We start from the raw sequence: 115,343 nt of genomic DNA, 5'->3' as shown, positions 1-115,343 counted from the left end.
ACAGGCCACATCTTCGGCTGTCCCGACGAGTACGCCGCCAGCGGATGCAACTGCGGTGGGACATGGGGCCGGTTCGCCACCCCGAACGGCAACTGCGACGGCTGCGCACCGGACAGCGTCAACTGCCTGATGCGGTCGAACAGCTTCGAGCTGTGCCGCTACACCCCCAGCCACGTCGGCTGGGGCCGCGGGGTCGGTGGCAATCCCGTCCTGGTGCAGAGCAGCTTCGGGCACACCGGCAACTTCGAACTGGTGGTGCCGTCGGCGTTCGCCGGGATGACACACCTGTGGCGGGACAACGACGCTCCCGGTTTCCCCTGGCGGGAACCGACACAGGTGGCACAGGGCAACGGTCGGATCGACGCGCTCACAATGATCCAGAGCAGGCTGGCGACACCGGGGGCGTTGGAAGCGCTCGCCCGGGTCGGGAAGTCGCTGCTGTTCCTCTGGCGTGACAGCGGGCCCGCCCTGCGCTGGCAGTCCCCCACCCGGATAACCGACGGTGTCGCCGGGACACCGTCACTGATCCACAGCAGGCTGGGCCGGCGCGGCACGTTCGAGGTGCTGGCGCCCGCCGCCGACGTCGGCCTGCTCTACCTCTCGCGCAACAACGACGTCGCCGGTTTCCCCTGGAGCCAGCCCGTCGTCGTGGCGGCGAACCTCGGCCATGTCGACGCGGTCAGCCTCATCCAGGGAAACTTCGACAACGGCAACCTGGAAGCCGTCGCGCTGGCAGGCGGTCGGCTGGCCCACATTTACCGTACCCAGGACGGCGTGTGGCGGACCTCGACGGTGTTCGCCGAAGGCGTCACCGGAAATCCGGTGCTGATCCAGAGCGGGTTCGGCCGGATCRGCAACTTCGAGGTGCTCGTGCCGTCGGCCAGCGGCGGTCTGGTCCACCTGTGGCGGAACAACGACGCGGCCGGCTTTCCCTGGAGCGGCCCGACCAGGTTCGCCACCGAACTCGGCCACGTCGACGCGGTCACCATGATCCAGAGCTCGTTCGGCAAGCATCTGGAGGTGGTGGCGAGAGTCGGCGACCGGCTGTACGCGATGGCCCGCACGTCGGACACCTTCCAGTGGCTGCCACCCGGGAAGATCTTCTAGCGGTCGTTTCCCGGATCCAGGTCGTACGTCGGCGTTCCGCCGCATGATGTCAGCGGCGGAACGCCAACTGGTACAGGAGGCCGAGCACGGTCAGTCCCGTGACAACCACGGACGCGACGCCGGGCGAGACGATCAGTATCGCGACACAGCCGCCGGTTCCGAGGATCACAGCAAGCCCCCGGTGGGAGGTGACGATCGCGTCGGCGATGAGCCGATGGCGATGAGCCGATACAACGGATCCAGCATCCGTCGCTTCTCGCTCTCCGCCGCAGGAGTACCGGCGTACGCGCTGGTCAGCGGACGACCGATCGACCGGGCGAGAACACGCGACATCATGTGCTTCGGCTCGGGACCCCCGCCTGAAACCTTCCGAAACATGCCTGTCCGTACGTAACGATAGCTCCCCTGACTCGGGTGGGCTGGCTGGTCGTCGCGGGTGGTCGCGGGACGCTCGTCGTACGTGACACGGGGCCCGGGCCGCCGACCGCGTCCTTTCCGAGCCGGCCCTCTCCGGCCCCGCATCCGCGGCCGGGCCGGCGACCCGCGGAGGCGCCGTGCTCACCGGTTCTCGCACCGGTCATGTGGGTGGCCCGGGAGGCAGTCGGCCGGTGTCGGTGGCGTCCCAGGGCAGTCCCTCCGCGGAACGTTGCTTACCAGCCAGGCGCGCGAGCCATCCATCCACGAAGAGATGCTCACTCGCGGTGAGCGTCTCACGCAGGCCCGCCGGAACCGCTTCGAGGAACACTCCGGCAACACCGGGAAGCCGGATCAACGCGTCCGCCTGGGTCTTCGACGCGGCGACCAGGGCCAGACGAGGTGGTAGGACCGCCGTGACCTGCGCGATCTCTCGCAGAGCGGTGAGGACCGTCTGGTAGCGATCGCTMCCGTCGGGTCCCTTCTCCTCCGCGGGGCCGGCCACATCACCGTGCTTGCCAGGGCCGACTGGACCGTTAAGATCATCAGAACCGTGGACTGCCGGATCCAGCCTGACTGTCCGTGACGCGATGACGACCAGCAACTCCGGTGTGGGTTCGACCACGGCCTCGACCTCCTGACCCAAGCGAACAGGGCGTCGTCCAGCTTTGCCAGCCCACCGTCACCGCATGAGCATTCTGACCGAGCGGACAGAGCATCATCGTTGTCCATACCAACCGAACACAAGGCCACCAGGTGCGTCCGGAGCGACGGACAGCGCTGTGCGCCGGCCCCAGCCCACTCGCGAGCGCCTCTGGCGAAACCGGAACCGCGCCTCCCGTAGCAACCCTGTAGCAACCCGATAGGAACCGTGGCATGGCGTCCAGCGGGGACTGTTCACATCTGTTCGCCGCGTGGCATCTCGCGGCGTGGCATCACGAAGAGCGACAACCAGCTCAGCACCGACAGCACCAGCAGCGACACGGCGGGCAGGACGAGCAGGAAGCCAGACGAACGCAACCGGAACTCGACAAGTTGGATGACCAAGCTGCTGGCACCCTCGGGCAACTGCGAGACGGCTCGCGCCGACCGCAGCACATGCCCGATCCAACTCGCCAGCAGGGAGCCGCCGATCCCGCCCAGAGCCAGTCCCACGGGGACCGGCCAGCCGCTGTCACGGCCCCGCCAGAAGCCGAGGAGCCCCCCGATCAGACCGGCGACAACGCAGATCACGGCGAAGTACACGTCGACACCGGCCTGAGCATCGAAAACGATCTCACTGCCAGCCAGTACCGCCCGAACGTTCAGGCGCGGGGCCGTCAACGCCCACAACAGCCCGACAGGCAGGCCGAAGGCAGCCATGACGAGCGCGCACAGCAGGCCGGTGAAAAGCCCGGACCTGCCCACAGCCCAGAAACGACGCCGAGGCTCCTCGAGCATCGGCCAACCGTCCGCCACGACGCCATCGGGCTGGTCATGCTGGCCTGGCCGCGGTGAGCGGGGATGCCCGGCACCGGACTGCTGCGCCTCAGACTGCTGCGCCTCAGGGAGGCCCCGCAACTGCGCGTTGTGATGCGCGCCGTCAACGGTCCTGTCAGCGTTCGCGTAACTGTCATGCCAGGCTGTTGCTGATGGATAGCGACCGGATGGGCGTCGGCCCGCGCGGCTGAGAATCCACCGCAACGGCCTAACGCGGGGCGTTACCGGCACGTCGCAGCGCGATACTGGCCGCCAGCAGCGTGACGAACGCCACCAGCGCGCACACCAGCAGATCGACGGTGACCATGCCCCAGTTGACCGACGGCCGGAAGGCGCCGGCCAGCACATCCACCGCGTATGTGCTGGGTAGCAGGTCACGCAGCACGTCGATCCCGAGCGGCAACCGGTCCGCCGGGATGATCCCGAGGAACAGCACGACGCTCATACCGACCTGTCCGGCGACCGTCGCAAGTTCCTGGCGGGGAGCGAGCAGCCCGATGACCGCGCCGATTCCAGCGAGAGACGCACCGGCCATGACAGCCACCGGCAGCAGCAGCCACAGGCCCGACAGAGGCAGACCGTACAGCAGCGAGCCCACCACAGCCGTAATAATCATCCCTGGTACCGCGAACGACGCGTAGGAAGCGGCCGTGCCAAGCACCACGGCGCTGCCCGGGACGGGCAGAGTCAGGTAGTAGTCCAGCGCCCCGGCCGCGCGCAGCGCCCCGAAGCGCTGCGCGAGAAGGTTCAGCGCGACGAAGGCCACCACCAGCACGGTCGAGCCCGCCACCACCTGCTCGCTGGTCGTCTCGTTGCCAACATCGACCACTCCGCGTAGCAGCAGCATGATCCCGAGCGACTGGAACGCGGCGACGAACAGCAGAGGCACTCGGGCCACCCGGGCCCGGGCGAGCTGGCCGACGTAGACGGCGCCGAGCGCGGCCCCGAAGGGGGTGCTCGGCGGCAGCGGCACGGGCGTGTCAGCCGCCGCCACGGCCCGGGAAAAGCCGCCGACGGACCGGTCGAGGGTATCGGCCGTCCGTTCGACGATCGAGACGGTCTCGGTGGGCGGGCCGGCCGCCTCGACGGCCCGGCCGGCGATCTGCCCGGCCGCGTCGTAAGCTGCGGCGGCGGTCACAGGATAACCGTGCTCATGTGCGCTCCAGGGTGCGGGATGCTCCGCCAAGGGCGAGATAGACGTCCTCCAGGGACGGCGTGGCCAGCGTGAAGTCGTCGAGGGCGGCGAAGGCGGGGCCGCTGGTCAGCCGCGCGAGCGCGTCTCGGGCGGCGGCCGCGTCCATGCGCGTGGTCCAGCGACGGCCACTGATCTCGGCCTGCCGGGCGAGACGGGCGATCGTCGGGTCGTGGGCGGGCGGATCGCAGCGCCAGACAAGGTCCAGCCGAACGTCGTTGCTCACCGACGCCTTGAGCCGTCCGGGGGTGTCACAGGCGATCACCCGACCAGCGTCGAGGACCGCGACCCGGTCGAGCACCGTCTCCGCCTCCAGGACGTTGTGGGTGACCAGCACCACGGTGACGCCCGCGGCGGCCCGGCGGCGTTCGAGCGCCGACCACACCGCGCGTCGGGCGGTCGGGTCCAGGCCGGTGGTCGGCTCGTCCAGGACGAGCACCATACGGTCGCCGACCAGGGTGCAGGCGACGGAGGCGAGCCTGCGCTGACCGCCGGAAAGTTGCCGCATCGGCCGGGCCACGACCGGGGCGAGGCCGAGTTCGTCGACGACGGCGTCACGGGCCGCCCGCGCCGCGCCACGACCGAGGCCACGCAGTCGCGCGGTGGTCTCCACCGCGCGACCCACCGGCAGATCCTCCAGGGCCATGTCGTGCTGGCCGAGATAGGCCGCCAGCCGCGGCGGGATGTCGGGACGGGCGACGACGTCCCACCCGAACATCGTGATGGACCCGGCGTCCGGCCGGATCAGCCCCATGAGCTGACGCAGCAGCGTGGTCTTACCAGCGCCATTCGGCCCGAGGACACCGAAGACCTCGCCGCGTCCGACATCAAGATCGATGTTGGAGGTGGCGAGTACGGCATGCTCACCCGCGCCGTGCCGGCGGGTGAGCCCACGCACGACGTAGCTCAGCACGCGGCCCATTGTCGCAGCCCGCGGGCGTGGAGTCGGCCTGAGGGCTGGTGAGGGCCACCTCCTCGGCCGGATATTCACCAGCCGGCCGTCACCCGGGCCACCGCTTCGGTACCCGGGCCGCTGCCCGCGGCCAGCGCCTGGTTCGCTGCGCGTGTCAGTCCCTGGGCTCACTTCAGGACCGTTACCCGGGTCACTTCAGGGCCGGTTTCCGGATCGTTTCAGATCCGTGACCGGCCGGGGTGAGGGGAACGCGCCGCGCGGTCTGCCGGCCGGGCCCACTTCAGGTCGGTAACCGGGCCCACCCGGCAGCCATGYCCGCTTCAGCGACCGGACCTGCTTCAGTGACCAGGCCTGCTCAGCGACCGGACCTGCTCAGCGACCGGACCTGCGGTGACGGGCCCGCACCGAGCCGAGTATCCACAGCGCCTCGACCCCGTCCCGCCAGGTCAGCTTCTTGCCCTGCGCCCGGGTGCGGGCCTTGTAGCTGATCGGTACCTCGAACGGCCGGATGCCGCGGGAAAGCAGCTTCGCGGTCACCTCGGCCTCCATGCCGAAGCCGGCGGAGCGGACGTCCAGCTCGCGGTACAGGCTGACCGGCAGCAGCTTGAAGCAGGTCTCCAGATCGCTGATGTAGCTGTTGAAAAGAACGTTCGCGGCCAGCGTCACCAGCTTGTTGCCCACCACGTACCAGAACGAGAACGCGGTGTTGCCGCTGAACGTCCGTGAGCCGAAGACGACGTCGGCCTCGCCGGCGAGGACCGGTTCCAGCAGCGCCGGGATCTCCTCGGGAGCGTATTCCAGATCGGCGTCGCAGATGACGAGGTAGTCACCGCTGGCACGATCGCTCGCGGTCCGCACGGCGGCACCCTTGCCCCGGTTCACCGACTGGTGCACGACGACCAGCCGGGGGTCGTCGAGGGAGTCGAGGATGGAACGGGTTCCGTCCAGGCYGCCGTCGTTGACCACGACGAGTTCGATCTCACAGCGGTAGCCGACCTCGAGCACCCGCTTGACGGCAGCCRCAAGCGTGGCCTCTTCGTTGAAAACCGGCATCAGGATGGAAAGCTTCACATCGACGCACATTACGAGATGATCACCCGCTGGCCGTTGACGACCACCGTCGGATGGCGCCAGGCAGCGGGTTCGACGAGCGGATCCATGGGCAGCCCCACGACGGCGGCGTGCCCGCCCACCTCGACACGCCCGGACGGCCGGCGGCCGTCGAGCCCGGCCGCCCGGGCCGCCACGGACGTTGCGGCGCGCAGCGCGCCGAGGCGGCCGAGCCCGRCATAGGCGAGCCGGTCGAGCTCCCGCGGGTCGACCCCGGGCGGCCGGCTGCCCGTGCCCCCCGCGTCGGTGCCGTAGACCAGGGTGACCCCGGCCCGGTGGAGCAACGCCGCGTTACGCCCGGGCGCCGGGCCGAACCCGGCATGGCACTGCAACGTCGAGACCACCGGCACGCCCGCGGCGGCGATCCGCTCGATCGTCCGTGGCGGCAGGGGCTCCACCGGGACGTGGGCGAGTTCGTCCACGCCCGCCCGCAGCGCCATCTCGACGGCGTCGACGCTCAGCGCGTGCGCTGTTACCGGAAGACCTGCCGCWTGGGCGGCCTCGACCATGACCGCGAGCTCGGCCGGAGGCAACGGCGGCCAGTTCGGACGCTTCCCACGCCCGGTATCCGCGCTGGTCGCGGCGTCCCCGACATATACCTTGATCAGATCGACGCCGTCCGCGACGAGCCCGGCGACGAGCCCGCGGGCCGCGGCCGGGCTTTCGACGACGACCACCGCGTCGCCGCGGCGGGCATGCCAGCTCTGCGCCTTTCGCCCCGCTCCCTGCCGGCCCACCTCCTGCTGGCCCGCTCCCTGCCAGTTCAACCCGCGCCAGTTCAGCCCGTTCAGCCCGTGCCAGCCCAGTCCATGCTGACCCAAACCGTGCCAATCTGGTCCGTGACGGCGCGGCCCGTAATAATCCGAGACGTGCCGGCCCGGCGGATACTGGTCTGACAGGTGCTGATCTGACAGGTGCTGGTCTGTCGCGTCGCGGTTCCATCCGTGACGGCCTGGCAGGTGGCGGCCCAGCGTGTGGCGGCTCGTCGCGATCCGGCCAGCGGTGCCGCGACGGGCGGATCGCGACGAGTTGGGGGACCGGGYATCCAGCCGGTCGGCCGCGGCACCCTGGGCAGGGCCGACGGACTCCCCGAAGCGGTCCGCACGATCCGGACGCGGCCTTTGCCTCGGCGTGCCCACCACCCGGGGGCCTGTGCCGGCAACCATGATCGGCGCGGCGAACCGCCAGTGGGTGAGCCGCTCGATCGACGAACCGAGGTCACGCACGGCCACGACACCGGAACGCAGTTCGTCGTACCCGGGCGTGGCGGTGGCCGGCAGGTGCACGTGGGCGTCGACGACACCCGGTCCGATCCAGGCACAGTCGATCATGCGTAGGCCGTCCGGCAGCGCCACCTGGTCACGCGGCCCGACAGCGGCCACCCGGCCGTCCACACCGACCACCACGACACCGTCGAAGGTGGTGTCGGCGACGCCGTTCCAGATCAGGCCCCGCAGGCCCACGCCCCGCCCGACCTCGTAACGGACTGGCGCTCGTCCCACCGTCAGGGCACGCGCCGCCCGCAACGGCACCACGGCCAGTACGGACAGGCACCCCGACGGCGTGTCGCCGCGCCTCACCGTGCCCTCGGCGGCGGCACCCGCGGCGGCGACCGGCGGAGATCAGACCGGCGGAGATCAGAATCTCGGAGATCAGACCGCACTGCTCATCCACACCACGATGTCGAGGATGCGCAGCGGTGTCAGCGGCGGCCCGTTACGGGGGACGAGCGCGGACAGCCGGTGGAACTCGTCGGCGTTCTCCTTCAGGTCGTACTGCATGGCGCGAACCAGCAGCTGCATGTACTCACGCCAGGAACGCCCGTCCCGGGGAGACGGCGGGATGCAGCGCTCGTGCTGGTAGAAGATCCTGACCTTGGAGTCGAACAGCGGCACCAGCGCCGGTCGCTTGYGGTGCAGCACCTTTGCGATCAACGACCCCTTGACGTCGCGGTCGGAGACATCCGGATCGTCCAGGGGGTCGTACAGGGCCGCGACAAGATCAAGGGTGATCTCGTCGGCCTCGATCAGTTCGATGCCGGGTGGGAGCTTGTCGAGCCCGCGCTGCAGCAACGGCGTCAGCGCCGTCAACGTGTGCATCCGGTCGACGTCCACCTGGACGCCGAGCAGGCAGGGCGCGAGCAGATCGCCGGTGCACAGCAGGTCGGAGTCACCGTTGGTGGTGAGCCCGTCATAGTACGGATAGGCGTAACGCAGGCCACGCTTACGTGGCCCGAGGTACTCCTCAAGCAGGCTCTCCGCGTCGAAGACCTCCCGGGTGCCCATCGCCAGCCTCACCGCAGGGGCTCCTCACAGTTGTCTCGGAGTTTCACAGTGTCTCGAAGTCTCACAGCCATCCCGAAATCGTCGTCGCGTCCCGAAATCGTCGTCGACGGTCACGCCATCTCATCACGTGACGACGAGCAGYGGCGATCACGAGCTGTGACGACTTTCACATCACCGGCCGCCAGCCCCGTCGCCWGCGCCCATCCTCCTCCGCAGTCACCGCGATTCGGAAGCGACCCACCCGCACGGACCACCAGGACATACATTCGTTACCGTGAGGAGCACACCCCAGGGCTGATCGCAGGCGGCGGCGCGGTCRCTGACACACGCCCGTTACGGTGCCGACCAGATCCCGGACGGTTGGATCCCGCGCTGTCCGCACACATAGCCATGGGAAGACGAGAGCGGCACCGCCGTCGGCACCCGTGCCCAGCTCTGACCGGATGCTCCGAAAACCGGGAGGCTCCGGAAGCACCGACGGACAGCCGGCATCGATCATGCCGGGGGTGGCCCGTCCCGGTCAGTGGCTGCCGACRCTGGCTTCCGCCTCCCATTTCTTCCACGCGGTGTCCCAGTGCTCGGCCGCACCCGCCTGGGCGGGGACGTTCACGGCCGGCCGGTCACCGGGCTGCTGTTCGGACTGCTGTCCGAACAGCTGTCCGAGCGCGGTGATCCGGCGGACCTCCTGACCGCTCTCCTCGTGCTCCGCCCGGTCGCGCGCGTGGATCCTGACCAGCTCGTGCAGCCGGAACCACACGTCACCGGCTGGCCCGGTGCCGGCGATGTCGAGCATCTGGGCGTCGATCAGACGGTCGAGGATTCCTTCGGCCGTCTGCCGATCGGTCCCCAGCACCTGTTCGACGACCCGGCTGGAGAAGACCGAGCAGCCGAGCAACCCCAGCCGGCGCAGCAACTGCCGCGCCTGCGGATCGATCCGCTGGTAGGACAGGTCGAAGCTGCCGCGGACCTCCAGGGCGCCGTGGCGCAGCTCGGCTATCCGGCGCCGCTCGTCGACCAGCCTGGACACCAGGCCGGAAATCTTCCAGTGGGGATGCGCCACCAGCCTGGCCGCGGCAACGCGAACAGCCAGCGGCAGGTAGCCGCACAGGCGTACCAGCTCACGGGCGGCCACGGGGTCGGCCAGCGCCCGGTCGTCGCCGACGATGCGGGCCAGCATCCGGATCGCGCTCCCGACCTCGAGCACGTTCAGGTGCAGTCGGGTGCAGGGAAGCGCGGCCAGCCGCGCCCGGCTGGTGATCAGTACCCCACAGCTGCCCGACCCCGGCAGCAGCGGCTCGATCTGGCTCTCGTCGGCGGCACCGTCGAGTACCACCAGGACCCGTCGGTCGGCAAGCAGACTGCGGTACAGCTCCGCGCGTGCGTCGAGGCCAAGCGGAATCTCGCTGTCCGCGACGCCCAGCGCGCGCAGGAACCGGGCGAGYGCGTCGCTGGGATCGACCGGACTGCGCTGTTGACCATGCAGGTCCACGTAGAGCTGACCGTCGTCGAAGTGCTCTCGTAACCGGTGCGCGACGTGGACCGCCAGGACCGTCTTGCCCAGCCCGCCCATGCCGAGCACCGCCGCGACGGGCATCGACGGAGGGGAGCCGGCGGCGGTCAGCCGCTGGCACAGCAGCTCCGCCTCCTCGTCCCGGCCCGTGAGGTCTCCGACGGCGGCGGGCAGCAGGCACGGCGGCCGTGGTGGCTGCGCGGCCTGCGGGTCGTCGCCCTCCGGCGGCTCCACCGCGTCCGGCCGTGACCCGGCCGGTGCGGCCGGCCCGGCTGGCGCGGCCGGCCCGACCGGCCCGGCTGGTGCGGCGGCCTCGAGAGTGCCCCGCAGGATCGCCTCGTGCAGCCGCCGTAGCCGTGCGCCGGGTTCGACCCCGAGTTCGTCGGCGATCCGCCGGCGTACCCGCGCGTAGCACTCCAGCGCCTCGGCGCCACGGCCGGCGTGCCAGAGCGCCCGGATGAGCTGGCAGCTCAGCGGCTCGAACAGTTCGTTCTCGGCAAGTGCCTCCTGCAGCTCGTCGATCACCCGGTCGGCGCGGCCCAGCCCTATCTCAAGATCGGCCCGCTCCGCGAGCACGCCAAGCCGCTGMGGGACCAGCCTTTCCCGGACCCGCGCGACCCAGTCCCCCGGCAGGCCGGCCAGGGGTTCTCCCCGCCACAGGTCCGCGGCCTGTCTGAGCAGGTGGCACGCCTGCTCCGGGTTGTTGTCGGCCACCGCCCGGGCCCGCTCCGCCAGACAACGGTGCCGATTCAGATCGAGCAGGGTGGGGTCGGCGTCGAGCAGATAGCCGCCCCGCTGCCGGACCAGCTCGACCTTCCCCCCCTCCACCTGGCGGGTACACACGAGTATCCGCCGCAAACGCGTGACATACGTGTACAGCGCATTTCGCACCTCGGCCGGAGGTGAGCCTCCCCACACCCGGTCGATGAGAAGATCCTGAGGCACCGGTCGCCCAAGATCCGCCAGCAGGACGGCAAGCACCGTTCGCTGCTTCGCCGACCCAAGATCTACATGAATACCAGCCACTCGTAGCTCGAGTGGGCCCAACATAAGAAGTTCAACCACTCCATGCCCCCCATGGCCCTGACATTCCCCTGAGGAGCATTAAATACTGATAAATAGTTGACAGTAAAGACTGTCCAGCACTTGACACGGGTCGGTCGCTACGGATCCATACGTACGGGTATGGCGGTGCGGCCGGTGCGGTGAATGCCGGCCGGCCTACTTCGGAGCGCGGCAGCCGCCATCCCGACCCCACAGCAACGTCATCCCCATGCCCGATCCCCTGTGCCCGCCGGCCCTGCGGAGAGGCACGGCCGGGCGGGGTCGGGCCGGGAGGCGGACGGCACCGCGGCGGGCCCTGGGGCACCGCCCGGCGGGCCCCACTCCGGGACGCACCTCCTCCTCGCGCCTGGCGGCGGCTCTGGGGGACGGCTACTGCCGGGCGGGACCCGCCGCCACCACGGGACGCGGTTGATCATTTATGGTGACAGGCTCGTACCAGCTGGTTGTCCCCCATAGCCGACAACGACCGTTCTCCGCACCTGATACCGCTTCCCCCGGCCAGGCGGTTGCCATCCGTCGTCATCCGCCCGTTGTCATCCGCGTTCAGCGATGCGCCTCCGAGCCAGCGGATCTTTCTCCGTGCCGGGCGACGGTCGCGCGGGCCGCGGTGGCGGCCGCGCGGGCCGGAGCCCGGCACGGACGCGCTCACACCTTCGGCCGGGACCACCGCAGGTTCATGCCGAGTTCCTTGAGCAGGTCGAGCTCGAGGTCGATCGCCCAGCGTTCGATGATCAGGCCGTTCTTGAGCCGGAACACCACGACACCGCCGAAGCTCACGCTCCGGCCGGTGGGAGGAATTCCGAGCACCTCACCGGTGTGGGTACCCGCCCAGGTGTTGTGCGCCGCCACCTTGTCCCCGTGGGCACTCATGTCCTCGACCGTCACGTGCAGGTCCGGAAACGCGGTGCGCAGCCCGCCGATCGAATGCTTGACCCCGGCCCGGCCCGCCGGCGCGCCCGGGAAAGGGGCATGGTCGAGATAGTCTTCCGCATATATCTCGTCGACCACGTCGAAGTCGCCCTTGCTGGCGATTTCGTCGAACACCCGACGGATGATTACCTTGTTCTCCTCGCGCGACATCTCTCGCTCCTTTTCGTCCTGTGCCGGTCGCCCCCGCGCCGGCCCGTGTCGTTTTGTCCCGGTCGGCGGCATGTACACCGGCAGACACCCCCGCCGGTGGCGTTCCGCGGTCTCCCCGTTCCACCCCGTGTCATTTTGTTCCTGTTTTGCGTTGTTTTGTTTCTTCGATGGRCCGGGCGCTGGACGGGGGCATTCCCGTCGGTCACGTTCCGCGCCGRCCCGGCACGGGCCCCGGCCGGCCGGAAATCGTCGGGCACCGTGACACACACGGCCGCGTGGCACGCCTCAGCCGAACGTCCCGGCAAGGCCGACCGTCCCGGCAGGGAGGCACGACTCAGCCGGCCGCCGCGGCGAAGAAGGGCACCGGTCGCGGACGTTCCAGCACTGACGCGCCGGTGAGCATCTCGGCGGTCTGGACGCCCGAACTGATCACTGACAGGACGCCTCCCCCGGGCTGCGTCCAGTGCCCGGAAAGATACAGTCCCTCGACGGGGGTCCGGTGCGGCAGCCGGTCGGTGGTGGTCTGGTCGGGTGCGTGTTCCCAGCCGTAGATGGCGCCGCGCAGGTTCAGGGTGTAGCGCTCCATCGTCCGCGGCGTGYCGCCTTCGGCCAGCACCGCCCTGCCCCCGATGCCCGGGATCAGTTCCCCGAGCTTGTCCATGATCAGACGCTCGTATCGCGGCTTGCTGTGGCGCCACGATGCCACCGCGTCATATGGAAGCAGTGCCACAGCGGTGACCAGATGCATTCCGTCCCGAGACAGCGACGGATCGCTCAGCGTCGGGACGCTCACCGTCAGTGCGGGTACCGCACCCGTGAGCATCCCCGCATAGGTGGCGTCGTGCTCCCATCCGTCGAAGACGAAGGTCTCGTGCGCCATGCCCTCCCCGCCGAGATCCATGTCGGTGGCCAGGTACAGCACCGCCGCCGACAGGGAACAGCGCATCGAGCGCAGCAGCGCGAGATAGCCTCCGTCGACGTTCTCGGTACCGACGAGTTCCTCGCAGGTCTGCAACGGATCGGCATTGGAGACGACGGCCTTCGCGGTGACCCGCTGGCCGTTGTCGAGCACGACCCCGGTCACCCTGCCCCGCTCGACGAGAATCCGCCGCGCGGTCGTGCGCACCATCACCTCCCCACCATTGCCGGTCACGCTGGCACCGAACGCGTCCACCAGCCGTTGAAAGCTGCCCGCGCAGTAGTACGCGCCGAACTCCAGGTATGTCGTGAGCATGAGTGACCACACGTCGAAGGCCAGGACCGACGGCGGTACCCCCAGATACGGCCACAGCGCCGTCAGTGCCGTTTTAAGCCGTGCGTCGCGCAGGTGCTCGTCGAGCACGTCGGAAACGGTTGCCTGACGGTACCGGTGCAGCAACGGAAAATCACTGTCGTGTAGTTCGGCGGTCGGCAGGTCGGCGGGCAGTCGCTGCACCTCGCGGGTGAGCAGCGTCGACAGGCGCTGCATCCGGCGCAGCCCCGTCCGCTCCGCGGGAAAACGCGCCACGTGCGCGTCCAGGAAATCGGGGCCGGCTGGGACGTCGAGCTGGAAACCGGGAAGGACCACCCGGTAGAAGGGATCCAGCCGGTGGAACTCAAGGCGGTCGGCAACACCCAGCAGATCCAGCAGCACCGGCATGATTCCCGGATTTCCCACGGTGACCGGCGGGCCGCCCGCGACCAGGTGCACCGCGGAGTCGAAACGGTGTCGACGGCGGGTGAACGCATGCGCGTAACCACCGATCCGGTCATGGCGTTCGACCACCAGCACCCGGCGGCCCCAGCGGGCGAGCAGCGCGGCGGCGGTCAGGCCGCCGAGCCCGCTACCGATCACGACGACGTCGTAGGAGTCGCGCTCGGCATCCTGGCGGACGCTCATCGTGGCTCGGCCTGTCCGTTCACACCCGTGGCTGCCAGCCCGACGGCTGACAGGTCCGTGGCTGACAGATCGGCGCCCGGCCGGTCGCCCCCTGGCCAGGGGGCGCTCCAGGTGAGCGAGAGCCCGGCGTACAGCCACCTGCTGGTCTCGATCGCCAGCAGCAGCACCTGGTCGCCGGGCCGGATCCGCCCGGAAGTCCAGGCGTCATCCAGCGCCAGGGGCACGGCGGCGGAGCCGGTCGCCCCGACGTCGGTCAGGTTCTCCACGATCCTGCCCGCGAGCAGCTTGCAGTCCTCGGCGGACAGCCCCGCGGCTTCGAGCTCGCCGTTGAAGTAGCCGGCGTTGCCCTCGGGCACGACGCACGCGTCGACCTCCCGCAGGCTCAGACCGCTGCGGCGCAGCAGCTCGTCCAGGGCGGTGACGAACACACGCGGCCCGAAGCTGGCCGACTCGACCACGTCGAGGCGCAGGTCGACCGGACGCCGGCCGCGCATCTGCTCGGCCACGGGAGCGTGGGTACCACCGCCGATGATCTGCATGCCGGGCTTGCGGTCCCCGCCCATGCAGGCGTTGACGCTGGCATGGAAGCTCGCCGGCTCCCCCGGCCCGGCGGGCTCGGCGCGCAGCACCATCGCCCCCGCCCCGTCACCGAAGTTGTAGATGGCGATCCGGTCCCGCAGCCGGACGGCGTCCGGGCGGCGGCCCAGGAAGATCGGGGCGAGCACCGGTGACGTCGCCTCGCTGCCGATGACCACCGCGGTCCGCGCGGAGCCGTCGGCCAGCTGACGGCGGGCGATGTCGAGCGCGTGCATCGCCCCCGCGCACCCGGACCGGACCTCCACGACCGCGCACCGGGCCAGGCCGAGACGTTCCTGCACGAAGGTGACCGCCGCGGGCAGCGGGTACTCCGGGGAGGACGTCGACATCACCAGCAGGTCGACGTCACCGGGCTCGAGCCCGGCGCGGTCGAGCGCCTGCCGGGCCGCGGCCGTGGCCATCTCGCTGTTGTTCACCAGGTGCTCGCCGGTGCCCGGATCGATCATCCAGTGGCGGCGGCGCACCTGGAGACCGTCGAGCACGTCGTCCGGCAACGGGCCGCACAACCGCTCCAGGTCGTCGTTGGACAGCGGTTCGCCGGGCAGGTAGCCGCCGGTGCTCACAATCCGGACATGGTGGCTGGTCATCACCGCTCCTTCCGGGAGCCCGCGGCGCCCGCGGCATCGAAAACATGATCGTTGACTTCCGGGCCGGCGTGATCGCCGTGCCCCGGGCCAGCCAGGACGAGGCTGACGTGCGTGCCGCCGAGGGAGGAGCTGTTCACCAGGACGGGGCCGGCGGCCCCGCCGGCCTCCCACCCCGCCACGGCGAGGACCGCCGACAGGTGCGCGCCCGCCCCGACCGGCTCGCCCAGGCTGCGCTTGGGCGTCTCGACGCGGGGCCCGGCCGGGCCGAACACCCGGCCGAGAGCGGCCCGCTCCGGCCGGTCGACAGCCCGGATCCCGGCGGCGTTGGCCCAGACCGCGGACAGGGCGCCCGGCTCGACACCGGCCGCCGCCAGCGCGGTGCGCACCGCCTGCTCGACACCGCGGCCACGGGCGTCCCAGCGGCCCACGCCCCGGGCGTCCGAGGCGATACCGTGCCCGGAGACCACCGCGCGGATCCGGGCGCTGCGTGCCCGGGCCACCGACAGCCGCTCCAGCACCAGCGCGAAACCGGCCTCCGCCAGCGTGTACGCACCGCCGGCGCCGGCGAACAGAGGGGTCCGGCGGTACGCGTTCACCACGGCCGGCGGCAGCACGTCGACGGCGGGGCAGACGATCGCGTCCGCCGCACCGGCGCGCAGCAGGTCGGCGGCGACGCACAGGGCGGCCGCGCCGGCCGCGTGCATGGCGGTCACCGTCGAGGTGACCCCGGTCAGCCCCAGCAGCATCGCCACCTGGCCGGCCGCGGCGTTGTACACGGTGTTGGGGAACACCGCGGGGTTCGCCGCCGCCGGGCCCTCGGTCAGCAGCGGCGTGGTGAAACGCTCCATGCTCTCCATCGGCCCCAGGCCGGTGCCCAGGATGACGCCGATCYCGGTCGCGGGCCGCGCGACGTCGGCGAGCCCGGCATCGGCGAGGGCGTCCTGGCAGGACGCGACGGCCAGCAGCCCGAGCCGGTCCAGCCGCCGCCGCTGGCGCGCGGGCAGGTAGGCCGCCGGGTCGAACTCGACGTGGCCGACACCGATGTGGCCGGCAGCCTGGCTGGCATCCGCGCCGCTGGCGCTCCCGGCGGCCTGGTAGGCCTCCCACAGCTCGGCCACGCTCGTGCCGGCGGGCGTCAGCGCGGCCAGCCCGGTGATCACAACCGGTTCCCGCTCCTGCCCCCGCTGCCGGTCCCGGTCCTGGCCGGCCGGCGCGGCGGTCCGCCGGCCAGGACGGCCGAAGACGACCGAGGCGTTGGCGCCGGCGAACGCGAAGTTGTTGGACACCGCGACGTCCATGGCCAGCGGTCGGGCCTCGTTCGGCACGACGTCGAGCCCGCACTGGGGGTCGACGCCGGTGAACCCGGCGGTCGGCGGGGCGACCTGCTCGTCGAGGGCGAGGATCGTGACAATGCTCTCGACCGCCCCCGCAGCTCCGAGCAGGTGGCCCACCATCGACTTGGTGCTGCTGAGCGCGACCGTCCCGGCCGCCTCCCCGAGGGCCGCGCGGATCGCGTTGCTCTCGGCCGGGTCGTTCTTGGGTGTGCCGGTGCCGTGGCCGTTGACGTACCCGACCTCGTCGGCGGCGACGCCCGCGCGGGAGAGCGCGGCGGTGATCGCCCGGGCGGCGCCCGCCCCCTGCGGATGCGGCGCGGTCGGGTGGTACCCGTCCGCCGAGAAGCCGTAGCCGAGGACCTCGGCGAACACGCGGGCACCGGCCGCCCGCGCGATGTCGGCGCGGACCAGGACGAGCATGCCGGCACCCTCGCCGAGGGACAGCCCGTCGCGGTCCTTCGAGTACGGCGCGGCCGGTCCCACCGCGAGCGACTCCAGGCTGTTGAAACCGGCGAAGACCACGTCGGAGAAGGCGTCGGTGCCGCCGACGAGGACGGCGTCCGCCTGGCCGGTGACGATCAGTTCGGTGGCGTGGGCGATCGCGTGCGCCCCGGAGGCGCACGCGGTGTTGACCGACAGCACCGGCCCGCGCAGGCCGAAGGCGGCGCCGAGCGCCTCGGCGATCGCCTGCGGGGAGACCACCAGGGTGTGCCGCCAGTCCGGTGTCCGGCCTTCGAGTTCGTCGCGCAGGGCCCGCTCGCCGCTGACCAGCCCGCCGTTGCAGCTACCGAGCACGACGCCCCACCGCCGCGCGGGCAGCAGCGTGCCCGGTGCGCCCGCAGCCCCGGCAGCGCCCCCGGCGCCAGCGGCGGTGCCGACACCGGTGACGCTGGTAGTACCGACGCCGGTAGTACCGACGCCGGTGGTGTCGACACCGATGCCACACGCGGCCATCGCCTCCTCGGCCGCGACGAGGGCGAAGTCCAGCGCTGGCTCTCTGCTGACCTCCAGTGGCCACGGGTGGGCGGGGATGGCCGGTTCCTGCACCTCCCCGCCGAGGGCGGTGCGGTAGCCGTCCATCGGCAGGTTCTTCACCGGACGGATCGCTACCTGGCCCGCCCGGACTCCCTCCCACAGTTTCGCCACGCCGACGCCCTGCGCCGTCACCGCTCCCAGACCGGTGACGACCACCCGATCGGCGTCACCGGCGGTCTGTGTCACCTCTGCCATGTCGGGCTCCTCTCCGTCGCTGTCGGAACGGCTGTTGGAACGGCTGTCGGAACGAAAATCGCTACTGGCACGAAGACCGATACCGGGATCGCCGTGCCGCGGAGCGCTGCCCGGACGAGGACCGCCGGGCGGCGCCGGCGGGGTCATGCCGCCCTGCCCAGGACGGGGCCCGGTCATGCCGCCCTGCCCAGGGCGAGCGCCACCTGCTGGCCCGCCAGGCCGCGGGCGAGCGCGAGCGCACCGGTCAGCCGGGCCTCGCGGGGCTGGCCGGGTATCCAGTCGAGGTCGCAGCCCGGGTCGGGATCGTCGAGGTTGGCCGTGGCCGGGGCCACGCCCGCGTCCAGCGCCAGCGCGGCGATCGCCGCGTTCAGCGCCCCGGCCCCGGCGACGAGATGCCCGGTCTGCGGCTTGACGCTGCTCGCCCACACGCTGTCGGCGTGGGCCGCGAGCGACCGGCGGATCGCCTGGGTCTCGCTGAGGTCCCCGAGCGTGGTCGCGCAGCCGTGCGAGGCGATATAGGAGACGTCCTCGGCGGGCATGTCCGCGTCCCGCAGCGCCGCCGTGATCGCGCGGACCAGCCCGCGGCCGTTCGGGTCGGGCGTGACGACCATGCCGCCGTCGTTACCGGCGCCCACCCCGCGTATCTCGGCGTAGCAGCGGGCACCCCGGGCCAGCGCGGCCTCGCGCTCCTCCAGGACGAGGAAGGCGGCGCCGTCGCCGAAGACCGATCCGCTGCGGGTCCGGTCGTAGGGCCGGCAGGCCGCCGCACCCAGCTCGTTGCGGGACGACAGCACGCCGAGCCCGTCCATCTTCGACATCGACCACCAGGAGGTCGGGTCGTCGAACCCGCCGGCGAGCGCCAGATCGGCCTCGCCGCGCCGTACCGCGCGCGCCGCGCGTCCCACCGCGCTCGCCCCCGCCTCGGCCGTGCCCGCGAAGTAGGCGTTGGGGCCGAGGAAGCCGTACGCCTCGGAGATGTAGAACAGCGACGCCGCCTGCAGCCCCTCGACGTAGAACAGCGGTGTCAGCGTGGAGGACGCGACCCGTCCGAGTCGGTGGTAGTCGGCGCGGCCGTCGTCGGCGCGGGCGGCCAGCGCCCCGGCCACCACCCCCTCCGGCCGGGAGAGCTCCTTGTTGCCGCCGACGAAGAGACCGGCCCGCTCGCCGAAGGGCCGCTGGTCCTCCAGGCCGGCGTCACGCAGCGCGAGGACGGCGCCGACCATCGCGATCTCGTCGTTGGGGGTCATCTTGCGCAGCGTCCGGCGGCTGACGTACCGCCTGGGGTCGAAGTCCACCAGTTGGGCGCCCAGCTGGGTGCGCAGTGACGACGGGTCGTACCCGCGCAGGGGCGCCACGCCGCCGCGGCCCGCCAGTATCCCGTCCCAGGTGTCCTGGACGCCCTCACCGAGTGCTGTGAGCAGCCCGATCCCGGTGATCACGACTTTTCTCGCATGCTGCCCGCTCATACCGTCGCCGCCAGCATCGATGGTTCCCGCAGCAGGTCCAGCGCCCGGGCGGAGGCGACGGGACGCCCGTCGACGGTGACCGAGGCGGTGCACCGGGCGGTCTGCTGACCGCGGTCGAGGACCCGCACGGTGATCTCCGCCTGGTCGCCGGGCCGGACGAAGTGGCGGAAGCGCACCACCCGCGCCCCGGACAGCCGCCAGCGTTCCCCCGGCGCGGCCAGGACCACCCCGGCCAGAGCCACCATGCTCTCGAAGAGCAGCATGCCCGGCAGTACGGGGAAGCGCGGGAAGTGGCTGTCGAAGACGTCCAGCGTCCCAGGGACGTTACGGATAGCTACCGCCTGCCGGCCGTGTTCAAGCTGGACGAGCCGGTCGAAGGCTGTCGGCAGCGGTTCCGAGCCGATGTCGGCGCCGGTCATGATTCCTCCTTGGGGGTGCCGACCACCAGGCAGGTGTTGGTCCCGCCGAACGCGAACGCGTTGACCATGACGCCCGACACCGGCATCGGCCGGGCCACCAGCGGGACGTAGTCGAGGTCGAGCCTGGGATCCGCGGTGTCGAGGTTCACCGTCGGCGGGACGACCGAGTGCTGAATGGCACCGAGCGCGGCGAGCAGGTTCAGCGCGGCGCTGGCCGAGGTGAGATGGCCGGTCATCGACTTCGGCGAGCTCACCACGAGGCGGTGGGCGTCGGCGCCGAACACCTCCTTGATCGCCGTTGTCTCGGAGGCGTCGTTGCCCGGGGTGCCCGTCCCGTGCGCGACGACGTAGTCGATGCCGGCGGGTCCGAGCCCGGACTCGGCCAGCGCCTGGGCCATCACCTGGATGGCGCCGCGGCCGTCCGGCGGCGAGTCGGTGATCCGGTAGGCGTTCAGGGTCGAGCTGTAGCCGAGGAGCTCGGCGAGGATCGGCGCCCCGCGCGCCCTGGCCGCGGACAGCTCCTCCAGCACGACGACGACCGCGCCCTCCCCGATGACGAAGCCCGACCGGTCTGCGTCGAACGGGCGCGAGGCCCGCGTCGGGTCGTCGTTGTAACGGTCGGTCAGCGCGCCGAGCAGGCTGAAGCCCAGCAGGTCCATCCAGGTGGTCAGGGCGTCGAAACCGCCGGCGAGCATGAGCGTCGCGTCACCGTCCTGGATGTGCCGGAACGCCTCCCCGATGGCGTGCCCCGACCCGGAGCAGGCGGTGCTGACGCTGACCATCGGCCCGGTGCAGGCGGCCAGCCGCGCTATCGCGGCGACCGGCACGTTCTGGTCACGCAGCAGCACGTCGCCGGGCGGATGCCGGAAGATCTCCCGGTTGTCGGTGCGTTCCCGCAGGTAGCCGATGTCCACGACCTGCTGGAGCTCCGGGCGTCCGACGCTGCCGCCCATCGCGACGCCACACTCGTCGGGGTCGTAGGTGGCGGGGGTGACCTTGGCTTCGCGCAACGCCTCCGCCGCCGCCGCCAGCCCGAACCCGCCGGCCCGCGACAGGTGCCGCCAGCCGGTGGCCTCGGGAACGAGATCGCGCAGGTTGAAGTCCCGGACCTGACCGCCGATGCGGACCGAGAACGTCGAGGTGTCGAAGGTGGTCAGCCGGCCCACCCCGCTGCGGCCGGCGACGAGGTTCGTCCAGGTGGTGGCCGCGTCGTTGCCGACCGGGGTGACCGCGCCGAGCCCGGTGATCGCCACGCGCCTCACGGTGCGCTCACCGCCCCGGTCAGCTGGTCAGCCATCCGGGCCGTGGCGACCGGGTCGTCCAGCCGCTCGGCGTCGATGAGGGCACACATGATGGACGTCGCGGTGAGCACGGTGCGCTCGCCGACGCTGACCGTCCCGTCCAGGACGGCGACCTCGTCCGAGATCGACACGACCGTGCCGTCGAGCAGCAGCACGTCACCCGGTGTGACATCACCGAGGAACGACACCTCGCCCACGGACAGCAGCGCGGCCCGTTTACGGTGCCCGCTGCTCATCATCACCAGCCAGGTGCCCGCCTGGCAGAGGGCCTCGAGCACCAGCGGCGGCGGCATGACCGGCCCGGTGAGGCCGGCCCGCCAGAACTGCTCCGTGCCGGACGTCACCTTGCGCCCGACGATCCGCCGGTTCGACTCCCAGGAGTCGATCCGGTCAACGAGATGAAAGCGCATCGGCCGCGCCTGCCTTCCTGTCGGTTCACGCGCCTGTCGGCTGCCGGCCCGCCCGCCCGCGGGGAGCGCGGTCATGTTCCCTCCGCGCCGCCGGCGAGCCCGGACTGCCGGGGCCCCCGAAGTCCCGGGTGCTTCAGTCGGGACGGCCGGTGCCGAGCACGGCCGCGGCCCCGCCGTCCACGCGCAGCAGTTCCCCGGTCATGTACTCGGCGTCGGGCCCGGCGACGAAGGCCACCACCCGGGCGACCTGTTCGGGGGTGGCGAACTCCCGCAGGGGGATGCGCCGTTTGATGGCCTTCCCGCCGTCCCTGGCCAGCAGCCCGCCGACAAGATCGGTGGGGACGAAGCCCGGGAGCACGGCGTTGACCCGCACCTTGAAGCGGGCCAGCTCCAGCGCGCAGTTGCGGGTGAAGGCGTTGATCGCCCCCTTGGACGCCGCGTACGCGGACTCGCCGGTCCAGGCCCGCTCGCCCATCACCGAGGAGATGTTGATGATGGCGCCGGCGCGTTCCGCCATGAAGTGGCCCATCACGGCCTGTGTGCAGTTGAAGACCCCGCCGAAGTTGACCCGCATGACCTCGAGCCAGTCCGCCGGCGCCATGGTGTAGATCAGTCCGTCCCGGGTGATCCCCGCGTTGTTCACGAGGATGTGCAGCCCGCCCAGCTCGGCGCGGGCCCGCTCCACCAGCGTGCCGGCCTGCTCGGGGTCCGCGACGTCGGCGGCGAGCGCGACGGCCTTCCCACCGGCCTTCTCGATCTCCTCGACGACGGCCTGCGCCTCGTCGACGCGGGACCGGTAGTTCACGGCGACGTGCGCGCCGTCGTCCGCGAGAGCCAGGGCGATCGCGCGGCCGATGCCGCGGGACGCCCCCGTGACAAGGGCGACCTGCCCTGCCAGCTTTGTCACGTCGCTTCCCTTCCTGTCGTTGCGGCCGGCCGGCCACGTCGGCCGGTGTCGCTGGTCGTCGATCGGTGCCGTCGATCCGTACCGCCGGCCGGCGCCGCGGGTCGGTGCCGCCGGTGGGCGTGGGTGTTCGCCGCCGGTGTTCGTTGCCGCCGGTCCGTTACCGGTGCTCGCCGCCGGTGCGTCGACGGGTGCGCGACAGGGCGCGGCGCGCGGCCCCGCCGGGGTCATCCCCCGCCGTGGTCACCCGGACGGAGTGACCACGGCGGAATCCCGTTGCCGGAGCCTCCAGATGCCGAGCCCTGCCACCGGAACCCGGTGCCGGAGCGCTCAGGCGCTCACCGTGACCGTGGCGCGCAGGACCGCCAGGTCGACGAGATTCTGCACGGTGAACAGGCTCATCACCTGGTCGGCCGGGAGCTTTCCGGCCAGTTCCTCGGCGTCGATCTGCGGCATGACCTTCTTCAGCTGGGCCAGGCCGACCGGGGTGATGATCTCGTTCTCGTCGCCGAACTCCGAGTCCGGGATACCGCCCTGGATGTGGTTGCCTATGTCGGCCGCCTGGATCTTCACGCCGGTCTTCCGCTCGATACGGAAAAGGATGTCCAGCAGGTCGATCGATTCCGCGCCGAGATCCCCGATCAGGGTGGACGACGGGGAGACCTCGGTCTCGTCCAGGCCGAGGGCGTCGGCGACGGCCTCCTGGACAGCGGTGGAGAAGGCGGCGGTGTCGGTCATGGGACTGTCCTTCCTTTCACTCGGATCGCGCAGCGGATCGAGATGCGCTGGCAGCTGTGACACAGTGCGGGTCGATACAGTCGAAAATGGTCATAACAGGTATGTATCGACATGAAATTTTTAGTTGAACGAACCGGGCCTTTCGGGYCTCGGCCTCCCGCGGAGCCAGAACGTCGGTCAGGCCGGGCGGATCCGTTCCGGGCCGGTCGGAAATTCGTGATCCAGGAGCGTCGAATCGCGGCACCGGGGAGACACCCGGTCGCGATGGCAGTGCCTTTCTCGTTTCCCGCCCGGTCCCCTGGCCGCGGAACACCGTGATCGGGGAGGGAACACCGGCCTGCCACAGCCGGTGTGCTATGCGGGGACCGCCGGCCGCGGCGCGCCCTGGCCGGCGGTGGCGAGCAGCGCGTCGATCGCCTGGGGACGGGCGGTCCCCAGCGCCCGGACGTCCGGAACGATCCGCTTGGCGAATCCCGTCAGGACCCGGCCCGGCCCGACTTCGACGAGCAGGTTGTGACCGTCCGCCACGGCCCGTCGCACGGTGTCGACCCATCTGACCGGCTCGACGAGCTGCCGCCGCAGCAGCAGACGCACCTCCTCCGCCCGTCGGACGTAGCCGCCGGTGACCGCGCTGAGCACCGGCAGCTGCGGTTCGGCGAACACGTGCCGGTCGAGCTCGGCGCCGAACTCGGCCTCGATGTCGCGCATCAGGGAGCAGTGGAAGGGCGCGCCGACATCGAGCCGCACGATCCGTTCCGCGCCGGCCCGCGCCGCCAGCGTCTCGATGTGCGCGACCGCCTCCGTCAGGCCCGAGACGACCGTCTGCCCGGGGTCGTTGTAGTTGGCGATCTCCACGACGCCGGTGCCGGTGACGTCCCGGCACAACGCCTCGACCCGCTCGGCCGGCAGCCCGATGACCGCCGCCATCGCGCCCGGGGTACGGCTGCCGACCTCGGCCATGAGCTCGCCGCGGCGGCGCACCAGGCGCAGCACGGACTGCGCGTCGAGCACCCCGGCGGCGGCGAGCGCCGCGTACTCGCCGAGGCTGTGTCCCGCGACGCCGGACGCCTCGAAACCACCGGCCCGCAGCACCTCGAGCACGGCCAGGCTGGTCGCGGCGATCGCGGGCTGGGTCACGTCCGTGCGGCGCAGCTCCTCCGCCGAGCCCGACACGCACAGCTTCGTCAGCGGGAGGCCGAGGACGTCGTCCGCCATTGCGAAGATCCGGCCCGCGGTGTCCGGGTAGCGCCTGACGAGGTCAGCCGCCATGCCGGGCCGCTGGGAGCCCTGCCCGGGGAACATGGCCAGACAACGGGTGCCCGGTACGCGCTCCCCCGCAGCCCCGCCCGCGGTCTGCCCCGCCCCGAAGGCCGGTGCCTGTGGGACCTGCGCGCCGAGGGCTTCCGCACGGGCAACTTCCGCACGGGAAACTTTCGTGTCGGAAGCTTTCGCGTCGGGGCGGTGGACCGTGGCTGTACCGGGGATCCGGGTCATCTCGGGGTTCTCCCTTCCGATCGGTTGGCGGGTGCGCCGTGGAGGCCGGGCGCGGACGGCCCGGGTACCACGCGCGGGCCGGGCCCCCAGGCACCGGGCACCGTGCGCGCCACGACAGGCTGCTCGTTGGACCACGGCCGCTGCCGGCTCGCGGGCCTGGCCGGGACCGGCGGCACGGCGGCGGCCGTCACCACCCGCAGCGCGATCAGCACGGCGGCGAGCTCCTCGCTGGTGGGGTGGCCCCGGGTCACGGCGATCGTCGCGGCCGCCGGCCCGTCCGCCGTGGCGGGCAGCGGCGGCCGCGGCGGGACACCGACCGCTCCCGCCGGCGGGATCCGGACCGCGGACGGTCCCGAGCGCAGGCTCTGCGGACTCTGTGGCACCGTCACTCCTTCCTGCTCCAGTCCCTGGTCCCGCCGGTTTCGCTGTCGGTTGCGGTGGCGCTTCGCCGTCGGTTTCGTCGTCTGTTTCGCTGTTGCCTGCGCCGTCTCGCCTGTTGCTGCGTCGTCCCGCCGTCCCACCGGACGGCTGTCTCGCCGGCCGGCCAGGGCGCGTGCTCCGGGCCGCGGCCTCGCGATCGCCCTCTCGGGACGGCGTCCGCAGCCGGCTCCCCGGTTCGGCCGGCTTTCCCGGCCGATGCCTCGAGACGGCTTCGCAGTGGAATCCGCCGAGGGGCAACGCCGCCGGTCGTTCGGCGTCCCATCGGCGGCGCGGACGTCTACAGCGGCTCGTTGGGGTGTTTGCGAATCTGCTGTACGTGCCGCTTGGTCCGCAGAAAGGCCAGCMCACGGACGATCATCCGGCGGGTGTCGGCCGGGTCGATGACGTCGTCGACATGACCCCGCTCGGCGGCGGCATAGGGATGCAGCAGCGCATCGCTGTACTTCTTCGTGAGTTCCGCGCGCAGCTGGTCGGGGTCGTCCGCCGCCGCCAGCTCCTTGCGAAATATGATGTTCGCGGCCCCGTCCGCGCCCATGACCGCGGTCTGGTTGACCGGCCACGCGAACGACAGGTCGGAGCCGATCGATTTGGAGTCCATGACGATGTAGGCGCCGCCGAACGCCTTGCGAAGAATAACCTGAATCCGCGGCACGGTCGCCTCGCAATAGGCGTACAAAAGCTTGGCGCCCCGACGGATGATGGCATTGTGTTCCTGGTCGACCCCGGGCAGGAAACCAGGTACGTCGACCAGCGTGACCAGCGGAATATTGTACGCGTCACACATGCGGACGAATCGCGCCGCTTTCTCCGAGGCGTCGATGTCGAGCACGCCGGCCAGCACCATCGGCTGGTTTCCCACTATCCCGACGACCCGCCCGTCGAACCGGGCCAGGACGCACACGATGTTGCGGGCCCAGTGCGCCTGCACCTCCAGGTACTCGCCGTCGTCCACGATCTCCTCGATGACGGCCCGGATGTCGTACGGCGTCCGCTCGTTCGGCGGCACGATCCGCAGCAGCTCCGGGCACCGGCGGTCGGGGTCGTCGGACGACGCGACCACCGGCGGTGCCTCGTTGTTGTTCGACGGCAGGAAGGAGAGCAGGTAGCGGACCTCGTCCAGACAGGTCTCCTCGTCGTCGGCGAGGAAACTCGCGACACCGGTGCGTTCGGCGTGGACCTGCGCTCCGCCGAGTTCGGCCTGGGAGACGTCCTCACCGGTCACCGAGCGCACGACGTCCGGCCCGGTGATGAACATGTTCGCGGTGTCGCGGGTCATGAAGATGAAGTCCGTCAGTGCCGGGGAGTACACCGCGCCACCGGCGCAGGACCCAAGAACGACACTGATCTGGGGGACGACCCCGGAAAGACGGACGTTACGTGCGAAAAGCCCACCGAAACCGGCGAGCGCCGCGACGCCCTCCTGGATCCGCGCGCCACCGCCGTCGTTGAGGCCGATGACCGGCGCGCCGATCGACTCGGCCAGGTCCAGCACCTGGTGGATCTTTGCCGCGAACGTCTCGCCGAGCGCGCCGCCGCGGACCCGGGCGTCATGCGCGAAGACAACCACGCTGCGACCGTCCACCGTGCCGAATCCGGTGACCACCCCGTCGCCGGAGGGGTGGGAACGCTCCATTCCGAAACCGGTGGCCCGGTGCTGGGCGAACAGATCGAGTTCGGTGAAGGAATCCGCGTCCAGCAGCTGCTCGATGCGTTCGCGGGCGGTGAGCTTGCCGCGGGCGTGATGCCGCCGGGTGGCTTCCGGATCGTCTCCCTGTTCGGCGAGCAGCCGCCGCCGGRCAAGAAGCGCGGTGTGCTGCTCGAGGGTCAGCGGCTCGCTTTCCCGGGCTGCCTCCGACGAAATCCCGTCGGAGTCCCGGGAGATCGGCCGCCGGTTTCCCTGGTCGGGGATGAGCTGGTTGGGAAGGGCCCAGTACGCCGCGGGTTCGACAGTGCTTTCTTCGCCGTCCGGACTGTTGCGCAGGACTGAAACCACCAGCGATCCCTCCTTCTGGTAACCCGGTGGCCCGGGCCTCCCGACGTCGCGGAAGAAACGTGACCTCGCGGCCTCCGATCTTCCCGGGTGGCCGCTGTACCGAGCTTGGACGATCGCACTGGGAAAAATTCTTGAGAGATCCTTGAATCGAGCCGACTTGCCCCATGCAAGTGATATTGATCACAAGCGCGAGTATCAGCTGTCGCGATACGGACATGATTAGCCCGTCGCGTGGAATCGTATTCGTACGGAGCGTACGCGACGGCAGGCCGAAATGTCGCCGGCCGGACAGCGGCCATATCGCGTACATTGCTGTCCGAAATATTGTGGCTGTTACCCTCGCGCACCCGCCTCGCCCCGGCCGGGCCACGCGTGCCGGCATCGACACGCACCACGGCCGCCGGTCCGGCCCCGGCGGCCGTCGACGGCCCGCTCCGGTCGACGGAGCGTGGTGGCGGAGCGCACGGCAGCAGCCTGGTGCCAGGCGAGGCACCGGCACGGCACCCGGCCCGGATACGGCTGGCAGCACGGCACACCTGCCGCGGCCGGGCCACCGCACAACAGCGGCCCGGCCGCAACGGGGCACGCCAGCGGTATGGGCAACGAGCACACCAGCGGCCCCCGGTACGAAGCCCGGGCCCGGCCCCAGGTACGAAGCCCGGGCCCGGGCACGGGCCCGACAAGCCTGGGCAACGGGCATGCCGGCGGCCCGACGTCAGCGGCGCGCCAGAACAGCGTCCGGCCCGGACGCCSTGTCACCGCTCAGCGTCGCGACATCCGTCGCCGCGATATCCGTGTCCTCATGGGCGCACCAGAACAGCGTCCGGCTCGGACGCTGTGAGCGTGACCCTGCCCGACCAGGTCAGCGACCCGGGCGCGGGCAGCCCGTCGGCATCCAGCATGATCGCCCGTTCGACGCCGGTGACCGTCACCGTCGAGCCCGGGTCGACCACACCAGCCGGGGCCCGCAACACCTCGAGCGTGGCGATGTCGGCGAGCTTCGTGCCCGGGGGCAACTCCACCGCGGTGGCGACCGCGCCGTCCTGCTGCACGGACCAACCGGAGATCATGTGGTCCGATCGGTAGAGGACGTCCGGATCACCCGCGAGCCGGACCCCGACCGTGGTGCCGACCCAGGCCAGTGCCGGCGCGACCGAGGCGACCGAGACGGCCGGAACGGACGTGGTCTTGCGGATCACGACGTACAGGTAGTTCCGCAGGTCGGACAGTGCGGGTGTGTACGCGGACGCCACCGGCTCGATCTTCTCCTCGCGGCGCGCCTCGGCCGCGGACAGCTGGTAGGTCCACCCCGCGGCGTCCATCATCTGTTCCCGCGCCTCGCCCGCGGCAAGCTCGTGATCGGCGGCGAGGAAGAACCGCATACCGCCAGCGCCACCTCCGGCTCCGGCTCCGGCTCCGGCTCCGGCGATCACGGCACACACCATGTTGTTGCCCGTGCACGTCCGCAGCACGGGATGGCCGTTCTCGTAGCGGCCGGTGAACGGCAGCGTCACATGGTTGGGGCCCTGATAGACCGCCGACCCCGGCACCACGGACCCGGCCGCGTCGAGCTCGACCCGGTACACCCACTCGATGTCGGTCTGGCGTCCCCAGCGTGCCTGYAGGTACCCGGGATCGTCACCGGTGCCGCCGTCCTCGTTGCTGAACATGACGCTGTACTCCAGCACCGTGTGGCCCGGCCGGCCGGCCACCGGCGCCTGGGTGTGCCAGGCGAGCAGCGGGGTGTCGGTGTGGTTGTTCTGGAAGAGCCCACCGAACTCTGGCAGTGACCGTCCGTAGAGGATCGGAGCGTACACGAGCGGATCCGGCGCTCCGGGCGTCCTGGGTGCCACCGCCGACACCGACAGCTCATCGATCACCACCGTCTGCGCGCCGGCGCTGGACGCCTGCCCGTCCAGGGTGATCGTGAGGGTGTGGGCGCCGGCCCGCAGCCGCCCGAGCTGGACCTGCCTGATGATCGGATGCGCGGCGGGCACGACGAGGTCGGTCGCGGGCACACCGTCCACTGCGATCGCGAGCACCGCGGACTCCGCGCCCGGGACCGCCCAGTCGACCCCGGGGGCCCGGGCGGTGACCTCCGCCACCCCCTCGCCGTCATGCCGTGCCTGGACGGCCAACGAGTACGAGGCGCTCCCGCGCGCCAGCGTGACCGGTGTCTGCGCGACGGCGTCGGAGCCGGCGTCGAGAGCACGGTGGTCAGCGGAGCTGATGTCGAGAGCACGGTCAGCCCGGGCTGCGACGTCGGCGGCACCGGCCCCCGCGGCGGCTTCGACAGCCCTGACAGCCCCACTACCCGGGTCAAGGCCGGCGGTGCCGGTATCCGGGCGGGCGGCGCCGGATCTCGCCGCGGCGGTGTCGGCGACCTGGGTGGCATGGGCCGCCCGGGCGGCCCCGTCGGCTACCCCGCCCCCGCCGGCGGCGTCATGCTCCGGCGTATCCGCGATCAGGACGGCGACGAGGAGCGCGAGAACGGCCCGTGCCCACCACGTCCGCGCCACCGTCGTCACCGTTACCGCCGTCGTCACCGCGTCACCGCTGCTCAGCCACCTTCACCGCTGCTCACGTCGCCCGCCCGGCCACCGTTCACCGCTGTTCGGGTCAACCACTGCTGCCAGCCACTGTCCAGGTCGCCACTGTCCAGATCGCGCCACTGTCCAGATCGCGCCACTGCTCAGGTCACCACTGTTCGGGGCGCAGCGGCACGAACACGGCTGGCCCAGCGGGGGCGTCCGCCGCCGCGACGTCCACCAGCCGGACCGGCTCGGTGTCGGCGAGGGCTGCCAGCCGCCACGCCGGGGCGGCCACGACCGCCCCGTACAGGCAGGCGCAGGAGTCACGGAGCGCCACCGCCTCGTCCGCGGCACGCTCCCGGGCGTCGGCGTCACCGATGCCACCCGCATCGGCGGTACCCACATCGACAGCGGCCACGTCGGCCACGTCGGCGGTGCCGGCCTGGGCGGCCGCGGCGTCGGCGTCGGCGGCGCGTGCGAAGGCGGTCCGGATGTCGGCGAGCGGGTCACGGACGTCCGCGGACAGTGCCGTGCCGTCAGGGGGAACCCGGAAGAACACGCGCACGGTCCGCAGGTCCCGGAGCAGGTCGAGGGCCTGCTCCGGCGTTCGGTACCCCGGAAAACTGACGACCCCGTAGGTGTCGGGGTGGCGGCCGGGCGGCTCATCCCGCCGGGCCGCGGCGGCCAGCCGTGTCCGCGCCGCCGTCAGGTAGCCCGCCACCGCCTCCCGCTGTCCCAGGCCCACCAGGATGGCGGCCGCCGGCATCTCCTCGACCCGCGTGGGGACCGCGATCGGAGCGGGGACGGGGACCGGGCCCGCGACCATGGGCGAGGCGGTGGCAGCGTCGGCGCCAGGGACGACATCGGGGGCGGTGTCGGTGACAGGGGCTCCCGACAGTGCGCGGGCCGACCCGGCGACCGGATCCACCTGCTGTCTCAGCGCGGGTACCGCCATCCGCGGCAAGTCGAGCTGCCCAAGATCACGTCCGCCGGCCGGGCCGCGCGCCAAGGCCGCGATCGCGCTCACCCCGATCACCGAAACTACGCCCAGCACTGTCATTCGCACGCTCCGTTCGATGACGGAGCGGCCACGAAGGCCCCGCCGGGCCAGGCCACCAGCGGCGGTCGTGTCAGCTGTGTCAGCTGTGCCGGCCGAGCCGACAGCGGCAGCCATGCCGGCTGAGCCACCAGCGGCAGCCATGCCGGCCGGGCCGGCAGCGGCGGCTGTGTCCCGCGGCTCGGCGGTCCCACGCCACGCCGCGCTTCGCCCAGCGGCCACGACAACTCGGCTTGCGGTAGCGTTGCCGACCGGGTCACGTCCATCACCGTACGGTGTAACCCTGTCGCTGCGCGACCTGGTGGACGTGTCATCGTCACCACCATCACCGCTGGCCGGATCATCCGTGCGTACACCCGGCGCGGCCAGGCTGCCCAGCAGCACCCGGCTGCCCGGCAACCCATGGACGTCCAGGGCGACAGTTCGCAGACGCGAGGCCCGGGCGGTGAACCCGTCCAGGATCCGGCCCGCGACCGGCAACACGCGTTCGTCCAGACGGTCGAGGCCAACGAGCGCACGCCGTGCCGCGCCCACCACGGCCCGTCCCGCCCGCGGCTTCCCCGCATGGTCGGTGGCCCCACCCCCAGCCATGATCGCGATCGGGGCGCTGGCCCCGTCCTGGCCTTCGGCAGCCGTCCGGCCCGTCGTTTCGACCCCGCCCCTGGCCACTGCCCGGACCCTGGTGAACCGGGCTCTGGCGCACCGGCGTCGCACCGCCCGGAACACGACCGTCGGACGACCGGTGACAGTCACGACTGCCGCCGAAGAACGGCTACCGCCTCCGCGAGATCAGGTGGGTCGGGGCTGGTGAACGTCACCTTCCGCCCATCCGCGGGATGGGCGAAGGACAGCTGAGCGGCATGCAGCCACTGCCGGGCCAGCCCGAGCCGGYCGGCGAGAACCGGATCAGCGCCGTAGGCGAGATCGCCGACGCAGGGATGCCGCAACGCCGACATGTGCACCCRGATCTGATGGGTCCGCCCGGTCTCCAGACGCACCGACAGCAGCGACGCGGCTCGGAAAGCCTCTTCGGTGTCATAGTGGGTGACGCTGGGTTTTCCACCCGCCACCACGGCAAACAGGCCGGACTTACGCGGGTGACGGTCGATCGGCGCGTCCACCGTGCCGCTGGACGGATCAGGATGCCCCTGCACCAGAGCACGGTAGATCTTTTCGACCTCGCGGTCCCGGAAAGCCCGTTTCAACGCGGTGTAGGCACGCTCACTTTTCGCGACGACCATGATGCCCGTCGTGCCGACGTCGAGACGGTGGACAACGCCCTGGCGCTCCGCGGCACCACTGGTCGCGACGCGGTAGCCCGCGGCGGCAAGCCCACCGATCACGGTCGGGCCGGCGAAGCCGGGCGCTGGGTGGGCGGCCACCCCGACCGGCTTGCTGACCACCACGATGTCGTCATCGTCATGGATCACCTGTAGGCCGGGCACCGGCTCGGCCGCCACCCGGACCGGATTCGGCGGGGGCGGCAGCCGCACGTCGAGCCACTCCCCGGCGCCGACCCGGTCGGAGCGGCCGCGTACGGTTCCGTCCACGCTGGCCTGGCCGTCGTCGACGAGCTGGGCCGCGGCCGTCCGGGACAGCCCGAACATCCGCGCGATCACCGCGTCCAGGCGCAGCCCGTCCAGCCCGTCGGGAACCGGGAGCGCACGCCTGTCCCCCACATCGCCCCCTGCCACGGCCACCTGGCCGGTTTCGCCGCCGGCCGCGTCACCGGCTTCGTTACCGGCCGTATTGCCGGTTGCGTTACTGTCCATCGCGGTCGTCGATGTCCGTCGCGTGCCGGCCGTCGGGGCCCGCCGGCCCGTCCGGATTCGGCTGGCCGTCCCGCGGGGCGGGCTGGCTGTCCAGAGCGGTACCGAAGGCCGCCAGGATGACCGCGACCACCCCACCGATCACGATCGCCGAGTCGGCGATGTTGAACACCGGCCAGTTGTGCAGGTGGATCCAGTCCACGACGTGCCCGCGCAGCGGCGCCGGCGCGCGGAAGATCCGATCGCTGAGGTTGCCCAGGGCCCCACCGAGCAGCAGRCCGAGCACGACCGCCCACGACAGCGACGTCAGCGTTCGGGCGGTGCGGACGATGATCACGACAACCACCAGGGCGACGATGCTGAACAGTACGGTCGCGCCACCAGCGATACTGAACGCGGCCCCCGGGTTACGCGTCAGCCGTAGGTCGAGTACGCCGGGAAGCAGCTCGATCGGTGCCCGGTCCGACAGGCTCGCCACAGCGGCGATCTTCGTGACCACGTCGATGGCGAGGATCACAAGACCGGCACCGGCCACCGTGGCCACCGCGCGTGGCGACCGGCACACCCGATACGGCTCGCCGCCGGTACGGCTCCCGCTGATGTGACTCTCCTCATGGGCCGACGACACGTCGAAATCCGGACCAGCAGGATCATCCAGGTCCGGGATGGACTTCCCGTTTTCCACCTCGGCCGTCACATCCCACCGATCCCGCCCGTGGACGCCCTCTCCCACACCTGCCCCACTCTACGGGCAGCGCCTTCATGCCCGGAACGCACCATGACCGTCGCCCTCGCGCCACCCCGCGCGCACCTGCCGTGGGCGGAGACCCCGGCCGTAGCCGGCCGTAGGTGGAAACCGTCATCCCCACAGCGATTTCTACCTACGGCTTCCACAGCTGTAGGTGGAAATCGCTGCTGCCACAGCGGTTTTCACCTACGGGCCGGCGGCCGGGCCAGGCGGCCACCCGGGCCGGCCGAGGTGGTCGGCCCGGGATCCCAGCTCCGGATGCCGGGGGCCCACCGAATGCTCCGTCCCATCCACTACGCTTGGTACAGCGGACGGCGTTGACGGGACGAGTAGCGGCGGGCGCAGCCAGGGACGACCGCCCTCAGGACGGCGTCCAGCGAGCCGGGGACGGTGCGAGCCCGGCGGCCAGCGCGCTGCGAAGATCACCCCTGAGCCGCCGGGAGAACAGGGCCCGCGCCCCCAGTAGATCCRGCACCGCGCGCGACGAGTGGTCTGTCCGGGCCGCCACACCGGCGTCCCGGGAGGCAAGGAGGGTGGTACCGCGGTGCCACCGCGCCCCGGCGAACGCCGGGTACCGCGGGGTGTCGTCCCTCCGTTGGAGCCCGAACCCGACGGAGATCTGCCCATGCCGACCCGACCCACCGAGCCGAACCAACCCACCGAGCACACCCCGTCCACCCTGTCCACCCAGCTCACCGGGCATGCCCCAGCCGCCCGGCCAGCCGGGCACGCCCAGCCCGCGCCGGTGTTCCCGCCGCTGCCGACCCAGGTCGACCTGCCCGCCCTCGAACGCGACATGCTCCAGCGCTGGAAGGACCTGAAGGTCTTCGAGCGCTCCCTGGACGCGACCGCCAACGGCCCGCAGTGGGTCTTCTACGAGGGTCCCCCGACCGCCAACGGCAGGCCGGGCGCCCATCATGTCGAGGCGCGCGTCTTCAAGGACCTCTTCCCTCGCTTCCGCACGATGCGCGGCTTCCACGTCCCGCGCCGCGCTGGCTGGGACTGTCACGGCCTGCCCGTCGAACTCGCCGTGGAAAAGGAGCTGGGCTTCACCAGCAAGAGYGACATCGAGGACTTCGGCATCGCCGAGTTCAACGCCCGCTGCCGCGAGTCGGTGCTGCGCCACGTCGCCGACTTCTCCCGGATGACCGAGCGGATGGCCTACTGGTGCGATCTGGACAACGCCTACCGCACCATGGACACCCCCTACATCGAGAGCGTCTGGTGGTCGCTCAGGCAGATCTTCGACAGGGGGCTGCTCGTCGAGGACCACCGGGTCACCCCGTACTGCCCGCGTGACGAGACACCTCTGTCCGACCACGAGGTCTCCCAGGGGTACGAGGACGTGGTCGACCCGTCGGTGTACGTCCGCTTCCCGGTGACCTCCGGGCCGCTCGCCGAGGCGGGGGTGAGCCTGCTGGTCTGGACGACCACCCCGTGGACGCTGGTGTCGAACACCGCGGTCGCCGTGCATCCGGACGTCACCTACGTGGTCGCCAGGACCTCCGCCGGCGGGCGCGAAGGCGAGCTGGTGCTGGTGGCCGAGCCGCTGCTCGCCGCCGCGGTGGGCCCGGACGCCGAGATCGTCCAGACGGTCCGCGGCGCGCAGCTGGCGGGGGTGACCTATGCCCGCCCGTTCGAGCTGCTGCCGGCGGCGGACTTCGCCGCCCCGGCCACGGCCACCGGCCATGCCGCCGGCCGGGCTGCCGGCCAGGCCGCGGTGACGGCGGCGGCCGCGCACTCGGTGGTCCTCGCCGACTATGTCACCACGACCGACGGCACCGGGCTGGTCCACCAGGCCCCGGCCTTCGGCGCCGAGGACCTCGCCGTCGCCCGTGCCCACGGGCTGCCCGTGGTCAACCCGGTGGGCCGTGACGGCCGGTTCGTCGCCGGCGTCCCGCTGGTCGGCGGGCTGTTCTTCAAGGACGCGGACGCACCTCTCGTCGACGACCTGCGTTCCCGCGGGGTGCTGTGGCGGGCCGAGGACTACGCCCACAGCTACCCGCACTGCTGGCGCTGCCACACCCCGTTGATCTACTACCCGCTGCCGTCCTGGTACATCCGGACGACCGCGATCGCCGACCGGCTGCTGGCGGAGAACGAGCGCACCGACTGGCACCCCCCGAGGATCAAGCACGGCCGTTACGGGGAGTGGCTACGGGGCAATGTCGACTGGGCGCTGTCGCGTAACCGCTACTGGGGCACGCCGCTGCCGATCTGGCGCTGCACCGCCGACCCCGCGCATCTGACCTGTGTCGGATCGCTGCTGGAGCTGTCCTCCCTGGCCGGGCGTGACCTGTCCGGGCTCGACCCGCACCGGCCGTTCGTCGACGAGGTCACGATCGCCTGCCCGGACTGCTCGGCGGTGGCGCGCAGGGTCCCGGACGTGATCGACGTCTGGTACGACAGCGGGGCGATGCCGTTCGCCCAGTGGGGCGCGCCGCACCGCAACCGCGAGGAGTTCGCGGCCCAGTACCCGGCGCAGTACATCTGCGAGGCCATCGACCAGACCCGCGGCTGGTTCTACACCCTGATGGCCATCGGGACGCTGGTGTTCGACCGCTCGTCGTACGAGACCGTGCTCTGTCTCGGCCTTCTCCTCGACTCCGAGGGCCGCAAGATGAGCAAGCATCTGGGCAACGTCCTCGACCCGTTCGAGCTGTTCGAACGGCACGGCGCGGACGCGGTGCGCTGGCTGATGCTCGCGGCCGGCTCGCCGTGGTCGGACCGCCGGGTCGGCCACGAGGCGCTTGAGGACATCGTCCGCAAGGTGCTGCTGACCTATTGGAACACCGCGTCGTTCTTCGTCCTGTACGCGAACGCCGCGGGCTGGGCGCCGGGACATACGCCCGCCACCGAGCCACAGGCCCGGCCGGTGCTCGACCGGTGGGCGCTGTCCGAACTGAACGCCACGATCATCGAGGTCACCGAGGCGCTGGACGGGTTCGACGCACTGCGCGCCGGGCGCCGCCTGACCCGCTTCATCGACGAGCTGTCCAACTGGTATGTGCGCCGCTCCCGGCGGCGGTTCTGGGAGGCCGACCCGGACGCTCTGGAGACCCTCTACACCTGCCTGGACGGCCTGACCCGGCTGCTGGCCCCCTTCATCCCGTTCCTCACCGACACGCTGTGGTCGAAGCTGGCCGCCGGTGTGCGGGCGGACGCCCCGGACTCGGTCCACCTCGCCGACTGGCCGACCCCGCGGCCCGACCTCGTGGACGCGCCGCTCGCCGACCGGATGGACCTGGTGCGGCGGGTGGTGGAGCTCGGCCGGGCGGCCCGGGCGGGCAGCGGTGTGCGGACCCGCCAGCCGCTGGCCCGCGCTGTGGTGGCCGCCCCCGAGTTCGCCGGGCTCTCCGCGGACCTGCGCGCCCAGATCGCCGAGGAGCTCAACGTCATCACCGTCGAGGCCGCGGCCGCCGATGTGGTCGACGTCACCGTGAAACCGAACTTCCGGGCGTTGGGCCGCCGGTTCGGCAAGCGGACCCCACTGGTCGCGGCGGCCGTCGCCGCCGCGGGCCGGCCGGTGGACGGACGGCTCACCGTCGAGGTGGACGGCGAACGGATCGAGCTCGCCGGTGACGATCTCATCATCTCCGAGACCCCGCGGCAGGGATGGGCCGTGACCTCGGAGTCGGGGCTGTCCGTGGCCCTCGACCTGGAGATCACCCCCGAGCTGCGGCGGGCCGGTGTCGCCCGGGATGTGGTGCGGGTCCTGCAGGAGGCCCGCAAGGCCGCCGGTCTGGACATCACCGACCGGGTCGACGTCCGCTGGACGGCGGACACGCCGCAGACCGCCCAGGCCCTGCGGGAGCACGCGTCCGCCGTGGCCGCCGAGGTCCWTGCCGTGACGTTCGCCGAGGGCGCCGGCCCCACCGGCCAGCAGGCGGGCCAGAACACGGAGCAGAACACGGACGAGGCCGGCCAGCACACGCCGGATCTCGGGCTGACATTCTGGCTGCGACCGGCGGCGGGCACGGCGGGCACAGCCGGCTGACAGGTCGCGGGCAGGAGCCGTGGGCAGGCTTCGCCGGGAGTGTTTCAGGCCGGGAGACTCAGTGGGTGTCCCGGCCTGCCGGTGGGCGTCGGGACGGCCTGCGCGCCCCCAGCGGCAGCAGTGCCGCCGCCAGCAGGCCGATCACGATCGAGGCATAGACGAAACCGGTACTGCCCAGGACTCCCGCGCCCAGCAGCGCGGCCGACAGCAGGACAAGAACACCGCTGAGGACGGTCATGGCCGGACGGTGGTCATGGCTGACATCACCGGAACGAATTTCGCGGACCGGACATTGTGGACCCGGAGGTTCACATGACCGGTACACCGGGATGATGGATGCATCCAGCGCCTTTTCCGATATTTTCTAATATTTTCTGACGATCCTGTCGGTTCCCGGCGGCCCGTCACAGCTCCTGGCCAGGCTGCTACCGATGAGACGACGAGAAATGCGACGTCCCCCGGCCTGAAAAACTGGCGTCCGCGCGGGCGGAACGGGCAACCGGTGTCCAGAAGCCGATTTTCCCCTCGGTGGCCGGCCCCCCTGGTGACAACCCGGCTGGTGGCGGCACGGAAACACCGGCTCCGCGGGACAGGCCCACCGGGGAGTGGTCCACAAGGTAGCGGTCCGCCAGTCGCTGGTCCGCCAGGGGGCGGTCCATGACACCGTGGCCGGGCATCCCGTCGGCGACGACGCGGCAGGTGGTGTCGTCAGGGTACCGGCCCCCCGCACAGGTGAGGATCTACCAGGCGGGCCTGCACACCCGATGGCCTGAGTCAGGCTGGCAGGACCCCGGCAACGTCGATACCCCAGGATCTGGGGAACTCCGGGCCCTGGAAACCGCCAGGGCCGGGGAAGCCCAGGAGCCTGCGGCCCCCTGGACACACCCTGCAACCGGGCGCGCGCTGCCACACCGCGGCACCGCCTGGGCCTGCGGGCTCCTAGAAGTCCTGCAACCCGGAAGGGTCCCGACGGGCGGCTGCCTCCACGTCGGGTGCGCGTACCCCACCGTTGTCGTTCCCGCGTGCCATCGCGCCCGCGCCCAGGGGCGAAGCGGTCGGGAAGGGCGAGGACTGGGCGGATGCCCCTGCCGGCGAGTTGGCGCTGATCCCGACCGGCGGAGGCGGCGGAGGCGGGGAACCGGTGCCGGGGTTCAGCGGCGGACGGGACGGCCCACMGGACCCGACGGCCGGCTGTGTCGGCATGCCGTCCAGGTCGCGCAACTGCATCTCCAGGTAGGCGCGCAGCCTGGTCCGGTACTCGCGCTCGAAGGCCCGCAGCTGTTCGACCTGGCCTTCCAGGCGACGCTTGTCGTCCTCCAGGCCACCGAGCTGTTCGGCGACGTGCGCGCGGGCCTCACCGATGATGCGGTCGGCATCGGCGCGGGCTTCGCGGCGGGCCCGCTCCGACTCGTTACGGGCCTCTCGCAGTGCCTCGTCCGCGGTGCGCTGGGCGAGCACGAGGGTACGGGCCACGCGCTGTTCGATCTCGGCGTCCAGCTGGCTGTTGCCGGTGCGGGCCGGGGCCGCGCCCGCCGGGGACACGGCCGGGATGACCGTGGTCGCCGCCGCCGGCTGCGCGGCGGGACGTTCGCGGGCCGCCGCCTGCGCGGCCTGCACCGCCTGGGCTGCCTGTGCCTGCGCCTGCGCAACCTGGCGCCGGGTTTCCTCCAGCTGCCTGCGCAGCTGCTGGTTTTCCTCCAGCACCTGAGCGGGTACACCGGAACCACCGCCGCCCGTGCGGCGGGCTTCGTCAAGTTGCCGGCGTAGGTCGGTGTTCTCGTCCAACAGGCGGGTGAGCTCGCTCTCGACGTCGTCGAGGAAAGCGTCAACCTCGTCCTCGTTGTAGCCGGTGCGGAACCGGGTTGGACTGAAGACCTTGTTCTGTACGTCCTGCGGTGTCAGARCCACGTCGCCTCCTCATGATGCGGCATCGCCGTTCCCCGGAGAGGGCGGTCCAGYGGCAGTCTGCCGCGCGCATTCGCCACGTGCGCGACTTCGTCACAGCCCATCTGCGAGTCTCCGCAAGACCCAGATCACAACTAAGATCAATAAGAATCCGAGGTCAAATGCCACGTTACCGACCCGAAGGGGTGGGACGAACCGCCGCACGAATCTCAGCGGGGGATCGGTGACGGTGTACACGGACTCAAAGACTAGTACGAGGACTCCAGTGGGACGAAAAGTACGGCTCAGGGAGACCACTAGATCTATCACTACGCGAGCGAACAGCAACAGTAGGTAGACCAGCAGGAGTGCGGAGATCACGTCACCCAGTGTGCTGATGGCGAGCTCTCCTGTACCTGCGGGGACCTGCGTCCGGCGACAGCTGAAATATGATCATGACTGGTTGTAGAAGCCACCCTCACGGATGCGCCGCTTGTCGGTCTCGGTGACCTCGACGTTGTGCGGCGAGAGCAGGAACACCTTGTTGGTGACCTTCTCGATCGATCCGCGCAGGCCGAACACCAAGCCGGCGGCGAAGTCGACCAGCCGCTTGGCGTCAACATCATCCATCTCGGTCAGATTCATGATAACCGGAGTCCCGTCGCGGAACTCCTCGCCTATCTGCCGCGCCTCATTGTAGCTTCGCGGTTGCAGAGTGGTGATCCGGTACGCTGATGGCTCCTCGATCGCCGACGGTCGGCGCATCGGCACCGGACCGGCTGGCCGGAGCTGTTCCACCGGGGGACGTCGCGGCATCGCAGGCGGCTCCTCACGCGCATCTATCCGACGGACCGACCGCTCGGCGGGCACAGGCTCACCGACATCGCGACGATCGTCACGACCGGCGTCGTCGTACTCGTCTTCCTCGAGGTAGCTTTCATCCTCCTCGGCCAGACCGAGGTAGACCATCGCCCTGCGCGCCACACCCATGAGCGCGACTCTAAGGGACAGCGCGCCGTGGACCGAACAAAGCCGTCCCGATGCGAAGGTGTGTCGCGCCTTCGGCCACCGCGTCGGGGAAGTCCGCCGACATGCCGGCGCTGATCACCGACGCCTCCGGGTGCTCTCGACGAAGCATCCGCGAAACCTCACGCAGCCGCGCGAAGGCCGGCCGGGCCGGCAGACCACGCGGCGCGACCCCCATCACCCCGGCGAGGACAAGGCCGCGACTGGCGGCTACGATCTCGCCGAGAGCGAGGACGTCGGCTGGGCGGGCACCACCGCGACCGGTGTCGCACCCGGGCGGGTCCAGCGACACCTGGAGGCACACGACGATCTCCCGGTCGTGCGCGAGAGCCCCGGCGGCCAGCGCGTTCACCAGTGGCACCCGGTCGACCGACTGCACCCAGCCGGCCCACCGGGCCACCGGGCGGGCCTTGTTGCGCTGGAGCTGGCCGACAAAATGCCAACAGGGCCATGATCCGGAGGACGATCCGGGGCCGGCTGCCGGCGTGGCCGCCGGATCCGGCCGAGGCGGCTGGCCGTCGTCCCCCTCGGGGGCGGTCTGCGGTGCCGATGGCCGCCACGCGGACGAAACCTCGCTGTCAAGTTCGCGACAGGACTCGTGGGCGGCGAGGTACTTTGTCACAGCCGCCACCTTCGCCCGGGCCTCCTGTTCGCGGTTCTCCGCGAAATGCGTGACGCCGGACCCGGCGAGCAGGACGACGTCCGACGCCGGCCAGTTCTTGCTCACTGCGATGAGGGTGAGCTCGTCGGCCTGGCGCCCCGCCGCGGTGGCCGCCGCGGCGATCCGCGCACGGACGTCTGCGAGGTTGCGCCACAGCTCCTCGCGCCGCCGCGCGGCGGCCGGCCCGCTCACCGCCGGCCCGCCCGCTGCCGGTGCCGCCGTCACCGGGCCCACCCGTACCGTGGCGCCGCCCGTCCGCCGGCCGGTCCCGCCCGCCACGGGCCGGCCTTCTCACGGCCGTGCGACAGGACGGCCAGGACGGGCCGCGGGTCGTTCCCGACGCGTCTCCCGCCACGCTTCCCAACGAACTTCTCAGCGATCTTCCAGACATACCGCTCGACGTACTGCTCGACGTACCGCTCGACGAACATGGCCGCCACCTGGATCCGGACGGGTACCGGCACCGAAGTTATTTGAGGAAGTCGGGGACGTCGAGTTCGTCATCGTCGTCCGCGACCGGCCGGACCGGCCGGCGAGGTGCCGCGTAGCTCGGCCGGGGCGCCTCCCTGGGCTCCTTGTACGGCGGGTGACCCTGGTCGGCTCCGGCGTCGGTCCCCTCCCGCCGGGACGGGGCCGGTCCGTCATGGTTGTAGTCCCGGTTGTCGGCGCCGCCAGCCGTCTGGCCGGGAGCGGCCGCGCGGGGCTGGGCTGCCGGCTGGGGCGAGGAACGGGCCGCGGACACCGCGCTGTGCGGGGCCGCCGCCGTCGCGGGGACGGACCTGGACTGCGCGGCCGCGGCGGCGAAGGGCGAGGCCGGGGCGGTCGTGGCGGACGCCGCGGGCGGCGTGGCCGCCGCGGGGGTGACCGTGGACGTGGATCCCGATGTGCCCGAGGCCGTGCCGCCCTGCGCGGCGGTGGAGTTCCCCGTGCTGGCGGGTGGGCTGGCGGGGCCGCGGCGGGTGCCGGGCAGGAACGCCTTGGGCCGCTGCGGGATGGTGTCGAAGCCCGCGGCGATGACCGTCACCCGGACCTCGTCACCGAGCGCGTCGTCGATCACCGCGCCGAAAATGATGTTCGCTTCGGGGTGGGCTGCGTCGGCGACCAGCTCGGCGGCGGCGTTGATCTCGAACAGGCCGAGGTCGGAACCACCGGAGATGTTCAGCAGGACGCCCTGGGCGCCGTCCATGCTCGCTTCCAGCAGGGGCGAGGCGATGGCCTGCTCGGCCGCGACGATGGCCCGGTCGTCGCCGCGGGCCCGCCCGATACCCATCAGGGCGCTGCCCGCGTGTGACATGACGGTCTTGACGTCGGCGAAGTCGAGGTTGATCAGGCCGGGGGTGGTGATGAGGTCGGTGATGCCCTGCACACCGGAGAGCAGCACCTGGTCGGCGCTGCGGAACGCGTCCAGCACGCTGATGTCACGGTCGGTCATCGCCAGCAGCCGGTCGTTCGGGATGACGATGAGGGTGTCGACCTCGTTGCGCAACGCGTCGATCCCGGCTTCGGCCTGGGTGGCGCGGCGGCGTCCCTCGAAGGTGAACGGACGGGTGACGACACCGATCGTCAGGGCGCCCAGGGACCGGGCGACGTTGGCCACCACCGGCGCGCCGCCGGTGCCCGTGCCACCGCCCTCCCCGGCTGTGACGAACACCATGTCGGCGCCCTTGAGGACTTCCTCGATCTCTTCCCGGTGGTCCTCGGCCGCCTGCCGGCCGACCTCCGGATCCGCGCCGGCGCCGAGGCCGCGGGTGAGTTCACGGCCGACGTCGAGCTTGACGTCGGCGTCGCTCATGAGCAGAGCCTGGGCGTCGGTGTTGATCGCGATGAACTCGACGCCCTTGAGACCGACCTCGATCATGCGGTTGACGGCGTTCACACCGCCACCGCCGATCCCGACGACCTTTATCACCGCCAGGTAGTTCTGTGGAGCTGCCATGCGGTGTCGGTCCTCCAGCGGCATCGATGGGCGGACGGGGGGCGTGCCCCAGCCGGCCGGCGCGGCAGGGAAGGCTGCACCGAGCGGATGGAACGGGTAACGATCGGTGAGCTTCAACCTTCACCGTCAGCTAGACAGTTAATGTTATGTCAACTTCCGACCGTGGACCGGACAGTAGGGAGGACCAACCCGGGGGTCAAGGACGCACTCGGCGCGTCACGTCACACCTTTCCCGTCCGTTCGGTCACATCATCCGCCACACCCGGGATGAGCGCTCCGGCCGGCCCGGCCCGGGATCGTCCGAATCCCCCGGAATCGGGACCGGCCCGGCCGTGGTCCCCGCGGTCCCCACGGGTCCCACGGGCCGCTTCACGGCCGCACATCGAGGCGTTCGGCCGACCTGCCGGGAGGATGATGACTGATAGCATCCGTCCGATTACCCGAAGAAAGTGAGCCACGATCGCCCGTCGACCGTGAGCAAACCGCGACGTCCGGTAATCCTCCGCGACGCTTCCGGACATGGGCGACCCGTTGTCGCGTGCACGACCCTGGCAGGTGTTTTGATATCCCTGTGCGGGCTTCCCCGCCGGGTTTCACCCGTGAGTATCCAGTGGACCAAAGACATCATGATCATGGTTTCTCCGTCTCGTCGGAGAGCCCGGGGAACCGAGGGGTGCGATGTGGCCGTCACCGACACCTCCGGGGCTGCCGACCAGCGGTGCGGCACGGACGAGGCCGCCGTGGAACCCGGACCGCGGATACGCCTGGTCACCCCCGGCTCCCTCGTCGACCAGAACATGCTGACCGACCCGCTGTCGGGCGAACCGTCCGCCACGGGCACGGTGACGCTGCTGTTCACCGACATCGAGGGCTCGACCCGGCTGGTACGCCGGCACGGTGAGCGCTACGGCGACATCCTGGCCGCCTGCCAGCGCCTGCAACGGCAGGCCTTCGCCGCCAACAACGGCCGGGAGATCGACACCCAGGGCGACTCGTTCTTCGTCGCATTCCGCACCTCCAAGGACGCCGTGGCGGCGGCGGTCGCCGCCCAGCGCGCGCTGGCGGCGCACCAGTGGCCGGCCGGCGCCCGGGTCCGCGTCCGGATGGGCCTCCACACCACCGAGCCGACCGCGTGGACCGGCCGGTTCGTCGGGCTTGGGGTAAACCGGGCGGCCCGGCTGTGCGCCGCCGGGCACGGCGGGCAGATCCTGCTGTCGGAGATCACCCACTCGCTCGTCGAGGACGCCCTGCCCGACGGCCTCGACATGCGCTACCTCGGCGAGCACTGGCTGAAGGACTTCGACCAGACCCAGCGGATCTGGCAGCTGGTCGTGCCCGACCTGCAGAACGCCTTCCCGCCGCTGCGAGCCCCCGACGCGTCCGCCTCGGCCGGGATGTGCGACGAGACGGTCGCCGGCGCCGCCGCTGACGACGACGCCGACAGCGACGGCGAGCATTCCGCCGGCTCCCACCTCGGCTGGCTGGCCAGCATGGCGGACGCCGCCTTCGTCGGCCGGGTGGCCGAGCTGCGGGCCCTGCGGGAGAGCTGGGAGCGGGCCCGCTCCGGGCACCGGGTACTCGCCCTGGTCAGCGGGGAGCCCGGCATCGGGAAGACCACGCTGGCCGCCCGGATCGCCCGGATCGCGCTCGACGACGGCGGACTGGTGCTCTACGGCCGCTGGGACGAGGACGTCCTCGCCCCCTACCAGGCCTACCGGGAGGCGTTGAGCGAATACTCCCGCACCTGCCCGCGGTCCGTGCTGCGCGCCGAGTTCAGCGAGCACGCCGACGAGATCTCCCGGCTGTTCCCCGAGGTCGCCAAACGCATCGGCGTCGGCGGCACCCCGCTGCCGGGCAACGCCGAGGCCGAACGGTTCCGCCTGTTCGAGGCCATCGACGGCTGGCTGGCCACGATGGCCGCCCGCCGCCCCGTGCTGACCGTCCTCGACGACCTGCAGTGGGCGGACCGCTCCTCCCTGCTGTTGTTACAGCACATCACGCGGGCGCTGCGGGCCACCCCGCTGCTCGTGGTGGCCACCTACCGCAGCACCGACCACGGGGAGCTCAGCGACTTCCTGCCCCGACTGGTCCGGGACGTCGACTGCCGACGGATCACCGTCGACGGCCTCGACGACGACGAGACCGTGGCACTGCTCGGGCGGATCACCGGCGACGGGCTGTCCGGGCCCGACCTCGCGCTGGCCCGCGAACTGCGGGCGGACACCGCGGGCAACCCGTTCTTCCTCACGGAGATGATGCGCCACCTGGTGGACATGGGGACGCTGTTCCCCACTCCTCTCCCGGCATCCGGCCGGGCCCCGTCAGTGGACCCGGTGGACCCGGTGGACCCGGTGGACCTGTCGACGGACCTGCCAGCCCCACCGGCACCGCCGAACCCGCTGCCGGCCCCGCTGACCCCCACGGAGCCCCTTCAGCCGGACCGGCCGCTGCCGGCACACCTGGCGGACCTGTCGGGGCCGCCGCTCCCGTCCCAGATCGAGATCCCCGAGACCGTGCGGGATCTGGTGCGCTGGCGGCTGAGCCGGCTGTCCCGGGAGTGCGCCGCCGCGCTGGACGTCGCCTCCGTGATCGGCCACGAGTTCGACGTGGACATCCTCAGCACCGCGACCAGGATCGACGAGATGCGCCTGCTCGACCTCCTCGACGAGGCGCAGCAGGCCGGTCTGGTGCACGAGGACCACGACCAGCCCGCCCGGTACGTCTTCTCGCACTCGGTCGTACGCCGGTTCCTGCGGGACAACCTGGGTGTCACCCGCTCCGCCCGGCTGCACCGCCGGATCKGGGACGCCTTCCAGGACCGCCAGGCCAGCGCCCACGCCGAGCTCGCACACCACTACTGGGCGTCCGCGGACCCGGCCGTCGCCGACCGGGCCGTCCACTACGCGCGGCTCGCCGGCGACCGGGCCCTGGCGGAGGCCGCCTTCGACGGCGCGGTGCTGCACTACCGCCGCGCGCTGGACGTGCTGGACCGCAACGGCGGCGGGCTGCGCGCCGAACTGCTGCTCGCCCTGGGCGACGCCCACGGACGGGCCGAGGAGTACCCGGCCCGGGACGCCCGTTTCCTCGAGGCGGCCGCCGCCGCCCGTAGCAGTGACTCCACCGATCTGTTCACCCGCGCCGCCTTCGGCTACGGCGGTGTGCTGCCCCCGGCGGTCAGCCCCGACCCGCGGGGCCGGGCGCTGCTGGAGGAGGCGCTGCAGCGTCTGGGCACCGCCGACAGCCCGGCCCGGGCCAGGGCCCTGGGTCGGCTCGCCCACTGGATACACCACGAGCGCCCGTACGCCGAACGGGTCGCCCTCTGCCGGGAGGCGATCGCCATGGCCCGGCGGGTGCGGGACCTCGCCACCCTGGCCACCGTGCTGCGCCACCGCTGCTGGGCGCTGGACGGCCCCCGCGACGTCGACGAGCAGCTTGTCGACGCCGCCGAGATCCTGCGGCTGGGCGAGGAGCTCGGCAACCACGAACTGCTCCTGGACGGACTGCGGATCAAGATGTCCGCGCGGTTCCGGCGAGGGGAGTTCGAGCTGGCCGCCGACACCGCCGCCACCCTCACCGACCTCGCCCGCGAACTGCGCCATCCCGAGTTCCTGCGGATCGCGACCATGTGGAACGTGGTCGTCRCCACCATCGAGGGACGCTACGGGCACGCCCAACGGCTGGCCGGTGAGCTGCAGGCCCACCTGCGCCAGCTCGGCCACTCGCAGACCGACCTGATCCCCATCGGCCAGGCGCTCCCGATGCTGTGGCTGCAGGGACGCCTCGCCGACGCCCGCTCGCTCATCGACGACATCGCCACCCTCCAGTCACACATCCAGATCTGGCCGGCGATGCGGGCCTGGCTGGGCGCGGAGTCCGGCGCCGACGGCCAGGTCCGTCAGCTGCTGGGCCGGCTCTCCCCGGACGCGCCGGCCAGGCTGGACGAGAACTACTCGTGGTGGGCCACCATCGTCGCGTTCGTCCAGGCGGTGACCGCGGTCGGGGACCAGGAGTGGGCGGGCCGGCTCTACGACCTCGTCCTCCCCTTCGCCCGGCACAACGCCACCCTGGGTCTGGCTGGTTTCCTCGGCGCGGTCACCCACCACCTCGGGGTGCTCGCCGGGACGCTCGGCCGCTGGGACGCCGCCTGCGCGCACTTCGAGGCGGCTCTGGAGCGGCACCAGACGATGGGCTCCGTGCCGTTCGTCGCGCTCACCCAGACGGAGTACGCGCTCGTGCTGACCGCCCGGGGCTGCGACGGCGACCGGGAACGCGCCGAGGGCCTGCGCGCGGCCGCGCTGCGGACCGCCGCCGACCTCGACCTGAAAGCGATACGCACCCGCGCGGACCGGCAGATACCGCCAGGAGCCTGACCCGGTCACCGCCGCGACGGGCCGGGTCACCGTGACAGCTCGACCTCGGCGGAGGCCGTCAGAACCCCGGCGGATGCTTCCAGGTGCTGGAGGATGAGCGGGTAGACGTCCCGGTCGGCGTTCTGGCCGATGACCGCGTCCAGGTGCGCGTAACCGGGCAGGATGCTGCGGCTGTATAGCTCCGGGCCGTTGGCGTCACGCAGCCAGCGCAGGGTCCGCGCGCTCCCCTCCGGCAGGAAGATGTAGTTCTCCGTCCCCTGCAGGAGGTGGATGGGCAGCCGCAGGAACCGCGGATCACGGGTGTAGACGTCGCCGCCCGCGGCGTCGACGGCCCGGCCCGCCCGCATCATCGACGCCAGGTGCCGCAGCGAGGCGATGTTGCCGACGCCGAACATGCCGTGCAGCGCCTCGTGGGTGGCCTGGTTGAGCTGGGCGTGCCGGTGGGTGCAGCCGAAGATGGCGTTGATCCAGCGGCACAGCGCCTGGCCGCACCGCTCCGACGGGGCCATCGGCAGCGCGCGTAACGCCAGGTCGACGGCGGCGTTCGGCAGGGTGAACCGGCGGGCCGGCCGAACCAGCCTGAGACCGGCGGCGGTGAGCAGCTCACTGACACGCAGGGCGATCTTGAGCCTGTTCAGTCGTGACGTGACCAGATGCAGCGGAAACTGGGCGCAGACCACCGAGCGGACGTCGGGCAGCAGGCCCGCCGCCAGCGCCATCAGCAGCGACCCGGAGCCCACACAGTGCCCGTACGCCTGGACGTCGGCTGCCCCGGTCACCCGCCGAACCTCCGCGACCGCGGTCGGCCAGTCCTCGGTGGCGATGGCGTCGATGGTGAACTGGGTGGTCGATGACGGCAGGTCGATGGACGCACGGTAGTCGAACAGCCAGACGTCGTAGCCGTGCTCGACCAGGAACTCGGTCAGGTTCGTGCGGATCGCGTCGGTGACGAAGGCTCCGGTGGACATGGCGAACCCGGCGGCGAGCAGCACCGGCCCCTTCTCCCCGCCCCGGTAGCGGATCAGGCGCAGCCAGCCGTCGGCGCCCACCTCGGCGCCCTCGTGCCAGCGACCGCCCTCGCCGCACCAGCGAACCTCGGGCTCCGGCAGGCGCAGCGCCCGCCGCCTGGGGCCGGCCGGCCGGTGGGCCGTGGCGGCGGGGAAGCGCCGGGCCTCGTCCAGCGGGCCGCCGTAGATCCGCCGCAGGTGCCTGGCGAGCAGCTTCAGGGCGGCCAGCTCGTACTCCCGGCGGCGGCCGGCGTCGGTGACACCGCGCACCTCGATCGCCCACGGCGCCCGGACCCGCCGGGCCAGGCGAAGCGCCCGCAGCGGGCCGCGCCACGCGGACCTGGCGCGGCCCGCCCCGAGTGTCCGCCCGTCGTCCGTGCGCAGCGTCAGGTTGAGGGTGGTCGTGTCGGACCACGCGTCGAGCCCCGGATGATCGTGCAGTACCTTGAAGCCCTCGAGGATGTAGCGTCCACCGTCGTCGGCGACGAGCAGCAGACGGTACCGCGCGTGCCAGGTCTCGACCCGATCGGGGTCGGGTTCGCGGAGGACGCACTCGCCGTCCTCGATCGTCAGCGCCGTGCTCGACAGGATCGGCACCCGCACGCTTCCCGACGGGCGGCCCGGCGTGCTCTGGTCACGCAGCAGCGCGTCGGCGTCGTCGAAGTCGACCGTGAGATCGATGCGGACCGACGTCCGCGCGGAGCGACCCCGGGCGAATCCGGCCCGGAAGTCGTCGGTCACCCTGGTCGAGAAATAACCTCTCAACCGCTCACGGAAACGCAGTGCCGCCAGGTCACGGGACGGAAATGAGGCAACATCCGGCTCAGAAGGTGGGATCTCCGGTCTGGAGACAATGCTCATCGCTCCCCCGTCGCTGTATGCCCGGCGTCGATGTCGCCGACCGGTGACGGGCTGGTCGGTCGCCATACCGCCGGCGGGCCACCATGCTTCGCAGAGCACATTCCCACGACCAATTGAGCCACGTCACTATCGGTTGCCTGACAGCCCCCGCGCCATCTCTTCGCCGGCCGCCCCAACCATGCCGACGATAATCACCGACAGGGGCACGGTCTGCCCCTGGGACTCGACTTACGTCCAGAGGTTGCGAGCGCTCACCCACCGGCGGCTACCGGCACCGAGCCGGCCCTACGGCGACCCGGTACGTCCCATCAGAGGTCGATCATCTGGGCCAGGACGGTGCGCACCTCGGCGATCTGTTCGGCGTCCAGCCGGTGGAGCGGGCCGCGGCCGGTCAGCCGGCCGGCCGAGACCGTCCGGACCTGCTCGGTTATCACCCAGCCGGCACGCTTGCCGGGGATGTCGATCCGGACCCGGTGAATCCAGCCGGGCCGCTCCCGCGTGGTCAACGGCAGGACGCTGACGAGCGCGCCACCGGTCAGCGCCAGGTGAAAACGCGAGGACACCACCAGGGCCGGACGCCGGCCGGCCTGCTCACGCCCCTCGGTGGGGTCGAAGTCGAGCCACCACACCTCCCAGGGCGCGACGCCCACCCTCACACGCTCTCGTCCCACACCTCGTCGGCATCCCACGCCGCGTCGGCGACCGGGGCGTCCACCGCGCTCCACGCCCGTCCCTCGGCCAGATACTCGGCCCAGCCCCCCGGATCCTGCGCGCGGAAACGGTCCATCGCGGCGACGGCCTTGCGCTGCCAGTGTTCGTCCAGCAGCCGACGCACGGTCTCGTCGGCGCTGGCGCCGCCGAAGTCCTCGGCTGCGACCCGAAGCACCCGCTCCCTGGTCTCGGGACTCACCCGCATCATGGTCGTCACATCATCAAGTTTACGCCACCGTAAACCCGACGGTGGCCCACAGGGGAACCCTGTCCGGTCGTGAAACGCGACGCTGACACGCGCCAGCGGGGTTGCACCACGTCGCCGTCCCGGCCAACCGGGATACGACCGGCCTCGGGACTCGGCGGTTGGGCCCCGCATCAGAGGCGCACCGCGCCGCTCCGGCCCAGTTCACCGATTTGCCGATCGTGTCGTCTTTTCAGGTGCCACGCTGGACACGACGGCCAAGCCGGGCGGTCGGCCGGCATACTGGGCCGCGCCAGCGGCCGGCTTCCCGGCTGCTGGCGTTCGTAAAGGCCAGCCGAGTACATTTGCCAACAATTCCGGCCGATTTCGCGAAAGGCGTGATGGGGGCATCGGCAGTGATGTCGCCTGATGGTGGTGTGGAACGCGCACGGGAGCGAAGCAGGAGATGATCCTCAGACTGAGTGTGCACGACCCCGACGCGGGTACCCGGCGCGACGTCGAGATATCGGCCGCTCCCGAGACCGAGGTCGGCTCCGTGCTCGACGCGCTGCCGCTGGTCGACGGCCGCCGCTGCTTCGTCGGCGACCAGCCGCTCGACCGCGCCGGGAGCGTTGCCGAAAGCCCCCTGGTGCACGGCGCGACGATCGGTATCGGCGCTCCGGGCCCCTGGCCGCGCGCCGTCCAACGTGGTGTCGCCGGTGCTCTACGGGTGTGGGACGGTCACGACGCGGGCCTGATCGTGTGGCTCGCGCCAGGCCGCCACCTGCTGGGACGGGATCCAGCGAGGTCATGACCAGCGGTGCCCGGCTGCTGCTCACACCCACCTCACCAGTGGTGGCGCGCGAACACGGCTTCAAACTGGAACCCGACCAGTTCTTCGCCACCCCACCCGGCCGCGGCCACCTCGCCACCGCCCGCACCACCACCCTGATCCACCTCGCCCGGTAGCCGTCCGTCACTGAGAATGAATGGCCCCGGTTCGACGGAGACCACGGCTGCTCCAGTCCTCGGAGGACGCGGCTACCTACGCGGGGTGCCCGTTCCGCGGGAGAGATCTCCACGCTGCCAGAAGATCTTCTGGGCCGATGGAACGGGCGGGAACACCGGCGGCAGCACTCGTCCGGCTGATGGCGAGAAGTTCGGTCGACGTGTCAAAGCCCGGCACCGCGGTGACATCACGCACCAGCGCGGCATAGTCGTGCTGGTCGAATGGCTGCGTCGACTGCCATTTGATACTGCCGGCAAAGATTATGCGGTTCGCAGCCCCCTCCCGGTCAGCGCCGACCACGTCGATCTCGGGGTTGTTCTGCCGGTTCCACCAGCCACCGACGGCCTCCGCCTCGGGCCAACCGAGTTCCGGCGCCATACGCAGCAGAGTCTCCCGAATCAGCGGTTCCACCGCCCGGCCACGCCAGGCATACCAAGATCGTTTAACCCGCCGCAGCAGCAGATCCCCTCGCCCCCGTTCCACGAGCGGCAGGCCGGCTGCGAGATAGGCGAGATAGAAGCGGAGATATGGGTCGGCCACCCGATAACGGCGCTCCTTCTCGGCCGGCCTGGTCGAAAGCGGGGTGTCGACAGCAACCACACGTTTGGCTTCGAGCAGGCGCAGTGCGTTCGTCAGCGAACTCGCCKCCATCGGCTCGGCTCCGGCGGACRCCGCCGCGCGAACGCCGCTCCACGTACGTTCGCCGTTACCGATAGCGGCCAGCACCRTGCGGGCCTGGATATGCCCTGGGAACTCGGCGGCGAGTGACCGTTCTCCCGAGACCAGCAGTGCGGACGTCGGGTCGGCGAGCGAGACAGCGAGGAAGCTCTCGACCGACTGGCCTGACCCCCATTCCTGGCATATCAGCGGCAGGCCGCCGGTAACCAGGTACGCGTCGATGGCTCCGGCAGCCGGCAGGCCGACCATGGCGCCGACTTCGGCCGGATTCAGCGGTGGCAGCACCATCACCGTGCCCCGCTGGTGGAAGGGCCGCCGGTAGTCGTCGAGACGCTCCATCATCGCCAGGTCCGAACCGATCAGGATCAGGAGGACCGGCTTGCGCGAGAGCTGCGTGTCCCAGGCCGTCTGCAGCGCCCCTTCCAGCGCCGGGTCGGTTTCGATCAGCCACGGCATCTCGTCGATGACCACGATGCTCGGCGTGTCGGCGGGCAACGCCGCGGCCAGCTGACGGAACGACGCCGCCCAGGTCGGCAGAACCGTGCCGGACTCGAAGAGATCCCGACCGGGAAGGTCGGACTCGAGCACTGCCGCGGCGAACGCCGCCCGCTCGGCGGCGGGATCGGCGCCCTGACTCGCCTGGAAGAACACGAACGGGACGCGTGCCCGCTCACAGAACACCTCCACCAGCCGCGACTTGCCGACCCGGCGCCGGCCCCGCAGCAGCACCGCCACCCCCGGCAGGTCCCGCCGCGCCTCCCCCACCCGCCCGAGCAGCGCCTCAAGCCGAGCAAGCTCCGCGGACCGCCCGACGAACCCACCCCCCACCACGCCTACTCCTCTCGCCCGAACTACAGTCCATTGTAGTTCATGGTGATGAAGTTACCCTCGATCACGCACCGCACAAGCAAGATGGCCAAGGTCCACCAAAGCGAACCAGCCGTAGACCGCACATCGCCCACAACCGAACACGGCGGCCCACGAACACGGCTTCAACCTGGAGCCCGATCAGCTCTTCGCCACCCCACCCGGCCGCAGCCACCCCACCACCACCCTGATCCATCTGGCCCGGTAATCGGCAACGATGACCCTATCGACCCCAGCCCTCAATCACCGGAGCCCAGGGGACAGATAAGCGGAAACAGAGACGATTGATGCCGCTTCCGCCGAAATGTTTATTGTCGTCGACCCCGATGATGCGGCCACTCTGACCGCATCGCCTTGCCTCTCCAATGAAAGATTGACGGAAGACTCATGACTCCATCCACGCAACGACAGATCTCGGATACCAATAAGCATCAATTGGATCTGTACGACATTGAGCCCCTGGTTGAGCCATTTTTTGGGTGGATGCGTGGGGTACTCCGGAAGATCGAATCTTAGAACCACTCGTGGACCGTCGCGATGTAGAGAGATCTCATGTAGCACGACCGATTCCAGCGGAGGGGTTCTGTCGTCGTAGATCGCCTGAATGCTGCGAGGATCATCGAGAACATCTGGCCAACTTGCCATCGTGCCTACCTTACAAATGGATAGTGATCATCTGTTCCCGGCACATGTCCGGACCTGGTATTTTCCGGAGGCCTGACGTTAAAATGCGGACCCCGATCACCTATTCCGCCTTCGCCAAACCGGTGGCCAGCAGAGTGATCCTGAATAATGACCTTACTGCCATCGGGACGTACGTACGTGTACTCCCTCGTCATGACAGGGCGTCCGTTCTCTCCGAGAACGCGGTGCCCGTTTCTATCGCTCATCGGGACACGGCTAACTTCTTCTGGGTGTCGTGATCGCGGTATTCCCAGATCCCCTTTTGCCTTGTTAAGCGCACCGCTCCTCCCTAGCGGGCTGTCACCGGTATACGGGGCGAGGCCGAGAGGGTCGAGCCAGGACAGGGGGTTGGGGACGTAGGTGTGGGGGTTGGGGGCGGGGGTGAGGCCGAGGGGGTCGTTGGAGTCGTAGCGGGCGGTTTCGGGGTCGTAGTAGCGGAAGTAGTTGTAGTGGGCGCCGCTTTCCTGGTCGTGGTACTGGCCGGGGAAGCGTAGCGGGCAGTCGACGACACCATCGGCGGGCTGTGGGCTGGCGCCCCAGAGGGTGGTTCGGTTGCGCCAGGCCAGGTTGCCGTCCGGGCCGATCAGCTCGGTGGGGGTGCCGACGAGGTCGGTGACGATGGCGTGGAACCGGGCGTCGAACCATGCCTGGTCCGCGCCGTCGGATGGGCGGCGTTCGGACTGGGTGAGGGGGCGGAAGCTGCCGGGCTCCCAGTCCCAGGTGGTGACACGGGCTGGCAGGTCGGCCTCGGTGACGTGGCTCTGCTCGGCGAGTACGGCGCCGTCCCAGGTGAAGTCGACTCGCCCGACAACCCCACCGGCATCGCCGGTGCCGTTGTCGGTGACACGCTGCTTGGCGATGCGGCGGCCGAAAGGGTCGTACAGGTAGTGCCAGCGCTGGCCGTCCGGTGTGGTCACGGCGGTGAGGCAGTCGTCGGCGTCCCAGGTATAACGCCAGGTGCGCGGCTTCGCCGACAGTCGCTTGTGCTGGCGCAGGGTCACCCGTCCCTGGCTGTCGTGCTCGTAACGGACGCTGCCCGCGCGGCGGATCAGCGTGCCGGCGTACTCACGTCCGCCCTGCGCGGCCTCGTGCTCCTTGTCGCGCCCGTCGCGTTGCGCAGGCACTGGCCAGGACGCGTCGGTGATGTTGCCCGCGGCGTCGTAGGCGTAGCGCTCGGACCAGTTCGCCCCGTGGACGGCGGTGACCCGCCGCGCCGGGTCGAGGTCGAACCGGCGCAGGCCTGCGAGCATGTCGTCGATCTCGGTGACGTAGCCGTCCAGGCTGTAGCTGTAGTCGCGGCGCTGGAGCACCCGTGCCTGCCGCGTCGTCCCCGGCGCATCCACGCGGGCTGTTCCCGGCCCGCCAGCGGTCACGGTCTGTGACAGCAGTTGATCGTTGACGTCCCAGGCCTGCGTCAGCACGACACCGGTGTCCAGGCTGCGCCGTACCTCCCGACCGGCTTCGTCGTGGGTGAAGCGCAGGGTCCGGCCGGCGGTGTGCAGGGACAGCGGCAGGTCGTTCGGGCCGTACTCCCAGACGCTGGCCGCCCCGGACGGGGTCACCCTCCGTACCCGCCGGCCGAGCACGTCATAGGCCGAGATGAGCGTACGGCCGTTGCAGGTCTCGGCCAGCACCCGGCCGAGGGCGTCCCGCTGGAACGTACAGTCGGTGTCGGGGTTCGTCGCCCGTGTCACCCGTCCCGCCGCGTCGTAGGTGAACGTCGTCACACCGCTCGCACTGTGCTTCTCGATCACGTTACCAAGCGGGTCGCGGGTGAAGCGCACGGTCTGCCCCGCACCGTTGGTGCGTTCGACGAGCTGGCCGGCGGCGTCATACCCGTAGGCCAGCGCCCGCCCGTTGAAGTCGGTCTCCCCGACGAGGTTTCCCGCCGGATCGTAGTCGTACCGCCAGACCAGGCCCTGCGGGTTGGTGACCGCGACCAGCCGCAGCTCGGTGTCGTAGGAGAACTCCAGCCGCGCCCCGTCCGGGCCGGTCCGCGCCGCCGGCAGGTCGAAGTGCGTGACCTCGGTGCGGGTCACCAGCCCGGCCACGTCCACGTGCTCGACGAGATTGCCCTCCCCGTCGTGTGTCCAGCGTTCGGTGGCCCCGTCCGGCCGGGTGTGCCAGGCCAGTCTGCCTTCGACCGTCCAGCCGAACCGGGCCACCTCACCGATCGGGCCGGTCACCGCGACCACTCGGCCGAAGGCGTCCCGCTCGTAGACGGTGACCGCGCCGAGCGGGTCGGTCACCGCGACAGGCAGGCCGGCGGCGTCGGTCTCGACCCGCCGGGTGTGCCCGAGCGCGTCGGTGACGGCCGTGAGCCGGCCGCGGTCGTCGTAGGCGAGCACCGTCCGGGCACCGGCCGGGTCGACCACGGCGGTCAGGTTGCCGCGGTCGTCGTAGGAGCGTTCCCAGCGGGCGCCGTCCGGTTCCACGAGGGTCACCGGCAGCCGCAGATCGTTCCACCGCGCGGTTGTTCGACCACGATCCGGCCTGACGATTTCCGTCAGGTTGCCGGCGGCGTCATAGGTGTAGCGGACGGTACGGCCCAACGGGTCGGTCTCGGTGAGCTTGCGGTCGTACCTGTCCCAGGTGTAGCGGCTGATGTTGCCGAGCGGGTCGGTGACCGACTCGACCTGCAACGCCTCGTTGCGACGGTAGATCGTCGCGTGGCCCAGCGAGTCGACGACGGTGGTCGTGCGCCGCTCGGTGTCGTACCGTAGCTGGCCGGTCAGGCAGCCGCCGCTGCCCACCGTGGCCACACACCGGCCGGAGGCATCGTAGGCATACAGGTATTCGGTGGCGTTGCGGTCCGTCCAGCGCAGTATGCGACCGTCGTCGTCGTAGTCGTAGCGCAGCGGCTGGCCCGAGGAGTTGACGACCTCGGCAAGGTCACCGGCCTCGGTGTAGCCGAACCGCACCAGCACGGTCGCGGACCCGTCGTCATCGTTGCTGCCGGGATCGTTGCCGCCGCTGTCCCCGCCGAGCAGGGCCAGCGCGACGACCCGGTGTCGCCAGGTGTCCACCCGGATCCGGTAACCGCCGGAATGGGCGATCTCGACGGGAGCGCCATCCCCGTCGTAAACGAAATCAATGCGGTTGCCGTTGCGGTCGCTCAACGCGCTCAGCGGCCACTGGACGGGTCCGCCGGCCGCCCGCTGCCCACCGGACGGTCGTGGCTCGCCGGCTGCCCCGTGCGGCGGGGTGAGCGGGGTGAGGGGGGTGAGCGGGGTGAGGGGGGTGAGCGGGGTGAGGGGGGTGAAATGCCAGGTCCGCCCCTGCCACGGATCGCTGATCACGTATGTCCCGTCCGCGCCGCGGGTCAGGGGCCAGCGCGGCCCCTCCACCGGCAACACCGGCCCGTCGGCGTCCGCGACCGCCGCGTACACCAGGGTCATGCCGTCCGCGGTGGCGAAATAGACCCCGTTGTCGTCCACCTCGATCCGCTGGTCGAGGGTGGACGCCCACGAACGGCCGAACCAGCTGCCCAACCGGTAGGAGGAGACGTGCGTCCGGGACAGCGGCAACGGTAGTACGCCGGGCAGCTCCGCGTCGGTCTGGGTCAGCACCATGTCACCGGTCGCGACGTCGATCGGGTCCAGTCGGACCAGGCGCTTGACGGCCTCGACCCCGTTCGCCCGCGGGTTGGAAAGCCCCCACCTGGCTACCGACATCATGTTGCGCCCACGGGCGGCCAGCGCCGTGCCGGCGCCGCGCAGCGCGGCGCCGACGAGCTTCACCCCCTGGCCGTGCGTGACCCCGCGCGCCAGACCGGCGGCGGCACGCGCCAGCCCGGCGGCACTGGTAACGCCCCGCGCGCCCGGGATGAGACCAAGGGCGTCCAGACCGAGCTGGCCCAACGACGCCTGGCCACGCGCGTACTTCATCAGCGTGTCGGCAAAGACGGTGGCGCCGGCCACCAGGGCGATCCCGACGAGCGCGAGCCCGATCGGCCCGGAGACGAACAACGCGACCACACCGGCGACCATGGCGACGTCACGGCACAGCTCCACGAAGCTGTCCCAGGACCGGAACGGCGCGGACACGGCGTTCCACATCTTCTCGTACCACGGCTTGTTCTTGATCCCGCTGCCGGCCAGCGCGTCCTCGATCTCGCGGGCACAGGTGTGCGCCGCGTTCCCGCGCAGCTCGGCGGCGTCATCGGCCAGCCGCCGGGCCCGCAGCCGGTCGGCGCTGGCCACCTGCCCCTGCTGCGCGGCCGCCCGCACCTGCACGGCAAGATCGGGAGACTCCCAGCCCACCGTCGCGGAACTGATCGAGCCGTCGCTGAGCTCGGCCCGCGGCCACAACGCCACCTCCCGGTCGGGCGGCAGCAGCGTCCGGACCTGACGCAACGCCGCCTGGTAGCGGCCGTGAGCGTCCAGGCCCTGCCGCAGCGCGCCACCCGCGCGTGTCTTCGCCTCGGTCAGAGTCGTCGCATAGGTGGACAGCGCGTCGCCGCAGCCGCGGTAGGCACGGGCGAGCTTGGCCAGCTCGTCGGGCAGTTCAGCGAGCGCCTCGGTGAACCGGGGGGCGTAGTCACCGGCCATCCGCAGATCACCGCCGTTGGCCGCGATCGCACGCAGGCGGGTGGTGGAGCTCTCGGCTCGCTCGGCCTGCTCCCGTAGCCGGGTGGCCAGGGCCCGCACCGCTTCTGGGTCGCCCGGGGTCGGATCACCGTCCAGCTCCAGGACGCCCCAGTCACTCACCGCTGTTCTCCTTCACTCACCTACCGACAGTAGTGATCATGGCTGTATGCGGGCCGCGCGGATCTCACGCCCGCGCCCTGCGCGGCGGCTTGCCGAACACGGGCCTGCCGGTGATCTCCGGAGCCGGCCGTCCGGGTGGCCGGGTGGCCGCGGGGCAGGCCGCCCGACGGCCGGTCATCCGGGGCGGGTCATCCGGGACGAGCCACAGCCGTGGGTCARCCGCCCGTGGACTGGCTGAGCACGGAATCGAGCTGCTGATGCTCTGTGACCGCCTTGTTGAGGAAAGCACTCATGCCCTCCAGCCCGGCAATGGCGTTTCTTGTACCGGTGTTCCACTGGTCGTAGGACTGCTGGAACTTCCCGGACGCCTGGTCGGTGATGAAACCACTGCTTACCAGGCTGTCAATCAGGCTTTTGAGCTGGGCCAGCTGGGACTCCATCTCGTGCTGGCCACCTGTGAGCCTGGACGCGGCGTTCTGCAGCGCTCCGTAGTCGACGTGGACGTTGGCCATGGCGTACTCCCTTTCTTCAGACGGATCCGGGCGACCGACGGAACCGCTCCGGAACTGCTGGGATGAACGTGAACTACTGGGAAGAACTCGTGGCGAACAACTGGTCCGGACGATCCCGCGACCAGGCCAGCGTGTCGCTGATGGCGTCGAACAGGTCGAACAGGTCGTCGGCGATGTCGACATGTGGACTGCTCAGAACGACGTTGAGCACCCCGCGGTCGCCGGGCACCGGGACGAGCGTCTGCATGACAACGCTGTCGATCGGCACCCCGTCCGGCTCGGCCCGCTCGACCCCGCGAACACGCACGGCCCGGCCGGCCGGTATCTCGACAATCGCCACAGTGCGCCATGGGAATCCCCGGTCCGTCGGTGCCACGGCGGTAACATGCCCCGCGATCGCGTCCACCGTGTTGTCCACGGCATTCGGCGCGCCATCGGTATGGAACACCATCACGCTCGCCACCAGGCCGCCGGAACCTTCCACCAGCTCGGCCGCCGCCGCGCAGTAGACAGCTCCCTGCCGCTCGGCCCGCTCGGCGACCTCCCGCAGCAGCCTGAGCAGCGCCGACCGCTGCTGCCGCAACTGCGGAACGTGCGCGATACGGGCGTCGACGAGCCGTGCGAGATCACCGGTCCGGGTGGCCCGCCACACATCGAACTCGAACCAGGAGCGGGGAACCCGGAGCGTGAACCACGACGGGACACCGGTGGCCGTCACGCCCATCACATGCCACCCGCAGCCACCGGCGAGGCGGACACCACGGCGGCAGGAACCTCGGGTGAAGCCGGCTCCAACGCACCGGCCAGAGCGGAATCCACCTCGGACACTCCCTCGGCCAGCCCGCGCAGCAGGCCGGATGCCCGCTCCAACAACTCGTCCATCAACTCACGACTGTCGGATGAATGACTCACGAAATGGTCCAGCGCAGTCTCCACCTCCCGCGAGCCGGTCACACCGTGTAGACCGTCGAAGGCGGCACCAAGAGAGGCAAGAGTGCTACGAATATCGGCCAGGTCGCTGGAGACCTGGCGGGCGACATCGGGATCACACCCGAAGACACTCGCCATCATGTCACCACCCTTACTCCGGCTATGCACGCCCACCATGACCTGGCTGGGTGGCGTCTTCGGTGCCTCTCAGCAGACATGGCCGGCGACGGTGAAGCCACCGTCCGAAGAGACACCTGAAAGGCTAGACAGCACTCTACCAAGAAGCAATAAGGACAGTCTGTAACGACCAAAGGCCGTGCGATCACAGATCTTTTCACGTGGCCGGCGGCCGCGGAGCCACTGGAAAAACAACTCATGTGTGTCACGTCCCCGCGGCGCTCCCCTCGCGTACGTCGCCGAAGCGCGTCACGGCTTACCATATCCAACGGGAGGCATACGCCGCGGCGGACGGATTCGTGCGAAACATACCGGGGGCGATGTGGGGAGGACTCGGGAGAGCCAGGATGCGGCGCGGGTGCCGCCGGGCCCGGCCATCGAGGGGTACCGGGATTTCCGCCGAGTCGCGATCGGCGGGTTCAGCACCGTCTACACCGCCTACCAGGAACGTTTCGCGCGAACGGTAGCCGTGAAGGTCCTGAGCGCCGACGTCGGGGACGCGGCCGCGCTGCGCCGGTTCACCCGCGAGTGYCAGGCGTCCGGCCGCCTGTCCCACCTCCCCGAGATCATCACCGTGTACGACGCGGGYGCCACCACCGACGACCAGCCGTTCATCGCGATGCAGTACTTCCCACGGGGATCGCTGGTCGACCGGATGCGCGACAACAACCAGCCGAACCAGCCGAACCAGCCGAACCAGCCGAACCGGCTGTCAGCGCCGGAAACCGTCGGGGTAGGTGTGTCCGTCGCCCGGGCACTGGCCGCGGCGCACCGCGCCGACATCACCCATCGTGACATCAAGCCGGGGAATCTCCTGGTCTCCGACGATGGCGGGGCAGTACTGAGCGATATCCACGGACCCGTGGCCGGGCCCGTGGATGCGGTATCGGCGAACCCGGATTCGGCGCGGCAGCCGACATCGCCCGCCGCGCCGACAGCACCGGCTCCCAGGGAGCCGGCAAACCCACCGCCCCGGACAGGCAGTGGCCCGGCTCCCCTGCCCGCCCCGTCCCAGGTTCCCTCCTCTGCCCGGCCCTCGCCGCAGCCRGCTCCCGTCCGCGGCTGCTCGGCGCGCGGCGAGGCGATCACCGACTACGCCGGACGGGCCTTCTCGACCCGCTACTACTGCAGCACCTACGTGGCTTCGGCCGTCTACGCCAACGTCCGTTCCGACCAGGCGTCGGAGACTCTCGATGACAGCGGGTACATGGCCGCGGCCGCGAGCGTGTGGGCGCTGTGCCAGTACCAGGGCCGCCCGAACCCGGTCATCCAGGGCAACACCAACACCTGGTGGCTGTACACCCAGGGTGACAACGGGCGTGCCAACACCCATGGATACACCGCCGCCTGGGGGTATCTGCCGGCGACCGCGGTGTCCCAGGGCGAGCAGGACGAGCCTGTCCCCGGCGTACCGCTCTGTCCGTCGTACTTCTGACCATCCGACGATCATCCAGCAATGACCTGATCCGGCCTCCGCCGGCCGGCCGCCCGGACGACCCTCGGACGGTGTGGCGACCGGCCTTCGTGACGGCTGGCCTCCCGAATCGGGGTCGGGTCCCCGCTCGGCTGGGTACGACAGTCGACGTGCGTGGCGCGACAGCCACTCCTCAAGGAGGTCGTACATGCCCCTGCCCAGATGGATTGCCTCGGCCAACCGCCGGGCCACCAACCGTGTCACCGGCCCCGCCGCGACCCGGCTGCCCGGTTTCGGCGTCATCGTGCACAGGGGACGCCAGTCGGGCCGCGAGTACCGGACTCCGGTCAACGTGTTCGGCTCCGACGGCGGTTACGTCGTCGCGCTGACCTACGGCAGCGACTCGGACTKGGTGCGCAACGTGCTGGCCGCCGGAGGCTGCGTGCTGGAGCACCGTAACCACCGGGAGGAACTCGGCTCGCCGCACATCGTCCACGACGACAGCCGCAGCCAGGTACCCGCCCCGCTGCGGCCCGTGCTCGGCGCCATCGGCGTCTCGGACTTCCTGACCCTGCGCCCCCAGCCCGCGCCGCCGCAGCCCTCCGCCGAGGAGGACGTGACGATCTGAATCCGGCAGCCGGGAGACCAGCGGCCAGGAGGCTACATACAGTTATAGGACTACCGCTTGAAGTGCCGTGAGGAGGTGCGGGCCGGTTTCGGTGATCGTTCCGGCGCCGRGAGTCAGCAGCAGGACGCCGTCCGGGGTGTTCAGTCGGCTCGTCGAGAGGTCGGTGGCGAGCCGGTCGGTCAGCTCGTCCCAGGGCACGTAGTACGCGGCCTGGGGTATGGAGATCTTTTTGACCAGGTCGCCGGCGTGCAGGCCGAGCGTGTCGTGCTCGCGGGCGGCGTAGATGTCGGTGACGTACACCCGGTCGGCGTCGGCGAACGCGTCGGCGAAGTCGTCCAGCAGGGCCRCCAGCCGGCTGAAGGTGTGCGGCTGCACAGCCACCCACACCTCGCGCGCACCGGCCCGCTGGCGGGCGGCGGCCAGCGTGGCGCGGATCTCGGTCGGATGATGGGCGTAGTCGTCGATCACCTCCAGCGGGCCCCGGCGGTCCGTCGCCGCAGCCGTGCCAACCAGCGTGAACCGGCGGTCCGCGCCGGTGAAGGCCGCCAGCGTCGCCAGCGCGCTCTCCACCTCGACACCCAGCTCGGTGGCGACCGCAAGCACCGCCAGCGCGTTGCGGACGGTGTGGGCGCCGGGCAGCGCGAGCGTGAGCGTCCCGACGTCGTCACCGTCGTGGCGCACGGTCGCCCGCTGGCCCCCGTCGGGGGTGGTACGCAGGTTCACCGCCTGCCACGACCGGCCCGGTTGCAGCCCGTAGTCGATGACCCTTGCCCGCCCGCCACCGGCCGTGTCCCCCGGCCCGGCATCAGAGCCGGACTTGGAGCCGGAGCCGGGGGCGGGGGCTGCCGGCAGCGCCGCAAGCACCGCCTGTACGCCGGGATCGTCCCCGCACACCACGAGCGTCCCGCCGGGGCGGACCCGGGCGGCGAACGCGGTGAAGGCGCGCCGCACGGACGCCTCGTCGGGGAAGAGGTCGGGATGCTCCCACTCGACGTTGGTGATGACGGTGAGCGCCGGGTCGAGACCGGCGAACGCGCCTCCGTACTCGTCGGCCTCCAGGACGAACACCCGCCCGGCGCCGACCAGCGCGTTGCCGCCGAGCTGCGCCACCTCGGCGCCGATCACCGCGGTCGGGTCCACTCCGGCGGCGCGCAGCACCAGGGTGAGCATCGCCGACGTGGTGCTCTTGCCGTGCGAGCCCGCCACCGCGACAAGATCGTAGCCGGCGGTCAGCTCGGGTAGCCACTGGCTGCGCCGGCGGACCGGCAGGCCCCGGTGGCGAGCGGCCAGCAGCTCAGGATGATCGTCGGGAAACGCGCTGGACGCGACGACGACGTCCACCCCGTGGAGCTCCGCGTCCAGCGCGGCCGGGTCGGTGACAGCACCCACTCGTATCCGGGCGCCGGCGGCACGCAGCGCGTCCAGGCGAGGGGCGTCCTGCGCGTCGCTGCCGCTGACCGTCCCGCCGCGGGCGAGATGGACGTGGGCGAGCGCGGACAGGCCCGATCCCGCGATCCCCAGGAAGTGGACGTGCTGCAAGCTCTCACCGGTCACGACAGGCAGTGAACACCACGCCGCGACCGGACCGCCACGCGGCCGGCTCCGCTGACCAGGCCAGGCAGTCGAGCGACCAGGCCGAACGATCAGGTGGCAGCGAACGAAATCAGCGAGCGTGGCCAGCGAGCGAGGTCAGCGGGCGTGGGAGGCCCGTTCGGCGAGGACGCGCAGCAGCTCGCCGCCGAGAAGCGTCACATCGCCGGCACCGACCGTCAGCACCAGATCGCCCGGACGGGTGAACGCCGCAACCTGGTCCGCCGCGGCCGACCAGGACGGCTCGTAGACGACCCGGCCGGCCGGCAGTGGCACCTGCGCGGCGACGCTCGCGCCGCTGACCCCGGGGATCTGCTGCTCCCCCGCGCCGAAGACGTCCATGACCACGACCGCGTCGGCGAGGCCGAGAGCGGCGCCGAACTCGGCGGCGAAGGCCGCCGTCCGACTGTAGAGATGCGGCTGAAAGGCCACCACCACGCTGCCGCCGTCGACGATGTCGCGCGCGGCCCGCAACACGGAGACGACCTTGGTCGGATGGTTGGCATAGTCGTCGATCACTCGGATGCCGCCCGCGGTGCCCTTGGTCTCGAAACGGCGACGGGCCCCGGCGAACCCGGCCAGCCCCTCCAGCAGGCCGGCGGCGGGCAGGCCGAGCTCCAGCCCGGCGGCGAGCGCCCCGGCGGCGTTGTGCAGGTTGTGCCGGCCGGGCACCCGCAGGCTCAGCTCGCCCAGGCGCCGCCCGCGGACGACCACCTCACAGGTCGAGCCGGCAGCGGAGACCATCGGCAGCTCCACCCGGACGTGGGCGTCCACCGATTCGCCGTAGGTGGTGACCCGCGGGACCTTTCCGCCGTCGCGCTCCCGCTCCCGCAGGGCCGCGACCAGTCGGGCGGCGCCCGGATCGTCCGCGCAGGCCACCACGAAACCGTTCGGGTCGACCCCGTCGAGGAACCGGGCGAAGGCGGCCTCGACGTCCTCGGGCCGCTGGTAGTAGTCGAGATGGTCGGCTTCGACGTTGGTGACGATCGCGCCGGAGGGCGCCAGGAGCAGGAAACCGCCGTCGCTCTCGTCCGCCTCGGCGACGAAGATCTCGCCGGTGCCGGCGTGCGCGTTGGAGCCGGCCTCGTTGATGTCGCTGCCGATGACGAACGACGGGTCGGCGCCGCAGGCCTGCAACGCGACAGTGACCATCAGGCTGGTCGTCGTCTTCCCGTGGGTGCCGGCGACGGCCAGCCCACGCGTCCCGCGCATCAGCGCCGCGAGCGCGGCGGACCGGGAGACGACGCGCAGGCCGCGCCTGCGGGCCGCCTCGACCTCGGGGTTCCCGTCCGGGATCGCCTGGGAGACGATCAGGGTACGGGCATCGCCGAGATGGGCTGGATCGTGACCGACCGTCACCACAGCGCCGAGCGCCCGCAACGCGGCCAGCCGGCGGGTGTCCCTGGCGTCGCTGCCGGACACCGACGCGCCGCGCCGCATCAGCAGCCGCGCCAGCCCGCTCATGCCGGCGCCGCCGATCCCGACGATATGGACGCGGTCGAACTCGTCCGGTAGGGCCGGAGCTGTCACAGTGACATCTTGCCCCATCCGCCGTCCGAGACCAGGTCTTTGGGAGGCCGCGCGTGGCGCGGCGGCGTCTTCAGGCAGGCCGCGCGTGGCGCGGCGGCGTCTTCAGGCAGGCCGCGCGTGGCGCGGCGGGTCTTCAACGGGCCGCGTGGCGCGGCGGCTGCCGCCGGCGGGACGCCGCAGCCTCCCGGATCATCGCGACGATCGCGTTCGCGGCGTCGGGATGCCCGGACCCGGCGCAGGCGGCCGACATCTTCGCCAGCCGCTCGGCGGAGGTCAGCACGGGCAGCAGTTCCGTACGGATCCACTGCGCGGACAGGTCGGCGTCGTCCACGATGAGGCCGCCGCCGGCCTCCACCGTCGGCAGGGCGTTACGCCGCTGCTCGCCGTTGCCGTGTGGGAGCGGGACGTAACCGGCGGGCAGGCCCACCGCGGCCAGCTCCGCGCAGGTCATCGCGCCGGAGCGGCACAACGCCATGTCCGCGGCCGCGTAGGCCGACGCCATGTGGTCCAGGTACGGCCGGACGACGTAGGGCGCGGGCAGCCGTGCCGGCAGCTCCGCGAGCACCGTGTCGGCGTTCTTCGGCCCGGCCGCGTGCAGGACCTGCACCCCGCTCGACGTGATCTCCCCGGCCACCGAGACGGTCACGTCGTTGAGCCGGCGGGCCCCCTGGGAACCGCCGAAGACCAGCAGCGTCGGCAGGTCGGGGTCGAGGCCGTAACCGGCCCGCGCGGCCCGGGCCGCCGCCGGGGAACGGTCCAGGCTCAGGATCTCCGGGCGCAGCGGGATGCCGGTCAGCCGCCCGCCACGCAGCGGCGTGTTCGGGTAGGACACCGCGACATAGGAGGTGAACCTGGCACCGATCCGGTTGRCCACGCCCGGCAGCGGGTTCGCCTCGTGCACGACGATCGGGATGCCCGCCCGGCGCGCGGCCAGGTAGGCGGGGACGGAGACATACCCGCCGAAGCCCACGACCACGTCCGCGCGCACCTGGGCGAGCGCCGCCGACGCCTGGCTGACCGCCCCGGCCAGCCGTCCGGGCACGGTGAGCAGGGACGGCGTGGGCCTGCGCGGCAGCGGCACCTTCGACACCGTCGCGAGCTCGTAGCCGCGGGCCGGCACCAGCCGGGCCTCCAGCCCGGACGCCGTCCCCAGCAGGGTCAGACGCAGCCGGGGGTCGGCGGCGCGCAGGGCGTCCGCGACGGCCAGCGCCGGTTCGACATGACCCGCCGTGCCACCGCCGGCGAGTACCACACTCCTCAGCATCGCCCACGACGATGGCACATCCTGGCCGCGGGCCGCTCCCCGGGTGCCGTCACCGGCCCCGCCCGTCCCGGTGGCGCCGCTGGGGACCCCGCTGGGAACTGGCGGAAAGGGCATGTCAACGCCGTATTTCAACTTTGTCTACCTGCCTGGTCGGGCATGGACGCCGCGTCCGCAACGATGGTGCACTGCAACTAAATGTCCGGCGTGCCCGCAGCCGCGCGCCGACCGCCCGGACGGGAAGGGAACCCATGACGAGCGTGAGCGCACCGACCCCGCACCAGGCCGAGGCGGCGGAGACAGCCACGGCGGCGGGGGCGGCCACGGTGGCGGGGACGGCCGAGGCGCCCGGGATACCGGCGCAGGCCGCCGCGCCGCGGGGCCTGGTCCTCGGCGTCCAGTTGCCCCTGCCGTGGGGGATCCCCGTCCGGCGGGCGCTCGACGACGCGCTCGGCGGTGAGCCCGGCATCGAGATCGTCGATGTTCCCGCGACGGGGATCCGGACCGCCGGCCGCGGGTCCTGCTGATCGGGCCGGGCCTGCGCGCCGAGCGGCCGCCGGCCTGGTTCGGCGAGGTCGAGTGGGTGCACACCGTCTCCGCCGGGATCGACAGCTACCCGTCCTGGCTGCTGTCGGCACCTGTGGTGACCTGCTCCCGCGGCCTGCACGCCACGCAGATCAGCGAGTGGGTGGTGACCGCGCTGCTCACCGGGGCCAGGCAGAGCTCCTGGGTCACCGCGCCGGTCACCTTCCCCCGGCCGACGCCGGGCGCCCTGCTCGCCGGTTCGACGCTGGGGATCGTCGGCTTCGGGGAGATCGGGCATGCGGTGGCCCGCCGCGCGCTCGCGCTCGAGGTCGACGTGGTGGCGCTGCGACGGCGGGACCGGCCGAGCCCTGTGGACGGCGTCCGGCTGCTGCCCGACCTCGCCGGCCTGCTGGCGGTGAGCGACGCCGTGCTGCTCAGCGCCGCGGCCACCCCCGAAACCCACCATCTCATCAACGAGACGACGTTGCGCCAGGTGAAGCCCGGCGTGYACCTACTGAACATCGCCCGGGGCACCCTCATCGACCAGGAGGCGCTGCGGACCGCCCTCGACGACGGCCGGGTCCGCCTGGCCAGCCTCGACGTGACCGGCCCGGAGCCCCTGCCGGCCGACCACTGGCTGTTCGCCCACCCCCAGGTACGGATCAGCCCACACATCTCAGGCTGGGCCCCCGACCTGGAACGGGCCATCGCCCGACGGTTCCACGAGAACCTGCTGCGCTACCGCTCCGGCCAGCCCCTGATCGGCCTCGTCGACCCCACAGTGGGGTACTGAGGAGAGTACCGAGGACCCGCCCCAACCGGCCGTCCCGGGCACACGGGCGCATGGCACAACCGGTGGGTGCGCGCATGAGCATGATCGCGCCCGTGGCCCGTAGACGGGCAGGGCGGCCCCGCGGCCGTGGGTCAGCGGCCGAGGGCGGCGGTGGCGGCGTCGGCCAGGCGGCGGGCGCAGGCAAGCCGACGGAGCACCAGCGGGCGGGTCACCAGCGGGCGGAGACCCGCGGATCGTCCTCACGGCGGACGTCCGCGCGGTAACCGCCATGGGGCGGCTGCTGGGCGTGGAGACGCCGCCGCCAGTGGTCGGTGCCGGCACGGTCCCGCGCGTCGCGCCGGGCCGCCGCCCGGGAGCTGATCAACGCGGCGGCCGCCGGCTCGTTGCGGGCGAACGACAGCAGCATGCCCACCGTGAGCATCGTCGGGACCAGCGCGGAGCCCCCGAAGGACACCAGCGGCAGCGGAATGCCGGTGATCGGCAACAGCCCCACCACGGCCCCCATGTTGACCACCGCCTGGCCGATGATCCAGCCGGTGGCCGCCGCGGCGGCAAGCTGGGTGAACGGGTCGGTGCTGCGGTGGGCGACCCGGATGCCGGCGAACCCGAGCACGGCGAAGAGCATGATGACGACCAGCGTGCCGAGCAGGCCCAGTTCCTCCCCGATGATGGCGAGGATGAAGTCGGTGTGGGCATTGGGCAGCAGCCCCGGCCACTTCTCCCGGGAGGCGCCGAGGCCCTCTCCCCACCAGCCTCCGGAGGCCAGCGCGTACAGGCCCTGCACCGCCTGGAAGCCGGTGTCGTGGGCGTCCGCGAAGGGATCGCGATAGGACATCAGCCGTTCCAGCCGGTACGGCTCCCGGACGGCCAGGATGGTTCCGACCAGCAGGATCGCCCCGCTGAGCGCGGCGAACACCCGCAGCGGCGTCCCGACCACCCACAGCAGGGTGAGCAGGACGGTCAGCACCACGATCGTCGTGCCCATGTCCGGCTCAAGCATGATCAGAACGGAGATCAGCAGCGCGCCGGGAACGAGCGGCACCAGCAGGTGCYTCCAGTCCCCCAGCAGCCTGCGTTTGCGTACCAGCAGATCGGCGCCCCACAGGACGAGAGCGAGTTTCGCGATCTCACTGGGCTGTAGCGTGTACGGCCCGAACTCGATCCACCGCTGGGCACCGTTGAGCGACTTACCGAGTGGTGTCAGCACGACCAACAACAACAACAGGGAAACGACCATCGTGGGATAGGCCAGCAGCCGGAACACCCGGACCGGCAACCGGCTGCCGAGCACCAGCAGGGGCAGGCCGATACCCACCCAGGTCGCCTGGCGGGCAAACACCGCGTATGGGGAGCCCAGTTCCTCGAAGGCACGCACGCTGGAGGCGGAAAGCACCATGATCAGGCCGAACAGCAACAGCAGTCCGGCGGAGAACAGCAGCAGGTAGTAGGACGCCAGCGGCCGGGCCAGCAGCGGCACCCGGGCGTCGTCACCGCCGCCCGTGCCCGGCCGGGAAACACCGGGCCGGGGCGGACTCGTCGTCACCAGACCGGTCATGCCACTCACCCCGACACCCTCCCCGGCACCATCCCGGCACGTCCTTTCGCTCTCGCCCCCGACGAATCCCCGGAGCACCGGGACGAACGCGCTCCGGCGCGAAACACCGTTACGCCTTCCACCGAATAGTCCATGCCGGAGGCCCTTTCGACACCGACCATCGCGGGCGTGTCGGGCATCAACCGACGGAACCACCGGACGTACCGAACAACAATCAACCCTGCGCAGTCGCCCGGATATGCGAAGCAGCAGATCATCACAACGGTGATACGTGTTGTCGTAACCGGCCCACCGACCCGTCCCGCCGTCGGGCCAGCTACGACGAAGAGATCACGAGGAAGAGCCTGAGCCATGGCCCGAGACCCCGTACTGGAAACACTGCGTGATGCGATAGGCGACACGCGCGTGCTGACCGACCCCGACATCGTCGCCGGCTACGTCGGAGACTGGACCGGGCGCTTCGTCGGCCGGACGGCCGCCGTCGTCCGGCCGGTGAGCACCGCCGGGGTGGCCGCGGTCGTGGAGATCTGCGCCCGGTACGGGACCCCGCTGGTGCCCCAGGGCGGCAACACCGGGCTCGTCGGCGGCGGGGTGCCCACCCGCGGGGAGATCGTGCTGAGCCTGCGCGGGCTCAGCGACACCCTGTCGGTCGACACGGCGGCCGCGCAGGCCACCGTCGGCGCGGGCGTGCTGGTCAGCAGCCTGCACCGGGCGGCGTCCGCCGCCGGCCTCGCCTACGGCGTGGACCTCGCCAGCAGGGACAGCGCCACGGTCGGCGGCACCGTCGCGACGAACGCCGGCGGCCTGCGCGTCCTGCGTCACGGGGACACCAGGACCCAGCTGCTCGGCGTGGAGGCCGTCCTGGGTGACGGCAGCGTCGTCTCCCATCTCGCCGGCCTGCCCAGGGACAACACCGGCTACCATCTGCCGTCCCTGCTCGCGGGCAGCGAAGGGACGCTCGGCGTGGTCACGGCGGTGCGGGTCCGGCTGGTACCGGCCACCCGGGCGCGGGCGGTCGGGCTGCTCGGCTTCGCCTCGGTGGAGCGGGCCGTGACCGCGGCCTCCCAGCTGCGCAACGGCCTGCCCGCGCTCGCGGCCGCCGAGCTGATGCTCTCCCCCGGCCTGGAGCTGGTGATCCACGCCTGCCATCTGTCCCGGCCGCTGCGGGGCCAGCACCCGGCCTACCTGCTGGTCGAGATCGCGGACGAGACCGGCGTCTACGCGGGGGGCGGCGTCACCGCCGGCGGCATCCCCGGCAGCACTGTCGGGGATGCCGGTGCCGGGAGTGTCGGTATCGGTGGTGGCAGCCTGGTCGGGCGGGCCACCGTGCTGGAGACGCTGGCGGACGCCGTCGCCAGCCTGCCGGGGGTCCAGGACCCGTCCCTGGCGGGCGACGCGCGCGGCTGCCGCGCCCTGTGGGCCTACCGGGAACGGCACACCGAATCGATCAACACCTTTGGCACGCCCATCAAGATGGACGTGACCCTGCCGCTGGACGTCCTGCCCTCGTTCGTCGAGACGGTCCCGGCCACCGTCGCGGGAATCGCACCCGAGGCGAGGACCTGGCTGTTCGGTCACGTCGCCGAGGGCAACGTGCACGTCAATGTCACCGGCACCGGCACCGGTAGCGGCGGCAGGAGCAGGGGCAGGAGCACCGGCGGGGACGCCGAGGATCGGCGGATCGAGGACGCCGTGTTCGGGCTCGTCGCCGACAACGGCGGCAGTATCAGCACGGAGCACGGGATCGGCACCGCGAAACGCCGCTGGCTGCCGCTGAACCGCTCACCCAGCGAGATCGCCGCGTTCCGCCGTCTCAAACAGGCTCTCGACCCCGCCGGCATCCTCAACCCGAACGTCCTTCTGCCGGAGGCACCCTGACCGGCCGGCGGCATCCTGACCGGCCGGCGGACCCGACCAGCCCGCGGACGCCGGGACGGGCCCGGCCGCGCCGGAACAAAGCCGGCCAGGACACGGCCGTGTCGGCACTCGGCCGTGTCGGCACTCGGCCGTGTGCCGACACTCGGCCGTGCCTGCGCTCGGAGGGATGAGCACGGGCACGAAACCCGGCTGAGCGGGACGAGGTGACGCCGGGGGGCCGTCAGCCGACGTCGACGTCCTTGAGCAGGTCCGCGGCCGCCAGGAAGAACGACCGGATCTCCTGGAGGTAGTCACGGGAGCCGAAAGCCTTCGTCGGCGTGACCGAGGCCGCGGCGTCGACCCCGGCCACCGTGACACCGCACCGGGCCGGCCGGCCGAGCGCCCTGATCGCGACAAGCTGCTGGTAGGGCACGTAGATCTGGGTGGTGACGGCGACCACGTGGTCGCGTGGTGTCAGCGGGCTCCTGGTGCGCCAATAGGTCAGCTGGTCGAACGTGTTCGCCCGGCGGGCGTCCGGGTCGGCCGACGGCGCGACCACGACCGTCACGTCCGCGACCGCCCCGCCCGGCCAGCGTAGCCAGGCGGTGGCCGTCCGCTCCTCGCCGTCCCCGCCGTCCGGGAGCCTGCCGTCGATCTCCGGCAGCCCTCGCAGCTCCCAGGTGGCGCGGGCCGCGGCGACCACGGCGTCCGCCTCGGTCGTCATCCGGCGTCCCGGCAGCAGCCATTCGGTCAGGCCCAGCGCGTCCGCCTGACTCCGCTCGGCGGTGGAGAGATCACGGGCGGCCGTGGTGACAACGACATCCCCGGGACGGGGCTCGCCGCGCTGGAACGACCGGGCGCGGTGCAGGCGGTTGACATTGGCCCGCACCGCGCCGGCGAGAACGACCAGGCGCGACGCGTCCGCGAGCGGCGGCTCGGTCGCGTCGACCATGCCGAGCGCCCGCGCGGCGGCGACGGCCAACTCCCCGGGGATGARCCGGTCCCCGACGACCGCGGCGTCACTCTCGATCGCGCCACGCTCCCGGTTCCGGCGGAAGTCCCAGTCCACGCAGCGCTGACAGAGCTCGCCCAGCAGCCGACGCGGGTCGGCGGAACCAGCCCAGCCCCATCCGGACGCCTTCGCCAGCGCCTGGACCGGCTCACCGGACAGCCACGCCCACAGGCTCTCCAGCAGGACGGCGTCGGGGACACCGCCGGCCGGCCACCTCGGGACGTCGACCGGGTCGAAGGCCGGTGAAGCATCGCGCCGCACGGCACGCCYCCCCCTCGTGGCGGGGCCGTCCACGCTCACGCCGGGGTCATACGCACGCGGACGGGCCCTGAAACGGTCCCTGTAGGGCTGCTGTCCCGGTACGTTACGCCCCGCCGCACATCACGCCCCGCCGGCAGCCGCTCCCCGGCGGATCTTCCCACCGGAGGCCGTGGCCCGCGAACACGTGGCCCGAACGTCGTGACCGTTGGTAGAAGTGGCGGGTCGGCAGCGTGACACGAGACCGGCAGCGTGACACGAAGCGGACGTGTCGTAAGTGAGCACGCTGTCGCCGCGCCACAACCAGGTTGATGATCGCGGGGATACGGACGTTAGAATGGAATATTCCCGTGTTCCGCATTCTTACCGTATGCCCGCCGGTAACGGGCACCGACCCGCCGGCCCGGCCATGACGGTGCTACGATCCGGTTCAGGTGAACAAATGCGGGCCGAAGGAGGCGGAACGGCGGACACAATCCTCGACGCCCGCCCGGTCGGACGCAGGCCACCTCGAGCCGGAAACGACTGGTTCGTCGGCAGCACCACCGGACGTCGTTCAACCGGACATCGTTCAGAGAAATCATAACCTCCACGCTTCCGTCCAAGGATTTCCACAGCATTCTCCAGGCTGTCCCCGGAATCGGAAGAGAAGGTTCTTACAACCCTGGGACAACGACCGCCAAGGTCGGGAATCGAGGCCGGGAACAATGTCCACGAGCACGGCCGAAGCGCACTTCCAGCGGACCGCCCCAGGTCTGCGGGTGCTGCGCTGGCCGGCCCTGAACGGACACGGCGTGGACGCTTTCGTCACGACCCGTGACGGCGGGGTGTCCACCGGCCGCTACGCGTCGCTGAACCTCGGCCTGCACGTCGGGGACGACGACGCGGCCGTGCTGGCGAACCGGGCGAAGGTGGCCGACGCCCTCGGCGCGGAGCTGGACGACTTCGTGTTCTGCGAGCAGGCCCACCGCCGCAACGTGGTCGTCGTCACCGACGAGCACCGCGGCCGGGGCGCCCGCTCGGCCGCGGACGCGATACCGGCGACCGACGCGCTCGTGACCACCGTTCCCGGTGTCATCCTCGTCGTCATGGTGGCCGACTGCGTCCCGCTCGTCCTGCACGACCCGGTGGCCGGCGTCCTGGCCTGCGTGCACGCCGGCTGGGGCGGGACCGTCCGCGGGGTCACCCCCGCCGCCGTGACGGCCATGCGCCAGCTCGGCAGCGAACCGCGCGACATCGTCGCCTGTGTCGGGCCGGCCATCCACCCCGACCGCTACCAGGTCGGTGCGGACGTCGTCGACGCGGCCCGCGCCGCCTTCGGCGACCAGCTCGACACGGTGGTGCGACCCGACGGCACCGGCCGATGGACCTTCGACCTGTGGCGGGCCAACACCCTGCAACTGGTCGCCGCGGGCGTGCCGGCGGGCCAGGTGCACGTCACCGCCCTCGACACCGGCCCGGACAGCCCGTTCTTCAGCCACCGGGCCGGCGGCCCGTGCGGCCGGTTCGCCGCCGTGGCCCGGCTGCGCGAAAAGGACCAGCCGCACGAAAAGGACCAGCCGTGACGGCATCACCTCCGCGCGGGGAGAGCTTCCGCTACGTCGGCTACGACATCGACGTGTCCCGTAACCGGCTGGTGTGCCGCTACCGGCTGGACGGGCGGGACTTCCGCGAGGAGATCACTTTTCCCGACGGCGGCGCCTGGGACGAGCCGGCGGCCGCCGAGACGGCCCGGCTGATCTTCCTGCTGGCCGCGGTCTCCTACTACAAGTCCGCCGCCCCGCCGGTGGTCGACCTCGGTGACACCGCGGTGACGGACACCGAACGCGCGTTCCTCCGCGAGTTCTACCTGGACGGCCTGGGCGAGTTCGCCTACCGCAACAACCTCGACCTCTCCGGCCTGCGGATCGTCGGCCCCCGGTTGGAACGGACGGCGCCGGTGGCGTTCAGCCCCCGCGACGGCCGGCCGCTGGTGCCCTTCGGCGGCGGAGTGGACTCCATCGTCACCGCCGAACTCCTCCGGCCGCTGGCGAAGGACCCGGCGCTGTTCGTGGTCAACCGGCCCGGGGACCGTTTCGACGCCATCGAACGGCCCGCCCGCGTCACCGGTTTCCCGGTCGTGCGGGCGGAACGGCTCATCGACCCCCAGCTGTTGCGCTCGGCGGAGCTCGGTTTTCTCAACGGGCACGTCCCGGTCACCGGAATCCTCTCGGCGATCGCGCTCCTGGCGGCCGTCCTGGACGGGCGGGACGCCGTGGTGATGTCCAACGAATGGTCCGCGTCGGTGGGCACCGTCGAGGTCGACGGCCGATCCGTCAACCACCAGTATTCCAAGAGCGAGGGGTTCGAGAACTCCCTGCGCTCGGTGCTGGCGGAAACACTGGCCGGCGGGCCGGACTACTTCTCGCTGCTGCGCCCGTTCACCGAGCTGTGGATCGCCCGCCGGTTCGCCGCGCTGCCGCAGTACTTCGACCATTTCCGCAGCTGCAACCGCGCTTTCCACATCGACCCGGCACAGCGGCTGGACAGGTGGTGCGGCCGCTGCGACAAATGCTGTTTCATCGACCTGGTCCTCGCTCCCTTCATGGCCGAACCGGCGCTGCGACGGGTGTTCGACGGCCGTGAGCCGCTGGCCGACGTGACGCTGCTGGGCCGCTTCCGCACCCTGCTGGGGCTGTCCGCGGACAACAAGCCCTGGGAGTGCGTCGGTGACGTCACCGAGTGCCGGGCCGCCACCGCGCTGGCCGCCCCGCGTCACGACCGGGCCGGCTCCGCCGTGCTGGCCGCGCTCGGCCCCCTGCCCAAGGAGCCCGCGCTCGAGGAACTGCTCGTCCCCCATGGCCGCCACTTCGTCCCGGACCGGTATGCGCCCGACGATCTCCTGGTCTGACCTGCACGGCCGCGCGGTCGGCATCTACGGCCTGGGACGCGAGGGCGAGGCCAACCTGCGGGCCTGCCTCGCCCGGGGAGTCGACCCGGTGCTCGTCGACGACGCCCCCGGCCGGGCCCACGTCGAGGGCCGGCCGCTGCTGGCAACCGCCGCCGGCGGGTTCGACGCACTCACCCACTGTGACATCGTCGTCAAGACGCCGGGGATCTCCCGTTACGGCGAGACCGTGCGGGCCCTTCAGCGGCGCGGCATCCCGGTGGTGGGCGGGGTGGGCCTGTGGCTCGCCGAAGCCGACCGGTCGAAGGTGCTGTGCGTGACCGGCACCAAGGRCAAGAGCACGACCTCGGCGATCGCCGGGCACCTGCTGACCCGCCTCGGCTACCGCTGCCTGGTCGCGGGCAACATCGGCCTGCCGCCGCACGACCCACAGGCCGGCGACGAGTACGACTTCTGGGTCGTCGAGATCTCCAGTTACCAGGCGACCGACCTGGCGTGCTCCCCGCCGGTGGTCGCGCTGACCTCCCTGCATCCCGACCATCTGCCCTGGCATCGCGACGATCCCGAGACGTACTACCGCGACAAGCTGTCCGCCTGCTCGCAGCCCGGCGCCGAGCTGACCGTCGCCAACGGCGACAGCGACCTGATCCGCGCCCACCGGCACCTCCTCGGCCCGAAGGTGCACTGGGTGCACGCCGACGACGGCACCACCTGCTCCGCCGACATCGCCGGCCCGGCTGTCCCCGTTGGCTCTGCCGGCTTTGCCGGCCCCCTTGGTACTGCCGGTGCTGACGCCGCCGGTGACGCCGGTGACTGGACCCGCCCACTGGGGCTGCTCGGCCGGCACAACCGGCGCAACGCGGTGATCGTCAGGGCCTGCCTGCGGGCGCTCGGCGTGCCCGAGGCGGACGACGACGACGCCCTACGGGCCGCCGCGGCGGGCTTCGCCGGCCTGGACAGCCGACTGAAGATGATCGGCTCGGTGGACGGGGTCAGCTTCGTCGACGACAGCCTGTCGACGAACGTCCTGCCGACACTGGCGGCCGTGGACGCCTTCGACGACCGCCGGGTCGCACTCATCGTCGGCGGCTACAGCCGCGGCATCGACTACCGCCCGCTCGCCGTCGGCCTGCGCGACCGCACCCTGGACACGTTCGTCCTCACCGTGCCGGACAACGGCCCGGACATCCGCCGCCAGGTCACCCAGACCGGCGCCGGCCCGCACGTCACCGTGGTGGACACGCCCGATCTCGCCACCGCCGTCGCCGAGGGCTACCGCTGGGCGAAACCCGACGGCGTCGTCCTGCTCTCACCGGCGGCGGCGAGCTTCGGCCGCTTCCGCGACTACCGCGACCGCGGCGCCGCCTTCGCCCTCGCCATGCACAACTGCCACGCCACCTGACACCGGGTCACCTGACGTTCTGAAGGACGCCGACGTTCTGAAGGACGCGGTGGCCGCGTGCTGGTCGTGCGGTACTGGCTGTGCGCGGCACTGGTTATGCGCCCGCCGACACCAGGCCGTAACCGGCCGCTTCCTTGAGCAGTTCCTTCTCTTTCGGGTGGAGCACCCCCGCGGCTTGCTCAGGTGACAGCGTCGCCAGCTTGACGGTGGCGGGATCGACATTGTCGGGATCGGCATCGTCGGGCTTGGGAGTCGCGGCGAGGAACAGCCGCCGCAGACCGAAGATCTTCTCAAGCAGATCCATGGACTTCAGGCAGTCGTCGCTGTCGGTGTGGGCAGGGGCGAGGTCCGACCGTTCCCGCAGGGAGTCCGCGACGAGGACGCTCGCCTGACGGAGCAGGTCCAGGCGGGTCGCGGTGCCGACCCCGACCACCGGGGCGTCGTCATTCCCAGCGTTCTTCCGCCGGGGGTCGACACCGGCGAGTGCGCCGTAGTAGAGCGCCAGACCACGCCCCGACGTGCACGCCGCGATCGACGAGATGACGACCCCGTGGAACCGCTCGAGCCGCATCTCCCGAAGCCGGGAGTATCCCTCGTACGCGGCGTGGAACCAGTGGTGCGCGTTGGCGCCACCGGTCAGTTTGCCCAGCCGCACGTATGTCCCGAGCATGTTGAACTCGGCCCTGTCGATCTCGGGATCGTTCAGGCGCCTGCGTTCGTCCAGCGAGCGTTGCAGGAGCTCCATGGCCTCGGYCAACGCCGGCTCCTCGGGCGCACCGTCCTTGCCGGCCTTCTTCCGCAGCAGCAGGCCACGCATCGCCATCGCCCGGGCGGCCCGGATCCTGCCCTCGACGGTGCTGTCGGTGCTCGCCAACCGCTCGGCCTCACTGGCAAAGGCAAGGCCCTCATCGAACTCGTCCAGCGTGGCCTTGCTGTTCTGGTTGGCCCAGCGGGCCCGGCCGTAGAGGCATTCAGCCACCAGCGGGGCGTCCCGGGCCGGGTCGAAATACCCACCGGCCTCGGCGTAGAGCTCCGATGCCTCCTCGACCATGGAACGCAGCTCAAGAACACGCGCRACACCGTGCAGGACCAGACCGTGACGGTGTGGCTCCAGTCCCGCGAGCGAATCCGGCTGGGCGGCGGACGCGTACAGGTCGCTGACCGTGGAGTTGTCCGCGAGGCGCGTGAGCAGTTGCCAGCCGGGGCCGGTGCTCGCCAGCGCGGCCCAGCCGGGCAGCCCGGCGGACGCGCCCTGGGTCATCACATGACGTTCTTTCTGAATCTCCGCGCGTAACAGCCGGTGCATCTGCACGGTGGTGACGCGGTTCTGGGTACGGGTGGCGAGCAGGCCGATGTCCCGCAGGGTGTCCAGTGGGGCGCTGTCGTCCAGCCCGAGGGCGGCGGCGAGATCGTCCAGGGGCAGGAGCACCGGTGGCGCCCATGCCACGGCGTGCGCGGCGTCGAGCGCGGCCTGGTCATCGGCCAGGATGCCGGCGGCCAGCCGCCAGACAACAGCCGGGCCGCTCTCCTGCGTGCCCGTCTGCCCCGGGCCCGCAAGCGGCTGCCAGGCGCCGGCTGCCTCCAGCCGCCGCAGCGCCTCGTAGATCAGCGGCCTGCCCTGGGTCACCCGCCGGAGCCGCTCCGGCAGATCGGCCATGTCCGTGGACTTCAGCGGCTCGACGACGATCGGCTCGACCCCCGGGAAGAAGGTGCCCCAAGCCGTGTTCGTGGTCGTCACGATCAGTGTCTGGCCGGGCTTGACGGTCCGCGGCAGAAAATCCCGGATCTTCTCCGGAGGCCCGTCGGCGTTGTCGATGACGACAACCCAGGGCGCGTCGCTGTCCTCCAGCCGCCGCAGCGCCGCCAGGGCGTACGGCTCATGGTCGGCGTCGTCCGTCACAGGGCCGACACGCGACATCTGCTCCAGCTCCGCCCGGGCCAGTTCGGCGCGCAGCGACAGCCGGTCACTCGCGTTCAGAAACCACCCGTACCCGGCGTCGGCGCCGCGAGCCCGCTCGTAGGCCAGCAGGGATTTCCCCATACCCTGTTCCCCGCACAGCACAATGCGTCCCTGACCGCGCTCGAGGTCTTCCCGGACGCCCGCCCGGCTGGCATAGTCCGAAGGGGCCTGCTCCAGCACCGGCAGCCGCGCGTAGATGGCCGGACTCTGCGCGTCCTGGGGCTTACCGAGCGGGTTACGCGCATGTGGTGACGACGGAATATCCAGCAGCAGCGTCGTCTCATATCCCTTGCCGAGCTCGTCGTGTCCACCGTGGACCGCCTCGTCGAAAGGCGCCGGCTGCTCATCGTCGTGCTCGATAGCCACTCTCACCACGTCCACCGGTATGAGCCATGCCGGCAGCCGGGCCCCGGGCCGCAACTCCAGCACCCCGTCCTCCGCCCCGGAACGGGGCCGGACGATATTCCGGAAATCTGCGCTCTGGCGCAGGTGGCTCTTGTCCAGCGGTCTCCTGACGTCGGCCAGAAGAACGGCGTGCCTGGCCTGTCCCCAGGCGAGCAGCGCGACGACCGGCCGGACCTGCGCCCGTAGCAGCAGCCCCGCGAGCATGAGCACGAGATCGAGGCAGGTGCCCTTCTCCCGGCGGACACGGGCCGGATAGCGGATGCGCTGCCAGCCTGCGTGCAGGCCGCTCCAGGCGTCGAAGCCATAGCGCAGCCTCATCGCGGCAAGCACGTTATAGGCATCTCGGACCACCTCGCGGCCGGCTGCCTCCACGAGATCGGGATTCGTTTCGTTGAAGGCGAGCCCGCCCGGTACTCCGAGGTCATCGAAGGACGCGGGATTCACGTAGCGGGCCAGCGCCGCCGTATCCGCCGTGTCCCAGTCCGGCCAGGGCCGCGCCGCATACTGATCATCTCCGGGGTTTTCCCCCGACCCCCCATACGTCATAACGCGATCGTAACGACATGCATACGACATACCGCGGCATGGTCGTACGCAGCCGAATCGGACGACGCCGCATGACTACGATCGATATCCAGTCGGCTGCTCCTCATGCGGCGTGGCGGGAGCGGCAGCCCGATCGTTCCACGGCCGCTCGACCATCCGGCAGCATCCTCGGCCAGCCCCCGGTCACGTCGTCCAGAGGGCTCGGTCACGTCGCCCAGAGGGCTGGAGCCGTGCAGCTTGGCCGGCGGCCGGCCACGGTCACGCGTCAGGGCCAACGATCCTTGTTGTCAGTCCAGTCGTAACAGGAGTAAGTATGGGCATATGGGGGAAACGTCCAGTGATGATCGAATTCGGGACCAGATCCGGCAGGCACTCGACAACCTGCTGGCCCAGAAGCTGCCATCGGCTGGCTGGGAGCAGGTACGGTCGGCGATCGCCGATATCAGGGAGAGACTCGCATCCGGTGACCTCGACCTCGAAAAGGTGCGCAGCGCCGTTCAAAGCCTGCCTGCCCCCGGTCCGGTGCTGGCGAAAAAACTCCAGGACCGGCCACTCGAGGAGCCCGTCGACGAATACACTCGGGAAAGAATCGGCGAGCTGAAGCATCGCGTGCGTGATCCGAGCGGCGAGCAACCAGCCGACGATGAATGACCTCCCAGCTCTGACCGATCATGAGCTGGTCGTTCACCTGTTCGCCCCCGCCGAGGGGACAACCGGTATTGGCGCCTACCGCGAACTGCGACGCATCTGGTCAGCATGCACAGGCGAACTGGCTATGCACAAGGAGATCACGGCAACCCTTCCCACCGCTCCTCCCATCGATCCGGACCTGCTGACGGAAGGCCCGATCGCCGCCTGCGAGGCGGCTGGCGATGGCGTCATCCAGGCAATTTTCCGTCGCGAGCGCGACACCTTCTGCCTTTCACTGGTCCTGGATCCGGCGAATCCGGTGTCCTGGGCGGATCTGGACCGTCGGTGGTCGCGGATCGTGGCCGGCTCCGCGGATTCCCTGTCCGACACGGAAGATTTCCTGTTCGGCGAGGCCCGGCTGTACCTGGCACAGTCCCATCGGATACCCGCCGACGTCCACCATGCATCCCCTGGCTGCGTGCCCCCCGGCGACACCGCCGGCGGGACAGGCCTCGGCGGGATGAGCCGGGAGCTCGCCGCGGCGGTGCGTGCCGCGATGCCTGGCGATGTCGCCGGGCCGTGGTGGCGCGACGGCGTGCTCGTACCGACCGGTTTCGCCGTCTGGGAAGCGGTCGAACGACGCAGCCCGGACGCCGACGCGCGGGCCGTTCGCCGAATCGCGGCGGTCGCGGCCCATGGTGACGGGGACGCGCTGAGCGAGTGGACATGGACCCCTGGCGGTCTCCGGCTTCCCGCGTTTCCCCGCTATCTTCTACATGCCGCGAGAATCCGCTACCAGATTCGGGTCTGGTCGGTGGAACAGCCGGAACTGCGTCGCATCCGCCGGGAGACGGACGAGGTCATATCGGATCTTCTTCGCCGGCTCGGCACCGGCACCGGTGACGGTAGCGGTGACGTTGACGAGGTATCGGACGCCGAGCTGTTCGACGGTTTACAACGGCTGACCCGTCTCGAGCTCAACGACGCCGGGCTGACCCTCGGATCGACCCGGCTGCGGGAAATCCGCCGTACGGTCGAGATCGCGCGTGCGAACATGGCGAAACGGCTGCCGTGGACCGCCGCGGCGGCGGGCGGCCTGTTCGCCGACGACCGTGAGCTGGCCTCCTGGTTCGACGAGCAGCTCGACGACGACAGCAGCTATGCCGAAGCGACGCGGGAACGCGCCCGCGTCGTCAGCACGATCGTCGAACGGGTAATCCGGCGGCGCCAGCAGCAACGGTCCGGGGAACTCCAGGACATGGAGGACACCCTGTACCAGCGGCAGGAATGGTTCACCCGGGTGCAGACGATGGCTATCGGCGTGGTCGGCATGGTACTCACCGCCGTGCAGACGTTCGGTTATCAGCTCCCGCTTCCAGGGCCCACACAGGCCCCGATGATCGTCCTTCTCGGCGCGGTCACACTCCTGTTGTCGTCGGTCGTCTTCCGGTACCGGCATCCGTCCCGCCACCCGGACCCGTCCCACTCCCCGGAGCGCAGCCGGATGGCGAGCCTGGGATGGCTTGAACCGGTCGCGGTCGGCTGCTCAGGGGCGGCCGGGGTGTGGCTCGCCATTTCCTGGATCTCCTACGATCTGGGCTCCCTCGCCTCGCCCGCGTGGACAGCCGGCCCGGCCGGTGGCGCCTTCGCCCTGTGCACGGCGGGCGCAGCCTGCTTCGCCCGGCGGCGGGCCACCACCACGCCGTGAAAGCGGCGGCCCACGGGACAGCAGACCGGTTATTGATCGTCATGGTGCGGGCGGCCCACGGCACGAGCGGCCCACGGCGTCCGCGCCTGACCGTCCGGACTGACTGGCCGGACCGGTTGGCGACGGCCTGCGGGCCCACCCGGAGAGCCGGGAGAGCAGCAGCCGTTAGATGGCAAAATGTCCGAATAGCGAGTTATACTCGTACACATGTTCGATTCCACAGTGGCCGCTGTCGCCACCGAGGCCACCGCGGCCGTGCCCGCCACCGCCACCGCCACCGGCGCCCAGGCGCACGCGGTGCAGACACGGGTCCTCGCCCGGGGCGGGCGGGGCAGCCACAGCCTGTTCCGCCAGGCCCTGCGCCGCGCCGTCCTCGCGGTGGATCCCGACGGCTCCCACCGCCGGCACACCCACGCGCCCGCGAAGAACGACGGGTCTGGATCCAGCCGGCCGAGAACGGCATGACCGAACTGGGCGCGCTGCTACCCGCCGTCGACGCCCAGGCCATCTACCAGCGCCTGGACACCCTCGCCCGCGCCGCCGCCGACGGGCCGGACGGGCCGGACGGGCCGGACGGGCCGGACGGGCCGGACGGGCCGGCGAGGATGGACGGGCCGGACGGGCCGGCGAGGATGGACGCCCGCCGCGCCGACGCCCTCATCGACATCCTCCTCGGCCACGACCGCGGCACCGACATCTCCGTCGAGGTCGGGGTACTCGTCTCCGCCGCCACCTCCGACCTCAGGCTGTCCCCGACCTCAGGTTGTCCCTGAGTGGGTCGTGCCTTCCCAAGGACGCCTGTTCTTCCAGCCCCGGGCATCCAGCCGGAACACCGCCTCGGGTATGCCTCGGCTATGCCGGGGGTATGCCGGCCGGAACACGCCTCGGGAGGCCATCCCGGAAACGCCCGCCTGAACCRCCGTGGAGCCGGCAGGAGGCCACCGCGAGACGGAACTGCCAAGAGCCCACCGCGGAGCTGGCAGGCACCGCCTGGTGACCGCCAGAAACCACTGTGGGAACTGTCAGCAACCGCCATGAGGACTGCCAGAAAGCGCTGTCGGAGCGGTCAGGAGCCGCCGTGGGAGAGGAACTCCGCGTAGAACAGGCCGAGTCCGAACGCCACGGCCAGACCGGAGACGATCCAGAAGCGGATGATGACCGTGGTCTCGGGCCACTCCGCCAGCTCGAAGTGATGATGGATCGGCGCCATGTTGAAGACCCGCTTCCGGGTGGCCTTGAAGAAGGCCACCTGCAGGATCACCGACAGCGTCTCGACGACGAACAGCCCGCCGAGAACGAACAGCAGCAGCTCCGTCCGGCTGACGATGGCGATGCTCGCGAACGCGCCGCCGAGAGCCAGAGAACCGGTGTCGCCCATGAATATCTTCGCGGGGCTRGCGTTCCACCACAGGAAACCGAAACAGGCGCCCATGGCCGCCGCCGCCACCAGCGCGACGTCGAGCGGGTCCCGGACGAGATAGCACCCCGGGCCGCTGGCGCCCGGCCCGCACAGGTTGCCGAACTGCCAGAAGGAGATCACCACATAGGCGCCGAACACCATCGCCGAGGTGCCGGCGGCCAGCCCGTCCAGCCCGTCGGTGAGGTTCACCGCGTTCGACGTCGCCGCGATGATGATCCAGGCCAGTAGCGGGAAGCCGACCAGGCCGATCGAGATGTCGGTGTCCCGGACGATCGAGACGAACGTCGACCCCGGCAACAGCCCTTCGGCGTTCTTGAACCGGACGGCCAGCAGCCCGAACGCCAACGCCACCGCAGCCTGCCCGGCGAACTTGGTGCGGGCGGTGAGCCCGAGGCTGCGCTGCTTACGGATCTTGATGTAGTCGTCGAGGAAGCCGACCACACCAAGACCGGTCATGACCATCAGGACGAGCAGCCCGGACGCGGTGAAGCCCTTCATCGTGACGAYGTGCGCGATGAAGTACCCGGCCAGCGTCGCAAGGATGATGACCGTCCCACCCATGGTGGGCGTGCCCCGCTTGGTGAGGTGGCTGGACGGCCCGTCCTCACGGATCTCCTGACCGTAGCCCTGCCGGCGGAACAGCCGGATCACCGATGGTGTCCCCAGCAGCGACACCACAAGGGCCACCATCGCGGCGACCAGTACACCTCTCACCCGTGCGCACCCCACTCGCCGGGCGCGGCATCCAGAGGTGTGGCACCCAGGGACACAGCACCCGACGTCAACTCGCTCGCGACCCGCTCCAACCCGAATGCGCGGGATGCCTTGACCAGTACCACATCGCCCGGTAGCAGCTGTTCCCGCAGCAGTGTGCACGCCTGCTCGACGTCGGCGACCCACACCGACTCCCCCGACCAGGACCCTTCCAGCGATGCCCCGAGGTGTATCCGGCGCGCCCGCTCGCCGATTGCCACCAACTGCTCCACCCCGAGGCGGACGACGAGCCGGCCGATGGCGTCGTGCTCGTCGTCGGCGCTCGCGCCGAGTTCCTCCATGCCGCCGAGAACCGCCCAGGCCCGCCGGCCCTGGCTGAGGTCGACCAGGGTCTTCAACGCGGCCCGCATGGACTCGGGGTTGGCGTTGTAGGCGTCGTTGATGACGGTGACGCCGGTGTCGGTCACCGCCACCTCCATCCGCCAGCGGCTGCGCGCCCGGGCCCGCGACAGCGCCTCGGCCGCTCGCGCGGGCGGCAGGCCGAGGCGGATCGCGACCGCGGCGGCGGCCAGCGCGCTGCCGACCTGGTGCTCGCCGACGAGAGTGAGCGCGACCGGGTGCCGCTCACCGGCGGCCACCAGGTCGAAGCGGGCACGGCCGTCGTCGCCGACCCGCACGTCGTGCGCCCGCACGTCCGCCCGCTCCCCCTCACCGAAGGTGATCACCTCGCCGCGGGCGCGGGCGGCCATCCCGGCGACCAGCGGGTCGTCGGCGTTGAGGACGACGGCGTCGGAGGCGGCCTCGGCCAGTTCGCCCTTGGCCCGCACGATACCGGCCCGCCCGTCGGCGTACTGGCCGAGATGCGCCGAACCGACGTTGAGCACGACCCCGATCCGCGGACGGGCCAGCTCGCACAGGGCGGCGACGTGGCCGGGCCCACGGGCGCCCATCTCCAGTACGGCGAACCTGGTGGCCGGCTCGATGCGCGTGACGGTCAGCGGCAGGCCGATCTCGTTGTTGAACGAGCCGATGGCGGCGACGGTCGGCCCGAGCTCGCCGAGCAGGTCGGCGAGCAGGTCCTTGGTGGTGGTCTTGCCCGCCGAACCGGTCACCGCGACCACCGTCGCCGACGACCGGGTGCGCACCTCGGCGGCGAGCGCGGCCAGCGCGGCGACCGGATCGGCGACCACCACCGCGGGCACGCCCACCGGCCGAGCCGCGAGCACCGCGGCCGCGCCGGCGCCCGCCGCCACGGCGGCGAACTCGTGGCCGTCGACCCGCTCCCCGGCCACCGCGACGAACAGCGCGCCGGCGGTGACCTGGCGCGAGTCGATGACGACGCTGGTCACGGCGGCGTCAGGATCAGCCACGGCGTCCAGTCGGCCGCCACAGGCCACAGCGACCTCGCGCAGGGTCAGCGTCATCACCGTTGGACGCCCCTCACGCCGGGTGCTGACGCGACACGGGACGCCATCCGGCCAGCTCCGCCCGCAACACGTCACGGTCGTCGAAGGGCGTCACCACGCCGGCCTGCTCCTGACCGGTCTCGTGTCCCTTGCCGGCCAGCACGACCGCGTCTCCCGGCTGGGCGAAGCCCACCGCGAGGCGGATCGCCGCGGCCCGGTCCGGCTCCACCATGACACGGCCACGGGCGCTGGGCGGCAGCGTCCCCACGCCGGTACACATCTGCGCGATGATCAATTCCGGATCCTCCGACCGGGGGTTGTCGCTGGTGAAGATCGAAAGGTCGGCGCCGGTGGCCGCGGCGGCGCCCATCAGCGGACGTTTGCGCCTGTCACGGTCACCGCCGCAGCCAAGCACCACGATCACACGGCCGGGCACCAGCGGCCGCACGGTACGTAGCAGCGTCTGCACCGCGTCCGGTGTGTGCGCGTAGTCGACCAGACCGAGGAACGGCTGGCCGGCGTCGACCCGTTCCATCCTGCCCGGGACGCCGGGCAGGCTCGCCAGCCCGGCCGCCGCCACCGGCGCGGGGACGCCGGTGGCCACCAGCAGCGCCAGCGCCACCAGGGCGTTACCGACGTTGAAGGCTCCGGGCAGCGCGATGCCCACCCGGACGTCCGCGCCGTGCGGGCCGAGCGCGCGGAAGGTTGTCCCGGTGGGGCCGGCGACGACGTCGACGGCGCGCCATTGCGCGTCGGCGGCCGTCCCACAGGTGATCGCGCCCGGGACGGCGGCGGCGAGCTGGCGCCCCCACGACGTGTCGACGTCGATGACGGACACCCCGGTCCGCTCGGGGGTGAACAGGGCGGCCTTGGCGGCGAAATAGTCCTCCATCGACGGATGGAAGTCGAGATGGTCCTGGCTGAGGTTGGTGAACGCCGCCCCGGCGAAACGGATGCCGCCCACCCGGTGCAGGGCGACGGCGTGGCTGGAGACCTCCATCGCCGCAGCGGTCACCCCACGCTCGACCATGACCGCGAGCAGCGCCTGCAGGTCGGTGGCCTCCGGGGTGGTGCGCACCGAGGGGAGCACGGTGCCRGCCAGCCGCGTCTGCACCGTCCCGATCAGCCCGGTCGTGTGCCCGGCGGCCCGCAGCCCCGCCTCCAGCAGGTAGGCCACCGTCGTCTTGCCGTTGGTGCCGGTGACCCCCAGCAACGTCAGGGCCCCCGACGGGTCGCCGTACACCCGGGCGGCGACCGGCCCCAGCAGCACCCGCGGGTCCGCGGCCACGAGCACCGGGACGTCGGCCACGCCCACACCGGCGGCCACGCCACTGCCAGCCACGCTCCCGCCGCCGCTACCGGCCGCGCCCGCGCCGCCAGTCACGCCCGCGCTGGCGGCCACACCGCTGCCGGCCACGGGCCCGCTGCCGGTCGCGCCGCTACCGCCGGCCACGCCGCCGCCGGCGCCCGTGCTGACCGACCGGGCCGTCGCCGCGATCTGGTCGGCGCCGGCCCGGTCGGTCAGCACGGCCACGGCCCCGGCCGCGACCGCCTGCCGGACGAAGGCGGCCCCGTGTGCGCGCGCGCCGGGCAGGGCCGCGTACAGGTCGCCAGGACGCACCGCGCGGGAGTCGTGGGTGATCCCGCGGACGACAACACCCGCCACAGCACCGCCGGTCACCGCGAGACCGTCGTATCCGACGGTCAGCTCGGTGAGCGCCCGTGCGGGCGAGGCGACCGGACGCAACACCGGTGAGGTCACGGCAACGACACTAGTAGCCGGCCCGCAGGGACCTGCGTCGGGTCACGACGGGCACGGCGGGTCAACGACCCGCATCAAGATCAAGAACGAGCTTCGGCGCGCTCGTGCCGGACGGAGGCACGCCCAGCGTCGTCAGCGCGAAGGTCATCACCCGCTGGAACACCGGCGCGGCGACCGTCCCGCCGAAGTGGCCGTCGCGGGGGTTGTCCAGGACCACTTCGACGACCACCCTGGGCTGGTCGGCCGGGGCAAAACCCACGAACGACGCGACATAGCCGTCGTAGCGGCCGGTGGGGCCCACCCGCTGCGCCGTCCCGGTCTTGCCCGCCACCCGGTATCCGTCGATGGCCGCCAACGGCGCGGTCCCCGAGTCGGTGGTCACCGACTCCAGCATCTGCGAGACCGTGGCCGCGGTGGCCTCACTGATCACCCGGACGCCGGGCTGGCGGGGCGTGGCGCGCACGGCCCCGTCCGGGGAGATGGTGCTGTCCACCAGCCGGGGCGCGACCCGCACGCCCCCGTTGGCGATGGTGGCGTAGACCGAGGCCATCTGGATCGCGGTCGCGGACATCCCCTGCCCGTAGGAGATCGTGGCCGCCTGCTGGACGTCCCACTCGGCGGCGGGCCGCAGGATGCCGGCACTCTCCCCGGGGAAGCGCAGCGCGGTCCTGGCGCCGAGGCCGAAGTCGCGCAGCGCGCTCTCCAGGCCGGCCGGGCCGAGCCTGTGCGCGATCTGGATCGTCCCGAGGTTGCTGGACCTGGYCAGCACCCCGGCCGCGGTCAGGTGCTCGACCCCGTGCGGCTCGGCGTCGGTGAAGGTCCGGCCCGCGATGCGCATGTTCGGCGGCACCGTCACCGGGGTCTCCGGCGTGATCAGGCCACGGTCGATCGCCGCGGCCATCGTGATGACCTTGTTGACGCTGCCCGGCTCGTAGACGTCCTGGGTGGCACGGTTCTTCAGAGTGCCTGGATCGRCGGTGGCGACCTTGTTGGGGTCGTAACCGGGCGCGTCCACCATCGCGAGGATGTCCCCGGTGTTCGGGACCATGGCCACGACGCTGCCGCCGTCGGCGTGGGTCGTGCGCACGGCCTCGGCCAGCGCCTGCTGCGCGGCCCACTGGATGTCGCGGTCGAGGGTCAGCCGCACGCTCGAGCCCGGCACCGGGTCGGATTCCCGACTGGCCGCCGACGGGATCATCCGCCCGGCCGGGTCGACCTCGACCCGGCGCAGGCCGTCCGTCCCGCGCAGCACCCGGTCGTAGGCGCTTTCGATACCGCCGCTGCCGACGATCATTTCGTTGTCACCGATCGTGGTGAACCCGACGACGTTGGACGCGAGCGTGCCGGACGGGTAGAGGCGCCGGCGCTCCTCCAGGACGCCGATGCCGGGCAGCCTCAGGTCGGTCACGGCCTTGCCCACCGCCGGATCCAGGCCCCGGGCCAGGTAGGCGAAACGTCCGCTGCCGGCGAGTTTCGGCTGCAGGGTGTCGGCGGGCACGCCGAGCAGCGGCGCGAGGGCGGTGGCCACTGCCTTCGCGTCGGTGACGTCGTGTGGGTCGGCGTAGACCGCGCGCGCCTCGACGTCCTGCGCCAGCGTCGCTCCGCTACGGTCGGTAATGACACCACGGACCGCGGGCAACGCCACCGTCCGCAGCCGCTGCTGCTCGGCGCGTTCGGCGTAGGTAGAAGCCTGGAACGCCTGCAGCTGGGTCAGCCGACCGGCGAGCACGACCAGCGCCGCGCAGAGAACGACGACCGACACCCGCAGCCTGCGGCGCGGGCTACCCAGCCGCATGGGCGGCCGGGACGCGGCGACGCGCGCCGCCGGCCGGGCAGCGGGACGGGCTGACGAACGGGCTGAGGGATGAGCCGTGGTGCCACCCGGTCCGCCCGTCCGGCCGCGTGGCGCGGGCGGCTGACGACTCCCGGTACGAACGGGCCTACGTCCCCGGCGCTGGTTCGACGACCAGCCCGGGCGCCGCCCGCCCACCCGGCCGCGGTCCAGCTGGTGACCGTCCGTGTCATGGACATATTCGTCCTGGTCATGGACGTATCCGTCGCGTCCGGACGTGCCGCCCTCGCGGTAGCTGTCGTCAGGGTGGTCGTAGTCGGAGTAACCGGAGTAGCCGCGGCCGGAGTAGCCCTGGCCATAGCTGGGGTGGTCGTAGCCGGAGTAGCTGTCGTCGACGTAGCCGTCGTCGGGGCCGCCGCCCCAGCGGTGGGGGTCCCCGTGGGCGGTACGGGAGGCGGAACCGGCGGCCGTGGCCCGGTAGCCGTCCGGATCGGCGTAGCCGGCGGCGAACCCGCCGTGGTCATCCTCATACTCGTACCACTGATCAACAGCGCCACTACGAACAGGAGTGGATGCTTTACGTGATCGCGATCGGCCACGCGCGGCCCCACGGTGCACTGTGGAGCTCACCGGGCACCCGCGGCCGGTGACCCGCCCGCGGTCGACGCGTCACCAGCGGGGCCTCCCACGGCAGCCGGTACGCCGGCGGCCGGTACGGCTGCCGGCTGCGCGCTGCCCGTACCCACCGTGGCGCCAGTACCCACCGTGGCTCCAGAGCCCACCGTGGCGCTGGAGCCTGTCGTGGCTCCAGTACCCGCCGTGGCTCCAGGGCCCACAGCACCGCCGGCCGGCCGGCCCGGTGGCGGCACCACCACGACGACAAAGCCGGAGGACGGCTCCGCACCGATCACCCTGGCACCGGGCGGGAGCGGGGCGCCGGCCGGCAGGTAGTACGGGATGCCGCCGGGGACCATGCCGAGCTGCGCCGCCCGGGCGGCGAGGTTCGCCGGGTCGGACAGGTTGTCCAGCCGCATGGACAGCGCCTGTTCCTCGTCCATGAGATCGGACGAGTCCTGCCGCAGGTCGTGGACCTTGAACGCGCTCTGCGCGAGCGCCGTGTTGAGCAGCAGCAGGCCCATCAGACCCGCGCCCATGAGCAGCAGCAACAGGATGACGAAGGGCGCCCGGGGAGCGTTCCCGCGCACGGGGGGCTGGCCGACACGCAGCGGTGACGGCGCGGACGGCCGGCCCGGCCCGTCCACCCGCCGGCGCGGCCGGTCCAGGACCGGGGCGGCGGTGGCCGCCCCGCCCGCCGGCCCACCGGCCCGCCCGCCCAGGGACGGGATCGGGATGGCGGTGTCGGCGTGCCCCCGGACCGCCGCCGAGGCGGGCAGCGTGTCGTACACCGCGGCCGACGCCGCGTAGCCGTAGCGGTCGGTGCGGGCGGCCTGGTGCGGCGTGCGGGCGGGCGGCGTGGCCGCCTTCGCCCTGCCCCGGCCCTGCCGCGCCAGCAGGGGGGCCGGCGCGCTCATGCCGCACCTCCGGCTGCCCCGCCTGGGCCGGCCGGCCCAGGCGTTCCGAATGCTCCGGATATCCCCGGTGTCCTGGATGGCGGGGCGATCCGCTCGACGGCGCGCAGTTTCGCCGCGGAGGCCCGCGGGTTGGCCGCCACCTCGTCCGCAGACGGTGTCTCCCCACCGCGGGTGAGCCAGCGCATCGTCGGTGCGGCATCCGGTGGGATCACGGGCAGATCCGGCGGTACGTCAGGGCGTACCCGCGCGGCGAACGCCCGCTTGACCATGCGGTCCTCGAGCGAGTGGTAGGCAAGCACGACKAGTCTCCCCCCGACAGCGAGCGCGTCGAGGGCTGCCGGCAGCGCCCGGGCGAGTGCCTCGAGTTCGCCGTTCACCTCGATCCTCAGYGCCTGGAACGTACGTTTTGCTGGATTTCCACCGTTACGACGTGTTGCGGCCGGAATGGTCCGGCGGACGAGATCGGCCAGCCGCGCCGAGGACACGAACGGCTCACGGGCGCGTTCGGCGACCACGGCCGAGGCGATTCGGCGGGCGAAGCGTTCTTCTCCGTAGTGGCGGAGGATGCGGGTGAGTTCGTCGGCGTCGTAGGTGTTCACGACGTCCGCGGCGGTGCGGCCCCGGCCGGGGTCCATCCGCATGTCCAGGGGAGCGTCCCGGGAGTAGCTGAATCCCCGCTCGTCGGAATCGAGTTGCAGCGAGGAGACGCCCAGGTCGAACAGCACGCCGTGCACCTCGGTCAGGCCGAGGGCGTCCAGGACGGTCGGCAGCTGGTCGTACACGGCGTGCACCAGGGTGGCCCGGTCGGCCCGGTCGGCCAGYCGGGCGCGGCTGTGCTCCAGCGCCTGCGGATCGCGGTCGAGACCGATCAGGCGGGCCGTCGGGCAGGCGTCGAGTAACGCGCTCGCGTGACCGGCGAGACCCATGGTGGCGTCGACCAACACCGCCTCGGGCCTGAGCAGGGCCGGCGCCAGCAGGGCGACGACACGGTCGGAGAGGACGGGGGTGTGTGTGRCCTCCACCTCGGCCTCCTCGAACGGTTTTGTGAACCTCGCGGCGGGGAAGATGCGGTTCATCCGCGATCGCGCTCGGTGAAAATCGCGGTGTACACGTACAGACGATGTGAATGGATGTGACGAACCGGTGCTGTCGGCTGCACGACAGCCGGCCGGATGACTGCTACCGGATAGCTGCTACCGGGTGACTGCTGGGCGTGCGGATATGCGGGAAACACGTGCGTCGGGGCGGCCCGGCGTCATCACCGGTCCCGAGGGCCCGGCGTGTGCCCAGGTCCCGCCCCGCTCACGCCACCGGACACCGGGGAAGTGGTGTCCGGTATGGAGCGGGGGGAGACCTCGGCGCACACCTGATGCCCCGGGCTGCAGCGGCATGGAGGGCGGCGCGAAGGCTGCCGACGGTAGTCGGTCGGYGCTCCCGGCCGGGTGTGTCCGCTTCGGACGATGACGTTCGGACGACGCTCAGATGACGCCGGGCAACACCTCCTCGGAAAGCGCGGCGAAGTTCTCCTCCTGGCTGGCCAGATAGGTCTCCCAGCGGGCCGCGTCCCAGATCTCCACCCGGGTGTTCGCGCCGTTGACGACGCAGTCCCGGGTGAGTTCCGCATACGTCCGCAGGGCCGGCGGGATGGTGATCCGTCCCTGCCGGTCGGGAACATCGTCCGAAGCCGAGGAAAAGAAGACGCGGCTGTAATCCCGTAGAGCTTTTGCCGTAACAGGCGCGGCCCGCAGGGACTCGCTGATCCGGGTGAACTCAGCCATGGGGAACACGTAGAGACAGCGTTCCTGCCCCTTGGTGATCACGAGCCCCCCTTCCAGCTCCTCGCGGAACTTCGCCGGCAGGGTGATCCGGCCTTTGTCGTCGAGTCGTGGCGTGTGGCTGCCGAGGAACATCGGCGGCCTCCTCGCCCGTACCCGAGAGGTTCATGGCCGTTCAAACCCCACCCTGGTCAGCCTGACAGTGCCTCCACCCCCCACTGCGCGCCACTGTACCCCACTCCCCCCCACCTGTCCGACACTCCGGACACCCCCACGCCCACGTTCGGCAGGCCTCGGAGATCACCTCTCCGGCATCAATGTGTCTTTTGACCGAACATGCCAAAAACACCTCCAGTAACCGATGCAGCGGCTATCCTCGATCGCCGCCGCGAATGAGTACGCTTTCCGGACGGAGCGGACGGATGATTCCCACCGGTGAAGATCATCTTCTGCTCGGGTGCCACACTTGTGGGGGGTCCGCCGGGCCCACCTCGCCGATCTGAGGACGGAGRCCGACGTGACGGTGACGGAGCCCGGCGTCATACCGTGGCGCGAGCCCGGGACCGGCCTGCGCCACCTCGCGGATGTCGCGGCGCGCATGACCCGCGCGGTCGAGAGCGTCATCGACGGCAAGCCCGAGGTGGTCAGGACATCCCTGGTCGTCCTGCTCGCCGAGGGCCACCTGCTCATCGAGGACGTGCCCGGCGTCGGCAAGACGATGCTCGCCAAGGCGCTGGGACGCTCGATCGACGCCCGCGTCCGCCGTATCCAGTTCACACCCGACCTGTTGCCCAGCGACGTCACGGGGGTGAGCGTCTACAACCAGGACACCCGCGACTTCGAGTTCCGCCCCGGGCCGGTCTTCTCCAACCTGGTCATAGCCGACGAGATCAACCGAGCCGCTCCCAAAGCGCAGTCGGCACTCCTCGAATGCATGGAGGAACACCAGGTCACCATTGATGGTGTCACCTATCACCTGGAATCGCCGTTCATGGTCGTCGCGACCCAGAACCCCATCGAGATGGAAGGCACCTATCCCCTGCCCGAGGCGCAACGGGACCGTTTCACCGCGCGAGTGTCCATGGGTTACCCGTCGCCCGCGGCCGAACTGGCCATGCTGGACAGCCATGGAAACACCGAGCCTCTCGACACGGTCGACCCGGTCACCGAAGCCACCGAGATCACCAGACTCATCTCCCTGGTCCGTTCGGTGCACGTGGCCGACGAGGTGCGCCGCTACATCATCGATCTCGTGACGGCGACCCGCCGGYACCCGGAACTCGTCCTGGGCGCCTCCCCGCGCGCGACCCTGCACCTGATCAGAACCGCCCGGGCCCATGCCGCCCTCGACGGCCGCGCCTTCGTCGTCCCCGACGACGTCCAGGCCATGGCCGAACCGGTCCTCACCCACCGGCTGCTGGTCCGAGCGGAAACCGCGGCGTCGAGCGGGTCCGCCGAGGCCGCCTCCCGGATCGTCGCGGACGTCCTCGCCCGGGTCCCCATCCCGCACCGGGGGGCACGTCCGTCGCACCGTGGCCGTTAGATCGCCGTGTCGGACTTCCTGGCGGCCTTACGAGGTCTGACCGTCCGCGGACAGTGTTTCGTGGTCACCGGGCTGGTCTGCTGCGGGCTGGCGGTCGTGGTCGGCGAGAAGGACCTCCTGCGGGTCGGCCTGCTGCTGCTCGCCCTGCCGGTGTGCGCGACGGCGTTCGTGTGCCGGACCCGCTACCGGCTCGCCTGTCACCGGCGCCTGGTACCCGCCCGCGCGACCGTGGGGGCGGTGGTGTCGGTCAGCATTCGGATCGACAACATGAGTCGGCGTTCCTCCTCGGTGCTGCTGGTGGATGACGACGTCCCCGCCCATCTCGGCTTCCGGGCGCGCTTCATGCTCGACCGGGTGGAGCCGGGGGGTGCCCGGTACTTCACCTATCAGCTTCGCCCCCAACTGCGCGGCCGTTACCTGATCGGGCCGATGGCGATCCGGATCACGGATCCGTTCGGGCTGTGCGAGCTCACCCGCACGTTCCGCAGCCGCGGCGAGCTTGTCGTCACCCCGCCGGTGGAAACGCTGCCCGCGRCGCGCCCCGGCAGACAGACCATGATCGGCGACCTCCGCCAACGCGACCGGCCCACCATGGGGACCGACGACTTCGTCACCCGCCCGTACCAGGCCGGGGACGACCTGCGACGGATCCACTGGCGAACCAGCGCCCGCGCCGGTGAGCTGATGGTGCGCCGGGAGGAGAGCTCCCGCCCGGCCAGCGCGACCGTGCTGCTCGACACCCGCTCCGCGGCCTGGACTGGCCAGGGGCCGGCCTCCTCGTTCGAGTGGGCGGTCAGCGCCGCGGGCTCGGTCGCGGTGCATCTCGCCGAGAGCGGTCACCTGGTCGACCTGATCTGTGACGGTGGCGTGAGCGGTGTGACGACCACACCGGGTACGGGCCGGTCGCGTAACCCGACCCGCAGCCCCACCGCGCTGTTGGACGCGCTCGCCGTGGTGACCACCAGCGACGCCGGCCCGCCGTCCCGTACGGCATCCCCGGGCCCGTCGCTCCCCGGCCGACGTGACCTGACTCACCTCGCTGGCGACGGGATGCTCGTGGCGGTCCTCGGAGCCACCGAGCCGGCACGGGCCGGGATGCTCGCCAGAACCCGTCCGCGCGGCGCACTCGCGACGGTTGTGCTCGTCGACGTCACGACCTGGGACGGGAACCACTCCGTGGTCAGGCAGGAGGCGGTCAGGCAGGAGGCTGCCAGACCGGAGAACCTGCACGCCTGCCGCGCGGTCTTCCAGCGTCACGGCTGGACTGTGATCGTCGCTGGCTACGGCGACACCCTCGCCGCGCTGTGGCCATGGGCGTCCGAGCGGCGCTCCGAGCGGAACACAGCCGGCGGCGGTGGGGGCAGCGGGGCCGGGCATCGGGCCGGCCCCCCGACCACCGGCCTGATCCACAATGACCGGCCGGCGCCGCCACAGCCACGGCATCCGCTGAACCCGAACCCACCCCATCCGAATTCGTCAAATTCGAATTCGCCAAATTCGTCTGATATGTCGTATCTGTCGGATCAGCCGCTCGAGTGGCCATCCACCACCGGCCCAGCCACCCCTGGCTCGGCCACTGTCTCCGGCTCGACCGCTGCCAGCCGGGCGGCCGCCCGGCCAGCCAGCGGCGATTCGGCGGCCAGAAATTCGGCGGCCCGCGGACCAACGGCCGGCAGACCAGCGGCCGCCTGGCCAACCACCGCTGGCCCAGCCACTGCCGGTCCGGCCACCGGTGGCTCAGGGACATTCCCTCCCGACGCGGCCGGTGTGGCACCACCGCCCGCATCCCGCCAACCCGCGGCACGCCCGACAGCCTTCCCCCCCGGCCCGCCCGACAGCGCCAGGACGTCCCCCCTGTCCCGGCCATCGGCCATGCGGGAACGCTCCGACAGCACGCCCGAGCCGGCACGCCCGTCCGGGACGCCCCGGTCATCCGCCCGGCGGGTACGCCCTGAAGACGCCGCTGAAGGCGCGTCCGCGACAGGACAGCCGGAGGCGGAAGCAGGCCTACGGCGGTGATCACACGCCTGCCTCCCACCCTGACCGCGACTCTCGGTGGCGCGTTCGCGTCGCTGCTGTGCGCGTTCGCGCTCGTGCCGTTGTTCGACGGCCTGTGGTGGCTGCGGCTGGCTGTCGCTGCCACGGTGGTGGTGGCGGGAACATCCGTGCTGGGCCAGGCCCTGCGGCTGCCCGCCCCGGTCATCGTCCTGCTGGAGGCGCTCGGCCTGCTCGTCGCGGCGACCATACTGTGTGCGGGGGAAACCGCTCTCGCCGGCGTGGTGCCGACCGGTCAGACCCTGGAAACGTTGCGTTCCCTGATCACCACCGGCCGGGACGACGTGGCCCGGTTCGCCGCGCCGGTGCCGCAACGGCCAGGTCTGGCGCTGCTCGTCCTCATCGGTGTCCATCTCGTCGCGATGATCGTCGACTTTCTGATGACGACGCTCCGGCGTCCGGCGCTTGCCGGGCTCCCGCTGCTGGCACTGTTCATGCTGCCGGCGGCGGTACTGCCGGACGGTGTCGGGTCGGTCCGGTTCGTTCTCGGCGCGTTGGGCTTCCTCCTGCTGCTGATACTGGACGGCCGCACCAGCGTCGAACGGTGGAGAAAACCGATCACCAGCGCGTCGGCCTCCGGCGTATCGGGTTCCGGCTCGTCCGGCTCCGGCTCCGGCTCCGGCGCATCGGATGCCGCTTCGTCGGCATCCCCGCGGCTGGGCAGCAGAACCGGTGTCCACGTCATCGGGATCACCGTGTGCGCGCTGGTGTGCGCGGTGGCCGTCCCGGCCACGCTGCCCTCGCTACAGGGGCTGGCGCTCGTCACGCACGGTCAGAGCAACGACGGCGACGACGGCCCCGGCTCGACGGTTGTCATTCAGCCGATCGTCTCGTTGGCACAACAACTGCACTCCCCCCTGACGAGGGAACTGGTGTCGGTGCGCACCACGTCACCGCAGTACCTGCGGTTGACCGCGCTCGAACAGTTCGACGGGCAGCAGTTCACCCTGCGGGCGCTACGCGCCGGACGCGAGGCGAAAATCAGCAACGGCCTGCCCGGGCCGGCAACCACCGCCCACAGCACTCAGCTCACCGCGACCATCAACGTGTCGAAGGATCTGGAGGCGAACTACCTCCCGCTGCCCGGAATCCCGACCAAAATCACCGGTCTCGACGGCGACTGGCGGCTGGCCGCCGAGACCGGCACGGTGTTCAGCACCCGGACCTCCACCGCCGACGCGACCTACCAGGTCGAAGCAACCGTCCCTGCCCCCGCCCGCGACGAGCTCGCGACCGTGCTGGCGGCCGCCCCAGCCGAGCTGAAGATCGATACCGAACTGCCTCCCACCACCGATCCCCGGATCCACAATCTGGCACGGCAGCTCACACGAACCGCCTCCGGCCCCTACCAGCAGGCCGTCGCCATCCAGAACTACCTGCAGAGCGGTGCCTTCACCTACGACCTGGACGGCGCCCCCACCACCCAGGCCGGGGCGCTGGCGGACTTCCTGTTCACGCGCAAACGCGGCTACTGCGAGCAGTTCGCCTCCGCGATGACGGTGCTGCTGCGGTCGTTGGGGATCCCGGCYCGAGTGGCGATCGGCTTCAACGAAGGCGAACGGCAGCCGGACGGCAGCTACCTGATGACCAACAAGAACATGCATGCGTGGCCGGAGGTGTGGTTCGCCTCCACCGGCTGGATCCCCTTCGAGCCGACCCCGGCGGCGAGTGAGAGCATCATCATCCCCGGCTACTCGCGGGCCCAGGACCCGGCTGGAGGGGCCACGGCTTCCGCGCCGGCGGGCGCCGCCCAGCCGTCGTCCGCGCCTGAGACCACCGCGCCGAGCGCCGATGTCACCAGCGACAGCGGACAGGGYACGGTGGTGCAACAGCCCCTCACACAGGTACAGCCCACCAGCGACGGGCCGCCCGCGATCCTCTGGTGGCTCCTGCCGGGGGTCGCCGTCCTCGCGGTGCTGGGTGGACCAGCGCTGGTGCGGATGGTGCGCCGCCGACACCGCCTCACGGCCACCCTGCGGGGGACCTCCGACGACGACGGGGACACCGCGACCGACAGCCGGGCGCACGCGGCCTGGGCCGAACTGACCGACCTTGCTGTCGATCTTGGTATGCCGCTGCGGCCGAACGAGTCCCAGCGAGCCAGCGCGACGCGGCTGAGCGCTCACATCTCGGCCAACGCCCGCGCCCCCGAACAAATGATCACGACGGCGGAGGTCGAGGAGGCCCTGGCTGCTCTGCTCCGGATCGCCGAGGCGGAGGAACTCGCCTGTTACGCGCCACTGGCCCTGGTTCGTTCCAACGCACCGGACGAACGGATCGGACGCGATCTACAGACAGTTTCACGAATCTTGAGAAAGACAGCGCCGCGCACCAGCCGTGCTTGGGCCACCATGGTTCCACGCTCCGTGGTCGCCGACCTGGGTAGCCTACGTGCCCTGGTCCGACCGGGAAGCAATCCGGCGTCGAGGCGTCCGCCTGCACGCCGGCACGACCAGAACAGCCGGCACGACCAGGACAGTCAGTGGGACAGGGTGTGAACACCGGAAGCATGGCTCGGTTGCTCATGCCGGCCGCGTCGACGGGGTCGGCTCCGTCGGGAGCGACCCTGTCACTCAAGATCGCTTGTGGCCCGCCCGGCGGTTGGCGGCTGTCGTCGGCCCCTGGTTGACAGTCATCACCAGACCATGATCACTAGTAGTCGACGATCATAACGCCGACTGATCGTCCCGGCGATTGGCGGCGGCTCCTGCCAGCCAGCGACAGCGCCGGCCCTGGCCAGCAATCGGGCTGGTTGTCAGCAACCGTCTGTCAGCAACCACTGCCAGTAACTACCCCAGTCAGTGATCATCCCACCGGCGGCGCCATCGTTCCTCGATCCGCTCGGTGAACGGGGGGCGGGTCCGACGACGGGAGGCCGTCGGACGACGGCTACTGGTCTCTCCGCCCCGGCCACTGATCCGACGAAGATCGGCGGCACCCCGGGACGCCGCGAACAGCATCGTGGCAAAACCGAGCACACCGAAGATCACGACGCCGCGAACAGCATCGTGGCAAAACCGAGCACACCGAAGATCACGATCAACGGTGTCCGGTTGAGGACGACCCCCACAAGCAGGACGACCAGCCCCACCACGAACAGGAGGAAGCTTCGGCGGACCCTGCGCATGAGATAGGTGCGAGGGTTCGTCGAGCGGACCGTGCTCGCGAACTTGGGATCGTCCTCGACGAGGGCGCGCTCGATCTGATCAAGCAGGCGCTGCTCATTTTCCGAGAGCGGCATCGACGCTCCTCCCACGGCCGGCAGGTCCGGCAGACGGAACCTGACACCCAAGAATAGGCACGACCGGGCATGCGCGGTAGGCAACCAACCATGCCGAGACAGACCGATCGCTTCCTGCTGCCCTGACTCCTCCCCGCAGGCGCGAAGGCTCATGCCACGCGGCGTGATCAGCCCTGTCTCCGTGAGGAAGAAATCACCCTGAGTCCAGGTGGAGCCGGTCCGATCTCACCCTGCGTGATAGACCCTGCCTCCGCGGGGAAGCACTCACCGTCCTGTCACRCCGGAAGCCCTCACCGTCCTGCCATGCCTTTCTGCCATACCTTCGTGGGGATCTGCCATACCTTCGTGGGAATCTGCCGTGCCTTCGTGGGAAAGTCGCCTCCGAGGGGATGTCGGATGTGCCCGGCAGCCCCTCCCCCTCGCACCGTGTCTCTCGCACCGCGCGCCTGCCTGATCACGATCGCTCCCGCCCTGGCATCGGCCTCCTGCCGGTCTCGCATCGGTGCCGGTCTCGCATCGGCCTCTCGCCGGCCCATCACGCCATCAGCCATCGCGGTGGGCCCGCAGGAACCCCGCAGGAACATGGTCGGGTGTCCGCCACGCATAGTCATGCCATCTGGTCATGCCGCCTGATCGTGTCGTCGGGTCACGTCATCGGCTGTCGCGGCGGTGGGCCAGGACATGCAGGTGAGCCGCAAGATCCCGAAAGGGTGCCCGGGAGGATGCGGCGATCTCCAACTGGAGCAGCCGCTCCGCCGCGGACGGATCCGCGTCCACGGCGGCCGCGGGCACCAGATCGGCGAACACCCGCACCCCGTGGACCGCGATCACATCGGCTCCGGCGTCGCTCACCATGCGTACCAGCGTGCCGCCGTCGAAACGGCGCGCCCGGTCAAAGCCGCCACAACGTCCACCGGGATCGGCCAGCGCATGCTGTGCCTCGGCGAGCCTGCCGGCGAGCACACGGGCGAGGACGACCGCCGCCCGGTTGGCGGCGACAACGCTGAGCAGCCCACCTGGACGCAGGGCTGCCACTGCCGCGGTCAGCGCAGCGACGGGTTCGTCCACCACCTCCAGCACGGTGTGACACAACAGCACGTCCGAACGGCCTACTCCGACGATCTCCGGCAGGACGGAAAGATCTCCCTGACGCGCCGTCACGAGATGTCTGACCCCGTGCTCCGCCGCCCGGTGGTCGAGCGAGGCGAGCGCGTCCGGGCTGGGATCCACCACGGTCACCCGGTGCCCGCGCTCGGCAAGCGGCACCGCGAACCCACCACTGCCGCCACCCGCGTCCACCACGTCGAGTGTGCTGCCCGCTCGCGCAGTCACGGTGACCAGTGCGTCCAACAGCCCCCGCCAGACCACGGCCTGGCGCAGATCTCCCCATGTCACCGGACGACTTCTGACGGCCATGCCGTACCTCCTCGGCGCCCCGGAGGCCTTGAGCCCCTCAACGACCCGGGGACCTGGACCTCCCCGGGCCATGCCCGCTGGAGAGTTCTCGCGAACCTCGCAACGAGATGAGCGACGCCAGGGCGATCAGTGCCAGGGTGATCAGCGCTGAGGTTGACGGCGCCGGGCGGCCAGCGTCAGGTGACCAGGTTGGGGTAACCAGCGCCAGGGTGGCCACGACCGCCTCGGGTTCATCGTCCTTCACGCATCACGCACTGGCGCGTCTCTCTACGTGCATCTTTTGCGCTCTCTCGCGCATCTCGCACGCCGGTAGCCGGTCTCACGCCGGCAGCCGGAAACCGATGGCGATGCCGGCCACGAGACCCCCCAGGGACAGGCCGACCAGTTGCAGCAGCCAGCCCGGCGGCCGCCGTCGGTCTCGCCGCGTGACTTCGCGGATCCCCACAGGCACGTCCGATGACACCACCCCGTCGACAGCCCGGAGACCATGACCTCCGACGGAACGGAAAACCCACGCTTTTTCTGCCTTCGGCCCTCTGGTCAACCCTTCGGGCATCGATCGCGTGGTATCCCCAGCAATGACTGAATTCATCCGAATGACCTACCGTCGTAATCAAGACGCTCACCAATGGCCACCGATAGTGAACGCCTGATCTACGATACGCAAAACGATCTACATGGATCTCGCAACAACCGACGGGCAGAAGCCTCTGTTCGCGCACAGGACGACATCCGGGATCCCCCGGCAAACAGGACCAGCATCTCCCGACAACGAGAGGTAGCTCTTCCAGCGGTCAGGATCAGCCCGTTCAGGGGCCACAAGGGTGAACCCGCGTCATGACCACACCCGGCGTGCGCACAGCTCCGCATCCTGGCCTTTCCACCCCGTTCACACCCCGGCCTTCTCCGGTGAGCAGGTCACGCCGACAGGCGGGACGCAACTGACGACCGTGGCCGTCAGCGCCGGCTGGGACGGTAGGCCCAGCGTTGTTTCCGCCACCGCGAGGAACGTCTCCGCCTGCCGGAGCAGGTCGTCGGCATCCCGGACACCGACCACGGACAGGCCCGCCTCGGCGGCCGTCCTCTTGGCCGCACCGGCCGCGAAGAACTGTGCCCACTCCGCCAGTTCGGGCGCCACTCGTGCCAGCAACTGCCAGACGCTGACGGGCCGGCCGCGGTGACCGTGCCGGGGGCGGGCCCGTTCCACGAGAACAGCGGCGGCGGCCCGCAGCGCCGCCAGGTGCGCCAGGGCGTACCGCTGCCCGGGAGTTCGGGCGAAGCTCGCTTCGTCGAGTCCGTGATGCGCGGCCATGAGCAACTCGTCGCGGGAACGACGAGGCAGCCCCGCGAGGGGGACCGGGATTCGAGGCTGTCGATCTACGGCCTGCCGACTCATGACCGCTCCCTCCGATACGACGACATCACTACATGGCTCAACCGCATGACGATCTTTCGCATGGCCATCTTTCGCATGACGGTCTACTCCAGTAAGTCGAACATATGTTCGACTTACTGGAGTAGTAAACCTCACCCGTCCTGAACCGTCAACGTTGTCGAGGGGTACGGCTGCGTGGCATCGTGGCCGCCACCGTGTGGCCATTACCGTGTGGCCGCCGGCTCGGCCCGCCGGCGGGCCGAGCCGCTGACGTCGTCGAAAGCCACGGCCGAAGCAAGCCCCCGGGAGTTGGCGGCCGGGCGCCAACTCCGGGGGCGGCGCCCAGAACTCCGCGTGGGCGTTGTCGTCAGGTGCCTGGGCGGCCCGCGACCGGACAAAGCCGGTTGACCGGGCAGCCGGCGGCATCGACAGCCGTTCGTCGATGCGGTCACCGGCTCCGGGTCGGCGCACGCCGCCCGCCCAGCCAGGGATCACCCAAGCGGCCACCCATCCGGCAAGCGGCAAGTTGTGCCGCGGCGGTCCCGCCCGGCCCGGATGCGTGCTCGCAACGGCGAGGACCGGGGCGGAGCTCAGGCCACGTGGGGCTCAGACGCCGAAAACACCCCGAGCCACCAGGAACATGCGGCATTCGGCACGGTGCGGCCGCACCGCACAAGGTTCGCCTACAGGTCTTCGTCCGGACCGAGTCGGGCGCAACGCCCCGAGCACCCGTTATCGTCAGTGACCTTAGATGGTACAGGGGACTGACCCGGCCCAGGCGTGGCCGGTAATCGACGCGGGTAGACAGGCCACCCGGGCAGGCAGCCTGCCCGAGGCAGGAACGGAAGCGCGAGGAGGCAGGCTTGGTGGAGAACATCAGGCTGGTCCGCTGGACACCCGCGCGGATGCGTGCCCGGCTGACCGATGTCATCGCCGTCTACAAGGCCGCCTTTCTGGACTTCCACGAGCCCGACCCGGCGCGGGCGGCGATCGAACGGACCATGCACGCCCGCCGGCACGCCGACCGCCGGGATCTGCGAGCGGTCGCGGCTCTTCTCCCCGATGAGCGCCTGGTCGGCTTCACCTACGCCCTRCCGGGGCTGAAGGGGCAGTGGTGGCACGACGTCGTCAGTGACGCGCTGGGACCCGAGGACGCCGTGACCTGGCTCGGCGACTGTCTGGAGATCGTCGAGTTCCACGTCCTGCCGGAGTTCCAGGGCAGGGGGGTGGGACGCAGTCTGCTGCGGGAACTGCTGCGGGAGGCACCGGAACAGACAGCCGCGCTGTCCGCCCTGGAGCTGCCCGACAGCAGGGCCCGACGGTTGTATGCCAGCGAGGGTTTTGTTCCGTTACTGTCGAATTTTCAGTTTCCGGGAAGCTGGATCGAATACGCGGTGCTGGGTAAGCGCCTCACGCCGACCGACCCGGCCCGGGAGCAGCCTCCGTCCCCTTCGGCCGAGCAACGGCCCGCCCACGACTCCGGCGGCGACCACCGGCAGGCCCGCGCCATCTGAAACTCCCCGATGACGTTCGTCCCGTCATGCACCCTGCCACACCTCACCCTGCCATGCCCGCAACCATGCCGGCGCCCGCCACCCAGCCTCCACCAACCATGCCCGCAGGTAGCAATTATTCCTGTACGGACAATTTCCGTCTCGTGCTTCGATCGGCATCCGGCCAGTCGTAGGTGGAAAGCGCTGTCATCACGACGGAATCCACCTACGGGCGCGCAGGCCGTAGGTGACAACCTGCGTGACACCAACGGTTTTCACCTACGGCTTGCGGTCGCGTCGGGCGCGGTGGCGCCGATGACGGGATCGATGAATCGCGATCAGTGACGATCGGTGACGACTGTCGCCAGCCGGGCGGGGACAGCGGACCGCCGCAACAGGCCCACGGGGCGGTGAGACGCCGGGTCGGCCAGGCAGCGGAGGCAGGAGGCAGTGAGTGAACGGTGCACGGACGCTGTGACGTGAATACCGGCGCAGGACGCGGGGCAGTGGCGGGGCATCGCCTCGGCGATGATCATCGTCATCTTCGCCGGCGCCGGGGGCCCCGTACGGGCGTTTCGTGGGAATATGACTGCCATGTAGGTCCGACCACGTCTTGCGACAGCTTGCCCGGTCGGCACCGGGGCGGTCATCGGAGCATCATGCCTGCTGCGTATCGTTCCGTCGTCTGATGACGACCGAGACTACCGACAACCGTCAGCCCTTCGAGGGCCGCCAGGGGGCGGCCGCAGGAGACACCGGTGACCAAGCATGCACCACTGGTCGTGGAGACACTCGACGACCTCGACCCGACAGCGGTCTTCAACACTGAACGCGACCAGGTGGTGGTCGCGGTACGTATCACCCCCRTGTTCGGCACGCTGGACCTCAATCTGGTGGCGGCCGTGGTGGACGCGGCGAACCTGGYCGGCTTCGCGCTCGTGCGCGAGCAGCCCTTCCGGGACGAATGGCTGTTGTGCGTCTTCGACGCCTACGAGGACAACGACTGAAGATCACAGCAACGATGGGACGGCTGGAAGAACCCCGTGGGGGAAGCGCGATCCCCGCGGCCGGTGGCCCAGGGATCACCATGGCTGGCAGGCCGGTACGCCCGACGCGTCCGGACAGCCGACAGGTGGGGATGCCAGGCAAGCGGATGGGATCAGGCGAGACGGGGACGGGGACGACAGGTGGGGGTGGGGTGCGGATGGGGATGGGAGATCCGTAAGCGGCTGACGGGCCACGGCGTCCGACGCGGCTCCCCGGCCGGCGGCGCCCGCATCATCCGCACGGCCAGGCGAGCGTGAACGCCGAGGCCAGCGGTGCCGGCAGGAACAGGTGGAACAGCCTGGCGCGGTCCGGGCCCGGGCCCGACGAGTCATCGCCGTGGCGAAGTCATCGCCGTAGCGAGTGGAACACCTCCCGCGTCGCGGTGGAACGGTTCAACGTGATGAAGTGGATACCGGGTGCGCCACCGGCGAGCAGCTTCTCGCACAGGTCGGCGGCGACCTCCACCCCGACCGCCCGTACCGCCGCCGGATCGTCGGCCACCGCGTGCAGCCGCCTGGCCAGGCCCGGGGGGAACGCGGCCCCGGACAGCTTCGCCATCCGCTCGATCTGCGCGACGTTGGTCACCGGCATCACACCGGGGATGATCGGCGCCTCGCAGCCGAGCCGGCGGACCCGGTCGACCAGCCGGAAATAGGCGTCCGCCTCGAAGAAGAACTGGGTGATGGCATAGTCCKCGCCGGCGGTGAGCTTGCGTACCAGGTAGCGCGCGTCAGTGTCGAAGTCGGACGAGCGGGGGTGGCGATCCGGAAAGGCCGCGACCCCGACGCAGAAGTCACCGAGTGACTGGACGAGGCGTACCAGCTCCTCGGCATGGTGCAGCCCCTGGGGATGGGCGACCCACTCCCCCTGCGGGTCGCCGGGCGGATCGCCGCGTAGCGCCAGGACGTTACGGACCCCGGCTCCGGCATAGCTGCCGATCACCTGCCGCAGCTCGGCGACGGAGTGGTTGACGGCGGTGAGGTGACCGATCGGTGTGAGGGTCGTCTCCGTCGCGATGCGTTCGGTGATCCGCACCGTGCCGGCCCGGGTCGACCCGCCCGCGCCGTAGGTGACCGACACGAAGGACGGTCGCAGCGGCTCCAGCTCCCTGATCGCCGTCCACAGGTGGCGTTCCCCCTCAGGGGTCCTGGGCGGGAAGAACTCGAACGAGAACGACGGCCGGCCCGAGTCGAGGCAGTCCCGCACGGTCAACCCCCGGGTCGCCGCCAACCCCCGGGTCGCCACGACACTCCTGACCGCTGTCATGCCCTTGAGGGTAAGCCCTGTCACGCGCCGGACCCGGCACAACCGGACGCGTCCTGTCCGCGACAGGCATCCGGACGAGCCACCCGGACGAACCGACCGGCCGAGCAGACCGGACGAACCGACCGGACGAGCAGACCGGACGAACCGACCGGACGAGGCAACCGGACGAGCCACCCGGACGAGGCGGCCAGCCACGGCACGCCGCCCCTGTAGGCCGCGTCCCGTAGGTCACCCGGCCGCGGCACGGGCTACAGCCGCACCGGGCCCTGGGGCGTCGGGGCGCACACCCGCACCCTGCCGGAGCGGCTGCGGACCGACACCGTCCGCTCCGCCCGCGGATCGACTGGAACACTCAGGGTGACCGCGTCCGCGTCAGGATCCGCGGACTCGACGTCGACCGCGTACGGGCCACCCGGCAGGACGGCCGTGACCGCCCCGCTGTCGCTGTACGCCGCCACCTTCCCGGGGGGACGGGCGAAGTGCAGGACGACGTCACCGGTGCGGCTGCGCGCGGCGACACCGGCCCCGCCCAGCTCCCGCCCGGCGATGGTGCCCGTGTCGGTGATGAGCACGAGGTCGCCGTCCGAGCCCCACAGGGTCACCTCCCCGCGGCGGACCTCGGCCCGGACCCGGGTCGCCCGCGGCAGCGTCAGTCGGACCCGGGCCTCGCTGGTGCGCCCGTCGACGCGCAGCAGTTCTCCGACCTGTTCCAGAGCCGGGCGTGACCGGCCGGCGCGCCGGCGGACGGTCATCGCCACCCGGGCGTCCGCCCGGTCGGCCTCGGCGATCTCGACCCGCCCGGCGGCCAGTCGGATCTCGACGGCGCCCACCCCGTCCACCGTCTGGCTGATCTGCCGCGGCGGCCGTCGCGGCAGCACGAGCCCGTAGCCGGCCGCGCCCAGCAGGACGGCGGCGGCCACCGCGACGAGGACGTCCGTCATCAGCCCTCCCCGCCACCGGCCGCGCCGAGAGGACGGCTCCCGCCGAGGGGACAGGTTCCATCGAGGGGACGGGTCCTGCCAACAGAGCAGGCCTCGCCAACAGAGCGGGTTCCGTCGATGGAGCGGGTCGGCACGCAGGGAACGGTACCGGTCGAGCCCGGCATCCGGGCGGTCAGCATGACCATCCGAATCGGATCCCCTGGTTCCGGCTGGTCCCGAGCCCGCGGACGGGCACCGGACGAGCCGACGGCCGGCGCAGGGCGGAAGCCCCGGATCCACCCTGATTCGTCTTAATTCGCCTTAATTCATTGTTCAAACAGGCTGACGAGTTCGGCTTGAGGTCTCGATTCCGGCCGCTGGCTGCGAGACTACAGCTCATGGACGAACGGCTCACACGCTCGGGTGCGCGCGCCCCGGACGGATCCGTGGCACGCGCACCCGAGTACGACCAGGAGGGGAAGTCCGCGGCGGGCGGCGAAGCGTCTCTCGCCAGTCCGGACACGGCCACCGACGCCGACCATCTCGAACGCGCCCTCTTCGAGGTCAAGAAGGTGATCGTCGGCCAGGACCACATGGTCGAGCGGATGCTGGTGGCGCTGCTCGCCCGTGGGCACTGCCTGCTGGAGGGGGTGCCGGGGGTGGCCAAGACCCTCGCCGTCCAGACCCTCGCCACGGTGGTCGGCGGGACGTTCACCCGCATCCAGTTCACCAGCGACCTGGTCGTCTCCGACATCATCGGCACCCGGGTCTACCGGCAGACCCGGGAGACCTTCGATGTGGAGCTGGGGCCCATCTTCGCGAACTTCGTCCTCGCCGACGAGATCAACCGGGCGCCTGCCAAGGTGCAGTCGGCGCTGCTGGAGGTGATGGCCGAGCGGCAGGTCTCCCTCGGCGGTGTCACCCACCAGCTGCCGGCGCCGTTCCTGGTGCTGGCGACGCAGAACCCGATCGAGTCCGAGGGGGTGTACCCGCTCCCGGAGGCGCAGCGTGACCGGTTCCTGATGAAGGTGGACGTGCCGTATCCCAGCGGCCACGAGGAGCTGGAGATCGTCCGGCGGATGGGCACCCAGCCGCCCCGGGCCGAGCGCGTCCTGGACCCACCCACGCTGATCAAGCTGCAGGAGCGTGCCACCGACGTGTTCGTGCACCACGCGATCGCCGACTACGCGGTCCGCATGGTGCTGGCGACCCGGGCGCCGGCGGAGTTCGGAATGCCCGAGCTCGCCGGCCATCTCGCCTACGGCGCGTCACCGCGTGCGTCGCTCGGCCTGGTCGCGGCGGCCCGGGCGCTGGCGATGCTGCGCGGCCGGGACTACGTCGTGCCGGACGACGTCGCCGCGGTCGCGCCGGACGTGCTGCCGCACCGGCTGGTGCTGTCCTACGAGGCGCTGGCGGAGGGGCTGTCCGCTCGGACCATCGCCGAACGGATCCTGCACGGCACCCGGCCCCCACGGGTCACGCCCCGCCAGCAGGACTATCCCGGGCACTGGACCACCAACCCGCGCGGATTCCCCGAGTACCTCGGCCAGGAAACGTCGGCGTGAGCGTGAACCAGCCAACGGAACGACCCACCGCCGGGCCACGCCGCGGCGGCGGAGCGGGCACGCCGGCGACAACCGGTGGAACGGGCAGAACGGTGACACCCGGCGGACCAGGCGCGGGCACGGCCGGCGGGGCGGGCGGCCGTGCGGGCGGGCGGCCCGACAGCCCCGCCGCACAGCCCGTACAGCCCGTACAGCCCACGCCGGGCGTGCCCGGGGCGGCCGCGGCGGATCCGGCGATCGAACGGACCCTGCGGCGTCTCGAGCTGACCGTCACCCGCCGGCTGGACGGCCTGCTGCTCGGCGACCACCTGGGCCTGGTGCCCGGGTCGGGGACGGAGAAGGCCGAAAGCCGCGCCTACCACGTCGGGGACGACGTGCGGCGGATGGACTGGGCGGTCACGGCCCGCACCACCGTCCCGCACGTGTACGACCTCGTCGCCGACCGTGAGCTGGAGACCTGGGCGCTCGTCGACCTGACGGCGAGCCTTGAGTTCGGCACCGCGAAGCTGGAGAAACGCGACCTCGCGATCGCCGCCGTGGCCGCCGTGGGCTACCTGACGGCACGCAGCGGCAACCGGCTGGGCGCGGTGGTGCTGACAACCGGCCACCCGCCGCGGCTCGTCCCCGCCCGCACCGGCCGGGATGGCCTGCGGGCGCTGCTGCGCGCACTGCTGGCGGCGCCACGAACCGCGCTGGACCGGCCGGCCCGCCGCTCCCCCGCCACCCCGGCCCCGGGGACGGGCGCCGGTCCGGAGACAGGCGCGGGAGCCGGGACGGTCCCGGGCACCGGGACGTCCACGACCGATCTCGCCGCCGCCCTGAACGGGCTGCGCAACCCGCCCCGGCGCCGCGGGATGGTCGTCGTGATCTCGGATTTCCTCTCGGTCGACCTGTCCTGGGAACGGTCGCTGCGCGCGCTCGCCGGCCGGCACCAGGTACTCGCCATCGAGATCGTCGACCCGCGCGAGCTCGAGCTCCCCAACGTCGGGCTGCTCGACGTGGTCGACCCGGAGACCGGCGCGACCCTGACGGTGCCCACCTCCTCCCGCCGGCTGCGCGACTCCTACGCCCGGGCCGCCGCGGCACACCGCCGGGAGGTGGACGCGGCACTGCGCCGGGCGGGCGCCGGCCATCTCGTCCTGCGGACCGACTCCGACTGGCTCACCGACATCGTCCGGTTCGTCCTGGCCACCCGCCGCGGCCGTGGCGCGGCCAGGCGCCCACCGGTCGCGGCCCGTCCCACCGGAGCCGGCCGATGACCTTTCTCGCCGGCCACTGGCTGTGGCTGCTGCTGGCGGTCGGCGCCATCGCCGCCGCCTACATCGTGATGTCGCTGCGCCGGAAGGCCTACGCGGCGCGCTTCACCTCGGTCGGGTTACTGGCGTCGGTGCTGCCACGGCGGCCGCAGTGGTGGCGCCGGCACCTGCCCGCGGCCCTGCTGCTGCTCACGCTGGCCGCCATGGTGTTCTCCCTGGCCCGGCCGGCCCAGGCCCGGCGGGTCCCCCGCGAACGCGCGACGATCATTCTGGCGATCGACGTGTCGAACTCGATGGCGGCCACCGACGTCGCGCCCAACCGTCTCGCGGCGGCCAAGGACGGCGCCGACGCGTTCATCGACCAGCTCCCACCGCGGATCAACCTGGGGCTGGTGTCGTTCTCCGGGTCGGCGGCGCTCCTCGTCCCGCCGACCACCGACCGGCAGTCCGTGCGGTCCGGCATCCACGGGCTGCAGCTCGGCCCGTCCACCGCGATCGGCGAGGGCATCTTCGCCGGCCTGCAGGCCATCGCCACCGCCGGGGAACAGCTCGCCGCGGACGGCGGGACACCGCCGCCGGCCGCCATCGTGCTGCTCTCCGACGGGGAGACCCAGCGGGGACGCCCGAACGCCCAGGCAGCCCAGGCCGCCAGGGACGCCGGGGTGCCGGTCGACACGATCGCCTACGGCACCGCGGACGGCAGCCTCGACGTGGGTGGCCAGGAGATTCCCGTCCCGGTCAACGAGGACGCGCTGCGCGAGATCGCGCGGGCGACCGACGGCTCCTACCACCGGGCCACCTCCGGGGACGAGCTGCGCTCGGTGTACGAGAACCTCGGCAGTTCCATCGGCTACCGCAACGAGTTCCACGAGGTCACCACCTGGTTCGTCGGCCTGTCCCTGCTGCTGGGGCTGACGGCCGCGGCCGGGTCGGTGGCCTTCTCCTCCCGGCTGCCCTGAGCAGCGGTGATCGGCGTATCCGCGATCGGCCGGGCAACCGCTGAAAACCGCTGTCTGCCGCCTCACCGGCCAGGTCCGCGTCACCCGATGTGGGCGGGTGGCGGTGGGCGCCTGTCGGCCTGTGCGTCCGGCATGAGTAAGGTGTAGATGCGGCGTGCGCGCTCGCGTGTGTCGACTTGCGTGGCGATAAGGATCATAGAATGACTCAGGGCACTGTGAAGTGGTTCAACGCAGAGAAGGGTTTTGGGTTCATCAGCCCGGACGGTGGCAGTCCGGACGTTTTCGTGCATTTCTCCGCGATCGCGACGAACGGCTACAAAACCCTGGAAGAGAACCAGCGGGTCGAGTTCGACACGACCCAGGGCCAGAAGGGTCCGCAGGCGGAGAACGTCCGGCCGCTTTGATCATCGGCGGCCACGCGGCTCAGCGTGATCGCGGACAGCAGTAGGAAACATGCGTGAGGCGAGCCCCGCAACCGGCATGGTGCGGGGCTCGTCCCGTATCGGCCAACCGGCCCCGGTCTCGTAGTCGTCGCCAGGCCTCGTGTCGTTCCGGGCCTGGTCACTTCGTGTCGTTACACGGCCGCTCAAGGGCCGCGGGCCTCGTCAGAGGGCCTCGTCGGGGTAGGTCTCGATGTCCGTCGCCTTGAACGACGCCCAGACGCGCGATCCCGGCTCCAGCCGCAGTTCGGCCAGGGCCGCGGGGGTGACGTCGGCAAGCAGGGCGGGGTTCGTGTCCACCGCGACCCTGGCCCGGTCCCCCAGCAGTTCCAGCCCGGTGACCCGGCCGGCCAGCGTGTTGCGGGCGCTGCCGTGCGGCTCGACGACGCCGAGCATCACCGCGGACGGCCGCAGCGCGGCCAGCACCGGGCCGGTGATCGCGCTGTCCGCGACGGTGAGCGTGCCGCCGCCGGGCAGCCGTACGACACCCGCCTCGGCCTCCCCCCGGTACAGGTTCAGCCCGACGAGCCGGGCGACATAGTCGGTGCGGGGCCGGCGGGCCACCTCGGCCGGCGGGCCCTGCTGCACCACCCGTCCGGCCTCGATGATGACGACATGGTCGGCCAGCACCATGGCCTCGATCGGGTCGTGGGTCACCAGCACGGACGGGCCACCGAACCCGCTGAGATGACGGCGCAGGTCCCCTCGGACAGCCAGCCGGGTGGCCGCGTCCAGCGCCGCCAGCGGCTCGTCCAGCAGCAGCAGCTTCGGGCCCGCGGCGAGCGCCCTGGCGAGCGCGACCCGTTGGGCCTGCCCGCCGGAGAGCGCCCCGGGCCGGCGGGCGGCGAACTCGGCCAGCCCGAACGTCTCCAGCCAGCGCAGCGCGGCGGCCCGGGCGGCGGCCCGCGGGACTCCCCGGCAGCGCAGCCCGAAGGCGACGTTGTCCCGCGCGGACAGATGCGGGAACAGCAGGTAGTCCTGAAAAACCATCCCGACCGTGCGGCGCTGCGCCGGGACGAAGATCCCCTCCGTCGGGTCGTCCAGGACGAGGCCGTCCAGGCTGATCCGGCCTGTGTCGACCGGCTGCAGCCCGGCCAGCGCCCGCAGCAGGGTGGTCTTGCCCGCGCCGTTGGGCCCGAGAACGGCGACGGTCGTCCCGCTCGCCGCGGTCAGCGTCACGTCCAGGGTGAAGCCGCTGGCCCGCCGCACTCGCAGGCGTGCCAGCAACGCGCCGTCGTCGGATCCACCGCCGTCAGGCGGGCCGACCCGTCCCGCCGGCCCGTCCCGCTCGCCGAGCCCGCTCACCGGGCTCACAGGGTCGTCCCCGGACGCAGCCAGCGGTCCCGGAGCAGGGCCAGGACGACCACGGCCACGACGAGCAGGACCAGGGACAGTGCGGTCGCGGCATCCGGGTCGGTCTCCAGGGCGAGGTAGACCGCCAGCGGCATCGTCTGGGTGGTACCCGGAAAGTTACCCGCGAAGGTGATCGTCGCTCCGAACTCGCCGAGGGCACGTGCCCAGCACAGCACCGCGCCCGCGCCGAGCGACGGAGCGATCATCGGGAGGGTGACCCGGCGGAACGTCACCCACCGGCTCGCGCCAAGGGTGGCGGAGGCGTCCTCGAAGCGTCGGTCCGCTGATCGTAACGCCCCTTCAACCGCGACGATCAGGAACGGCATCGCCACGAACGCCTCCGCCACGACCACCCCGGCGGTGGTGAACGGGAGGGTGATCCCGAACCAGGCGTCGAGGTAACGGCCGACGATGCCCCGACGTCCGAAGGCCAGCAGCAGCGCCACCCCACCGACCACGGGCGGCAGCACGAGCGGCACGGTGATCACCGCGCGCAGCAGCCCACGGCCGGGGAAGTCCGCCCTGGCCAGCAACCAGGCCAGCGGCACACCCACCGCCAACGACAGCACGGTCGCGATGCTCGCGGTCAGCAGGGACAGCCGCAGCGCCTCGCGCACCTCGGGCTCGRCCAGCAGCTCCGGCAGGTCGCGCCAGGGCACCCGCACAAGCAGCCCGGCCAGTGGGAGCAGGAGGAAGGCAAGCGCGATGCCGCCGGCGGCGGCCAGCGGAACCGGTACCCGCCCACCGATCCGTCTGCGGGCCCGCCCACGGGGCCGGCCGCCGGGCCGGGCCGGGCCGGGCGCCGGGCCGGCGGACGGAGCGGGGACGCGAGAGCAGGGCCGGCGGAGGCGACCGGCCGTGAAGATCCGGCTCACGCCGCGGCGGGGTACCCGGCCCCGGCGTGCGGCGCCCCACCGGTATCGAGCTCAGCTGCGCCGGGCACACGCGCGCTGGGCACAGATGAGCTGGACACAGATAAGCCGGGCGCGCCTGTATCGGGCTGTCTGACGGCGGCGGGTGCCCCGGCCGAGTTCTTCGATCGCGCTTTCATCCGTCCCCGCACATCCGCCCCCCGCAACCTGACACGTCCGGCAGGGTTCCGGAAACGCTGGAAGCCCCGGAAAGCCCCGGAGGACCGGAGCCTCGAAAGGAACGGAGGACCGGAAAACCCCGGAAGGACCGGACGGGCCGGAGGGAACCGGCCGGCCACCGGTTGTCATGTGGCGTCAGCGACGCTGCGCCGGCAGCTCCATCACCACGTTCGTCGACTTCACCGAGGCCACGGCCACCACGCCCGGCTCGAGGCCGAGCTCGTCGGCGGACTCGCGGCTCATCAGGGACACCACCCGGTGCGGACCGGCCTGGATCTCGACCTGGGCCATCACGCCGTCGCGTACCACCCGGGTCACGATGCCGGGAAAGCGGTTACGGGCCGACTCCCCCACCACCGCGGCGTCCGCGGCCGGCGGTCGGTCGCTCGAGGCCGCGAGCTCCTTGCTGAACTGGGCCAGCGCGGCACCTTCGACGGCCTGCCGGCCGCTGCTGTCCCGTACCAGTGGCAGCCGTCCGGCGTCGGCCCACCGTCGGACGGTGTCGTCGCTGACGCCCAACAGACCGGCCGCGTCTGAGATCCGCAAAGTCGCCATGCATGCACCATAACCAGCGTATCTACGGTTTGTCGCGTGCACCGGAACCGAATACACGGTTACTTCGCGCACCTTGCCACTGRCCGCCACTGGCACTGCCACTGACCGCCGCCGACCGCTGCAACTGGCCGTCACCGCTGACGCACGAACATGCTACGCGACCGGACATCCGGGCAGCTACGGTCGGCGGACGCGGACAGCAGAACGCAGCCGGCGGGACACAGTCCGCGGGAGACGGACGGCGGGAGACGGACGGCGCGGGCCGGCCATGGTGTCAGGCCTCGGCGCACCCGCCCGCGCCGTCCGGGTGGTGGCTCAGGGCCGCGCGCAGCCGGGTGGCCAGGGCCGTGACGGCCGGCCCCGGCTCGGCGGCCTGCGTGATGCCCCGGACGACCACGACCCGCCGGGCGCCGGTGTCGAGCACGTCGTCCAGCGTGGTGGCGTCCACCCCGCCGGTGACGAACCAGGGCTTGGCACCGGGGGTGAACGGGGGTGCGAGCCGGGCGGCCAGGCGCGGCAGCTCCAGCCCGACCGGCGGACGCCCCTGCTTCGTGGGCGTCGCCCACACCGGGCCGACGCAGAAGTAGTCCACGTCGGGATCCTCGATCGCCGCGGCGAGCTGGTCGGGATCATGGGTGGACAGGCCGATCAGCACGTCCGGGCCGAGCAGCTGGCGGGCCAGCCGGGGCGGGATGTCGTGCTGGCCGACGTGCAGCACGTCGACGCCGGTGAAGGCGGCGAGATCGGCGCGGTCGTTGGCTGCGACCAGCGCCCCCCGCCGGCGCGCGACCTGGCGCACCACGGCGAGCCCGTCGGCCTCGGGCTGCCACTCCAGGCCCTTCTCGCGCAGCTGGACGACGTCCACCCCGGCGGCGACCACCTCGTCGAGGAAGGCGGCCAGTTCCGGCCGCAGCCCGAGACACAGGTACAGCCTGGCGTCGGCCAGCCGGACCAGGCGGGCTTCCGCCTCCGCTGACCGCGTGTACGACGACGTATATGACGACCGGGGGGCATCGACGTCCTGTGTCATGCCCTCGACCCTACGGCGGCGCGGGCGGGACGAACGCGGCGTATGTCCGAAAACGGAGCCCTGGAGAACGGCGGGGACGGCAGCCGCCGGCGGACGAGGCCGCCGGTGGGCGCGGGCGGCTGGAAGGCGCTAGAAGGCGAGGGCCTGGGCCCGGCGTTTGACCTCCCGGCCGCGGTTCTCCGCCAGGGCACGCACAGGGGTGCCGGGCAGGGTCGGGTCCTCCCGGAAGAGCCAGTCCAACGACTCCTCGTCGGAGAAGCCGGCATCGGAGAGCACGGTCAGCAGGCCCGACAGGCCCTTGAGCACCGTGTCGTCCTGGATGAACTCGGCCGGAACCCGCAGTACRCCATCTGAGCGCACGGCGAGCAGTTTGCGATCCCGCACCATCTGACGCACGCGCGTGATGGGTACCCCGAGCCGGTCAGCGACGTCGGGYAGGGTCAGCCACTCCACGGTCAAAGTAAACACCGAGAAACGGCTATTGGTCATACCGGGGTGAGGGTCGTGCGGGGTGATGGTCATACCGGCGCGACAGGCCCCCCATCAGCGGCCACCGACTGACTGGCCGCCTCCATCACGGCGACCACCCGCCGGGCCACCTCCGCGGTGTACTGCATGGGCCAGCCGGAGACGAGCAGGTCGGCGAGCTGGTTGTGGAAAACCGAGGTGACCGGTGCCGGCGGCAGCGGCAGCCTGGTCCGGCTGCCGTCGGCGGCGACCAGGTTCAGGTGGACGGCGGGGGTGGCGAACATCCGCTCGGCGTGTCGCCCGGACCGCGGGCCGGGGATGACCGGCTCGGTGGGGACCTCGCTGACGATCGAGCCGGCCGTTCCGATCACGTGGAACCTGGGCAGTGCCGCGGTGGCGAGATCGGAGATCGTGATCTGGGCCTCGGTACCGCTGGCGAAGTGCAGCAGGATACGGGTGTGGTCGGCGTTGCTCACGTGGTGCCACACCCGCTTGTGCGCGGTCGCCGACACCCATTCGACGGGCCCGGCGAGCAGGTCGAGGATCCAGTCCAGGGGGGCGAAGCCCCGGTCGTAGACGGCCCCGCCGCTGACCCGGGCATCGTCGTGCCAGGTCCCGGGCGGGCGCGTGTAGGCGCCCTGGAACGTCTCCA

The 115,343-nt window shown here is 71.3% G+C and carries 91 protein-coding genes and 1 pseudogene (2 of these 92 cut by a window edge); 26 read left to right on the top strand and 66 right to left on the bottom strand.

Annotated features, from left to right (window positions below):
- Nucleotides 1–1,107: the 3' portion of a hypothetical protein gene (locus tag BL254_RS04570; protein ID WP_076842601.1), read on the top strand. It extends 1,023 nt beyond the left edge of the window; the window shows 1,107 of its 2,130 coding nt (coding positions 1,024–2,130); the start codon falls outside the window, past its left edge; it ends in the stop codon at nucleotides 1,105–1,107.
- Nucleotides 1,108–1,684: 577 nt separating this feature from the next.
- Here BL254_RS04570 and BL254_RS04565 read toward each other — a convergent pair.
- The 26 genes from BL254_RS04565 to BL254_RS26815 form a co-directional block, all read right to left on the bottom strand.
- Entirely contained in the window at nucleotides 1,685–2,146 is a 462-nt protein-coding gene (locus BL254_RS04565) for a hypothetical protein (protein WP_139342176.1), read from the bottom strand.
- A 272-nt stretch (nucleotides 2,147–2,418) separates the two neighbouring features.
- Nucleotides 2,419–2,961, bottom strand: coding sequence for a hypothetical protein (locus BL254_RS04560; RefSeq protein WP_139342175.1), 543 nt, complete (start codon nucleotides 2,959–2,961; stop codon nucleotides 2,419–2,421).
- A gap of 247 nt (nucleotides 2,962–3,208) precedes the next feature.
- The gene (locus BL254_RS04555; protein ID WP_235433319.1) at nucleotides 3,209–4,138 is read right to left on the bottom strand and encodes an ABC transporter permease; all 930 of its coding nucleotides are present in this window, start codon (nucleotides 4,136–4,138) and stop codon (nucleotides 3,209–3,211) included.
- A 13-nt stretch (nucleotides 4,139–4,151) separates the two neighbouring features.
- A complete protein-coding gene (locus tag BL254_RS04550) occupies nucleotides 4,152–5,114 on the bottom strand; it encodes an ABC transporter ATP-binding protein (RefSeq protein ID WP_047221934.1) in 963 nt (320 codons plus the stop codon).
- Nucleotides 5,115–5,477: 363 nt separating this feature from the next.
- A complete protein-coding gene (locus tag BL254_RS04545; RefSeq protein WP_175648281.1) occupies nucleotides 5,478–6,188 on the bottom strand; it encodes a glycosyltransferase family 2 protein in 711 nt (236 codons plus the stop codon).
- Nucleotides 6,188–7,795 (bottom strand): amidohydrolase family protein, encoded by a 1,608-nt coding sequence (locus tag BL254_RS04540; RefSeq protein ID WP_139342174.1) that lies wholly within the window; start codon nucleotides 7,793–7,795, stop codon nucleotides 6,188–6,190. Before BL254_RS04540 ends, BL254_RS04545 begins: the two co-directional genes overlap by 1 nt.
- 72 nt (nucleotides 7,796–7,867) lie before the next feature.
- Nucleotides 7,868–8,512 (bottom strand): DUF6308 family protein, encoded by a 645-nt coding sequence (locus BL254_RS04535; RefSeq protein WP_076842598.1) that lies wholly within the window; start codon nucleotides 8,510–8,512, stop codon nucleotides 7,868–7,870.
- A 508-nt stretch (nucleotides 8,513–9,020) separates the two neighbouring features.
- Nucleotides 9,021–11,060, bottom strand: coding sequence for a BTAD domain-containing putative transcriptional regulator (locus BL254_RS04530; protein ID WP_083730833.1), 2,040 nt, complete (start codon nucleotides 11,058–11,060; stop codon nucleotides 9,021–9,023).
- Nucleotides 11,061–11,720: 660 nt separating this feature from the next.
- Entirely contained in the window at nucleotides 11,721–12,155 is a 435-nt protein-coding gene (locus BL254_RS04525) for an ester cyclase (protein ID WP_047221935.1), read from the bottom strand.
- A gap of 334 nt (nucleotides 12,156–12,489) precedes the next feature.
- The gene (locus tag BL254_RS04520) at nucleotides 12,490–14,034 is read right to left on the bottom strand and encodes an NAD(P)/FAD-dependent oxidoreductase (protein ID WP_076842597.1); all 1,545 of its coding nucleotides are present in this window, start codon (nucleotides 14,032–14,034) and stop codon (nucleotides 12,490–12,492) included.
- On the bottom strand, nucleotides 14,031–15,218 hold the full coding sequence (locus BL254_RS04515; RefSeq protein WP_047221937.1) for a 3-oxoacyl-ACP synthase III family protein: 1,188 nt from the start codon (nucleotides 15,216–15,218) through the stop codon (nucleotides 14,031–14,033). Before BL254_RS04515 ends, BL254_RS04520 begins: the two co-directional genes overlap by 4 nt.
- Nucleotides 15,218–17,782 (bottom strand): beta-ketoacyl-[acyl-carrier-protein] synthase family protein, encoded by a 2,565-nt coding sequence (locus tag BL254_RS04510; RefSeq protein ID WP_076842596.1) that lies wholly within the window; start codon nucleotides 17,780–17,782, stop codon nucleotides 15,218–15,220. Before BL254_RS04510 ends, BL254_RS04515 begins: the two co-directional genes overlap by 1 nt.
- A 173-nt stretch (nucleotides 17,783–17,955) precedes the next feature.
- A complete protein-coding gene (locus BL254_RS04505) occupies nucleotides 17,956–19,248 on the bottom strand; it encodes a beta-ketoacyl synthase (protein WP_047221939.1) in 1,293 nt (430 codons plus the stop codon).
- Complete coding sequence (locus BL254_RS04500) at nucleotides 19,245–19,667, bottom strand: 3-hydroxyacyl-ACP dehydratase FabZ family protein (RefSeq protein ID WP_047221940.1); 423 nt, start codon at nucleotides 19,665–19,667, stop codon at nucleotides 19,245–19,247. The genes BL254_RS04505 and BL254_RS04500 overlap by 4 nt, the downstream gene beginning before the upstream one ends.
- A complete protein-coding gene (locus tag BL254_RS04495) occupies nucleotides 19,664–20,920 on the bottom strand; it encodes a beta-ketoacyl synthase (RefSeq protein WP_235433320.1) in 1,257 nt (418 codons plus the stop codon). Before BL254_RS04495 ends, BL254_RS04500 begins: the two co-directional genes overlap by 4 nt.
- Before the next feature lie 5 nt (nucleotides 20,921–20,925).
- On the bottom strand, nucleotides 20,926–21,453 hold the full coding sequence (locus BL254_RS04490; protein ID WP_235433321.1) for a 3-hydroxyacyl-ACP dehydratase FabZ family protein: 528 nt from the start codon (nucleotides 21,451–21,453) through the stop codon (nucleotides 20,926–20,928).
- Nucleotides 21,454–21,511: 58 nt separating this feature from the next.
- Nucleotides 21,512–22,285 (bottom strand): SDR family NAD(P)-dependent oxidoreductase, encoded by a 774-nt coding sequence (locus tag BL254_RS04485; RefSeq protein WP_047221943.1) that lies wholly within the window; start codon nucleotides 22,283–22,285, stop codon nucleotides 21,512–21,514.
- 327 nt (nucleotides 22,286–22,612) lie between these two features.
- Nucleotides 22,613–23,020 (bottom strand): acyl carrier protein, encoded by a 408-nt coding sequence (locus BL254_RS04480; RefSeq protein WP_047221944.1) that lies wholly within the window; start codon nucleotides 23,018–23,020, stop codon nucleotides 22,613–22,615.
- 354 nt (nucleotides 23,021–23,374) lie between these two features.
- The gene (fabD, locus tag BL254_RS04475) at nucleotides 23,375–24,514 is read right to left on the bottom strand and encodes an ACP S-malonyltransferase (protein ID WP_076842595.1); all 1,140 of its coding nucleotides are present in this window, start codon (nucleotides 24,512–24,514) and stop codon (nucleotides 23,375–23,377) included.
- The gene (locus BL254_RS26820; protein ID WP_175648280.1) at nucleotides 24,511–24,897 is read right to left on the bottom strand and encodes an acyl-CoA carboxylase epsilon subunit; all 387 of its coding nucleotides are present in this window, start codon (nucleotides 24,895–24,897) and stop codon (nucleotides 24,511–24,513) included. Before BL254_RS26820 ends, fabD begins: the two co-directional genes overlap by 4 nt.
- A 335-nt stretch (nucleotides 24,898–25,232) precedes the next feature.
- The gene (locus BL254_RS04465) at nucleotides 25,233–26,816 is read right to left on the bottom strand and encodes an acyl-CoA carboxylase subunit beta (RefSeq protein ID WP_371389995.1); all 1,584 of its coding nucleotides are present in this window, start codon (nucleotides 26,814–26,816) and stop codon (nucleotides 25,233–25,235) included.
- A 932-nt stretch (nucleotides 26,817–27,748) separates the two neighbouring features.
- Nucleotides 27,749–29,494, bottom strand: coding sequence for a hypothetical protein (locus BL254_RS29065; RefSeq protein ID WP_076842592.1), 1,746 nt, complete (start codon nucleotides 29,492–29,494; stop codon nucleotides 27,749–27,751).
- Between the two features lie 151 nt (nucleotides 29,495–29,645).
- Nucleotides 29,646–31,289: a hypothetical protein gene (locus BL254_RS04455; RefSeq protein WP_047221946.1), complete on the bottom strand. Its 1,644-nt coding sequence runs from the start codon at nucleotides 31,287–31,289 to the stop codon at nucleotides 29,646–29,648.
- The gene (locus BL254_RS04450; RefSeq protein ID WP_254857796.1) at nucleotides 31,286–32,308 is read right to left on the bottom strand and encodes an RluA family pseudouridine synthase; all 1,023 of its coding nucleotides are present in this window, start codon (nucleotides 32,306–32,308) and stop codon (nucleotides 31,286–31,288) included. Before BL254_RS04450 ends, BL254_RS04455 begins: the two co-directional genes overlap by 4 nt.
- On the bottom strand, nucleotides 32,298–33,002 hold the full coding sequence (locus tag BL254_RS04445; RefSeq protein ID WP_254857794.1) for a signal peptidase II: 705 nt from the start codon (nucleotides 33,000–33,002) through the stop codon (nucleotides 32,298–32,300). The genes BL254_RS04450 and BL254_RS04445 overlap by 11 nt, the downstream gene beginning before the upstream one ends.
- 412 nt (nucleotides 33,003–33,414) lie before the next feature.
- On the bottom strand, nucleotides 33,415–33,561 hold the full coding sequence (locus BL254_RS26815; RefSeq protein WP_175648279.1) for a hypothetical protein: 147 nt from the start codon (nucleotides 33,559–33,561) through the stop codon (nucleotides 33,415–33,417).
- 117 nt (nucleotides 33,562–33,678) lie between these two features.
- Here BL254_RS26815 and ileS point away from each other — a divergent pair, with 117 nt between their 5' ends.
- Nucleotides 33,679–37,050, top strand: a complete 3,372-nt coding sequence (ileS, locus tag BL254_RS04435) for an isoleucine--tRNA ligase (RefSeq protein ID WP_083730832.1) — start codon at nucleotides 33,679–33,681, stop codon at nucleotides 37,048–37,050.
- 58 nt (nucleotides 37,051–37,108) lie between these two features.
- Here ileS and BL254_RS04430 read toward each other — a convergent pair whose 3' ends face one another.
- From BL254_RS04430 to ftsZ, 7 genes are all read right to left on the bottom strand, one after another.
- Entirely contained in the window at nucleotides 37,109–37,288 is a 180-nt protein-coding gene (locus tag BL254_RS04430) for a hypothetical protein (protein WP_047221947.1), read from the bottom strand.
- 701 nt (nucleotides 37,289–37,989) lie between these two features.
- Nucleotides 37,990–38,958 carry a DivIVA domain-containing protein gene (locus BL254_RS04425; RefSeq protein WP_076842590.1) on the bottom strand — a complete coding sequence of 323 codons (969 nt, stop codon included), beginning with the start codon at nucleotides 38,956–38,958 and terminating at the stop codon, nucleotides 37,990–37,992.
- 90 nt (nucleotides 38,959–39,048) lie between these two features.
- Nucleotides 39,049–39,315: a YggT family protein gene (locus BL254_RS04420; RefSeq protein WP_013874282.1), complete on the bottom strand. Its 267-nt coding sequence runs from the start codon at nucleotides 39,313–39,315 to the stop codon at nucleotides 39,049–39,051.
- Nucleotides 39,316–39,387: 72 nt separating this feature from the next.
- Nucleotides 39,388–39,924 carry a cell division protein SepF gene (locus tag BL254_RS04415; protein ID WP_047221949.1) on the bottom strand — a complete coding sequence of 179 codons (537 nt, stop codon included), beginning with the start codon at nucleotides 39,922–39,924 and terminating at the stop codon, nucleotides 39,388–39,390.
- A gap of 10 nt (nucleotides 39,925–39,934) precedes the next feature.
- Nucleotides 39,935–40,846, bottom strand: a complete 912-nt coding sequence (locus tag BL254_RS04410; RefSeq protein ID WP_235433324.1) for a YggS family pyridoxal phosphate enzyme — start codon at nucleotides 40,844–40,846, stop codon at nucleotides 39,935–39,937.
- Entirely contained in the window at nucleotides 40,843–41,052 is a 210-nt protein-coding gene (locus BL254_RS04405; RefSeq protein ID WP_139342173.1) for a hypothetical protein, read from the bottom strand. Before BL254_RS04405 ends, BL254_RS04410 begins: the two co-directional genes overlap by 4 nt.
- A 38-nt stretch (nucleotides 41,053–41,090) precedes the next feature.
- Nucleotides 41,091–42,557, bottom strand: coding sequence for a cell division protein FtsZ (ftsZ, locus tag BL254_RS04400; RefSeq protein ID WP_047221996.1), 1,467 nt, complete (start codon nucleotides 42,555–42,557; stop codon nucleotides 41,091–41,093).
- Between the two features lie 680 nt (nucleotides 42,558–43,237).
- On the opposite strand from ftsZ, the gene BL254_RS29060 reads away from it, so the two are divergent.
- Nucleotides 43,238–46,927 (top strand): AAA family ATPase, encoded by a 3,690-nt coding sequence (locus BL254_RS29060; protein WP_076842589.1) that lies wholly within the window; start codon nucleotides 43,238–43,240, stop codon nucleotides 46,925–46,927.
- Between the two features lie 26 nt (nucleotides 46,928–46,953).
- On the opposite strand, the gene BL254_RS04390 is transcribed toward BL254_RS29060, so the two are convergent.
- The 3 genes from BL254_RS04390 to BL254_RS25690 all read right to left on the bottom strand — a co-directional run bounded on the left by BL254_RS04390 (nucleotide 46,954) and on the right by BL254_RS25690 (nucleotide 49,714).
- Nucleotides 46,954–48,675 carry an alpha/beta hydrolase gene (locus tag BL254_RS04390; protein WP_052914326.1) on the bottom strand — a complete coding sequence of 574 codons (1,722 nt, stop codon included), beginning with the start codon at nucleotides 48,673–48,675 and terminating at the stop codon, nucleotides 46,954–46,956.
- Between the two features lie 428 nt (nucleotides 48,676–49,103).
- Nucleotides 49,104–49,451: a type II toxin-antitoxin system PemK/MazF family toxin gene (locus tag BL254_RS04385; protein WP_200902337.1), complete on the bottom strand. Its 348-nt coding sequence runs from the start codon at nucleotides 49,449–49,451 to the stop codon at nucleotides 49,104–49,106.
- Complete coding sequence (locus tag BL254_RS25690) at nucleotides 49,448–49,714, bottom strand: hypothetical protein (protein WP_047221954.1); 267 nt, start codon at nucleotides 49,712–49,714, stop codon at nucleotides 49,448–49,450. Before BL254_RS25690 ends, BL254_RS04385 begins: the two co-directional genes overlap by 4 nt.
- Nucleotides 49,715–50,156: 442 nt before the next feature.
- Between BL254_RS25690 and BL254_RS04375 the strand changes: the two genes are divergently transcribed.
- Together BL254_RS04375 and BL254_RS26810 are read left to right on the top strand one after the other, a co-directional pair.
- A complete protein-coding gene (locus BL254_RS04375; RefSeq protein WP_047221955.1) occupies nucleotides 50,157–50,504 on the top strand; it encodes a hypothetical protein in 348 nt (115 codons plus the stop codon).
- Nucleotides 50,501–50,659 carry a hypothetical protein gene (locus tag BL254_RS26810; protein WP_157180398.1) on the top strand — a complete coding sequence of 53 codons (159 nt, stop codon included), beginning with the start codon at nucleotides 50,501–50,503 and terminating at the stop codon, nucleotides 50,657–50,659. The genes BL254_RS04375 and BL254_RS26810 overlap by 4 nt, the downstream gene beginning before the upstream one ends.
- Nucleotides 50,660–50,735: 76 nt before the next feature.
- Here the strand turns inward: BL254_RS26810 and BL254_RS04370 are convergent, their stop codons facing one another.
- The 6 genes from BL254_RS04370 to BL254_RS04345 all read right to left on the bottom strand — a co-directional run bounded on the left by BL254_RS04370 (nucleotide 50,736) and on the right by BL254_RS04345 (nucleotide 59,220).
- The gene (locus BL254_RS04370; protein ID WP_254857792.1) at nucleotides 50,736–52,208 is read right to left on the bottom strand and encodes an ATP-binding protein; all 1,473 of its coding nucleotides are present in this window, start codon (nucleotides 52,206–52,208) and stop codon (nucleotides 50,736–50,738) included.
- 279 nt (nucleotides 52,209–52,487) lie between these two features.
- The gene (locus BL254_RS04365) at nucleotides 52,488–52,889 is read right to left on the bottom strand and encodes an Imm50 family immunity protein (RefSeq protein ID WP_076842588.1); all 402 of its coding nucleotides are present in this window, start codon (nucleotides 52,887–52,889) and stop codon (nucleotides 52,488–52,490) included.
- Between the two features lie 5 nt (nucleotides 52,890–52,894).
- The gene (locus BL254_RS04360; RefSeq protein ID WP_076842587.1) at nucleotides 52,895–57,637 is read right to left on the bottom strand and encodes an HNH/endonuclease VII fold putative polymorphic toxin; all 4,743 of its coding nucleotides are present in this window, start codon (nucleotides 57,635–57,637) and stop codon (nucleotides 52,895–52,897) included.
- Nucleotides 57,638–57,852: 215 nt separating this feature from the next.
- Nucleotides 57,853–58,149 (bottom strand): WXG100 family type VII secretion target, encoded by a 297-nt coding sequence (locus BL254_RS04355; protein WP_013874299.1) that lies wholly within the window; start codon nucleotides 58,147–58,149, stop codon nucleotides 57,853–57,855.
- Nucleotides 58,150–58,222: 73 nt separating this feature from the next.
- The gene (locus tag BL254_RS04350) at nucleotides 58,223–58,873 is read right to left on the bottom strand and encodes a hypothetical protein (RefSeq protein ID WP_047221956.1); all 651 of its coding nucleotides are present in this window, start codon (nucleotides 58,871–58,873) and stop codon (nucleotides 58,223–58,225) included.
- Complete coding sequence (locus BL254_RS04345) at nucleotides 58,873–59,220, bottom strand: hypothetical protein (RefSeq protein ID WP_047221957.1); 348 nt, start codon at nucleotides 59,218–59,220, stop codon at nucleotides 58,873–58,875. Before BL254_RS04345 ends, BL254_RS04350 begins: the two co-directional genes overlap by 1 nt.
- Before the next feature lie 394 nt (nucleotides 59,221–59,614).
- Here BL254_RS04345 and BL254_RS04340 point away from each other — a divergent pair, with 394 nt between their 5' ends.
- Complete coding sequence (locus BL254_RS04340) at nucleotides 59,615–60,691, top strand: protein kinase domain-containing protein (RefSeq protein WP_076842586.1); 1,077 nt, start codon at nucleotides 59,615–59,617, stop codon at nucleotides 60,689–60,691.
- Nucleotides 60,692–60,878: 187 nt separating this feature from the next.
- On the top strand, nucleotides 60,879–61,298 hold the full coding sequence (locus BL254_RS04335) for a nitroreductase (RefSeq protein WP_076842585.1): 420 nt from the start codon (nucleotides 60,879–60,881) through the stop codon (nucleotides 61,296–61,298).
- A 42-nt stretch (nucleotides 61,299–61,340) separates the two neighbouring features.
- Here BL254_RS04335 and murC (BL254_RS04330) read toward each other — a convergent pair whose 3' ends face one another.
- The 3 genes from murC (BL254_RS04330) to murG form a co-directional block, all read right to left on the bottom strand.
- Nucleotides 61,341–62,852: a UDP-N-acetylmuramate--L-alanine ligase gene (murC, locus tag BL254_RS04330; protein WP_076842584.1), complete on the bottom strand. Its 1,512-nt coding sequence runs from the start codon at nucleotides 62,850–62,852 to the stop codon at nucleotides 61,341–61,343.
- A gap of 135 nt (nucleotides 62,853–62,987) precedes the next feature.
- The gene (gene murC, locus BL254_RS04325) at nucleotides 62,988–64,436 is read right to left on the bottom strand and encodes a UDP-N-acetylmuramate--L-alanine ligase (protein ID WP_047221961.1); all 1,449 of its coding nucleotides are present in this window, start codon (nucleotides 64,434–64,436) and stop codon (nucleotides 62,988–62,990) included.
- A gap of 115 nt (nucleotides 64,437–64,551) precedes the next feature.
- Nucleotides 64,552–65,682: an undecaprenyldiphospho-muramoylpentapeptide beta-N-acetylglucosaminyltransferase gene (gene murG / locus BL254_RS04320; protein WP_076842583.1), complete on the bottom strand. Its 1,131-nt coding sequence runs from the start codon at nucleotides 65,680–65,682 to the stop codon at nucleotides 64,552–64,554.
- 248 nt (nucleotides 65,683–65,930) lie between these two features.
- Between murG and BL254_RS04315 the strand changes: the two genes are divergently transcribed.
- Together BL254_RS04315 and BL254_RS04310 are read left to right on the top strand one after the other, a co-directional pair.
- Nucleotides 65,931–66,206: a hypothetical protein gene (locus BL254_RS04315; protein WP_047221963.1), complete on the top strand. Its 276-nt coding sequence runs from the start codon at nucleotides 65,931–65,933 to the stop codon at nucleotides 66,204–66,206.
- Between the two features lie 56 nt (nucleotides 66,207–66,262).
- Nucleotides 66,263–66,997: an NAD(P)-dependent oxidoreductase gene (locus tag BL254_RS04310; protein WP_076842582.1), complete on the top strand. Its 735-nt coding sequence runs from the start codon at nucleotides 66,263–66,265 to the stop codon at nucleotides 66,995–66,997.
- A gap of 208 nt (nucleotides 66,998–67,205) precedes the next feature.
- Here the strand turns inward: BL254_RS04310 and ftsW are convergent, their stop codons facing one another.
- Nucleotides 67,206–68,552 (bottom strand): putative lipid II flippase FtsW, encoded by a 1,347-nt coding sequence (gene ftsW / locus BL254_RS04305; protein ID WP_254857790.1) that lies wholly within the window; start codon nucleotides 68,550–68,552, stop codon nucleotides 67,206–67,208.
- A gap of 351 nt (nucleotides 68,553–68,903) precedes the next feature.
- Here ftsW and BL254_RS04300 point away from each other — a divergent pair, with 351 nt between their 5' ends.
- The gene (locus BL254_RS04300; protein WP_047221964.1) at nucleotides 68,904–70,430 is read left to right on the top strand and encodes an FAD-binding oxidoreductase; all 1,527 of its coding nucleotides are present in this window, start codon (nucleotides 68,904–68,906) and stop codon (nucleotides 70,428–70,430) included.
- A gap of 220 nt (nucleotides 70,431–70,650) precedes the next feature.
- Here BL254_RS04300 and BL254_RS04295 read toward each other — a convergent pair whose 3' ends face one another.
- Nucleotides 70,651–71,682, bottom strand: a complete 1,032-nt coding sequence (locus BL254_RS04295) for a hypothetical protein (RefSeq protein ID WP_076842580.1) — start codon at nucleotides 71,680–71,682, stop codon at nucleotides 70,651–70,653.
- Between the two features lie 704 nt (nucleotides 71,683–72,386).
- Here BL254_RS04295 and pgeF point away from each other — a divergent pair.
- The 3 genes from pgeF to murD are packed head-to-tail and all read left to right on the top strand — an operon-like array spanning nucleotide 72,387 to nucleotide 75,968.
- Nucleotides 72,387–73,244, top strand: coding sequence for a peptidoglycan editing factor PgeF (pgeF, locus tag BL254_RS04290; RefSeq protein WP_052914333.1), 858 nt, complete (start codon nucleotides 72,387–72,389; stop codon nucleotides 73,242–73,244).
- The gene (locus tag BL254_RS04285; RefSeq protein ID WP_052914334.1) at nucleotides 73,241–74,569 is read left to right on the top strand and encodes a hypothetical protein; all 1,329 of its coding nucleotides are present in this window, start codon (nucleotides 73,241–73,243) and stop codon (nucleotides 74,567–74,569) included. The genes pgeF and BL254_RS04285 overlap by 4 nt, the downstream gene beginning before the upstream one ends.
- Nucleotides 74,544–75,968 carry a UDP-N-acetylmuramoyl-L-alanine--D-glutamate ligase gene (gene murD / locus BL254_RS04280; protein WP_217699225.1) on the top strand — a complete coding sequence of 475 codons (1,425 nt, stop codon included), beginning with the start codon at nucleotides 74,544–74,546 and terminating at the stop codon, nucleotides 75,966–75,968. Before BL254_RS04285 ends, murD begins: the two co-directional genes overlap by 26 nt.
- Before the next feature lie 94 nt (nucleotides 75,969–76,062).
- Here murD and BL254_RS04275 read toward each other — a convergent pair whose 3' ends face one another.
- Entirely contained in the window at nucleotides 76,063–78,879 is a 2,817-nt protein-coding gene (locus BL254_RS04275) for a hypothetical protein (RefSeq protein WP_076842578.1), read from the bottom strand.
- Nucleotides 78,880–79,200: 321 nt separating this feature from the next.
- Here BL254_RS04275 and BL254_RS04270 point away from each other — a divergent pair, with 321 nt between their 5' ends.
- From BL254_RS04270 to BL254_RS28135, 4 genes are all read left to right on the top strand, one after another.
- A complete protein-coding gene (locus BL254_RS04270; protein WP_047221968.1) occupies nucleotides 79,201–79,530 on the top strand; it encodes a CATRA system-associated protein in 330 nt (109 codons plus the stop codon).
- Complete coding sequence (locus BL254_RS04265; protein ID WP_047221969.1) at nucleotides 79,523–81,217, top strand: CATRA conflict system CASPASE/TPR repeat-associated protein; 1,695 nt, start codon at nucleotides 79,523–79,525, stop codon at nucleotides 81,215–81,217. Before BL254_RS04270 ends, BL254_RS04265 begins: the two co-directional genes overlap by 8 nt.
- A gap of 207 nt (nucleotides 81,218–81,424) precedes the next feature.
- A complete protein-coding gene (locus BL254_RS28140; RefSeq protein WP_083730828.1) occupies nucleotides 81,425–81,682 on the top strand; it encodes a hypothetical protein in 258 nt (85 codons plus the stop codon).
- Nucleotides 81,679–81,990 carry a hypothetical protein gene (locus tag BL254_RS28135; protein WP_254857788.1) on the top strand — a complete coding sequence of 104 codons (312 nt, stop codon included), beginning with the start codon at nucleotides 81,679–81,681 and terminating at the stop codon, nucleotides 81,988–81,990. Before BL254_RS28140 ends, BL254_RS28135 begins: the two co-directional genes overlap by 4 nt.
- Before the next feature lie 293 nt (nucleotides 81,991–82,283).
- On the opposite strand, the gene mraY is transcribed toward BL254_RS28135, so the two are convergent.
- The 7 genes from mraY to mraZ all read right to left on the bottom strand — a co-directional run bounded on the left by mraY (nucleotide 82,284) and on the right by mraZ (nucleotide 91,753).
- On the bottom strand, nucleotides 82,284–83,351 hold the full coding sequence (gene mraY, locus BL254_RS04255) for a phospho-N-acetylmuramoyl-pentapeptide-transferase (RefSeq protein WP_076842577.1): 1,068 nt from the start codon (nucleotides 83,349–83,351) through the stop codon (nucleotides 82,284–82,286).
- A complete protein-coding gene (gene murF / locus BL254_RS04250) occupies nucleotides 83,348–84,778 on the bottom strand; it encodes a UDP-N-acetylmuramoyl-tripeptide--D-alanyl-D-alanine ligase (protein WP_076842576.1) in 1,431 nt (476 codons plus the stop codon). Before murF ends, mraY begins: the two co-directional genes overlap by 4 nt.
- A 13-nt stretch (nucleotides 84,779–84,791) precedes the next feature.
- A complete protein-coding gene (locus tag BL254_RS04245) occupies nucleotides 84,792–86,519 on the bottom strand; it encodes a UDP-N-acetylmuramoyl-L-alanyl-D-glutamate--2,6-diaminopimelate ligase (RefSeq protein WP_076842575.1) in 1,728 nt (575 codons plus the stop codon).
- A 61-nt stretch (nucleotides 86,520–86,580) separates the two neighbouring features.
- The gene (locus BL254_RS04240; protein WP_254857786.1) at nucleotides 86,581–88,941 is read right to left on the bottom strand and encodes a penicillin-binding protein 2; all 2,361 of its coding nucleotides are present in this window, start codon (nucleotides 88,939–88,941) and stop codon (nucleotides 86,581–86,583) included.
- Nucleotides 88,938–89,843: a hypothetical protein gene (locus BL254_RS04235; RefSeq protein WP_083730827.1), complete on the bottom strand. Its 906-nt coding sequence runs from the start codon at nucleotides 89,841–89,843 to the stop codon at nucleotides 88,938–88,940. Before BL254_RS04235 ends, BL254_RS04240 begins: the two co-directional genes overlap by 4 nt.
- The gene (rsmH, locus tag BL254_RS04230; RefSeq protein ID WP_254857784.1) at nucleotides 89,840–90,919 is read right to left on the bottom strand and encodes a 16S rRNA (cytosine(1402)-N(4))-methyltransferase RsmH; all 1,080 of its coding nucleotides are present in this window, start codon (nucleotides 90,917–90,919) and stop codon (nucleotides 89,840–89,842) included. Before rsmH ends, BL254_RS04235 begins: the two co-directional genes overlap by 4 nt.
- Nucleotides 90,920–91,321: 402 nt before the next feature.
- Nucleotides 91,322–91,753, bottom strand: coding sequence for a division/cell wall cluster transcriptional repressor MraZ (gene mraZ / locus BL254_RS04225; protein WP_047224116.1), 432 nt, complete (start codon nucleotides 91,751–91,753; stop codon nucleotides 91,322–91,324).
- 382 nt (nucleotides 91,754–92,135) lie between these two features.
- Here mraZ and BL254_RS04220 point away from each other — a divergent pair, with 382 nt between their 5' ends.
- From BL254_RS04220 to BL254_RS04210, 3 genes are read left to right on the top strand one after another with little or no spacing between them, the layout of a single operon-like run.
- Nucleotides 92,136–93,161 carry a MoxR family ATPase gene (locus tag BL254_RS04220; RefSeq protein WP_083730841.1) on the top strand — a complete coding sequence of 342 codons (1,026 nt, stop codon included), beginning with the start codon at nucleotides 92,136–92,138 and terminating at the stop codon, nucleotides 93,159–93,161.
- A gap of 60 nt (nucleotides 93,162–93,221) precedes the next feature.
- The gene (locus tag BL254_RS04215) at nucleotides 93,222–95,180 is read left to right on the top strand and encodes a DUF58 domain-containing protein (RefSeq protein ID WP_254857782.1); all 1,959 of its coding nucleotides are present in this window, start codon (nucleotides 93,222–93,224) and stop codon (nucleotides 95,178–95,180) included.
- Nucleotides 95,177–97,714: a DUF3488 and transglutaminase-like domain-containing protein gene (locus BL254_RS04210; protein ID WP_076842572.1), complete on the top strand. Its 2,538-nt coding sequence runs from the start codon at nucleotides 95,177–95,179 to the stop codon at nucleotides 97,712–97,714. The genes BL254_RS04215 and BL254_RS04210 overlap by 4 nt, the downstream gene beginning before the upstream one ends.
- Before the next feature lie 300 nt (nucleotides 97,715–98,014).
- On the opposite strand, the pseudogene BL254_RS28130 reads toward BL254_RS04210, so the two are convergent.
- The 3 genes and pseudogenes from BL254_RS28130 to BL254_RS04195 all read right to left on the bottom strand — a co-directional run bounded on the left by BL254_RS28130 (nucleotide 98,015) and on the right by BL254_RS04195 (nucleotide 101,269).
- Nucleotides 98,015–98,457, bottom strand: a pseudogene (locus tag BL254_RS28130) (DUF3040 domain-containing protein).
- A gap of 651 nt (nucleotides 98,458–99,108) precedes the next feature.
- Complete coding sequence (locus BL254_RS04200; protein ID WP_047224115.1) at nucleotides 99,109–99,873, bottom strand: methyltransferase domain-containing protein; 765 nt, start codon at nucleotides 99,871–99,873, stop codon at nucleotides 99,109–99,111.
- 889 nt (nucleotides 99,874–100,762) lie between these two features.
- The gene (locus tag BL254_RS04195) at nucleotides 100,763–101,269 is read right to left on the bottom strand and encodes an SAV_6107 family HEPN domain-containing protein (protein ID WP_076842571.1); all 507 of its coding nucleotides are present in this window, start codon (nucleotides 101,267–101,269) and stop codon (nucleotides 100,763–100,765) included.
- Between the two features lie 845 nt (nucleotides 101,270–102,114).
- On the opposite strand from BL254_RS04195, the gene BL254_RS04190 reads away from it, so the two are divergent.
- Both BL254_RS04190 and BL254_RS04185 read left to right on the top strand, forming a co-directional pair.
- Complete coding sequence (locus tag BL254_RS04190) at nucleotides 102,115–102,762, top strand: GNAT family N-acetyltransferase (RefSeq protein ID WP_047224114.1); 648 nt, start codon at nucleotides 102,115–102,117, stop codon at nucleotides 102,760–102,762.
- A 737-nt stretch (nucleotides 102,763–103,499) separates the two neighbouring features.
- On the top strand, nucleotides 103,500–103,748 hold the full coding sequence (locus BL254_RS04185; RefSeq protein WP_076842570.1) for a hypothetical protein: 249 nt from the start codon (nucleotides 103,500–103,502) through the stop codon (nucleotides 103,746–103,748).
- Nucleotides 103,749–104,133: 385 nt separating this feature from the next.
- Here BL254_RS04185 and metF read toward each other — a convergent pair whose 3' ends face one another.
- The gene (gene metF, locus BL254_RS04180) at nucleotides 104,134–105,054 is read right to left on the bottom strand and encodes a methylenetetrahydrofolate reductase [NAD(P)H] (RefSeq protein WP_076842569.1); all 921 of its coding nucleotides are present in this window, start codon (nucleotides 105,052–105,054) and stop codon (nucleotides 104,134–104,136) included.
- Between the two features lie 248 nt (nucleotides 105,055–105,302).
- Nucleotides 105,303–105,995, bottom strand: coding sequence for a hypothetical protein (locus BL254_RS04175; protein ID WP_047224111.1), 693 nt, complete (start codon nucleotides 105,993–105,995; stop codon nucleotides 105,303–105,305).
- Between the two features lie 377 nt (nucleotides 105,996–106,372).
- On the opposite strand from BL254_RS04175, the gene BL254_RS04170 reads away from it, so the two are divergent.
- The 4 genes from BL254_RS04170 to BL254_RS04155 all read left to right on the top strand — a co-directional run bounded on the left by BL254_RS04170 (nucleotide 106,373) and on the right by BL254_RS04155 (nucleotide 110,158).
- Nucleotides 106,373–107,539 (top strand): MoxR family ATPase, encoded by a 1,167-nt coding sequence (locus tag BL254_RS04170; RefSeq protein ID WP_083730826.1) that lies wholly within the window; start codon nucleotides 106,373–106,375, stop codon nucleotides 107,537–107,539.
- Complete coding sequence (locus BL254_RS04165) at nucleotides 107,536–108,798, top strand: DUF58 domain-containing protein (protein WP_076842568.1); 1,263 nt, start codon at nucleotides 107,536–107,538, stop codon at nucleotides 108,796–108,798. The genes BL254_RS04170 and BL254_RS04165 overlap by 4 nt, the downstream gene beginning before the upstream one ends.
- A complete protein-coding gene (locus tag BL254_RS04160) occupies nucleotides 108,795–109,754 on the top strand; it encodes a VWA domain-containing protein (protein WP_047224110.1) in 960 nt (319 codons plus the stop codon). The genes BL254_RS04165 and BL254_RS04160 overlap by 4 nt, the downstream gene beginning before the upstream one ends.
- A gap of 200 nt (nucleotides 109,755–109,954) precedes the next feature.
- Nucleotides 109,955–110,158 (top strand): cold-shock protein, encoded by a 204-nt coding sequence (locus tag BL254_RS04155; RefSeq protein ID WP_013874339.1) that lies wholly within the window; start codon nucleotides 109,955–109,957, stop codon nucleotides 110,156–110,158.
- Nucleotides 110,159–110,359: 201 nt separating this feature from the next.
- On the opposite strand, the gene BL254_RS04150 is transcribed toward BL254_RS04155, so the two are convergent.
- From BL254_RS04150 to BL254_RS04125, 6 genes are all read right to left on the bottom strand, one after another.
- Nucleotides 110,360–111,508: a sulfate/molybdate ABC transporter ATP-binding protein gene (locus BL254_RS04150; RefSeq protein WP_083730825.1), complete on the bottom strand. Its 1,149-nt coding sequence runs from the start codon at nucleotides 111,506–111,508 to the stop codon at nucleotides 110,360–110,362.
- Nucleotides 111,505–112,413, bottom strand: a complete 909-nt coding sequence (locus BL254_RS04145) for an ABC transporter permease (RefSeq protein ID WP_076842640.1) — start codon at nucleotides 112,411–112,413, stop codon at nucleotides 111,505–111,507. Before BL254_RS04145 ends, BL254_RS04150 begins: the two co-directional genes overlap by 4 nt.
- 360 nt (nucleotides 112,414–112,773) lie before the next feature.
- Nucleotides 112,774–113,193 (bottom strand): molybdopterin-binding protein, encoded by a 420-nt coding sequence (locus BL254_RS04140; RefSeq protein WP_043603760.1) that lies wholly within the window; start codon nucleotides 113,191–113,193, stop codon nucleotides 112,774–112,776.
- Between the two features lie 274 nt (nucleotides 113,194–113,467).
- The gene (thiE, locus tag BL254_RS04135) at nucleotides 113,468–114,223 is read right to left on the bottom strand and encodes a thiamine phosphate synthase (RefSeq protein ID WP_076842567.1); all 756 of its coding nucleotides are present in this window, start codon (nucleotides 114,221–114,223) and stop codon (nucleotides 113,468–113,470) included.
- A gap of 129 nt (nucleotides 114,224–114,352) precedes the next feature.
- A complete protein-coding gene (locus BL254_RS04130; RefSeq protein WP_047224129.1) occupies nucleotides 114,353–114,712 on the bottom strand; it encodes an Rv2175c family DNA-binding protein in 360 nt (119 codons plus the stop codon).
- Nucleotides 114,713–114,741: 29 nt separating this feature from the next.
- Nucleotides 114,742–115,343, bottom strand: the end of a protein-coding gene (locus tag BL254_RS04125) for a Gfo/Idh/MocA family protein (protein ID WP_076842566.1). The gene runs 994 nt beyond the window's last position; 602 of the gene's 1,596 nt are visible here — the last part of the coding sequence; its start codon lies off the right edge, out of view; it ends in the stop codon at nucleotides 114,742–114,744.

Source organism: Protofrankia sp. BMG5.30 (genome assembly GCF_001983005.1).
In the GTDB taxonomy this organism is placed as follows: Bacteria; Actinomycetota; Actinomycetes; order Frankiales; family Frankiaceae; genus Protofrankia; species Protofrankia coriariae.
Note: the sequence above shows the minus strand (reverse complement) of the source record. Positions and strands in the feature narration are given on the sequence as shown.

What these genes read in the sequence shown, in the direction of transcription:
- BL254_RS04560 (WP_139342175.1), bottom strand. Translation starts at nt 2,961, where the DNA reads ATGCTCGAGGAGCCTCGGCGTCGTTTCTGGGCTGTGGGCAGGTCCGGG.
- BL254_RS04550 (WP_047221934.1), bottom strand. Translation starts at nt 5,114, where the DNA reads ATGGGCCGCGTGCTGAGCTACGTCGTGCGTGGGCTCACCCGCCGGCAC.
- BL254_RS04525 (WP_047221935.1), bottom strand. Translation starts at nt 12,155, where the DNA reads ATGTCGCGCGAGGAGAACAAGGTAATCATCCGTCGGGTGTTCGACGAA.
- BL254_RS04515 (WP_047221937.1), bottom strand. Translation starts at nt 15,218, where the DNA reads ATGACCAGCCACCATGTCCGGATTGTGAGCACCGGCGGCTACCTGCCC.
- BL254_RS04505 (WP_047221939.1), bottom strand. Translation starts at nt 19,248, where the DNA reads ATGAGCGGGCAGCATGCGAGAAAAGTCGTGATCACCGGGATCGGGCTG.
- BL254_RS04500 (WP_047221940.1), bottom strand. Translation starts at nt 19,667, where the DNA reads ATGACCGGCGCCGACATCGGCTCGGAACCGCTGCCGACAGCCTTCGAC.
- BL254_RS04490 (WP_235433321.1), bottom strand. Translation starts at nt 21,453, where the DNA reads ATGACCGCGCTCCCCGCGGGCGGGCGGGCCGGCAGCCGACAGGCGCGT.
- BL254_RS04480 (WP_047221944.1), bottom strand. Translation starts at nt 23,020, where the DNA reads ATGACCGACACCGCCGCCTTCTCCACCGCTGTCCAGGAGGCCGTCGCC.
- fabD (WP_076842595.1), bottom strand. Translation starts at nt 24,514, where the DNA reads ATGACCCGGATCCCCGGTACAGCCACGGTCCACCGCCCCGACGCGAAA.
- BL254_RS04430 (WP_047221947.1), bottom strand. Translation starts at nt 37,288, where the DNA reads ATGACCGTCCTCAGCGGTGTTCTTGTCCTGCTGTCGGCCGCGCTGCTG.
- BL254_RS04415 (WP_047221949.1), bottom strand. Translation starts at nt 39,924, where the DNA reads ATGGGTGTGGCGCGCAGGGCGATGGTCTACCTCGGTCTGGCCGAGGAG.
- BL254_RS04405 (WP_139342173.1), bottom strand. Translation starts at nt 41,052, where the DNA reads ATGTTCGTCGAGCGGTACGTCGAGCAGTACGTCGAGCGGTATGTCTGG.
- ftsZ (WP_047221996.1), bottom strand. Translation starts at nt 42,557, where the DNA reads ATGGCAGCTCCACAGAACTACCTGGCGGTGATAAAGGTCGTCGGGATC.
- BL254_RS25690 (WP_047221954.1), bottom strand. Translation starts at nt 49,714, where the DNA reads ATGATGCGGGTGAGTCCCGAGACCAGGGAGCGGGTGCTTCGGGTCGCA.
- BL254_RS04375 (WP_047221955.1), top strand. Translation starts at nt 50,157, where the DNA reads ATGATCCTCAGACTGAGTGTGCACGACCCCGACGCGGGTACCCGGCGC.
- BL254_RS26810 (WP_157180398.1), top strand. Translation starts at nt 50,501, where the DNA reads ATGACCAGCGGTGCCCGGCTGCTGCTCACACCCACCTCACCAGTGGTG.
- BL254_RS04365 (WP_076842588.1), bottom strand. Translation starts at nt 52,889, where the DNA reads ATGGCAAGTTGGCCAGATGTTCTCGATGATCCTCGCAGCATTCAGGCG.
- BL254_RS04350 (WP_047221956.1), bottom strand. Translation starts at nt 58,873, where the DNA reads ATGGGCGTGACGGCCACCGGTGTCCCGTCGTGGTTCACGCTCCGGGTT.
- BL254_RS04345 (WP_047221957.1), bottom strand. Translation starts at nt 59,220, where the DNA reads ATGATGGCGAGTGTCTTCGGGTGTGATCCCGATGTCGCCCGCCAGGTC.
- murC (WP_047221961.1), bottom strand. Translation starts at nt 64,436, where the DNA reads ATGGGGCAAGATGTCACTGTGACAGCTCCGGCCCTACCGGACGAGTTC.
- BL254_RS04315 (WP_047221963.1), top strand. Translation starts at nt 65,931, where the DNA reads ATGACGAGCGTGAGCGCACCGACCCCGCACCAGGCCGAGGCGGCGGAG.
- BL254_RS04300 (WP_047221964.1), top strand. Translation starts at nt 68,904, where the DNA reads ATGGCCCGAGACCCCGTACTGGAAACACTGCGTGATGCGATAGGCGAC.
- pgeF (WP_052914333.1), top strand. Translation starts at nt 72,387, where the DNA reads ATGTCCACGAGCACGGCCGAAGCGCACTTCCAGCGGACCGCCCCAGGT.
- BL254_RS04270 (WP_047221968.1), top strand. Translation starts at nt 79,201, where the DNA reads ATGGGGGAAACGTCCAGTGATGATCGAATTCGGGACCAGATCCGGCAG.
- BL254_RS04265 (WP_047221969.1), top strand. Translation starts at nt 79,523, where the DNA reads ATGAATGACCTCCCAGCTCTGACCGATCATGAGCTGGTCGTTCACCTG.
- BL254_RS28140 (WP_083730828.1), top strand. Translation starts at nt 81,425, where the DNA reads ATGTTCGATTCCACAGTGGCCGCTGTCGCCACCGAGGCCACCGCGGCC.
- BL254_RS28135 (WP_254857788.1), top strand. Translation starts at nt 81,679, where the DNA reads ATGACCGAACTGGGCGCGCTGCTACCCGCCGTCGACGCCCAGGCCATC.
- BL254_RS04235 (WP_083730827.1), bottom strand. Translation starts at nt 89,843, where the DNA reads ATGAGCGCGCCGGCCCCCCTGCTGGCGCGGCAGGGCCGGGGCAGGGCG.
- mraZ (WP_047224116.1), bottom strand. Translation starts at nt 91,753, where the DNA reads ATGTTCCTCGGCAGCCACACGCCACGACTCGACGACAAAGGCCGGATC.
- BL254_RS04200 (WP_047224115.1), bottom strand. Translation starts at nt 99,873, where the DNA reads ATGGCCGTCAGAAGTCGTCCGGTGACATGGGGAGATCTGCGCCAGGCC.
- BL254_RS04195 (WP_076842571.1), bottom strand. Translation starts at nt 101,269, where the DNA reads ATGAGTCGGCAGGCCGTAGATCGACAGCCTCGAATCCCGGTCCCCCTC.
- BL254_RS04175 (WP_047224111.1), bottom strand. Translation starts at nt 105,995, where the DNA reads ATGACGGACGTCCTCGTCGCGGTGGCCGCCGCCGTCCTGCTGGGCGCG.
- BL254_RS04170 (WP_083730826.1), top strand. Translation starts at nt 106,373, where the DNA reads ATGGACGAACGGCTCACACGCTCGGGTGCGCGCGCCCCGGACGGATCC.
- BL254_RS04160 (WP_047224110.1), top strand. Translation starts at nt 108,795, where the DNA reads ATGACCTTTCTCGCCGGCCACTGGCTGTGGCTGCTGCTGGCGGTCGGC.
- BL254_RS04155 (WP_013874339.1), top strand. Translation starts at nt 109,955, where the DNA reads ATGACTCAGGGCACTGTGAAGTGGTTCAACGCAGAGAAGGGTTTTGGG.
- BL254_RS04140 (WP_043603760.1), bottom strand. Translation starts at nt 113,193, where the DNA reads ATGGCGACTTTGCGGATCTCAGACGCGGCCGGTCTGTTGGGCGTCAGC.
- thiE (WP_076842567.1), bottom strand. Translation starts at nt 114,223, where the DNA reads ATGACACAGGACGTCGATGCCCCCCGGTCGTCATATACGTCGTCGTAC.